This window comes from Streptomyces sp. NPDC029139, assembly GCF_055564335.1.
In genome coordinates, this window is sequence record NZ_JBVHWN010000003.1 from 1 (window position 1) to 113,413 (window position 113,413).

General features: G+C 72.3%; 97 protein-coding genes and 1 pseudogene. 46 read left to right on the top strand and 52 right to left on the bottom strand.

What is annotated here, in order from left to right:
• Window positions 1-283: 283 nt before the first annotated feature.
• Window positions 284-988: a DUF6215 domain-containing protein gene (locus ACZ4VW_RS07850; protein ID WP_467959625.1), complete on the top strand. Its 705-nt coding sequence runs from the start codon at window positions 284-286 to the stop codon at window positions 986-988.
• Window positions 989-1,083: 95 nt separating this feature from the next.
• On the opposite strand, the gene ACZ4VW_RS07855 is transcribed toward ACZ4VW_RS07850, so the two are convergent.
• The 6 genes from ACZ4VW_RS07855 to ACZ4VW_RS07880 form a co-directional block, all read right to left on the bottom strand.
• The gene (locus ACZ4VW_RS07855; protein ID WP_467959627.1) at window positions 1,084-1,485 is read right to left on the bottom strand and encodes a ChaB family protein; all 402 of its coding nucleotides are present in this window, start codon (window positions 1,483-1,485) and stop codon (window positions 1,084-1,086) included.
• A gap of 135 nt (window positions 1,486-1,620) precedes the next feature.
• On the bottom strand, window positions 1,621-2,316 hold the full coding sequence (locus ACZ4VW_RS07860; RefSeq protein WP_467959629.1) for a phosphoribosyltransferase: 696 nt from the start codon (window positions 2,314-2,316) through the stop codon (window positions 1,621-1,623).
• Between the two features lie 23 nt (window positions 2,317-2,339).
• Window positions 2,340-3,773 (bottom strand): erythromycin esterase family protein, encoded by a 1,434-nt coding sequence (locus ACZ4VW_RS07865; protein WP_467959631.1) that lies wholly within the window; start codon window positions 3,771-3,773, stop codon window positions 2,340-2,342.
• Window positions 3,770-4,447, bottom strand: coding sequence for a dienelactone hydrolase family protein (locus tag ACZ4VW_RS07870; RefSeq protein ID WP_467959633.1), 678 nt, complete (start codon window positions 4,445-4,447; stop codon window positions 3,770-3,772). Before ACZ4VW_RS07870 ends, ACZ4VW_RS07865 begins: the two co-directional genes overlap by 4 nt.
• Before the next feature lie 693 nt (window positions 4,448-5,140).
• Window positions 5,141-5,488: a winged helix-turn-helix domain-containing protein gene (locus ACZ4VW_RS07875; RefSeq protein ID WP_467959635.1), complete on the bottom strand. Its 348-nt coding sequence runs from the start codon at window positions 5,486-5,488 to the stop codon at window positions 5,141-5,143.
• Window positions 5,485-5,901, bottom strand: coding sequence for a hypothetical protein (locus tag ACZ4VW_RS07880; protein ID WP_467959637.1), 417 nt, complete (start codon window positions 5,899-5,901; stop codon window positions 5,485-5,487). Before ACZ4VW_RS07880 ends, ACZ4VW_RS07875 begins: the two co-directional genes overlap by 4 nt.
• A 298-nt stretch (window positions 5,902-6,199) precedes the next feature.
• Between ACZ4VW_RS07880 and ACZ4VW_RS07885 the strand changes: the two genes are divergently transcribed.
• A complete protein-coding gene (locus ACZ4VW_RS07885) occupies window positions 6,200-6,478 on the top strand; it encodes a GlsB/YeaQ/YmgE family stress response membrane protein (RefSeq protein ID WP_467959639.1) in 279 nt (92 codons plus the stop codon).
• A 176-nt stretch (window positions 6,479-6,654) separates the two neighbouring features.
• On the opposite strand, the gene ACZ4VW_RS07890 is transcribed toward ACZ4VW_RS07885, so the two are convergent.
• A complete protein-coding gene (locus ACZ4VW_RS07890) occupies window positions 6,655-7,095 on the bottom strand; it encodes a hypothetical protein (RefSeq protein ID WP_467959641.1) in 441 nt (146 codons plus the stop codon).
• Between the two features lie 205 nt (window positions 7,096-7,300).
• Here ACZ4VW_RS07890 and ACZ4VW_RS07895 point away from each other — a divergent pair, with 205 nt between their 5' ends.
• Window positions 7,301-8,203, top strand: coding sequence for an SCO2400 family protein (locus tag ACZ4VW_RS07895; RefSeq protein ID WP_467959643.1), 903 nt, complete (start codon window positions 7,301-7,303; stop codon window positions 8,201-8,203).
• Between the two features lie 40 nt (window positions 8,204-8,243).
• Here the strand turns inward: ACZ4VW_RS07895 and ACZ4VW_RS07900 are convergent, their stop codons facing one another.
• Window positions 8,244-10,136, bottom strand: coding sequence for an SMI1/KNR4 family protein (locus ACZ4VW_RS07900; protein WP_467959645.1), 1,893 nt, complete (start codon window positions 10,134-10,136; stop codon window positions 8,244-8,246).
• Between the two features lie 75 nt (window positions 10,137-10,211).
• Window positions 10,212-11,138 (bottom strand): LysR family transcriptional regulator, encoded by a 927-nt coding sequence (locus ACZ4VW_RS07905; RefSeq protein ID WP_467959647.1) that lies wholly within the window; start codon window positions 11,136-11,138, stop codon window positions 10,212-10,214.
• Between the two features lie 140 nt (window positions 11,139-11,278).
• Between ACZ4VW_RS07905 and ACZ4VW_RS07910 the strand changes: the two genes are divergently transcribed.
• The 4 genes from ACZ4VW_RS07910 to ACZ4VW_RS07925 all read left to right on the top strand — a co-directional run bounded on the left by ACZ4VW_RS07910 (window position 11,279) and on the right by ACZ4VW_RS07925 (window position 17,958).
• Window positions 11,279-12,622, top strand: a complete 1,344-nt coding sequence (locus ACZ4VW_RS07910; RefSeq protein WP_467959649.1) for an MFS transporter — start codon at window positions 11,279-11,281, stop codon at window positions 12,620-12,622.
• A gap of 124 nt (window positions 12,623-12,746) precedes the next feature.
• Window positions 12,747-13,613: a bis(hydroxyethyl) terephthalate hydrolase gene (gene bdeA / locus ACZ4VW_RS07915; RefSeq protein WP_467959651.1), complete on the top strand. Its 867-nt coding sequence runs from the start codon at window positions 12,747-12,749 to the stop codon at window positions 13,611-13,613.
• A gap of 388 nt (window positions 13,614-14,001) precedes the next feature.
• A complete protein-coding gene (locus ACZ4VW_RS07920) occupies window positions 14,002-17,220 on the top strand; it encodes a helix-turn-helix transcriptional regulator (RefSeq protein ID WP_467959653.1) in 3,219 nt (1,072 codons plus the stop codon).
• A gap of 123 nt (window positions 17,221-17,343) precedes the next feature.
• Window positions 17,344-17,958 carry a hypothetical protein gene (locus ACZ4VW_RS07925; protein WP_467960782.1) on the top strand — a complete coding sequence of 205 codons (615 nt, stop codon included), beginning with the start codon at window positions 17,344-17,346 and terminating at the stop codon, window positions 17,956-17,958.
• 128 nt (window positions 17,959-18,086) lie between these two features.
• On the opposite strand, the gene ACZ4VW_RS07930 is transcribed toward ACZ4VW_RS07925, so the two are convergent.
• From ACZ4VW_RS07930 to ACZ4VW_RS07970, 9 genes are all read right to left on the bottom strand, one after another.
• Entirely contained in the window at window positions 18,087-18,644 is a 558-nt protein-coding gene (locus tag ACZ4VW_RS07930; RefSeq protein WP_467959655.1) for a DUF3291 domain-containing protein, read from the bottom strand.
• Between the two features lie 32 nt (window positions 18,645-18,676).
• Window positions 18,677-19,393, bottom strand: a complete 717-nt coding sequence (locus ACZ4VW_RS07935) for a helix-turn-helix transcriptional regulator (protein ID WP_467959657.1) — start codon at window positions 19,391-19,393, stop codon at window positions 18,677-18,679.
• A 307-nt stretch (window positions 19,394-19,700) separates the two neighbouring features.
• Window positions 19,701-20,210, bottom strand: a complete 510-nt coding sequence (locus ACZ4VW_RS07940; RefSeq protein WP_467959659.1) for a DinB family protein — start codon at window positions 20,208-20,210, stop codon at window positions 19,701-19,703.
• 283 nt (window positions 20,211-20,493) lie between these two features.
• Entirely contained in the window at window positions 20,494-20,820 is a 327-nt protein-coding gene (locus ACZ4VW_RS07945; protein ID WP_467959661.1) for a DUF427 domain-containing protein, read from the bottom strand.
• A gap of 500 nt (window positions 20,821-21,320) precedes the next feature.
• On the bottom strand, window positions 21,321-22,118 hold the full coding sequence (locus ACZ4VW_RS07950) for a VOC family protein (RefSeq protein WP_467959663.1): 798 nt from the start codon (window positions 22,116-22,118) through the stop codon (window positions 21,321-21,323).
• Between the two features lie 210 nt (window positions 22,119-22,328).
• The gene (locus ACZ4VW_RS07955) at window positions 22,329-22,973 is read right to left on the bottom strand and encodes a dihydrofolate reductase family protein (RefSeq protein WP_467959665.1); all 645 of its coding nucleotides are present in this window, start codon (window positions 22,971-22,973) and stop codon (window positions 22,329-22,331) included.
• A 197-nt stretch (window positions 22,974-23,170) separates the two neighbouring features.
• On the bottom strand, window positions 23,171-23,866 hold the full coding sequence (locus ACZ4VW_RS07960) for a DUF3618 domain-containing protein (RefSeq protein WP_467959667.1): 696 nt from the start codon (window positions 23,864-23,866) through the stop codon (window positions 23,171-23,173).
• Complete coding sequence (locus ACZ4VW_RS07965; protein WP_467959669.1) at window positions 23,842-24,390, bottom strand: phage holin family protein; 549 nt, start codon at window positions 24,388-24,390, stop codon at window positions 23,842-23,844. The genes ACZ4VW_RS07960 and ACZ4VW_RS07965 overlap by 25 nt, the downstream gene beginning before the upstream one ends.
• A gap of 2 nt (window positions 24,391-24,392) precedes the next feature.
• Complete coding sequence (locus ACZ4VW_RS07970; RefSeq protein WP_467959671.1) at window positions 24,393-25,139, bottom strand: hypothetical protein; 747 nt, start codon at window positions 25,137-25,139, stop codon at window positions 24,393-24,395.
• A 290-nt stretch (window positions 25,140-25,429) separates the two neighbouring features.
• Between ACZ4VW_RS07970 and ACZ4VW_RS07975 the strand changes: the two genes are divergently transcribed.
• Window positions 25,430-25,738 carry a hypothetical protein gene (locus ACZ4VW_RS07975; RefSeq protein WP_467959673.1) on the top strand — a complete coding sequence of 103 codons (309 nt, stop codon included), beginning with the start codon at window positions 25,430-25,432 and terminating at the stop codon, window positions 25,736-25,738.
• A gap of 140 nt (window positions 25,739-25,878) precedes the next feature.
• Window positions 25,879-27,240: an APC family permease gene (locus tag ACZ4VW_RS07980; protein WP_467959675.1), complete on the top strand. Its 1,362-nt coding sequence runs from the start codon at window positions 25,879-25,881 to the stop codon at window positions 27,238-27,240.
• Between the two features lie 75 nt (window positions 27,241-27,315).
• On the opposite strand, the gene ACZ4VW_RS07985 is transcribed toward ACZ4VW_RS07980, so the two are convergent.
• The 4 genes from ACZ4VW_RS07985 to ACZ4VW_RS08000 form a co-directional block, all read right to left on the bottom strand.
• Window positions 27,316-27,471, bottom strand: a complete 156-nt coding sequence (locus ACZ4VW_RS07985; RefSeq protein ID WP_467959677.1) for a hypothetical protein — start codon at window positions 27,469-27,471, stop codon at window positions 27,316-27,318.
• Window positions 27,472-27,518: 47 nt separating this feature from the next.
• Window positions 27,519-28,433: a hyaluronoglucosaminidase gene (locus ACZ4VW_RS07990; RefSeq protein ID WP_467959679.1), complete on the bottom strand. Its 915-nt coding sequence runs from the start codon at window positions 28,431-28,433 to the stop codon at window positions 27,519-27,521.
• 199 nt (window positions 28,434-28,632) lie between these two features.
• A complete protein-coding gene (locus tag ACZ4VW_RS07995; RefSeq protein ID WP_467959681.1) occupies window positions 28,633-29,100 on the bottom strand; it encodes a hypothetical protein in 468 nt (155 codons plus the stop codon).
• A gap of 155 nt (window positions 29,101-29,255) precedes the next feature.
• Entirely contained in the window at window positions 29,256-30,188 is a 933-nt protein-coding gene (locus ACZ4VW_RS08000) for a hypothetical protein (protein WP_467959683.1), read from the bottom strand.
• 223 nt (window positions 30,189-30,411) lie between these two features.
• Here ACZ4VW_RS08000 and ACZ4VW_RS08005 point away from each other — a divergent pair, with 223 nt between their 5' ends.
• Window positions 30,412-30,624 carry a hypothetical protein gene (locus ACZ4VW_RS08005; RefSeq protein ID WP_467959685.1) on the top strand — a complete coding sequence of 71 codons (213 nt, stop codon included), beginning with the start codon at window positions 30,412-30,414 and terminating at the stop codon, window positions 30,622-30,624.
• Between the two features lie 26 nt (window positions 30,625-30,650).
• Here ACZ4VW_RS08005 and ACZ4VW_RS08010 read toward each other — a convergent pair whose 3' ends face one another.
• Window positions 30,651-30,971, bottom strand: a complete 321-nt coding sequence (locus ACZ4VW_RS08010) for a DUF6191 domain-containing protein (RefSeq protein ID WP_467959687.1) — start codon at window positions 30,969-30,971, stop codon at window positions 30,651-30,653.
• Window positions 30,972-31,240: 269 nt separating this feature from the next.
• Between ACZ4VW_RS08010 and ACZ4VW_RS08015 the strand changes: the two genes are divergently transcribed.
• Window positions 31,241-32,521: an extracellular solute-binding protein gene (locus ACZ4VW_RS08015; protein ID WP_467959689.1), complete on the top strand. Its 1,281-nt coding sequence runs from the start codon at window positions 31,241-31,243 to the stop codon at window positions 32,519-32,521.
• 177 nt (window positions 32,522-32,698) lie between these two features.
• Here the strand turns inward: ACZ4VW_RS08015 and ACZ4VW_RS08020 are convergent, their stop codons facing one another.
• Window positions 32,699-32,872, bottom strand: a complete 174-nt coding sequence (locus ACZ4VW_RS08020; protein ID WP_467959691.1) for a hypothetical protein — start codon at window positions 32,870-32,872, stop codon at window positions 32,699-32,701.
• A gap of 207 nt (window positions 32,873-33,079) precedes the next feature.
• Window positions 33,080-33,679 (bottom strand): VanZ family protein, encoded by a 600-nt coding sequence (locus ACZ4VW_RS08025; protein WP_467959693.1) that lies wholly within the window; start codon window positions 33,677-33,679, stop codon window positions 33,080-33,082.
• A 367-nt stretch (window positions 33,680-34,046) separates the two neighbouring features.
• Between ACZ4VW_RS08025 and ACZ4VW_RS08030 the strand changes: the two genes are divergently transcribed.
• Together ACZ4VW_RS08030 and ACZ4VW_RS08035 are read left to right on the top strand one after the other, a co-directional pair.
• Window positions 34,047-34,466 carry an STAS domain-containing protein gene (locus ACZ4VW_RS08030; RefSeq protein ID WP_467959695.1) on the top strand — a complete coding sequence of 140 codons (420 nt, stop codon included), beginning with the start codon at window positions 34,047-34,049 and terminating at the stop codon, window positions 34,464-34,466.
• A 179-nt stretch (window positions 34,467-34,645) separates the two neighbouring features.
• Complete coding sequence (locus ACZ4VW_RS08035; protein ID WP_467960784.1) at window positions 34,646-35,809, top strand: phospholipase D-like domain-containing protein; 1,164 nt, start codon at window positions 34,646-34,648, stop codon at window positions 35,807-35,809.
• A gap of 30 nt (window positions 35,810-35,839) precedes the next feature.
• Here ACZ4VW_RS08035 and ACZ4VW_RS08040 read toward each other — a convergent pair whose 3' ends face one another.
• The 3 genes from ACZ4VW_RS08040 to ACZ4VW_RS08050 all read right to left on the bottom strand — a co-directional run bounded on the left by ACZ4VW_RS08040 (window position 35,840) and on the right by ACZ4VW_RS08050 (window position 42,329).
• The gene (locus ACZ4VW_RS08040; RefSeq protein WP_467960786.1) at window positions 35,840-38,242 is read right to left on the bottom strand and encodes a SpoIIE family protein phosphatase; all 2,403 of its coding nucleotides are present in this window, start codon (window positions 38,240-38,242) and stop codon (window positions 35,840-35,842) included.
• A 71-nt stretch (window positions 38,243-38,313) separates the two neighbouring features.
• The gene (locus ACZ4VW_RS08045) at window positions 38,314-41,790 is read right to left on the bottom strand and encodes a HAMP domain-containing protein (protein ID WP_467959697.1); all 3,477 of its coding nucleotides are present in this window, start codon (window positions 41,788-41,790) and stop codon (window positions 38,314-38,316) included.
• Window positions 41,791-41,891: 101 nt separating this feature from the next.
• On the bottom strand, window positions 41,892-42,329 hold the full coding sequence (locus tag ACZ4VW_RS08050) for an ATP-binding protein (protein WP_467959699.1): 438 nt from the start codon (window positions 42,327-42,329) through the stop codon (window positions 41,892-41,894).
• A 135-nt stretch (window positions 42,330-42,464) separates the two neighbouring features.
• Here ACZ4VW_RS08050 and ACZ4VW_RS08055 point away from each other — a divergent pair, with 135 nt between their 5' ends.
• Entirely contained in the window at window positions 42,465-43,355 is an 891-nt protein-coding gene (locus ACZ4VW_RS08055) for a SigB/SigF/SigG family RNA polymerase sigma factor (RefSeq protein WP_467959701.1), read from the top strand.
• 218 nt (window positions 43,356-43,573) lie between these two features.
• Here ACZ4VW_RS08055 and ACZ4VW_RS08060 read toward each other — a convergent pair whose 3' ends face one another.
• From ACZ4VW_RS08060 to ACZ4VW_RS08070, 3 genes are all read right to left on the bottom strand, one after another.
• Window positions 43,574-44,038, bottom strand: a complete 465-nt coding sequence (locus ACZ4VW_RS08060; protein WP_467959703.1) for an ATP-binding protein — start codon at window positions 44,036-44,038, stop codon at window positions 43,574-43,576.
• A gap of 21 nt (window positions 44,039-44,059) precedes the next feature.
• Complete coding sequence (locus tag ACZ4VW_RS08065) at window positions 44,060-44,419, bottom strand: STAS domain-containing protein (RefSeq protein WP_467959705.1); 360 nt, start codon at window positions 44,417-44,419, stop codon at window positions 44,060-44,062.
• A gap of 78 nt (window positions 44,420-44,497) precedes the next feature.
• Window positions 44,498-44,743, bottom strand: a complete 246-nt coding sequence (locus ACZ4VW_RS08070) for a DUF5133 domain-containing protein (protein ID WP_467960787.1) — start codon at window positions 44,741-44,743, stop codon at window positions 44,498-44,500.
• A 139-nt stretch (window positions 44,744-44,882) separates the two neighbouring features.
• Between ACZ4VW_RS08070 and ACZ4VW_RS08075 the strand changes: the two genes are divergently transcribed.
• A complete protein-coding gene (locus ACZ4VW_RS08075) occupies window positions 44,883-45,920 on the top strand; it encodes an NAD-dependent epimerase/dehydratase family protein (protein ID WP_467959707.1) in 1,038 nt (345 codons plus the stop codon).
• Window positions 45,921-46,070: 150 nt separating this feature from the next.
• Complete coding sequence (locus ACZ4VW_RS08080; RefSeq protein WP_467959709.1) at window positions 46,071-46,529, top strand: rho GDP-dissociation inhibitor; 459 nt, start codon at window positions 46,071-46,073, stop codon at window positions 46,527-46,529.
• On the opposite strand, the gene ACZ4VW_RS08085 is transcribed toward ACZ4VW_RS08080, so the two are convergent.
• Window positions 46,484-47,296, bottom strand: a complete 813-nt coding sequence (locus tag ACZ4VW_RS08085) for a glutathione S-transferase C-terminal domain-containing protein (protein ID WP_467959711.1) — start codon at window positions 47,294-47,296, stop codon at window positions 46,484-46,486. The two genes, ACZ4VW_RS08080 and ACZ4VW_RS08085, sit on opposite strands and share 46 nt — an antisense overlap.
• A gap of 457 nt (window positions 47,297-47,753) precedes the next feature.
• Here ACZ4VW_RS08085 and ACZ4VW_RS08090 point away from each other — a divergent pair, with 457 nt between their 5' ends.
• On the top strand, window positions 47,754-48,212 hold the full coding sequence (locus ACZ4VW_RS08090) for an RrF2 family transcriptional regulator (RefSeq protein ID WP_467959713.1): 459 nt from the start codon (window positions 47,754-47,756) through the stop codon (window positions 48,210-48,212).
• Between the two features lie 211 nt (window positions 48,213-48,423).
• On the opposite strand, the gene ACZ4VW_RS08095 is transcribed toward ACZ4VW_RS08090, so the two are convergent.
• A complete protein-coding gene (locus ACZ4VW_RS08095; protein WP_467959715.1) occupies window positions 48,424-50,412 on the bottom strand; it encodes a calcium-binding protein in 1,989 nt (662 codons plus the stop codon).
• Between the two features lie 267 nt (window positions 50,413-50,679).
• Between ACZ4VW_RS08095 and ACZ4VW_RS08100 the strand changes: the two genes are divergently transcribed.
• Window positions 50,680-51,564, top strand: a complete 885-nt coding sequence (locus tag ACZ4VW_RS08100) for a universal stress protein (RefSeq protein ID WP_467959717.1) — start codon at window positions 50,680-50,682, stop codon at window positions 51,562-51,564.
• 127 nt (window positions 51,565-51,691) lie between these two features.
• Window positions 51,692-52,549: a CAP domain-containing protein gene (locus ACZ4VW_RS08105; protein ID WP_467959719.1), complete on the top strand. Its 858-nt coding sequence runs from the start codon at window positions 51,692-51,694 to the stop codon at window positions 52,547-52,549.
• Window positions 52,550-52,577: 28 nt separating this feature from the next.
• On the opposite strand, the gene ACZ4VW_RS08110 is transcribed toward ACZ4VW_RS08105, so the two are convergent.
• The 5 genes from ACZ4VW_RS08110 to ACZ4VW_RS08130 all read right to left on the bottom strand — a co-directional run bounded on the left by ACZ4VW_RS08110 (window position 52,578) and on the right by ACZ4VW_RS08130 (window position 59,958).
• Window positions 52,578-54,215, bottom strand: a complete 1,638-nt coding sequence (locus ACZ4VW_RS08110) for a sigma-70 family RNA polymerase sigma factor (RefSeq protein WP_467959721.1) — start codon at window positions 54,213-54,215, stop codon at window positions 52,578-52,580.
• A gap of 87 nt (window positions 54,216-54,302) precedes the next feature.
• Entirely contained in the window at window positions 54,303-54,593 is a 291-nt protein-coding gene (locus tag ACZ4VW_RS08115) for a hypothetical protein (RefSeq protein ID WP_467959723.1), read from the bottom strand.
• Between the two features lie 96 nt (window positions 54,594-54,689).
• Window positions 54,690-56,909, bottom strand: coding sequence for an NADP-dependent isocitrate dehydrogenase (locus tag ACZ4VW_RS08120; protein WP_467959725.1), 2,220 nt, complete (start codon window positions 56,907-56,909; stop codon window positions 54,690-54,692).
• A gap of 45 nt (window positions 56,910-56,954) precedes the next feature.
• On the bottom strand, window positions 56,955-57,998 hold the full coding sequence (locus ACZ4VW_RS08125; RefSeq protein WP_467959727.1) for a phosphatase PAP2 family protein: 1,044 nt from the start codon (window positions 57,996-57,998) through the stop codon (window positions 56,955-56,957).
• A gap of 136 nt (window positions 57,999-58,134) precedes the next feature.
• Window positions 58,135-59,958, bottom strand: coding sequence for a glycoside hydrolase family 15 protein (locus ACZ4VW_RS08130; RefSeq protein ID WP_467959729.1), 1,824 nt, complete (start codon window positions 59,956-59,958; stop codon window positions 58,135-58,137).
• Between the two features lie 168 nt (window positions 59,959-60,126).
• Between ACZ4VW_RS08130 and ACZ4VW_RS08135 the strand changes: the two genes are divergently transcribed.
• The 5 genes from ACZ4VW_RS08135 to ACZ4VW_RS08155 all read left to right on the top strand — a co-directional run bounded on the left by ACZ4VW_RS08135 (window position 60,127) and on the right by ACZ4VW_RS08155 (window position 65,184).
• The gene (locus ACZ4VW_RS08135; RefSeq protein WP_467959731.1) at window positions 60,127-60,918 is read left to right on the top strand and encodes a glycosyltransferase; all 792 of its coding nucleotides are present in this window, start codon (window positions 60,127-60,129) and stop codon (window positions 60,916-60,918) included.
• Between the two features lie 427 nt (window positions 60,919-61,345).
• Complete coding sequence (locus ACZ4VW_RS08140; protein ID WP_467959733.1) at window positions 61,346-61,948, top strand: hypothetical protein; 603 nt, start codon at window positions 61,346-61,348, stop codon at window positions 61,946-61,948.
• On the top strand, window positions 61,945-63,774 hold the full coding sequence (locus tag ACZ4VW_RS08145) for a glycosyltransferase (RefSeq protein WP_467959735.1): 1,830 nt from the start codon (window positions 61,945-61,947) through the stop codon (window positions 63,772-63,774). Before ACZ4VW_RS08140 ends, ACZ4VW_RS08145 begins: the two co-directional genes overlap by 4 nt.
• Window positions 63,756-64,100 carry a hypothetical protein gene (locus ACZ4VW_RS08150; RefSeq protein ID WP_467959737.1) on the top strand — a complete coding sequence of 115 codons (345 nt, stop codon included), beginning with the start codon at window positions 63,756-63,758 and terminating at the stop codon, window positions 64,098-64,100. The genes ACZ4VW_RS08145 and ACZ4VW_RS08150 overlap by 19 nt, the downstream gene beginning before the upstream one ends.
• Before the next feature lie 25 nt (window positions 64,101-64,125).
• Entirely contained in the window at window positions 64,126-65,184 is a 1,059-nt protein-coding gene (locus ACZ4VW_RS08155) for a glycosyltransferase family 4 protein (protein ID WP_467959739.1), read from the top strand.
• Between the two features lie 5 nt (window positions 65,185-65,189).
• On the opposite strand, the gene ACZ4VW_RS08160 is transcribed toward ACZ4VW_RS08155, so the two are convergent.
• The 3 genes from ACZ4VW_RS08160 to ACZ4VW_RS08170 form a co-directional block, all read right to left on the bottom strand.
• Entirely contained in the window at window positions 65,190-65,975 is a 786-nt protein-coding gene (locus ACZ4VW_RS08160) for a class I SAM-dependent methyltransferase (RefSeq protein WP_467959741.1), read from the bottom strand.
• Entirely contained in the window at window positions 65,972-70,525 is a 4,554-nt protein-coding gene (locus tag ACZ4VW_RS08165; RefSeq protein WP_467959743.1) for an aminotransferase class I/II-fold pyridoxal phosphate-dependent enzyme, read from the bottom strand. Before ACZ4VW_RS08165 ends, ACZ4VW_RS08160 begins: the two co-directional genes overlap by 4 nt.
• 176 nt (window positions 70,526-70,701) lie before the next feature.
• Entirely contained in the window at window positions 70,702-71,730 is a 1,029-nt protein-coding gene (locus ACZ4VW_RS08170) for a LacI family DNA-binding transcriptional regulator (RefSeq protein WP_467959745.1), read from the bottom strand.
• Window positions 71,731-71,933: 203 nt separating this feature from the next.
• Here ACZ4VW_RS08170 and ACZ4VW_RS08175 point away from each other — a divergent pair, with 203 nt between their 5' ends.
• The 5 genes from ACZ4VW_RS08175 to ACZ4VW_RS08195 all read left to right on the top strand — a co-directional run bounded on the left by ACZ4VW_RS08175 (window position 71,934) and on the right by ACZ4VW_RS08195 (window position 78,663).
• Window positions 71,934-73,280 carry an ABC transporter substrate-binding protein gene (locus tag ACZ4VW_RS08175; RefSeq protein WP_467959747.1) on the top strand — a complete coding sequence of 449 codons (1,347 nt, stop codon included), beginning with the start codon at window positions 71,934-71,936 and terminating at the stop codon, window positions 73,278-73,280.
• A gap of 97 nt (window positions 73,281-73,377) precedes the next feature.
• Entirely contained in the window at window positions 73,378-74,376 is a 999-nt protein-coding gene (locus ACZ4VW_RS08180) for a carbohydrate ABC transporter permease (protein ID WP_467959750.1), read from the top strand.
• Between the two features lie 4 nt (window positions 74,377-74,380).
• Window positions 74,381-75,238 carry a carbohydrate ABC transporter permease gene (locus tag ACZ4VW_RS08185; RefSeq protein WP_467959752.1) on the top strand — a complete coding sequence of 286 codons (858 nt, stop codon included), beginning with the start codon at window positions 74,381-74,383 and terminating at the stop codon, window positions 75,236-75,238.
• Window positions 75,239-75,300: 62 nt separating this feature from the next.
• Window positions 75,301-76,761, top strand: coding sequence for a GH1 family beta-glucosidase (locus ACZ4VW_RS08190; RefSeq protein WP_467959754.1), 1,461 nt, complete (start codon window positions 75,301-75,303; stop codon window positions 76,759-76,761).
• A 162-nt stretch (window positions 76,762-76,923) separates the two neighbouring features.
• On the top strand, window positions 76,924-78,663 hold the full coding sequence (locus ACZ4VW_RS08195; RefSeq protein ID WP_467959766.1) for a VanW family protein: 1,740 nt from the start codon (window positions 76,924-76,926) through the stop codon (window positions 78,661-78,663).
• On the opposite strand, the gene ACZ4VW_RS08200 is transcribed toward ACZ4VW_RS08195, so the two are convergent.
• On the bottom strand, window positions 78,650-79,504 hold the full coding sequence (locus tag ACZ4VW_RS08200; protein ID WP_467959768.1) for a class II fructose-bisphosphate aldolase: 855 nt from the start codon (window positions 79,502-79,504) through the stop codon (window positions 78,650-78,652). The two genes, ACZ4VW_RS08195 and ACZ4VW_RS08200, sit on opposite strands and share 14 nt — an antisense overlap.
• Window positions 79,504-80,469 (bottom strand): SIS domain-containing protein, encoded by a 966-nt coding sequence (locus ACZ4VW_RS08205; protein ID WP_467959770.1) that lies wholly within the window; start codon window positions 80,467-80,469, stop codon window positions 79,504-79,506. Before ACZ4VW_RS08205 ends, ACZ4VW_RS08200 begins: the two co-directional genes overlap by 1 nt.
• Window positions 80,470-80,620: 151 nt before the next feature.
• On the opposite strand from ACZ4VW_RS08205, the gene ACZ4VW_RS08210 reads away from it, so the two are divergent.
• Window positions 80,621-81,415, top strand: a complete 795-nt coding sequence (locus ACZ4VW_RS08210) for a DeoR/GlpR family DNA-binding transcription regulator (RefSeq protein WP_467959772.1) — start codon at window positions 80,621-80,623, stop codon at window positions 81,413-81,415.
• 43 nt (window positions 81,416-81,458) lie between these two features.
• Here the strand turns inward: ACZ4VW_RS08210 and ACZ4VW_RS08215 are convergent, their stop codons facing one another.
• Window positions 81,459-83,522 carry a phosphocholine-specific phospholipase C gene (locus ACZ4VW_RS08215; protein WP_467959774.1) on the bottom strand — a complete coding sequence of 688 codons (2,064 nt, stop codon included), beginning with the start codon at window positions 83,520-83,522 and terminating at the stop codon, window positions 81,459-81,461.
• Window positions 83,523-83,817: 295 nt separating this feature from the next.
• Here ACZ4VW_RS08215 and ACZ4VW_RS08220 point away from each other — a divergent pair, with 295 nt between their 5' ends.
• A complete protein-coding gene (locus tag ACZ4VW_RS08220; protein ID WP_467959776.1) occupies window positions 83,818-85,479 on the top strand; it encodes a serine/threonine-protein kinase in 1,662 nt (553 codons plus the stop codon).
• Window positions 85,480-85,550: 71 nt separating this feature from the next.
• The gene (locus ACZ4VW_RS08225) at window positions 85,551-86,165 is read left to right on the top strand and encodes a hypothetical protein (RefSeq protein WP_467959778.1); all 615 of its coding nucleotides are present in this window, start codon (window positions 85,551-85,553) and stop codon (window positions 86,163-86,165) included.
• 3 nt (window positions 86,166-86,168) lie between these two features.
• Here ACZ4VW_RS08225 and ACZ4VW_RS08230 read toward each other — a convergent pair whose 3' ends face one another.
• From ACZ4VW_RS08230 to ACZ4VW_RS08245, 4 genes are all read right to left on the bottom strand, one after another.
• Window positions 86,169-87,611, bottom strand: coding sequence for a DEAD/DEAH box helicase (locus tag ACZ4VW_RS08230; protein ID WP_467959780.1), 1,443 nt, complete (start codon window positions 87,609-87,611; stop codon window positions 86,169-86,171).
• A gap of 110 nt (window positions 87,612-87,721) precedes the next feature.
• Window positions 87,722-87,925 carry a cold-shock protein gene (locus ACZ4VW_RS08235; RefSeq protein WP_033201600.1) on the bottom strand — a complete coding sequence of 68 codons (204 nt, stop codon included), beginning with the start codon at window positions 87,923-87,925 and terminating at the stop codon, window positions 87,722-87,724.
• 541 nt (window positions 87,926-88,466) lie between these two features.
• Window positions 88,467-90,848, bottom strand: a complete 2,382-nt coding sequence (locus ACZ4VW_RS08240; protein ID WP_467959782.1) for an ATP-binding cassette domain-containing protein — start codon at window positions 90,846-90,848, stop codon at window positions 88,467-88,469.
• 265 nt (window positions 90,849-91,113) lie between these two features.
• A complete protein-coding gene (locus ACZ4VW_RS08245; protein ID WP_467959784.1) occupies window positions 91,114-91,674 on the bottom strand; it encodes a DM13 domain-containing protein in 561 nt (186 codons plus the stop codon).
• A 106-nt stretch (window positions 91,675-91,780) separates the two neighbouring features.
• Here ACZ4VW_RS08245 and ACZ4VW_RS08250 point away from each other — a divergent pair.
• The 5 genes and pseudogenes from ACZ4VW_RS08250 to katG form a co-directional block, all read left to right on the top strand.
• A pseudogene (locus tag ACZ4VW_RS08250) lies at window positions 91,781-91,891 on the top strand (PucR family transcriptional regulator); the annotation flags it as partial.
• A 263-nt stretch (window positions 91,892-92,154) separates the two neighbouring features.
• The gene (locus tag ACZ4VW_RS08255) at window positions 92,155-94,083 is read left to right on the top strand and encodes an NAD-binding protein (protein WP_467959786.1); all 1,929 of its coding nucleotides are present in this window, start codon (window positions 92,155-92,157) and stop codon (window positions 94,081-94,083) included.
• A 147-nt stretch (window positions 94,084-94,230) separates the two neighbouring features.
• Window positions 94,231-96,402: a DUF4139 domain-containing protein gene (locus ACZ4VW_RS08260; protein WP_467959788.1), complete on the top strand. Its 2,172-nt coding sequence runs from the start codon at window positions 94,231-94,233 to the stop codon at window positions 96,400-96,402.
• An 8-nt stretch (window positions 96,403-96,410) separates the two neighbouring features.
• On the top strand, window positions 96,411-97,973 hold the full coding sequence (locus tag ACZ4VW_RS08265; RefSeq protein WP_467959790.1) for a mucoidy inhibitor MuiA family protein: 1,563 nt from the start codon (window positions 96,411-96,413) through the stop codon (window positions 97,971-97,973).
• 348 nt (window positions 97,974-98,321) lie between these two features.
• On the top strand, window positions 98,322-100,511 hold the full coding sequence (katG, locus tag ACZ4VW_RS08270) for a catalase/peroxidase HPI (RefSeq protein WP_467959792.1): 2,190 nt from the start codon (window positions 98,322-98,324) through the stop codon (window positions 100,509-100,511).
• 79 nt (window positions 100,512-100,590) lie between these two features.
• Here katG and ACZ4VW_RS08275 read toward each other — a convergent pair whose 3' ends face one another.
• Window positions 100,591-100,746, bottom strand: coding sequence for a hydrophobic protein (locus tag ACZ4VW_RS08275; protein WP_467959794.1), 156 nt, complete (start codon window positions 100,744-100,746; stop codon window positions 100,591-100,593).
• A 214-nt stretch (window positions 100,747-100,960) separates the two neighbouring features.
• On the opposite strand from ACZ4VW_RS08275, the gene ACZ4VW_RS08280 reads away from it, so the two are divergent.
• The 3 genes from ACZ4VW_RS08280 (at window position 100,961) to ACZ4VW_RS08290 (ending at window position 102,345) form a co-directional block, all read left to right on the top strand.
• Complete coding sequence (locus ACZ4VW_RS08280) at window positions 100,961-101,518, top strand: type 1 glutamine amidotransferase domain-containing protein (protein WP_467959796.1); 558 nt, start codon at window positions 100,961-100,963, stop codon at window positions 101,516-101,518.
• Window positions 101,519-101,651: 133 nt separating this feature from the next.
• Window positions 101,652-102,071, top strand: a complete 420-nt coding sequence (locus ACZ4VW_RS08285) for a CBS domain-containing protein (protein ID WP_467959798.1) — start codon at window positions 101,652-101,654, stop codon at window positions 102,069-102,071.
• A gap of 55 nt (window positions 102,072-102,126) precedes the next feature.
• Window positions 102,127-102,345 carry a hypothetical protein gene (locus ACZ4VW_RS08290; protein WP_467959800.1) on the top strand — a complete coding sequence of 73 codons (219 nt, stop codon included), beginning with the start codon at window positions 102,127-102,129 and terminating at the stop codon, window positions 102,343-102,345.
• A 143-nt stretch (window positions 102,346-102,488) separates the two neighbouring features.
• Here ACZ4VW_RS08290 and ACZ4VW_RS08295 read toward each other — a convergent pair whose 3' ends face one another.
• On the bottom strand, window positions 102,489-104,162 hold the full coding sequence (locus ACZ4VW_RS08295) for a carbamoyltransferase family protein (protein WP_467959802.1): 1,674 nt from the start codon (window positions 104,160-104,162) through the stop codon (window positions 102,489-102,491).
• Window positions 104,163-104,722: 560 nt separating this feature from the next.
• Here ACZ4VW_RS08295 and ACZ4VW_RS08300 point away from each other — a divergent pair.
• Both ACZ4VW_RS08300 and ACZ4VW_RS08305 read left to right on the top strand, forming a co-directional pair.
• Entirely contained in the window at window positions 104,723-104,878 is a 156-nt protein-coding gene (locus ACZ4VW_RS08300; protein ID WP_467959804.1) for a hypothetical protein, read from the top strand.
• 153 nt (window positions 104,879-105,031) lie between these two features.
• The gene (locus ACZ4VW_RS08305) at window positions 105,032-107,329 is read left to right on the top strand and encodes a catalase (protein WP_467959806.1); all 2,298 of its coding nucleotides are present in this window, start codon (window positions 105,032-105,034) and stop codon (window positions 107,327-107,329) included.
• Window positions 107,330-107,501: 172 nt separating this feature from the next.
• Here the strand turns inward: ACZ4VW_RS08305 and ACZ4VW_RS08310 are convergent, their stop codons facing one another.
• Window positions 107,502-108,344 carry a UbiA family prenyltransferase gene (locus ACZ4VW_RS08310; protein ID WP_467959808.1) on the bottom strand — a complete coding sequence of 281 codons (843 nt, stop codon included), beginning with the start codon at window positions 108,342-108,344 and terminating at the stop codon, window positions 107,502-107,504.
• A 65-nt stretch (window positions 108,345-108,409) separates the two neighbouring features.
• Between ACZ4VW_RS08310 and ACZ4VW_RS08315 the strand changes: the two genes are divergently transcribed.
• Genes ACZ4VW_RS08315 through ACZ4VW_RS08325 form a run of 3 tightly spaced genes read left to right on the top strand, consistent with a single transcriptional unit; the run spans window position 108,410 to window position 111,235 of the window.
• Window positions 108,410-109,675 carry a type III polyketide synthase gene (locus ACZ4VW_RS08315; protein ID WP_467959810.1) on the top strand — a complete coding sequence of 422 codons (1,266 nt, stop codon included), beginning with the start codon at window positions 108,410-108,412 and terminating at the stop codon, window positions 109,673-109,675.
• Between the two features lie 13 nt (window positions 109,676-109,688).
• The gene (locus tag ACZ4VW_RS08320; RefSeq protein ID WP_467959812.1) at window positions 109,689-110,204 is read left to right on the top strand and encodes an isoprenylcysteine carboxyl methyltransferase family protein; all 516 of its coding nucleotides are present in this window, start codon (window positions 109,689-109,691) and stop codon (window positions 110,202-110,204) included.
• A complete protein-coding gene (locus tag ACZ4VW_RS08325; RefSeq protein ID WP_467959814.1) occupies window positions 110,201-111,235 on the top strand; it encodes an NAD(P)/FAD-dependent oxidoreductase in 1,035 nt (344 codons plus the stop codon). Before ACZ4VW_RS08320 ends, ACZ4VW_RS08325 begins: the two co-directional genes overlap by 4 nt.
• Window positions 111,236-111,287: 52 nt before the next feature.
• Here ACZ4VW_RS08325 and ACZ4VW_RS08330 read toward each other — a convergent pair whose 3' ends face one another.
• Entirely contained in the window at window positions 111,288-112,505 is a 1,218-nt protein-coding gene (locus ACZ4VW_RS08330; protein WP_467959816.1) for an erythromycin esterase family protein, read from the bottom strand.
• A gap of 58 nt (window positions 112,506-112,563) precedes the next feature.
• Between ACZ4VW_RS08330 and ACZ4VW_RS08335 the strand changes: the two genes are divergently transcribed.
• Complete coding sequence (locus tag ACZ4VW_RS08335) at window positions 112,564-113,295, top strand: TioE family transcriptional regulator (protein WP_467959818.1); 732 nt, start codon at window positions 112,564-112,566, stop codon at window positions 113,293-113,295.
• Window positions 113,296-113,413: the final 118 nt, after the last annotated feature.

Genomic DNA, 113,413 nt, shown 5'->3' on the forward strand with positions numbered 1-113,413 from the left:
GCGGTGTAGTCCTAGACACCTCCACCACACCGGAGGTCTTCGCCATGATCAAGACCTGCGACTGTCAACAACGCTCGTGATCAATACAGCTAGGTCATGAGGAGCAGGGAACGAACCCGGCAGGGAACCAGATCAGGGGCCTCGATCAGGGTCCCGCGGCGAAGAGGTGGCGGCATAACAGCTGGTGACCGGTTCGACCGGGGCAGTAAACCTGCTTGTCCGCTGGATGATCACGGGGTTAGGGTCCCCGAGCACGGGTGGGGGATCATCGCAGGCGGGGGACATGGCACACGACATCGACGCGCTACCGAAGGGCGCGGGCGCCTGGGGGCAGGCCATCTGGGCCGTCGTGCTGGTGGCGGCTCTCGCTGCCGGGGCCTGGATGTTCCCGGATTCGTCCTCACCGGTGAGCGGTCCGCGGCCGGTCACCTGCGACGGCGGCGAACCCGAGACGCCACCGGCGGAGACGGGGAAGACAGGCGTCTCCGGGACGCAGTTGTGCGAGGCGCTGCACCGACCCGACCTCGGCGCACTCCTGGGGACCCCGGGCGAGTCCGCGAAGAGCGCCAACGGCAGTAGCAGCACCTTCAAGCCGGTCGGCGGCAAGGAGATCGTCACACCGTCGGCGCAAGTCGAGTTGGGGACCTACACCGTGACGCTGTCGGCCTCCTCGGGCCATCTCCCGGTGGCCGATTCCGTCGTCTTCATGGAGCCCGGTGCGCAGGAGCGAACGGTTCTGGGCCGCCCGGCGGTCCTCTACTCGGAGCGCACGCTCAGCATCAGCTTCCGCCTGGACGGAAGCGACGCGCGCGGCGGTCCCGGCGTCCCGGCCCGCGCCCTCAGCGTGGCCTCGGACCCGAAGGACAACGGTGGCTCCTTCGACCTGGCCATCTGGCGCGAGGACGGCGGCTGGCCGGACGACGCGGCTCTCCTGCGCGTCGCGGAGAAGGTGCTGCCGACGATCCCTGGCTGGCGCGCCACCGGGTGACGGTCGGGGCGTCAAGCCTCGGGCGTCACGCTGTCCGGCGTCACGCTGTCGGGCGTCATGCTGTCGGCGCGCCCGCCCGAAGTAGCCGTCGTCCGTCAGGAACGCGCCTTGCGCGTCCGGGAGCGGTTCTCCTTGCGGATCGCTTCCAGCAGTTGCGATCTGCTCATCTTCGACCGGCCGCTGATGTCCATGCGCTGGGCCAGGTCGTACAGATGCTGTTTGCTGGCCTGCTCGTCGACGCCTTCACCACTCGCGGCCGGCCGTTCCCGGGGCGTCGCGGCACGCGCGTCCGAGGGGCCCTTGCGGCCGTGTTCCTTACGCTCCCAGTGGTCCGCGACCTTCTCGTACTTGTGCTTGAGCGCGCTGAAGGCGACCCGGTGCGCGCGCTCGCCCTCCCCGTACTGGTCCACAGCCGAGTCATGGGCCTTGATCCAGGTGCGCTGGGCGTCCTCGGGTGAGCGCTCCAGCGTCGAAGGAAGCTCTTCGCGTCCTGGCATGGTTCACCTCCGATGCGATGCACGGCGCCTGCCCCGGTGCTCCGGTACGAAACGGCGCCGCGTCGCCGCCGCCACTCGCGGTGCCGCGCAGCCCGGACTGCATCACCCTGGGTCCGCTCCGGCTGCGGGCGTGGTTCAGGGCCTCGGCCGGCCTCCTTCGGGCCGTGCCTCCGCCTGCTCGGGCGCCACGTCGGGGCGGCGCAAGGTGGAGATCACCTCGTTGTCGGAGACCTGCGCGAACTCCTCGTACCACTCCCCCACCGACCGGAACGAACTCGGCCCGTGCAGGCACACGAGGTCGTCGGCCTCCCTCCGGAGCTCCTCCGCCGCCTCCGGAGCGCAGACCGGCACGGCCAGGATCAGGCGGGCCGGACGGCGCGATCGCAGAAGACGCAGCGCGGCCCGCGCGGTGACACCCGTCGCGAGCCCGTCGTCGACCAGGATCACCGCCCGGCCCTCGACGTCGAGCGCGGGGCGCCCGTCCCGGTACAGATGTTCGCGCCGGTGCAGCTCGGTCCGCTCGCGTGCCACATCGGCGGCGAGATCCACCTCGGTCAGCCCGAGCATGCGCAGAGCCCGCGCGTCGAAAACCGGTGGGTCCTCGCCCGCGATCGCCCCGATACCCACTTCCGGAGTGCCGGGCGCGCCGATCTTGCGCGCCACCAGTACGTCCAGCGGCGCCTTGAGCGCCCTGGCGACCTCCGCGGCGACGGGCACTCCTCCGCGCGGCAGCGCCAGGACGACCGGGTCGGTGAGGTCGCCGTCACCCACCCGTTCGAGGAGCCGGAGGGCGAGTTCCTCACCGGCCTGACGGTGGTCGTAGAAGCGCATGAGGGTCCTCCTTGGAAACGGGTTCACAGACCGGTGGGCCAGGTCTCCGCCTCGCCCGTGCCGACCGGACCGGTGGGCATCGGACCGGTGGGCAGTGGACTCAGGGCGGTGGTCCGGTCCAGGAAACAGAAGGCGTCGTAACGCTCGCCGAGAACGGTCGGCACGTAGTTGCCCCACTTCTCCCGCTCGGGGTGGTAGACGACGCCGATGGCACGGTGGTCGTGTTCGTCCCGCAGCCGGCGGTCCTCGTGTCCGTCGCGCGGTCGGCGGCCCTGACGATCGTCCCGGAGCCGGCGGACCCCGCGATCATTACGGAACAGGCGGTCCCCGCCATCGGCCTCGAACACGAACAGGCCCGCGTCGCCGGGCAGCGCCGCCCGGTGCATCAGTTCTTCGAGACTCCCCGTCCTCGCCGGCGGCACCCCCATCACACGGGCGCGGCCTCCCCAACGGTCGGAGGCCAACACCGTCCCTTCGTACGATCCGAAGCCGACCAGGACCACGCCGGCGGCGGCGTGCCGCTCCCGGACGAGCTGCCCGACGCTGACCATGCCCGCCGCCGCCATGTCGGTGGCCCGGGCGTCGCCCACATGGGTGTTGTGCTCCCACACCACCGCCTTGGCGCGCGGACCATGGTGGTCCACGATCCGGTCGAGGGTGTCGGCCATGTGACGGTCGCGGATGTTCCACGCGTCGGGCCCGCCGTCCAGCATCGCCCGGTAGTACCGCTCGGCGCCCACGACCACCTCGGCGTTCTGCCGCGCGGCGAACTCGGCGAGGCCATCGCTGTCGGCCGCGGCCGACTCCTCGGCTACGCGCCGCAGCCGTACGAGCAGGGCGAGGACCTCCGGTTCACAGCCCGACGGTACGAGCCGGGTGGCTCTCGCATAGGACTGCGGGTCCTCCGCGTACGGCTCGAAGCACCGGTATGCCTCCAGCGCGTGTTCCACCGCGTCGGGGGCGTGTTCGTCCAGGTAGTCGCGTACGGCCTGCAGCGACTCCCAGAGGCTGTACACGTCCAGGCCGAAGAATCCGACGCGCCGCTCGGGTGGCAGGGACACGTTGTGCCGTCGCAACCACCGGCTGAACCGGGCGACATCGGTGTTCGCCCAGAGCCATGCCGGCCAGCGGTCGAAGCCCTCCAGCACCTCGACGGGATCTTCGGGCGCCCCGTCGGCAGCCGTGACGGAGCGGTGCAGCGCGTGGCAGTCCGGCCAATCCCCTTCGACGGCCACGACGGAGAAACCCTTCTCCTCGATGAGGCGGCGGGTCAGCAGGTCACGCCACCGGTAGTACTCGGCGGTGCCGTGCGATGCCTCACCCAGTAGTACGTAACGGGCCTCACCGATCCTCGCCATCAGGGGGTCCAGTGACCTTCGGTCCTGGAGAGGGAGCGCGGAGTCCCTGATCTCCCGCGTGGGTGCGGACACCGCCGTCCTCGCGACGGAGGACGTCATGGCGCCTCCTCGCCTTCCTCCTCGCCTTCCGGACTCAGGAACCAGTCACGCGCCGCCCGGGCGACCGCCTCCAGGGCTCCGGGCTCCTCGAAGAGATGCGTGGCACCGGGCACCACGTGCACCCGGTGCGGCGCGCGCAGGAGCGCGGCGGCCTCGCGGTTCATGCCCAGGACGTTCGTGTCATCGCCTCCGACGATCAGGAGGACCGGTGCCCGGACCCGCCCCAGGGCATCGCCCGCCAGATCGGGCCGGCCGCCGCGGGACACGACGGACCTCACCCGGTTTGGTCGCTCGGCCGCGGCCACGAGCGCGGCCGCGGCTCCGGTGCTTGCGCCGAAGAGCCCCAGGGGCAGGTCCGCGGTGGCGGGCTGCTCACCGAGCCAGTCCATCGCGGACACCAGGCGCCGGCCCAGCAGCCCGATGTCGAACCGGTGCTGGGCCGTCACCATGTCCACCCGCTCCTCCTGTGGGGTCAATAGGTCCATGAGCAGGGTGCCGAGGGCTGCTTCCTGCAGAGCCTCGGCCACGGCCCTGTTGCGGGGGCTGTGGCGCGAGCTGCCACTGCCATGGGCGAAGAGCACCACGGTCCCGGACTGTGGAGGAAGGACCAGGTCACCGGCGATCGCGGAGCCGTCGGCCGGTATGGACACCGCTTGCGAGGTCGCCACCGTCATCGTCTCCTTCCGGGCACCCTTCGGGTGCGCGGGTGTCCGCACAGTGCGGGTATCCCCTCCGGGGCCCGGTATGCACGGAGCCGGATCGGGCCGGCTCAGGCCCGACCGACGTCCCCCGCAGGACGCGGGGCGGCTGCGGCGCCGCTTGGGTCGGCGCGGAGCACGACTTCTCTGTCTTGCGGACCCACGCGGGGGCTTCTTGCCGATCCCTGGTGGAGCGCGGGGCGTCTCGTCCGCCCAGCAGGATCGGCGCAGGCCGCGTCGGGTCGCCCCCCCCTGGCCAGCGCGCGGACGACTGCCTGACCCTGGCGTCGACTCCCGGGCGTCGGGTCGCCCTCCGGACAGCGCAAGGAACGACTTCCCCGCCCTCGGGTCAACGCACGGGATGCCGGGCCGCTCCTCCGGCCAGCGCGCGGAACGACATGCCCGCCCCGGGTCGCGCCACGGAACGTCTGGCTGGCCCCAGGCAGCGCGAGACACGACATACCCGTCCCGGGTGAGCACGGGGGCGACTCCCCCGCCCCCGTCCAGGCACCGGACGACTGTGCTCCCGGGTGGGGGCAGGGACGACTTCGTCGGCCGCCAGCCGGCGCGGGACGGATCGCCCTCCCCCTGGCAACGCCCGGGACCGCACCCGGCGCCCCGTTCAACGCGCGGGTCGGGTTCCCCCGCTCGCCGATGGCTCGCGGGCGTTCATCGCTCCGGTGGTGGACCCAGTGGGCCCGCGATGGCCGTGAGTGCGGCGATGTGGCGCCGGTAGGCGGCCAGGCCATCGTCCGTGAGCCGGAGCCAGGTCCGTGGGCGGCGCCCGACCTGCCCCTTCTCGACCGTCACCCAGCCGGCTTCCTCCAGGCGGGAGACCTGCTTCGACAACGCGGAGTCGGTGATCTCCACCAGGTCCCGTACGTAGGCGAACTCGGCCCTCTCCACCGCGGCCAGCGCCGCGACGATCGACAGTCGCACGGCCGAGGCCAGCAGGGGGGCGAGCGCGTGGCGTGGGTGAGGTCCCTGTCCCGCACCGGCCGCGGCTTCCGACGTCATATGCCGCGCACCCCTCGCCGGGCCTCGAAGGCGGCGGGCAACGCGCAGGCGACGGCGGCGACGGCCGCGAAGGCGACGTTGTCCACGAACACGGTGACGCCGAGCGCGAGCGTCACCACGTAGGCGGCCGCCCAGACACCGATCACCCTCAGATGCTTGCCCCGGTAACCGCGCGGAACGACAGGCTGCCGCACGGCGAACACGGACAGCCCCGTGATCACGAGCGCGTTCGCCAGTGCGCTGACGACCGTTCCCGTCGGCCCGTGCCACAGCAGTACGGCGGGGACCAGGACGAGTTGCCACAGCGCGAACAGCCCCAGGTAGCCGGTGTACCACCCGCTTCGCGACCGTACCCTCGCCTCGATCCGTGCACTGCCCTTCAACGCCACGGCCGCATCGACCCGTTCACTCATGACGAACCCCTCCCCCCTGGGCGCCGAGCATTCCCGTACCTGCCTGCCCGGCATGCACTTTCCACACTAGCAAGTACTTGCCCATGAGGGGAGTGATTCATGCGCGGGGCTCACGCCGGGATCAGCCATCGGACGCCCGAGCCTTCCAGCACCTCGCTTCGCCAGGGGCTGAGGCCCTTGAAGCGAGAACGGAAGATTGTCCGCTTCTGCGAGATGCCCGCTGGGGACGTTTGTTCGGGCGCAATCGGTGCAGAGGCTGAATGAAGACAGCTTCTATACGACGAAGTGGAGACGCACCATGGGCATCATCGCGTGGATCCTCATCGGCCTGCTCGCCGGTGCCATCGCCAAGGCTCTGATGCCGGGCAAGGACCCCGGCGGCATCATCGTCACCATGCTCATCGGCATCGTCGGCGGCCTGCTCGGTGGCTGGCTCGGCAAGGTGATCTTCGGGGTCGACTCCATCGACGGGTTCTTCGACCTCTCCACCTGGATCGCCGCGATCGTCGGTTCCGTCATCCTGCTCGCCCTCTACCGTCTCGTCACGGGCAACCGGCGCTCGCACCGCCACGCGTGACCCGCTGAAGGCACACGCCTCGGAACCACCCGGACGGCTCCCTCCCCGCTTTCGCGGGATGGGAGCCGTCGGCGTGCGGGGGCTCGACGAGCCGGGCACCCTGTCCTTCGGCGCAGTCCAGGGTGCCGGCATGACCCCGCCCGCGGCTGGGGTGGAACGCGCCCCGGCCACCCCTGTCAGGAGGTGCGCTCCTCAGGCCGCGCGCCGGAGCGGAGCGCGAGTACGCACCAAACAGCCGTCGCCATCATTGCGGCCGCGACCAACGCGCCCAGCGCGAGAGCCTCGGGCCGCCAGCCCAGCGAGAGACGAGTGCCCAGCATGGTGAGGACGACCGCGATCCGGCCCGGTGCGTAGACGGGAACCCGGCAAGCCGCGGCGCGCAGTGCGGCCGCCACCGCCAGGCCGGTCGCGATCCAGGCACACAGGTAGGGCCAGACCGCTCCAGGCGCAGCGGACGGCAGCCCGTACTGCTCCGGTCCTATACGGAACAGGGAAGTGGCCCAACCCAGGCCCACACCAAGGGCGGTGACAGCCGCCACCCACACGGCGTGGCGCCACAGCGGGCCGCGAGCGACCGCTTCCTCGTCGTCGGAGCTGGGGAAGTCGAAGAGTTCCATCACGTCTTCAAGGACGTGGCTCGGCGACCGTATGTTGCCTCGCCGTGCGACGTGGGCCCAGGAGATCCCCACAGGAGCACCACACAGGCTGCGCACAGTCTTTCGAAAACTTGGTTAGCGTGACTGGCCGCGTGATTCCGATTGCGAACGTGATCGAGCCGTGGCCCCACCGGGTCGGCGGCCTGTCAACCCAGGAAGACCCGAGATGGACTACTGCTCCTCGTGCCGTCGGCATCTCAACGGCGCCCTCGTATGCCCTGGATGCGGCGCCTACGCCCCGGACATCGCTCCCGTCGTCACCGATGGTCGCCTCGTCTCGGCATCGGCCACGATCGTGACGGCCACGGCCACGGATGAGGCGGGAGGAGACAGGGCCTCCGTCCCCGCCCTGTGGCACGACGGCCGGCCTCAGGGCGAGACGCCGGTCAGGACGCATGCGAACGGGACGCTTTCGAGCGAGACGCCCGACGACCTCCAGGGGGTGCCGATCGCGCCCGAGGGCCGGGCGGCACGGCGCCGCCAGCGGGCCCGGTGGAAGAAGAACCAGCGCCGGGCCGTGGTCGCGACCGCCGTCGCACTCGTGGGCGGCGGCCTGACCGTGAGCGCGATGGACCGGGAGGCCGGCGACCGGGCGCAGGCGGCGACGGCACCGCAGGATCCGGGCATGGGCACCCTCGACGAACAGCCGGCGCAGAACGCCCGCACCACGTCGATTCCGCCGCACACCCACGCCTCCGGACCCCCTCCTCAGGGCGAGCGGCCCGCGCCCGACGCCCCCCGCCGACAGGCCGCTACGGACGCCCTTCCCGCCACACCCCCGAGCACCCAGGGTGACCCCGCCGCGTCGCCTGGGAGGAACGCCTCTTCGGTCTCCCAGCCGAAGAACTCCTCGCCCGCCCTCGCCCAGCCGCCCCTCGACCGCGCGAACGACTCGGACGGCACGACGACGCCGGCAGAGGCTTCTCCCGGGTCCACGGACAGCACCGGCACCGGCACCGGCCGCGATGCCGGGAGCACGGGCTCGGAGCCGCCGCAGGCGGGCACCGCGCCCACTTCGACCTCGCCGTCGGAAATCTGTGTGCTCGTGGTGTGCCTGCCCCTGTCCTGACCTCGATCGAAGGGTGACACCGGCCCGCTGAACCTGGGTTCTACCCGGGCGTGATCGTGATCGTCGCGTACGCCTCCCCCGGCCCCGGCGGCCTCACCCACGGCCGGGTCGGCAGCGTGGGCAATCTGCCGTCGTCCAGGGCGAACCGTGGCAGCGACACCCCGAACGTCGCCGCTATCGCGTCCAGGGCGCGACACTCGTCCGACCGGTCACCGGCCGGCCCCGCGGGGTCCGGGAACAGCTGGTCGAGGTCGAGCGCGGCGGCGGGCGTGCCCGTCCGGTGGCGCTCGGCCTCGTGGACCGTGAAGGAGTACCGCTGCTCACCGTCCTCGGCGCAGGAGAAGTGGAACATGCCCGGCTCCTGCCAGACCGTGAGGGCGCGCGTGCCGTGGGACAGCTCGGTGCCGGGGTGGGTCAGACGGGCGGGGTCGAAGCCGAGGTGGCGGGCCGATTCGAAGGCGAAGCTCCAACCGTCCTGGGCGCCGATACGCGCCATGGCGCCGCGGCGCTCCCGCTGCCATGAGATCCGGAGATCCCAGAGATCGGTCTCACTCGCCACAGGTTCCAGCGGGCCCGTGCCGAACCGCTCCGCCAGCTCCCGGGGGCCTATGCCCTCCACGAGGACGAACCGGTAGGCGTCCCGGGGCAGTTCACCCCTGCGATGCTCATGGGTCAGCCACCCGAGCCCCTCGCGCACCTCCTGCGCCACCGGACCGGACACAGGTGCGGGCACGGGCATGGGCGTCGCCGTTGCCTGACCGGCCCGGGGTATGGACAGCAACTGCCGGCCCCGCTCTCGCGTCACGACCGGCCCGAGCAGCGGGTCCCCGAGCAGACCGAACGGGGCCACATGGTCCTCCCGGTACGGCTCCCACTGCGGCATCATCGCCGCGAGCAGCCGCCAGGCCCCGTCCGTGTCGCCCCAGCGCGCCAGTTCCCTGGCCTCCTCGACCGCGCGCCCGAAGGGGCCGGGCGACGTGTACTCGTACGTGCGCTGCCTGATCCGGTCCAGAACGGTCTTCGCCCGCTCCCGGTCCTGCGCGTAGTCCTCGGTCATGGGGCCGAAGAAGAAGGAGTCGTCATCGCGTCGTTCGCGAAGGTGGTTCCGTACCTTCAGGGGCAGCGCCTCACCCGCGTACAGCGGGTCGTCCATGCGCGGATCGACCGGCACCCAGCCACGCCCGATGTCGAGCAGCGCCCGGAGCTGTGCGGCCAGCAGCCCGGCCCGTGGTCTGCCGAACTCCCCCGCTTCGTCGAGAACGGCGAGCGCTTCGTCCAACTCGCCTCTGAGGCAGGCCAGCCGCGCTTCCTCCACTCTGGCATCGAGCGCCCGCGTCACGGCGTTCTCGAAGCCGGAGTGACCGCCGCCCATGCGGTAGAAGTCCTTGTACATGTCCTCCATGAACGCGCGGAACGAGGCGTAACGGCGCGGCAGTTCCCCGCCCCACCCGTGATAGACGTACACCGCCCACTCGCCGTCGGCGCCCACGTCTCCCGGATCGAGCAGGACGTCCGTCATGTCCGAGTCGAGCGACAGCTGGAGCGAACGGCCCCACATGCCGGCCAGGAGTACGTCCTCCGCGGGCGGGTTCTCGCCCAGACTCTCCTCGTACATCGGCTGCAGGCCGTGCGGATCTCCGTAGGAGCCGATGTCCTCGGTCCCGGCCAGCAGATGGACGAAGACACCCGCATGGCGCCACCCGTCCGTCGTCTCGAGGAAGGAACGCAGGGACGGGGGCAGCGGCACCTCTATCCCGAGGCCCCGGACCCGCTCCTCAAGAGCCTCCATCCGTGCCGGCCCGGCCGGGGCGAATCCCAGCCAGCGGTGCCGCACGACGTCCTCGGCCGGCTGCTGGAGCTCCTCCGGCTCCTCCGCGTCCAGCCATTCCTCGCTCCACCGCTTGAGCAGCGGCCCCCATTCGAAGTTCCCCATGCACGCGATCATGGCACCCGCCACTGACATCCCATGACGGCGTCGCAGGGGTGCGGCGCTGCCGAGGCCAGGGCTTCAGGCCCATGCCGGGGTCCAGATCTCGGCTTCCGGATGTTCGCGGCGCCCGGAGGAGAGGTGGTCGCGGAGGGCGGCGAGGGTCGGGTGTGGGTTGTCGCCGTGCCACAGCAGTGAATGCGGGTAGACCGGGGTGGGAGCCTTCACGGCGATGCGCCGAAGGCCGTGGTCGGCGGGCCAGACGAGGCGGGTCCGCTCGCCGACGAGGGTCGCCAGGGCTCGGGAATCGGCGATCGTGTCCAGCAGCGGTTCGGTGCCGAAGTCGGGGCCGGTGATCTCGATGGTGAGGGCGAACGCGGCGGCGAGGGCTTCGTAGTAGGCGGCCCACTCGGTTCCGGGAACGATTCCGGGCATCCAGATCCGGTGTCCCACGAGCTCGGTGGGCGTGACCGCGCGGGCGGCGGCGAGTTCGTGGGCCGGGCCGGTCAGGAGCTGGACGGGCTCGTCGAAGACCCGGGCGACCCGGATGTCGGCGGGAAGTCGTCCGTCGGGCGTGGTGACGGCGCGGAAGGTCGCGTCGATCATGGCGGACCGTACGGCGTCGATGGCCGCGTCGGCGTCGAAGAGGGTCACGACGTCGAGTTCGACCTCGGGATGGGCGCGATGGAAGTCCCGTAACAGCGCGGCCGGGGCGAGCCGTCGACCGATCACGTCGACGCGCAAGGCGCGGCGGCCGGGGCGCACGGAGTTGATCGCCCGCTCTTCGGCGCGGAGGAGTTCGCGCGCGTGGGGCAGGAATGCCTGTCCGTCGATGGTGACCTTCGCTCCCCGCGCGGTGCGGGTGAACAGCCGTGCGCCGAGGCGCTTCTCCAGGGCGGCGATGCGCTTGGAGACGGCCTGTTGGGTGATCGACAACTCGACCGCGGCGTCCTGGAACCGCCCGGCGTCCGCGACGATCACGAAAGTGCGCACAGCGTCGAGATCCATGCCGGTCAACCTATCCGTACAACGATTGGTTGTGCCCTCCTCGCGGATCGGTTGTTTGATCCGGACACCTGTTCCTCGCTTGGATGCCGAGGGCCGGCGTGTGAAGGGTGTCCAGGTCGGTCGGTGAGGGGTGTGGAGGCATGGCGAGGAGGCGGACGCCGAGGAGACGAGAACCGGGGCGGCGGGAACCAGGGAGGCGGCGGACGCCGGGGAATCGGCGAAGGCTGGGAAGGCAGTTCGGCTGGTTGTGGGCGGCGTTCGCTGTCAGCTCGTACGGGACGGGGCTCGGGTTCGGGGCGATCCCGTTGATCGCGGTCCTCGTGCTGGACTCCGGGCCCGCCCAGGTGGCCGCGCTGGCCGCCACGGGCCGGGCCGTGGGGGCCGTGGTGGCGGTGCCGCTCGGCCCGTGGGTGGAGTTCCGCCGTAAACGGCCGGTCATGATGGCGATGGACCTCACCCGGTTCGCGGCGTTGTTGAGCATCCCCGCCGCGTTCGCACTCGGCCGGCTCGGCTTCACCCACCTTCTCGTTGTCTCCGTCGTCGTCGCCGCGGCGGACATCGCCTTCAGGGCGGCCGGCGGCGCCTACCTGAAGGCGCTCGTGCCGCGCGAGGACCTGCTCGTGGCGAACAGTCGTTTCGAGGCCACGACATGGACCGCGACCATGGTCGGTCCCCCGCTCGGCGGGGCCGCGATCGGGCTGTTCGGGCCGGTGACGACCTTGGTCGCCGACGCGGTGAGCCACCTCCTCTCGGCCCTGGGCATCCGCACCATCGGCGGGACGGAACCGCGCCCCGCGCGGACCGGTGCGCCTCGGCTGCGAGCCCGCGATCTGCTCGAAGGGTGGCGCCACATCCTCTCCCACCCCGCCCTGCGCCCACTGTTCCTCAACACGCTCGCGGTCAACGGCCTGATCCTGGCGTCCGAGCCGCTGCTCGCCGTACTCCTCCTGGACCACTTCGGGTTCGCGCCCTGGCAGTACGGTCTCGTGTTCGCGGCTCCCTGCATCGGCGGCCTCCTGGGCTCACGCCTCGCGCACCGGCTCGTGGCGCGGTTCGGCCATCACCGGGTGATGCTCGGCGCGGGGACTCTGCGGGCGTGCTGGCCTCTCGGTCTGGCGTTCGTCGAGCCCGGTGTCCCGGGAATCGCCCTCGTCATCGCCGTGCAGTTCGGACTGGTGACCTGCTGCGGGCTCTTCAACCCCGTCCTCGCCACTTACCGGCTCGACCACACCGACCCCGACCGGGCCGCCCGCGCCCTGGCCGCCTGGTCGATCAGCAACAACGTGGCCATCGCCGCTCTGACGGCCCTCTGGGGGCTGCTCGCCACCGTCACCAGCCCGCGCACCGCCATCGCGGTCGCCGGGGTCCTGCTGCTGGCGACCCCGCTTCTGCTTCCGCGCCGCGAACTCGCGCCTCCGAAAAGTGACTCTTCTCCGCCTTCGGCCGGAAGTTCGGCCGAGCGGGTGCCGCCCACCGGTCCGTAACCGGTGATTCTGCCGATGCCTCGATCGCCCGGTGCCCGGACATTGGCCCAACCAGTCACTCCACGGCTCCGCGACGGCCACCCACCGGCCGGAGCCGTACACGACACGAGAGGACGACTCCGTCGTGAAACGACACTTCGCCGCAGCCGCCGCGGCCGCCGTCTGCTGTCTCACCACGCTCGCCGCGCCCGGTGCCCAGGCAGCCGACAACCCGTACGAGAGGGGCCCCGCTCCCACCACCTCGAGCATCGAGGCACTGCGCGGCCCCTACTCCGTCGCCGAGACCAGCGTCTCCTCCCTCGCCGTCACCGGCTTCGGCGGTGGCACCATCTACTACCCGACGTCGACCGCCGACGGCACGTTCGGGGCCGTGGCGATCTCGCCCGGCTTCACCGCGAGCCAGTCCTCCATCGCCTGGCTCGGGCCGCGCCTGGCGTCTCAGGGCTTCGTCGTCTTCACCATCGACACCATCACGACGATGGACCAGCCCGCGAGCCGGGGCCGGCAGCTCCTCGCCGCGCTCGACTACCTGACCGAGCGCAGCGCGGTCCGCGGTCGCATCGACAGCTCCCGACTCGGTGTGATGGGGCACTCGATGGGCGGCGGCGGCAGCCTGGAGGCGGCCAAGAGCCGGCCGTCCCTGCAGGCAGCCATCCCGCTGACCGGCTGGAACACGGACAAGACCTGGCCCGAGATCTCGACGCCGACGCTCGTCATCGGCGCGGACGGCGACACCGTCGCGCCTGTCTCCACCCACTCGGAGCCGTTCTACGAGAACCTGCCGAGCTCCCTCGACAAGGCGTACCTCGAGCTCAACAACGCCAGTCACTTCACGCCGAACACGTCCAACACGACGATCGCGAAGTACAGCGTCTCCTGGCTCAAGCGCTTCATCGACAACGACACCCGCTACGAGCAGTTCCTCTGCCCGATCCCGCGGCCGAGCCTGACGATCGAGGAGTACCGCGGCACCTGCCCGCACGGCTCCTGACCCGTCCGGGGCCGGAGGGCCGAGACCCTGAGGGCCGGAAACGGGGGCCGGAGTCCAGGGGCAGGGTTCCCTGAGGCCGGCCCTCGGGGGCAGGGCCCCGAGGGCCGGTCCTGGGGCGCTGGCCTGCAGGGTTCCTGCTCCTGACCCGGCTCCCGTGGTCTCCGGTCCGGGGTTCCGCCCCTGGCCCCGGCGTCCGGATCGAGTCCGTCCGGGCGCCGGGGCCCCTCCCTTGTGCACGCTCACAGGGGGTGGCGCCCGCGCCTGGGCCGCGTCCCAACAGAGGGGCCGGCGCTCGGCGTCGTACCCGCACGGCGCTGTGGCCCCGGGCTGCCGACGACCGCGGCGCAGACCCTTCCGTGGGAACTTACGGAGCAGTAACGTAACGCCCGTGAGCGGAGTGACGGGCGCGGCCGCTTTTCCGCGGCTGCATGACCGAAGAACCGAACTCGCCGCAGTGGCCGCTCTGTCGGCTCGTGTGTACGCGGGTTCCGGCGGCGTTCTCCTGATCACCGGCAGCCCGGGCATGGGGCGCACGGCGCTTCTCGCCCACGCCGTTCGGGACTTCGACGGCGCGGCGCATCTGGTGCCCGCGCCCTCCGGGAAGCGCGTCCCGTGGAGCGGAGTACGGGCGTTGCTGTCCGCCTTCGGGAGCACGCCCGCGGAGGTACGGCACGCGCTGCGGGCCGCGCGGGGACCGGACGGCCTCGCGAAGGCGCTCTCCCGGCTCTCGTCCGGACGGCGCCTGCTGCTCTGCGTCGACGACCACCATCTGTGGGACGCCCACTCCCGTGCCGCTCTCGCCTCGGTGTGGAGGCCCGGGGGCGGCCTCCCGGGCGTGGGCTGGATCGTCTCGTTCGCCCGCCATCACCGCCCACCGGCCGTACGGGGGGCGACGGTTCTGCGACTCGAACGCCTCGACCCGGCCGGGGCGAGCGCGCTCCTGGACGACCTGTGCCCGGTCCCCGCCGCGGAGACCGTACGCGAGCGGCTGCTCCGGGAGGCGGCGGGCCACCCCGGCATCCTCGCCGCTGCGACCCGGCGGCTGTCCCGGGCCCAACTCGCGGGTGCGGAACCCTTGCCGAGCTCGCTGACCGACGGGAGCGTGCTGAGTGACGTCTACGGCAAACTCCTCGACTCCCTGCCCGTGGAGTGCAGGCGCCTGCTCGCCCTCGTGGCCGTGGCCGGCGACGGCCCGCCGGAAGGACTCGACGCGGGCGTGATGCGGGCCGCCGGACTGGCGAGGGAGACATCGGCAGGGACCTGGCCGGCCTGGGACGGGCCGGACGGACCGGGGTCGGAAGGGCTGGGAGTCCAGGGGCCTGGGGCGGACGAGGCGGCGCCGGACGGCTCATGGTGGGTCGGTGCGGTGCCGGACGGGCCCAGGTCGGTGCCGAGGTCGGACATGCCTGCGTCGGAGATGCCCACGTCCGAGATGCCCGCGTCCGAGATGCCGACGTCGGAGATGTCTGCGCCTGTGCCCGCGTCGGACATGCCCGGGTCCGAGGTGCCTGTGTCGGACATGCCCGGGTGGCCGGAGGGGGACGGGCCAGCCTTCGAAGCCTGGGGCTCGGACCCGCGCGGACGCGCCGTCGATGCCTCCGCCGTTCTCGCCGCCGCCCGCGCCGCCCGCACCTCGCCCGAGGCGCTCGACAGCCTGGTCGCCGACGGTCTGCTCAGGGGAACCCGTACGGCCCTCCGCTTCGCGGACCCGTTCCTGCGGCGTGCCGTGCTCGCCACGACGCCCGTGGCGTGGAGGCGTTCGACCCGCGCGTTGTTCACCGTGCCGCAGGACGACGCCCCGCCGCCGCACCCCCGTTCCGTACCCCATCGGCAGGACGCTCCACCCGGCCGCGCCGGCCGCCTGACCGAGCCGCCGCGCCCGAAACGGGACGCCCGCCCCGACCGCGCCACCGCCGCGAGCAGGACGGTGCCCACGTCCCGTGCCGCGGGCGCGAACGACGGCCGCACCGGCAGGGGGCGGGCGACCGCAGCCCAGGCGTTCCCGCTGCTTCCCGGTCTGCGGCACCGGGCGGACCGCTTCCGCGCCCCCGACGGCGTCCACGCGCGCACCGATGTGGTGCGGGGTCGTGCCGAACTCGCGCGCGGGCTCACCGCGCTCGCCGACGGGCCGGTCGCCGACGCCCACCAGGCGCTGCTCCTGGCGGCCGCGCTGCTCGAGGCCGAAGCACCGGCCGAGGCCGCGGACGCTCGTCTCCTCGCCATGGAGGCCGCCTGGGCGGCAGGGGATCCCGTGGCCTGTCTGATCGCCCTCGGCGACGCCGAAGCCGACACCGAAGCCGACACCGGAGCCCAAGCCGGCGGCTCGGGCTCCGGCTCCGCCCCTGGGGCCGCCGAGGCCGGGGCGTGCGACGGGGACGACTCGACGGGAACGGACCGGGACTTCCTCGACGGCATGCGCGCCGCGCTCGCCGTCCGGCTGCCCGAGGCGCGTGCGCCGCTGGCGCGCGTGGTGGCGCGTGACGGGGAGGCCGACGACCCGAGGATTCTGCTACGGGCCGGTTCCGCCGCACTGGTGCTCGGGGACATGGCGTCGGCGGCCCGCGTCCACGGCCGCGCCCTGGCGGTGGTGAGGGCGGAGCACCGTACGGCCCTGCTGCCGCGCGTACTGGAGTACCTGGCCTACGCCGAACTCCGCGCCGGCCGCCACGCGCGCGCGGGGGCGCACGCCCGCGAAGCCCTCCAGGCGTCCCGGCTCACGGGGCAGCGCAACATGGCGGCCCATCAGCACGCCGTACTCGCCCTCGTCGCGTCGGTCACCGGCCACCCGGACGCGGTCGAGGAGCACGCGGAGAAGGCCCTCGAACGTGCCCGGCCGCACGGACTCGCGCAGGCGATCACCCTCGCGGAATGGGCTCTGGCCCGCGCCGACCTGGCCCGGGGCCTCGCGGCACAGGCGTCGGCCCGTCTCGCCCAACTGGTGGGACCGGGACCCCGGAGCGGGCACTTCGCCCTGCGGATGCTCGCCGTGCCCTGCTACGTCGAGGCGGCCGAAGCGGCGGGCCGGACGGGTGAGGCACGGGCCGTGGCGGAGGAGTTCGCCGTCTGGGCGGCCGGCGGGGTGGACCCGCACGCGCCGGCCCAACTGGCCCGCTGCCGGGCGGTGCTGGCGGATCCGGAGAAGCCGGAGGAGGCCGCGTACTGGTACGGGGAGGCGATGCGCCGCCACGACGAGTCCGGCAGCGATTTCGAGCGCGCCCGGACCTTGCTGTCGTACGGCAAATGGCTCCGGCGGCGCAGGCGCCCGCTGGAGGCCCGTGCGCGGCTGAGCGACGCCCTGGTGACCTTCGAGCGGGCGGCCGCCGGGATCTGGGCCGACCAGGCCCGGGCGGAGCTGCGGGCCACGGGTGGAGCGGTCGGCGGTCCCCGCACTCCCGTCACGGCGGACGGTTTGACTCCGCAGCAGCAGCGCATCGCGCGGTTCGCCGCGGAGGGCGCGACCAACAGGGAGATCGCGGACCGGCTCTCCATCAGCCCGCGGACGGTCGACCACCACCTGCGGAACGTCTTCGCCCGGCTGGGCGTCCGTTCCCGGGTCGAACTGGCGCATGTGCTCCGCCGGGCGGATGAGGAAACGCCGAACCCGTGAGTTCGCTGTTGTCGAGCAGGGGGACGGCAGCGCCCCGGCCCGCCCCGGAGGCGCTTCCCGTGCGGGCAGGTCTCCGTCCTCCGGAAGGGGCGGTCCGTGGTGCATCATCCGTGGGTGATCACCATGCAGCCCGTCCTCGAGATCCCGGCTCTGCCGGGCTTCGACCTGTGGCCGGTGGCCATGGTCGAGCCGTACACCTTCCTCCCCCTCAGCGGCGCGCTCTCGTACGACGAAACGGGAACCGCGGTGATGGCCCTCGGCGCCTGCAACGACATCGAGCCCGATGAGGACCGCCCGCCTCGCCCCGCCGACGCCGTCGGCTCCTTCCTCCACGGACTGCTGACCATGAATCCGCTCTTCGCCGCGGGCGGGCTGCGGGTGACCGACACGCTGACCGGGACCGTACTGGTGCCGGGCTGCTGCAACGGGCTGGAGGACCGGAACGACTGGTGGGAGGTCCTCGACGGCGTGGGCCGGGCCGGCTTCGGCCATGACCCCTCGCCCTTCGCCGAACGCCACGGCGAGACGATCCGCATGACCGTGGACAGCGATGCGGACGCGAGTCCATGCATCGAGGTGTCACGGGTCGGACTGCGTCGCCTGCTGGCGGCGGCGGAGAGGGATCTCGCCGACTTCCTTCACCTGGTTGCGTCATGGACCGCCACGCACCTGCCCGATCGCTCGGACCTCGTCAGGGGAGCGATCTCTCGTGCCTTGACCCGGCCGTCCGGGCATTGAGCGATCCGCTCGGCGGGTCGGGGTCCATCTCAGGCGCCTCTCCCAGGTGGTGGCGATGACGCCGACCCGGTCACCCGCTTCGGTCGGGGAGGCCGGGGGCGCCCGCCTCCGGGCCGAGCGCCCCTGTTTCAGACGGCCGCCGAGTCGTCGGCAGGTGTTCGCCGTGGGTCGTCGGCGGCATGGGCGCCGGGCTGGGTCGGCGGCACCGTCCGCAGGTGCGGGGCGGCCTCGGCGGCGGTGTAGGGGGAGGCGAAGGTGAACGCCCGCGGAGAAGGCCCGTGCACCCGCAGGTCGGCCAGCCGCTCCAGGGCCTCCTCGACCGTCGGGAGGTGACCGGCGGGGACCCACCAGAGCACCATGTGCGCCTCGACGTGCCGTGCGAACCACTCGCGGCGCCTCCGCATCACCTCCAGGTGCCCGCTGCGGTAGGCGAAGTCCCACAGAGCTTCCTGCGTCTCCCACACCGACAGGTTGACGATGACGTCTTCGCCCGCAGGGCGCAGCCCGGTGGCGTCGGCCGCCCCCTCCTCCACGAGCCGCCACACGAAGCCGGGCGCGTTGTCGGCGGCGGCGTTGACCGGGTCGAGCATCTCGACGAACGGTGCCACGCGCGGGTCGTCGAGGGGGTAGCGGAGTGTGGCGACGTTGAGCTGGGCGAGGTGAGCGCCATGCGCGGATGCGGTCATGGCCTCATCCCAGCACGACTCTCTTTTCTATGTCAATCACCGTTGTTTTTAGAAGCTTCGACCACCACGCAGCACTCCCCCGGCCGGGCGTCCATGCGAGCGCGGACTGGACCGTCCGTGCCGAGCAGCCCTTCCAGCAGTGCGAGGTTCATGCCGCAGACGAGCGGCGGAAAGCGTTCCGCGACGGCATGGAAGGGGCAGTTGCGCATACGTACGACGGGCGCGGCCGCCCCGGGCCCCTCGTCAGCTTCTTCGACGCCGTCGGCGCGCTCCGGACGCTCCACGCCTTCCAGGTGGGGTTCGTAGCCGCGGGCGGTCAGCATCTCCATCGCCTCTGCGAGACCTCCGCAGGCCGCCGCCTCGCCACGCAGAGCCTCGCCACGTCGGCGCGCGGCCGCACAGAGCCCCGCGTCGAGCCCGGCCTGCTCGGCGGCCTCGGCGAGCAGCTCGGCGGCCGTGCGGTAGTCGCGCGCGGGCAGCGACACCGACCGCTCGCCCCGCGCCCGCGTGTACACCTTGGCGGGGCGGCCCGCCCCCGGCCCGGAGCGGCCCGTCAGGCGGCGGCTACCGCTCTCCAGCAGCCCGACCTCGGCCAGCCTGTCCAGATGATGCGCCGCGAGCGTGCGCGCCACCCCGGTCGCCTCGGCGGCCTCGTTGCGGCCGACCTCGCGCCCCTGTGCCGCCACGTACTCGTACAGGCGGCGCCGTACCGGATCCTGCAACATTGCGATCGCGTCGATGTCCTCCACCTGGCCATTCTAGGAACAACGCAGGTTGAAGATAGAAAGCCGGCTTTGACCCGCCGCAGGCCGGTCCGGAGCAACGGTCGGCAGCGGCGACGGCATCACTCCGACTCCGCGGTCGGCAAGAGGTCGTTGTGCGTTCTCGCGGCGCGACATGCCCGGACGGCGGGGCCAGCCCTCACGACCGACCCTCAGCACCGGCCCTCACGACCGACCCTCAGCACCGGCCCTCAGGACCGGCCTCCCTCCCGACGCTCCCGACGCTCCCGAACACCCTCTCGCCCGGCCCTGATCGGCGCGTCGGGCACAGTGATCACTGCCCCACCCGGCCGTCGATCCGCTCGCGCAGGAGGTCGGCATGGCCGGAGTGCCGCGCGTACTCCGCGATCTGCATCACGAGGAGGTCGCGGAGCTGCGCTTCCCCACCGGGTGGGGTGCCGAGGTCGGCGAAGCGAGCTATGAACCGGTCGGTCAGTTCCCTCTCGGACCGCCATCGGCTCCAGGCGTCCTCCACGACCTCGGGGTCGGCGACCGCACCGTTCCAGTCGCCGTCGCGGTCGTCGGCGGTGCGGTAGATCCTGGGGGACTCTTCGCCGGCCAACCGGCGGAAGTGACGTTCGTCCTCCGCCATGTGCCGTACCAGGCCGAGCAAGGACATCGTGGACGGCGGCACAGCGCGCCGGGCCATCTGTTCGGCGTCCAGGCCGGCGCACTTCATTTCCAGCGTGAGGCGGTAGTGACGCAGGCCGTCGAGCAGCGCGCCCCGTTCATCGACGATCTCGGCGTCTGTCTCGCGCGGGTCGTCGTCCGGGTCGACCCACATGTCGGGGTGGACAGTCGCCTGCGTCCACCGGCTTACCGCTGCTTCACCACTACGCTGACCTGAGTCCATGCGGGCATCCTCACGTACCCCGGTATCAGCCGCCATCGAATATCGTCGCAGGTCAAGTACCGGACCCCGGAAGCGAACCGGGCGAGGAGGACCGTCTCGTCCGGGATCTCGCCCACCCTCCGGCCGGAAGCCGCCACGTCGGCGAGCCGTCCGTCCGGCCGCTGCGGACCTACGGTGGCGCCCCCGCCCGCATCCCGCCAGACACTGCCACCTTCTACGGCGCTGCCCCGGCCCCGCCGCTTCCCGTCCGCTCCGGGGTGCCCTCCACCACGACGCCCTGCCAGAACGCGACATGGTTCTTGATTCTTCGCGCCAGGGGGCTCGGCCTCGGGTAGTACCAGGCCGCGTCCGGATTCGACCGTCCGCCGACGCTCACGTCGTAATATCTGGCGATTCCCTTCCAGAAGCACAGCGATGTCGTCCGGCTCCCGACGAAGAACTCGCGGCGCAGCGACTCGGGCGGGAAGTAGTGGTGTCCCTCGACCACCACCGTGCGCGGCGCCTCCGCGATCACCGTGCCGTTCCACACCGCGCGCATCATGGCAGCCCGCCTCCTCCCGGGCACTGGTGGCCTGCACGCCGGGCGCCGTGCGACCCTTCTGCCCGTTCGGTATCCATGCTCACACTTCCCGGTCTTCCCCCGTACGGGTTCACCGTGCCGGGGGGCCCGTCGCCGCGTACGCCGGGCACCGGGCCGGTCCGGAAGGGGAGGGCGCCGGCCAGGCGGGTGAGGAGAGGGCCGGCGAGGGCGAGGACGAAGACGTACGCCGTCACCAGCGGGCCCAGCGTGCTGTGCATCCTGCCGACGAGTCCGACGATGACGAGCGAGAACTCGCCTCGGGCCACGAGTGCGGTCCCGGCTCGACCTGCCCCGACGCCAGGCCGGGGACCTCCTTGGTCAGGCCCGCGAACCGTTCCGCGATGCGGGGCGCGCCCAGGATCTCAGGACGGCACGCGTGAAGCGGCCGTGCGGGCACCCCGGGTCGCCCGACGCCGGCACCGCAGGGCCGCGTACCGGCCCGGCCCTCGGGCGAAGGACGGTCAGCTCTCGGCCGGGGTGAGCAGCACGAAGTCCGCGTTCGACGGGTCGAGGCAGACGGCCAGGCGGCCCACGCCTTCCGCGTCCTCCGGCCCCATCTGGACGCTGCCCCCGTTCTCGCTGACCTTGGCGACGGCGGCGTCGCAGTCAGTGACGTGGAAGACCGGGTGCCAGTACGGCCGCCCGTTAGTCAGCGCGAGGTCCTCCCTGCCGAGCTCCATCACGCCGCCCTGCATACGCTCCTCGGGCAGGGCGGCGGGGGTGATGAGGGAGTACGTGCCCCCTCCGCCCGGCAGCTCCATGTCGCTGAACCGCCATCCGAAGACCCGGCTGTAGAAGTCTTTCGCGGCCGCCGCGTCACTGGTGTACAGCTCGGTCCAGGACAGCGAGCCCGGCTGGTCCACCACGTCGACGCCCTTGTTCGTCCCCGGCTGCCAGACGGCGAACTGGCCCCCCAGCGGGTCGCTGTACTGCGCCATCCGGCCCCACTCGTCCAGGTCCATCGGCGCCACCCGGACCGTGCCGCGCGCGTTCTGCACGACGCGGGTCGTGGCATCCGCGTCGGTGACGGAGTAGTAGATCATCCAGGCCGAACGCGCGCCTGCCTCGGTGAGCTTTCCCAGTCCGGCGACGGTCTTGCCGTCCTTCCGGAACATCCCGCCTTCCATGTCCTCCCCCTCCCCCATGGACTCGTACTCCCAGCCCAGCACCGCGCCGTAGAAGGCCGCGGCGGCCTTGACGTCGGGAGTGCCAAGGTCCAGCCAACAGGGCGTGCCGGGGACGAAGTCGGTGGTGATCACGGCGATTCCCTTTCGCAGAGCAGCAGTCACCTCAGCCTGGCACCCGGCACTGACACTCGCCCGTCGACCTGGTCATCCGAGGGGCACGCCGCCCGTGGGCGCGACCGGCGGCGTCGAGAAACCCGCTCCGCGGCCAGGGCGCGGCCCCGGGAGGCGCACAGCCCGCCGGGGGCCGGCCCAGGGGCCCGGCCCCCTCCGCTCACTTCCCGCTCACTTCCGCCAGAACAGGTGGTGCGTGACACCGCTCGGGCTGGGTACGACGTCCAGGTGGAACCGGTCGAGCAGCTCGTCGGGTGACTCCCAGAGCCGCAGTCCGGACCCGAGCTTCACCGGTGAGACCGCCACATGCAGGGTGTCGACGAGGCCGGCGTCGAGGAACTGCCGGATGGTGGTGACCCCGCCGCCGAGTCGGACGTCCTGGCCCTGTGCCGCCTCGCGCGCCCGCTCGAGGACCGAGGCCGGGTCGGCGTCGACGAAGTGGAACGTGGTGTCGGAGAGCGTGATCGACGGCCGCGGGTGGTGCGTCATGACGAACACCGGGGTACGGAAGGGGGGCTCGTCCCCCCACCAGCCGCGCCACTCATGGTCGCGCCAGGGCCCGCGCTGCGGCCCGAACTTGTTGCGACCCATGATCTCGGCGCCGATGTTGCGTCCGTAGTCCCGTGTGAGGTAGTCGTCGAGCCCGCGGCTCCCGCCGGGATCGGTCCGCATGGGCCAGCTCGCCGTGGCACCGGCCCAGGCGAACAGCCTCTCGGGATCGACATGTCCGAACGGACGCTCCAGAGTCTGATCCTCACCGGCGCCGATGCCGTCGCTCGAGACGCTGAAGTTCTGGACCCGCAAGAGCTGGGGCACGTGTTCCTCCCGTGGTTGGTCACTGACGACGCTGATGAGACTCTCCGGAACGGCGGAACTCATCGCTGTGTCTCTCATTCGCGCGGGAAGCGTCAGGGGCCGGGCTCTGGCGTGCTCACAGTGGAAGAGGCAGGGGCGCCCGTGCCTGCGCACGGGCGCCCCTGCCGCCAACGGGGAGAGCTTGGCGGGCTCCCGCCTCAGGTGGTCGGCGGTCCCTGGCGGCGGCCCGTCTGCGTACGGACCTCGTCGGTGGCGTCCTTGCCCACCTGGCGCAGGCCCTCGGCCGTCTCCTGTCCGGCCGTTCGGGTCTCTTCCATGGTGGTCCGAGCCGCGCTCTGCGCCGAGGACTTCACCGCGTCCACCGCTTCGGCGGCCGGTTCTCGCAGCTCTTCCTTGAGCTCCTGAGCCGCCTGGACAGCCTGCTGCTTCGCGGGCTCCAGCAACTCCTCGGACCGCTCCCGCAGTTGCTGCCCGGCACGTTCCTCCGCCTCGGTCGTCGGCAGCAGCGCGGCCGTCAGCATGCCGGCGCCGAAGGCGATCAGACCGGCGGCGAGAGGGCTGCCCTGGGTCTGCTGCCTGACCTGGGCGGGTGCCTGGGACACGGCTTCGCCGAGCCGGTCGGTCGTTTCCTTCGCCGTCTCGGCGATGCTCGCCGAGGTCTGACCGGCGGAGTCCGCGACGCCCTGCGTGGTCTCGGCCATCTTGCCGGTGGTCTCGCGGGCGGTGCCCATCACACGCTCCTTCACTCCGCTCAGCCGGCCCCGGGCCGCGCCGACCTTGCGGCGCGCCACCTTGCGAGGGGTGACCCTGTCCGTCAGCAGGTCGACGTTGCGGGCCAGATGGGCGCGGCGGTGCTCCACGTCCGTCCTCAGCTCATCGGGTGTCGGGCCCATCGGGCATCCTCCTTCACTGTTTCCATGGTCTGCTCCGGCTTGAGGTGGACGGCCCGCAGGCGCTTGCGTCCGGTGACGTACAGCACCGCGCCGACGACGGCCCACACCCCGGTGACGATCAGTGCGGCCCAAGCCGGGTCCATGACATTGGCCAGGGCGAAGACCGCGGTCAGGCTGCCGAACAGCAGGACCAGGTGGCCGGCGTAGCCGGATCCGCCGAGCATGCCGACGGCCTTGCCCGCCTTGGTCGACTCCTGCTTGATCTCCGCTTTGGCCAGCTCGATCTCGTCGCGTACCAGCTGCGACAGGTCCGAACCGATCGCGCCGATCAGGTCGCCGATCGACCGCTCGTCCTCACGGCCTTCCGCCGATGTGTCATAGGGCGTTCGCGGTGGGGAGGTGTCGTACGCGGTCCGGTAGCCCGTTCCCGGGGAGCTCCCCGGAGGGGTCCGGGGCGGCGCTCCGGGTGGGCTCGGCGGACGGTCGGTGCTTGCCGTGGTGCGCTGCTTGTACGGAGTAACCACGTTCAGCTCCCTTGCGTCGGCCGCTGGGGGGTCGTCGGGGCCGTCGGCCCGTACGACGGCGTCACGTGAGGCGGCTGGGACTGCCCGTAGGTGTCCAGCGGGTCTTGGTAACCCGGCTGCGCAACGCCAGGGCTGCTGCCGGTGGCCCGGCCATGGGGTGGGTTGGTCGGACGCGGCGGCACGGCACCCTGGCCCGTACCGCCGGCCCCCGCACCGTCACCGGCTCCCGCACCGGCACCCGACGAGGCGGAGGCGCTGATGCCCTTCCCGACCCGCGCCACAGCGAATCCCGCGAGGGCCGCTCCCGCCAGGAACACGCCAGGCCTGCGCCTCGCGAAGTCCTGCAGATCGCTGACCAGCCCGTCGGGTCCTCGCTGCTCGAGGCGGGAGGCCACCTGGTGCCCTCCGTCGGCCAGTTGCCGCACGACGCCCGCCGCACTGGACTCCGGTTTGCCGTTCTCGCTCATCTCCCGCAGCTCGTCCGCCAGTCGGCGCACGTTCTGCGCGAGGTTGCGCGTCTGCGTGTGCGCCTGGCCCTGAAGCTGATCCCGCAGCTCCCCCACCAGGTCACGGGCCTGACTCGTCGCTTCGCCGACGACATCGGCTCCCTGTTCCCTGGCGGTGCCTGTGACGTCGGCGGCTTTGCCGCCGACCAACCCGGCGCCCTCGCTCACCTTGGCCTGAGCCGTTTTCGCCACCGCCTCCGACGTACTCCGGTCGGAACGGTCCCTGTCCTGGAAGTCGCTCAAGGCTCCTCCTGGTCCCATCGAAACGATCAGCTTTCCGGCTGCTTTCGCACGCCTCGCGTACCCCTTTTCCCCGGATATACGTCTATATCCGGAATCAGAATCAACCTCTGTCCGCGTACTCGACCGCTCACGCTCGGTGTCGAGTGAGGACGCGCGCCCCGGGAGACCTGTCTTCCAGCGGGGTCATGACCGCGTTCCCGCGAGGGCCCGGACGAATCGGCCCGGCGTGCGGGCATCGAAATCGACAGGCCGGGCATTCGCTCGATCGACCGAGCACTGTGGAGTACGCCATGGCACGCCCCAAGCAGTACGCAGTCGCCGCTTCCGGGCAGTGGACGGACGAGGAGGAAGGCAGGCGCCGCCTGCCCGCCGGGGAGGTGCACGCCTGGGAGCCCGGCATGAACCAGACCGTGTGCGGTCTTTCCCTCAGCCGCTCTCAGCTCGCCCGCTTCTCGCACATCACCTGGGCGGACACCTTTCCGGAGTCCGGCGGCGCGGCGGACCGTGTCCGGCTCCTGTGCCCGCGGTGCGCCTCTGTCGCCGGTCGCCGGGGCGCCGACGCCCGCCCTCGGTGGCACCGCACGAATCCCAGGCCCTGATTCCGGCACCTCGCCGAAGGCGCCCGGGAAGGCGCGTGTCTCGCCGCTGGACGCCCAACGCAGCACACGGTGACGCGTCTGAGGAGTGAAGTGCTGGTGGGAGGGGTGTGCTTCCGGCCATCCAGGACATACGAGCCGACATGTCGACAGGACAAACCGCACCCCCGACGGCCGCGACCGAGCCTTCCCTCCAGCGAGCCCTCACCACCCCCCTGCTCTTCTTCTTCATCCTCGGAGACGTCCTCGGCGCCGGTGTGTACGTCCTGGTCGGTCAGGTCGCCGCCGACGCGGGCGGCGCCGTGTGGGTGCCCCTCGTCGTCGCCCTTCTGCTGGCTCTGCTGACCGCCACCTCCTACGCCGAGCTGGCGACGAAGTACCCGAGGGCGGGTGGAGCGTCCCACTACGCCACACGGGCGTTCGGTCCGGTCGTCGGCTTCGTCGCCGGATTCTGCATGCTCGCCGCGGGAGTCGTCTCGGTCGCGGCCCTCGCCCGTGGGTTCGGCGGCGAGTACCTGGCGGCGTTCGTGACGCTTCCCGCCGCATGGGTGGCCGTGGCCTTCCTGGTCGTTCTCGCGCTGGTCAACGCCAGGGGTATCAAGGAATCGACGCGGGCGAACGTCGTCGCCACCGTCATCGAGGTCGGCGGCCTCGCCGTCATCATCGGCCTGGGTGCCTGGCTGCTGGCGCGCGGCGAAGGCGATCCGGGCCGTCTCCTCCAGCTCGGCACCCCGGAGAAGGGCGCGGCCGCGGCTGTCCTGAGCGGTGCGGTGCTGGCGTACTACTCCTTCGTCGGCTTCGAGACCTCGGTGAACGTCGCGGAGGAGACCCAGGACCCACGACGCTCCTACCCCCGGGCTCTGTTCGGCGCGCTCGCGGCGGCGGGCGCCGTGTACGTACTGGTGGGGATGGCCGCCTCCGTCGCCGTGCCGACCGACAGGCTCGCCGGGTCGAGCGGTCCGCTGCTCGAGGTCGTCAAGGCAGCGGGCGGCGTTCCGACCTGGCTGTTCAGTGCCGTCGCACTCGTCGCCGTGGCCAACGGTGCGCTGCTCACCGGCATCATGTCGTCCCGGCTCGCGTACGGCATGGCGCGCGACGGACTGCTGCCGGCCGGACTGACCAAGGTGTTGCCGGGCCGCCGTACGCCGTGGGTCGCGATCGCGGCCACGACGGGGCCGGCGATGCTGCTCGCGCTGACGGGAAGCGTCGCCGAACTGGCCTCCACACTCGTCCTGCTGCTCCTTGTGGTCTTCCTCATCGTCAACACCGCGGTCCTCGTCCTGCGCCGGGACTCGGGCGAGTCCGATCACTTCTGGGCCCCGCTCGCGATTCCCGTCCTGGGCATGGTCTCTTGTGTCGTCCTCGCCACACAGGTCGAGGCTCTGGTGTGGCTTCGTGGCCTCGCGGTGATCGCGGTCGGAGTGGTGCTGGCGGCGGTCGCCGCGAGGCGGCGGCGCAGGGCCACCGGCGCCGAGCTCGCCACCCGAACGAGCAGGCCCTCTTGAGTTGCCCGGACCTCGCGAGACGATCCTGAGCGGGCCGGGCGCCGTCGGCGCCCGGCCGGGTGGGGCGCGGCGGGGTCAGGGCTCCGGGGTGGTGGGCGGGTCGGCGGGGGTGAGGCGCTCTCGGAGCGCCGCGTTCTCGGCTTCCAGGAGAGCGATGCGCTTGCGGGCGAAGTACAGCTCCACGACGGCGTCCTGGAATTCGGACACGAGCTGTTCGGGAGTCAGTTCCATACGGGGGTACATGCCTCGGGGTCGGTCGACGGGTCGGTGGGCGGGGATCAGGCCGGCGCGATGGTGGTCACGGTGCCGGAGGGGCCGCGCCATTTGAGGGCGCCGCGTTCCGCGAAGAGAACGCCGCCGTTCGTCGGATCGCTGGTGGGGACCGTGGTGGCGTTGCGGATGCCGATCACGCCGTCGCCGCCGCCGTACGATTCGGTGCTCGTCACTCCGAACATGGCGTTCTGGCTGGCGAGCGCACCGCTGTTGAGGACGCGGAGCTTCGCGACGCCCGCTCGGTCGCGGAACTCGGCGAGGCGGCTGGTCGAGTCGGAGTTCGCCTGCATCAGCAGCCCGATCGAGGAGTCCCGCTGGGCGATCTCCACGCGGCCGCGCGGGGTCGCACCGATCGCGACGCCGATGCCCACCGCCCCTGAGCCCTTCACCACGAAGTCGTCCACCCCGTTGTTCCGCAGGGTGATGAGGTTGCCCTTCGTGGGTCCGGTGGTGTGGGTGACGAAGATGCCCTGGGCGGCGGTGCCGCCCGACGCGTCCGTGACGCCGGTCGTCTCCAGGTAGATGGAGACGGCGGCGGCTCCCCCGTCCGAGGCGTCCACGTGGCCGCGGTGGGTGATCTTGAGTGTGCCGTGCGTCTTCTCCGCGCCGGACAGGTACATCGCCGAGTCGTCAGGGTTGGCGGACACGACGTTCAGCGCGACACCGTCGCCGGCCACACCGGCCTGGTACGCGGTCACGGCGTGGAGCTTCGCCGTCGTAGCCGTGGAGACCGCGAGGAACGTCGACGTGGCACCGCCGTCGCTCTTGAAGTTCCTGGCCCGCACCTCGCCCGGGTAGATCACGTCTCCGTCCGCCTGGGCGCCCTCCGGCTCGGCCGCCGCCGCGGTCCCCGACCCGGCGGCCACCGTCACGGCCCCCGCCGTGAACGCCCCCAGGAACAGCCTGCGCGTGCTGGTCATGTCAACTCCTCGTCCCACCCCGATACGACAGATCAGCACGCTACGTGGTGACGGCGGCTCGCACCAGGGAGCAACTGGATCAGCAGCACACGCTCGCCGGGGCCCGCCGCCGTCCTGCACGTGCGGGACCCGGCGAACGCCGGGCGGAGGTGCGTCAACGATCCGGGGAAGGGCGCGTCACATGACCGACGGCCACGTCCTAGCCGAAGTCGGGAATGGGGTGACCGGGGGTCAGATCGGCGGCGATGCGCTGGACGATCGTGTGGGCGGTGTGGCCGTCCGGAGCGCCGGGGTTGGCCGTGCCCAGGTAGCTGATGGCGATGTTGCCGTTGCGGAAGTGCATGGCGGGGTCGGCCGGTACCTCTGTCATCGACTCCCCGAGCGCGGAGGTGAGGAGCTCGCGGCCGTCGATGGTGACCCGGAGGATCACGGACTTCAGTCCCAGTTCCCGCTTGGCCTCCTCGGCGATGCGCAGGACGTCGCGCGCGTGGCCACGGGCGGGCGGAGTGGAGCTCGTGCAGTGTCTGCGATGGCCGCCGTCACCTGTCGTGGGGACGCCGGCGGAAGCCGGGGCGGGGCCGCTGAGGGCGAGGAGTGCGGTGACCGCGGTGAGGGCGGTGGTCAGGGCCGCACGGCGTGGTCGGGGTGTCCTGCGGGCAGGGGCCATGGCCGCGACTATCGGGCTGCTGTCCCGGGACATGGGTCACGGGGCGTCGTTCCGCGGGAACGTCACCCGTCAGGACCATGGGCGGCACCTGCTGCGCCGAGGAGGACGCTCCGACAGCAGGTCGCCCCGGGGCGCGTGGGCGAGGGAGGCAGGGCTCAGGCAGGAAACCGGCCCTTGCCGGCGGTCACCTCGCGTGCGATGCGATGCCACCGGTCCTCCCCTCCGGGCAGGGGCCAGGCCCAGGTCGGCTGTCGCGTGGTGTTCAGGTCATGGAGGAGGCGGACGAGCTGGGGGCCGGCGGTCGCGGCGCCGTCCGGGACGGCGGGGCCGTGGACGGCGCGGAGTTCGGCGAAGCGTGCCAGTTCGTACGCGTAGAAGGCCGCGGCCTCATCGGTGCGTGCGGCCATGTCATCGCGCGGCACCGTGCGGTGCAACTCCAGCAGCGGAGGCTCGATGGACTCGGCGATGGCCGCGGCGAGTCGCGCGTGACCGTCCAGGATCAGATGACAGTCCAGGCCACTGACCCACCACAGCAGAACGGGTGGGAGCGTCCCCTCCCGGGCCTGCTTGCGGTAGGCCCTGACCCGGCCGGCACCCGGATCGGGCATGGGTCGCAGCGGCAGGATCTCGAACGATGTGGAGTGGAAGAACCAGTCGATGTACCCGTCGGGATGGCCTTCGACGAGCATCGAGCTCCAGTACTCCGCATGCGGAGTGGCGGCGGGGCGCCAGCGCTGGAGCGGGCTTTCGCACGAGAGCAGCCATCGGCCCTCGTGCAACGGGCTGCCCGGCGAGTCGCCGAGGCACCGCGCGAAGCGGTGAGCCCACCGTTCAGGGCTGCCCGAAAGGGCGCGCCCCAGGTCGGCGCGCAGCGGCGGGACGAAGGAGCGATATGCGTCGGTGCGCCAGAAGTCCACGCCCTGGAGGTGTTCGTCGACGACGGCGAGCAGCACAGGCCGCGACGACTGGGTGACGAGCAGCCGCTGCCCGGCACTGAAGACACACAGCTCCGGCTGAGGGCGGTCCTGGACGTCCAGGGACAGGCCCACCCAGGTGCCGTCGTCCCGTGTGACATCGCTGCGCCGCATGCCGGAAGCGTAGACGGCGGCTGCAAGGCACCGATGACGCCCGCGGCCGGCCGGCACGATCCGCGCACCCCCCCGGTCGGCGGCGAGTGCGGCCGGATCGCGCGGCCCTCTCCCAGCCCATCGGCGAGCGACCGGCCTTTCCCCGCTCGCGGTCGGCGGGGGCACGACCGCCGTCGCGAGCGGGTGGTCCGTGACCCGACCTCTTTGCGATCGTTCGCCTGGCATGAAGAACACGAAGCGCTCGTTCGCCGCCGTCGCCCTCGCCGGACTCACCCTCGCCCTGTCCGGAGCGCCCCACGCCGCGGCTGACACTCTCGGAGACGGCGGTCTCCTCAACGCGTTGGGCACCGCCGGCGCAGCCGACAACACGGAGGACGACTCCACCACCCCGACCACGACGATCATCGGGAACTCCGGAGTTCAGAGCATCGGGTGAACGAGGAGGTCGGACTGGTCCTGCCCCTACCGCCTGGCGCTCGGCATCCGTACGACCGCCCTCCCGGCCGCCAGGTCCACCGTCGTCCTGTGCGGCGGGGCACCGTCGTCCTGGTTGTCCGGCATGACCAGTGCCGACTGCCGCTCCTTCAGTTCGTTCTGCTTGCCTGGTGAAAAGCTCGCATGCAGCTGTTCGAACCCGGTCGCCGATATCTGGCCCTGGCGTGCGCTGTTCCGCCAGGGCAGCACCCCGGCCCGGCCCGCGCGCAAGAGCAGCTGGTCGGCGAAGGCCAGCAGGGTCAGCACGATGACCAGCCCGGGCAGGGTCATGAAGGCGATGAATTGCACGCTCCCAGTATCCGGGGCGCGGCTCGCCGAACGTCCGGTCCCCCGGATCGATCTGTTCCGTCCTTTCCGTCAATGTTCCATCCAGGAGTCGCGTTGGGCACCACGGAGGGTTCTACGCGCGTCGTCATCGACGGCGGCCTATCGGAAAACACCAGTCGCGACCGGCGCGGTTGGAGCAAGGACCACAATCTGCGAGCAGGGCACCCTCTGCCTTCCTGACCAGGAGAGAATTCCGAACGAACCCTTCGAAAAGATCCTGAGGACAATTCGTGCGACCAAGATTCTTCGGCGCGACCGCCTCCGTGGTTGTTATCGGACTGCTGGGCTCCCTCGTCACCGCCTGCGGCTCGTCCGGGAGCGGCGACGGGACGACGCTGCGCCTGGTGGCCGCCGAGTACGGCAACAGCCCGGCGACCAGCTCCAAGGCGTACTGGGACAGACTGACCGCCGCGTTCACCGCCGCCCACCCCGGCACGAAGGTCGAGGTGACGCTCCACCAGTGGGCCGACGTCGACCGCGAGGTCACCCGCCTCGTCGAGGAGGGCAATGCCCCTGACGTGGCCCTGATGGGCGCGTACTCCGACTTCGCCGCGCAGGGCCGCCTCTACGCCGCCGAGGAGCTGCTGTCGGTCGAGACGGAGGCGAACTTCCTGCCGCCGCTCGCAGAGGCGGGTTCTGTGGGCAACACCCTCTACGGTTTGCCCTTCGTGGCCAGCAGCCGGCTGCTCTTCTACAACGAGGAGCTGTTCGAGCAGGCCGGAGCGGAGCCGCCGAAGACATGGTCGGAGCTGAAGGAGGCGGCCCAGGCGCTGAAGAAGGAGGACGTGCCCTACCCGTACGCCCTGCCGCTCGGCCCCGAGGAGGCGCACGCCGAAGCCCTGATCTGGGAGCTGAGCAACGGCGGGGGGTACGCCGACAGCAGTGGCGGCTACAGCATCGCGTCCGAGCAGAACACCCAGACGTTCCGCTGGATCAAGGACAACCTGGTCGCGCCCGGCCTGACCGGTCCGGTTCCGCCGGCCGAGCTCAACCGGGAGGACGCCTTCGCCGCCTTCCTGCGCGGCCAGGTCGGCATGCTCAACGGCTATCCCTCACTCCTCCACGAGGCGAGGGCGAAGGGCATGAAGGTCGGCACCCTGAGCATGCCGGTGTCGGACACGCTGAAAGACGGGCGAGCCTTGCCGTCGGCGGGTGTCGCCGACTGGATGATGGCCTTCAAGCACGACGACAATCGTGAACTGGTGTCTTCTTTCCTGGAATTCGTCTACGAGGACAAGAACCTCAACGAATTCGCCGGGCGCTACCACCTCCTGCCGTCGACGATCTCCGCGACCCAAGCCTCCAAGGACGCGGCGGCGGACCCCAGCAGCGCGCAGTTCCTGAACGCACTGCGCAGTGCCGAGCTCTACCCGGTCAGCGAACCGTCCTGGCTGCAGGTCAGCAATACCATCAAGCGGAACATCGGCAAGGCCGTCGCGCCGTCCGCCGACCCGAAGACCGTGCTGGAGGACATCGCCCAGCAGGTCCGGGACATCGCGCAGCAGGCGTAGGGGACAGGCGGGGTCCGCTCGGCTCGCGTAGGCGCACCCGTACCCGTGCTCGCGGGTCGGTGGGGCTGCGTGCAGGCCCCGCCTGTTCAGCGCAGCCCCCCTTCCCACCGGAGCGCCGTCGCGAGCGGGGCGCCCTCCGCGAGCAGCACGCGCCCCATCAGGGCGCCGGGGCGCCGGTCATCGTCGACGTCTCGAAGACCAGCCGGCACCGACACCCGCCACATGCAGAGCGAGGGCGGTCAGGCCCAGAAGCATCAGGTTCGTCGAAGAGAACGCGTCGTTGGTGCCGATGTCCGCCGCGTTGATCAGAAAGGCGATGAAGAACAGTACAGCCGCCACTATGCCGAGCATGAACAGGCTCCTCTCGAGTTGTGCTGTTCCGTATGCCCCGGCATCACTGTCGCAAGCCGGCGAGGAACGTCCTCCACCCACCGGGCTCGTGGCGGTCTCGTTCGAGGTCGGTGCTGCGGTGGCGGTGCGTCAGCCGTCCGGAGCCGCGGACGGGGCGGCATGCCCCTCGTGTCCGCGTGCGCCGTCGACAGCAGGGCGCCCCGCGTGTCAGGTGGGCCTTTCTCCGGAGGGCGTACCGGACGGCACCCCTCGCCTCCTGGTCCAACGGTGCCACCAGTGGTGGCGGCGCGGGTGCACGGCCCTGCCCAGCCGGCGGCCGAGGATCAGATACCCCAGCATGGCGCCGGTGGTGTTGAGGATGACATCGTCGATGTCGAAGGCCCGTCCGGTGACCAGGGCTCCCTGCACCAGTTCGACCAGCAGCATGGTGAGGGCGGTGATGATCACCACGCGGAGCAAGCCGCGTGCTCGCAGTGCCAGCACCGGCAGCAGCACGCCGAACGGAATCCCCAGGACGATGTTTCCCCCCAGCTGCTTGACGGTGTCCTGGAACGCCGGCTGGCCGAGGTAGTCGCTGATCGAGTCACCCGGGCGAAGATTGCTGTGGGTCAGAGCTTCCGATGCGACCGACGGTTCGAGGGTCAGGTGGGCGAGCAGGACGCTGAAGGCGACCGTGCCCGCGAAGGCGGCGAGCATGGCGGCCGCGCGGAGCAGCGGACGGGCCGGTGCCCGGCCGGGCTCTCGGGGCGTGCCGTGGCCAGGCGCGTCGCTGCTGCCATGATCGTCCTTGCGAACCGTGCGTCGCATCCTGACTCCCCCTCAGTCGCTGTTACGGCACTGATCCTGCGGTTACCCGCAGTGAGGAAGCCCATGCCGCCCCCATCGCACGCCCCCGCGAGTTGACGCACCCGCTAATATTTGCCGGGTGACAAGCTACCGACCTGGGCGGTGTGGGGTGATCTCACGCGCAGGTCGCGTCGATGACGCGGCCGCGGCCCGGGCATTCACGTGGCGATCCGCCGCCAGGCGCGGTCGCCGGGGGGCATCCGCTGTGCTGCCTCGGGTCTGCGCTGCCCGTCGCCGATCACTGAAACGCAGGCGTGCCGGACAGCCGCTGTCAGGCGGCGATCCGTCGCTCAGCCCGAACTGACCACATTCGCAGAAAGCAGGAGCCATGTCCGTGCGAGAAGAGAACCTGGACATCGAGGTCAAGGTCTGCGACGCCGTCACCGCGATTCTCACCGTGGGCGGCGAACTGGACATCGAAACCGCCACGTTCCTGCACCATCACGTCGCCAATCAGTTCCTGCACGGGCGCCGCCACCTCGTGTTGGACCTCTCGGCTCTGAGCTTCATGGACTCCTCGGGCCTCAACGTGGTGATCAAGGGCGCCCGGGAAGCCCGTGAGATGGGTGGGGACCTGCACCTGGTGGCTCCGACGCCTGCCGTCCGGCGCCTTCTCGAGATCACCGGGCTCAATGTGACGACTCCTCTCCACGCGGACGTCGACGAAGCGCTCGAGGCGGTACGGCAGCAGGATTCCGCCGCCGGCACGCAGGGCCGGGCCGCGGGCCAGGAGAGCGCGGAGCAGTAGCCCCGTTCCGACCCCCCGGAACGGCGCGAGGGGCTGGTCCCGCCGGGAGGAGCGCGTGCCACGCCTGGGCGCGACACCGTGTGTCCCTGGACGCCGGGGAACGATCAGGAAGATGACGCACGATGACAAGTACGCGGAGACCGCCGCGCCAGGTCTCGCTCACGGAGGACGCGCACGGCATGGCGGCCTCAGGCTCCGGTGCGCGGCTGCGACGGCGACTGGAACGTCTGATCGGCATCGCGGCGACCGAGGGCAACGCGCTGGTGCCCCTGCTCAACGGCGATGAGATCTTCCCGGCCATGCTCGGCAGCATCCGCTCGGCCCGGTACACGGTCGACATGATGACCTTCGTGTACTGGAGAGGCGACATAGCCCGCCAGTTCGCGGAAGCTCTGGCCGATCGCGCCCGCGAGGGGATACGCGTGCGGCTGCTCCTGGACGGCTTCGGCAGCCGGCTCATCGAGAAGGAGCAGCTACGGGCGATGGAGGACGCCGGTGTGACGGTGTCCTGGTTCCGGAGGCCGCTTCGCCTCTCCCCGTTCAAGCAGAACCACCGGTGCCACCGTAAGGTCCTCGTGGTCGACGAGGAGGTCGCGTACACCGGTGGAGTCGGCATCGCCGAGGAATGGTGCGGCGATGCCAGGAACACAGGGGAATGGCGCGACACCCACGTCCAGGTCCGTGGCCCCGCGGTGGACGGCATCGCAGCCGCTTTCGCGCAGAACTGGGCGGAGTGTCACGAGGAACTCTTCGACGAACGGGACCGGTTCATCGACCACCGTCCGCACGGTGATGCCGTCGTCCAGGTCGTGCGCGGCTCGGCCAGCTTCGGCTGGCAGGACATGCAGACCCTGATGAGGGTCATGCTGGAGAGCGCGCAGGAACGTTTCCGGCTGACCACCGCCTACTTCGCACCCGACGCCTTCTTCATCGAGCTGCTGTGCGCCACGGCGCGCCGCGGCGTCCAGGTGGAGATCCTCCTGCCCGGCCCGCACACCGACAAGCGCGTCTGCCGACTGGCCGGACAGCACTACTACGACGATCTCCTCGCCTGCGGCGTGAGAATCTTCGAGTACCAGCCGACCATGATGCACGCGAAGGTCATCACGGTCGACCGGGCCGCCTCTCTCATCGGATCGACGAACTTCAACCGGCGCTCCCTCGACCACGACGAAGAGGTCATGCTCGCCGTCCTCGACACGGCCTTCACCGCCAGCCTCGACGAACACTTCGAGCACGACATCCGGGCGAGCGTCGAACTGTCGCAGGGCCGCTGGAAGGGCCGGTCGTTCCTCCAGCGCGCCTGGGAGACGGCCGTCCTTCCCGTTCGCCGCTTCCTGTGACGCCGGAGCGGCGGCGCGCGCTCCTCCGGTTCACGAGACCTTGATGCCGATGAGGCAGGTGTCGTCGTCGGTGTCCGACTTGCTGTGCAGCAGGAGCCGGTCCAGTCGGCGTTCCAGTGAGGAGGCCGGGTCCTGTGCCGCGGCGAGCAGCTGGGACAGGGACTCCTGAACCGCGGTGTCCCTGCGCTCGACGAGACCGTCGGTGTACATCAGCAGCGTGTCGTCCAGCTCCAGCTGCACCTCCCCTTCTTCGTACTCCGCCTCGGGAAGAGCGCCCAGGAGAAGGCCCCGGAGCAGGGGGAGGGTGCTGGCTTCCTCGCCACGTACCAGTACGGGTGGCAGATGTCCTGCCCTGGCCCAGCGCAGCACGCGGGTCTCGGGGTCGTACACGCCGCACACGGCGGTGGCGGTGACCTGTTCACTGAGGTGGTGCGCCACGATGTTGAGCCAGGACAGCAGCTGGCCCGGGCCGGCGCCGGTGACCGCGAGGCCGCGCATGGCGTTGCGCAGGACGACCATCCCGGTCGCCGCCTCTATGCCGTGACCGGCGATGTCGCCGACGCACAGCAGGATGCGCTTGGACGGCAGGACGACGGCGTCGTACCAGTCGCCTCCGACCAGGGACTCCGTCTCGGCGGGCCGGTAGCGCACGGCGACGTCGAGGCCCGGCGCGTCGAGAGGGGCACGGGTCGGGGGCATGATGGCGTGCTGGAGCTGCAGCGCGAGCCGGTTGCGCTCCGCCGACTCCTGCTCGGTGTGGGCGAGTTGGTCCCGGGTGGCCGCCAGGGCGACCTCGGTCCAGTGCTGCGAGGAGATGTCCTGGTAGGCGCCGCGCACGGCGAGCAGCCGACCGTCGGCGTCGAGGACCGGCTCGGCGATGACCCGGATGTGGCGTGTGATCCCGTCGGGCCGCTGGAGGCGGAAGGCGGTGGAGGTGGCGCGGCGATGGTGCAGCACCGCCTGCAGGAAGCGGCCGATGGCCACGGCGTCGTCAGGGTGGGCGTGCTCGGCCAGGTCCTGGAGGGGCACCGGATTCTCGGTGACAGCTCGTCCGTAGAGGGCGAAGAGCTGCCCGTTCCAGGTGATGTCCCCGGTGATCAGATTCTCCTCGAAGCCGCCGATGCGCCCCAGGCGCTGCGCGTGCTGCAGGAGACTGGCAAGCCGCGCCGTCTCGTCCTCGATGCGCCAGATGAGCAGGACGCTGTCGGCGTGCCGGCTGATGCTGAGGTCGGCCACGGTGGCCAGCGACACCTGGTCCACCAGAGCGGTGAGCGTCATGCGCTGGGCGCGGAAGGGCTCGCCCGTGGCGTAGACGCGTTCGATCTTCTCGAAGAGTTCGCTGTCGCCGGCCGCCGTCGGATAGGCCTCCAGCAGCAGAGCGCCGTTGACGGCACTCCGGGGGCGCCCGGCAGGGTCGAGGAAGCGGTTGTTGGCATGACGGATACGGAAGTCCGTGAGATGGCCCTCGGGATCGAGGTGGGGAGTGAGGACGAGTGCGGGGTCGTACAGGCCGTCCGAGAGGTCGACGAGTTCCGAGACGTCGGCCGACTCCCGTGTGCCCGTCAGGAGGCCGACGGACGACGGCAGGCTCTCGAGGGTGTGCGCGCACAGTTCGGCCAGGGCTTCGATCTGGCGGGTGATGGCCGGCGAGTGGGGCGTGAGCGCCTCGGGCCAGCAGATCTCGAGAACTCCGTGGATACGGCCCCCGGTACCGGCGGGCAGGGCGACGCGCCCGCCGTTCAGTGACTGGGCGCGGCCGATGGTGGGCAGGCCCACCGAGCGGAGGGACTCGATCCGCACGGTGCGTCGCTCGTCGAGGGCCTGTCGGGCGACGGTGACGACGCCCGGCGGGACGTACCGCCATCGGTCCGCCTCGTCCGCGCTGAAGCCGGCATGGCCGTACAGGGTGAGGGATGCCTCCAGACCCGCTGCCCATACGGCCACGGCGGTCGCTCCCAGCGGGGCGAGGGCGTGTTCCAGAAGGGATTCGGCGACGGCCTGGGTGTCGCTCGCGGCGAGCGCGGCGCTCTCGGCGGTGCGCAGCCGGACGGCGACGGACGGCGCGGGCTCGCTCTCCGGCCCGTTCCAGTGCCGGACGAAGTCCTCCGCCACCGCGGCGACCTCGTCCTGAGCGGCCTGGTTGACGATGTCCGCGGCGAGTTCGAGCGAGGACAGGCCGGCCTGCTGGGCCAACTCGGTCAGCTGTCGGGCGGCTTGTGTCGGTCCGCACCCCAGCCGTTCGATCATCACCCCCTTCGCGAGCTCGATCAGGGCTCGGCCCTCGGCCGCCGCATGCGCGGCGCGCACCTCGGCGCGCAGTCGTTCCACGGTGGCCGCCAGGCGGCCGACCGTGGACGCCTGGTGTGCTGCCGCGTCGGCTTGGGCGTGGTGGGCGGTCACGGGGTCGCCGACACCCACTTCCATCGACGTCATAGCCGAGGGGACGGTGATGTCCTCGGCCGAGCCGCTGGAGGGACGCCTCTCGTGGGAGTTCTCGAAGGAGGTCATGAGCTCACCCGTGCGTCGTGCTGCGGGTTCAGCCAGCGTCGGACACACGCGATGAGGTCATTGGCGTCGACGGGCTTGGTGACGTAGTCGCTGGCGCCCGAGGCGAGGCTCTTCTCGCGGTCGCCGGGCATGGCCTTGGCGGTGACCGTGATGATGGGGAGGTCGGTGTGGTCGGGCATCTGCCGGATCGCGGCGGTGGCCGTGTAGCCGTCCATCTCCGGCATCATCACGTCCATCAGGATCAGGTCGATGTCCGGATGCTCGACGAGCGCCTCGATTCCCTTGCGGCCGTTCTCCGCGTGGAGGACGTCGATGCCGTGCATCTCCAGGATGCCGCTCAGAGCGAAGAGGTTACGGGCGTCGTCGTCCACGACGAGGACGGTCCGGCCCCGCAGGGAGTCGTCCACGGTCTCCGAGGTCTGCGGACGCGATTCCTCGATACGGACGAGGGGAACGACGTCGCCCGGCTGCTCGGCGGAGAGGTACAGGGCGATCCGCTCCCGCAGTTCGTCCAGGCTGGAGAGCAGCTCCAGGGGGCGCTTACGGGCCCGGTCCTGCAGCGTGGACTCGAAGGCGGCGTCGAGGCGCCGGTTGTTGTGCGCGAGGACGGGGACGCTGCGCAGTGCGGCATCGCCGTCCATCGCGTCGAGGAAGTGCATGGCATCGCTGTCGGCGCGGTCGAGCTCGAGCACCACGCAGTGCACCGGAGCGGTCGCCAGGGCGCTGGCCGCTTCCTCGGGGCCGACGGCCGCCACGAGTTCGATGGTGTCCCGGTCGTGGCCGCCGGCGAGCTCGGCCACGGCGCTCTCGGCGACGAGGGACAGCAGGCCGCGCGGGCGCTCCTCGATCACCAGCAGCCGGCGGGGCTTGCGCGCTTCGATCTCGGTACGGACGGAACGGCGGGCGCCGGAGGGATCGGCCGCGGCTGACGCGCCCGTCCTGTCGGTGTCCTCGGGGGTCCGCTCGGTCTCGCGCTGGAAGTCGGGGCGGGTGACCGGAAGGTAGAGGGTGAAGGTGCTGCCCTGACCGGGGGTGCTCTCCGCGGTCAGCGCGCCGCCGAGCAGGTGTGCGATCTCACGGCTGATGGACAGGCCGAGACCCGTACCGCCGTACTTGCGGCTCGTGGTCCCGTCGGCCTGCTGGAAGGCGCCGAAGATGGCTTCGAGGTGCTGCTCGGCGATACCGATGCCGGTGTCCTTGACCCGGAACGCCAGCACGGGGCCGTCGCGGTGGACCGAGGCCGGCAGTGCGGCTTCGGCGGCTCGTTCGATGCGCAGCTCCACGCTGCCCTGTTCGGTGAACTTGACCGCGTTGGAGAGCAGGTTCCGCAGGACCTGTCGCAGACGGGAGTCATCGGTGATCAGGTCGACGGGGACGCCCGGGGCGGTGGTGATCGTGAAGTCGAGGCTCTTCTGGGTCGTCAGGGGCCGGAAGGTGGCTTCGACGTAGTCGAGGAGCTGCCGCAGCCCGACGCGCTCGGGGTTGATGTCCATCTTCCCCGCCTCGACCTTGGACAGGTCGAGGATGTCGTTGATCAGCTGCAGCAGGTCGGATCCGGCCGAGTGGATGATGCCGGCGTACTCGACCTGCTTGGCGGTGAGGTTGCGGGTCGGGTTCTGGGCGAGCAACTGGGCCAGGATCAGCAGGCTGTTGAGCGGGGTGCGCAGCTCGTGGCTCATGTTGGCCAGGAACTCGGACTTGTACTTCGAGGCCAGCGAGAGCTGCTGGGCACGCTCCTCGAGTTCCTGCCGCGCCTGCTCGATCTCCAGGTTCTTGCCCTCGATGTCGCTGTTCTGCGCCGCCAGCAGCGCTGCCTTCTCCTCCAGCTCGGCGTTGGAGCGCTGGAGCTCGTCCTGCTGCACCTGCAGCTCTTCGGACCGGGCCTGGAGTTCGCCGGCCAGTCGCTGGGACTCGCCGAGCAGTTCGTCCGTACGGGCGTTGGCGACGATGGTGTTGACGTTGACGCCGACCGTTTCCATGAGCTGCTCGAGGAAGTCACGGTGGACGGGCGTGAAGGGGGTGAAGGAGGCGAGTTCGATGACGCCCAGGACCTGGTCGTCCACCACGATGGGCAGCACGATCAGGCTGCCCGGGGCGGTGCGGCCCAGGCCGCAGGAGATGCTGATGTAGTCGGCGGGGACTCCGTCGGCGGCGATGGTGCGCCGGCTGCGAGCGGCCTGACCGACCAGGGACTCGCCCAGCCGGAACCGGTCGGGGCCAGGGCTGTCCGCGGGGCGGCCGTACGAGCCGACGAGTCGCAGCTCGGTTCCCTCGGGGGTTTCCTCGGCCAGGTAGAAGGCTCCGTACTGTGCCGCGACCAGCGGGGTGAGCTCGTCCATGACGAGTTCGGCGACGACGGCCAGGTCCCGGTGGCCCTGCATCAGGCCGGAGATCAGGGCGAGGCTGGACTTGAGCCAGTCCTGTTCCTGGTTGGCCCGGGTCGTCTCCCGCAGGGAGCCGACCATCGCGTTGATGTTGTCCTTGAGTTCGGCCACCTCGCCCGAGGCGTCGACGTTGATCGAACGCGTCAGGTCGCCCTCGGCGACCGCGCTCGCGACCTCGGCGATGGCGCGGACCTGGCGGGTGAGGTTGCCGGCGAGCTCGTTGACGTTCTCGGTGAGCCGCTTCCAGGTGCCGGAGACGCCTTCGACCTCGGCCTGGCCGCCGAGCTTGCCCTCGGTGCCGACCTCGCGGGCCACGCGGGTGACCTCGGCGGCGAAGGAGGACAGCTGGTCGACCATGGTGTTGATGGTGGTCTTGAGCTCCAGGATCTCTCCGCGCGCGGAGACGTCGATCCGGCTGGTCAGATCGCCCTGGGCGACGGAGGTGGTCACCTGGGCGATGTTGCGCACCTGGTTGGTGAGGTTGTCGGCCATGGAGTTGACGTTGTCCGTGAGGTCCTTCCAGGTGCCGGAGACGCCGTGGACCGTGGCCTGACCGCCCAGCTTGCCCTCCGTACCGACTTCTCGGGCGACCCTGGTGACCTCCTCGGCGAAGGAGGACAGCCGGTCCACCATCGTGTTGATGGTCTCCTTCAGCTCCAGGATCTCGCCCCGGGCGTCGACGCGGATCTTCCGCGTGAGGTCGCCGCGGGCGACGGCGGTCGCGACCTGGGCGATGGATCTGACCTGGGAGGTCAGGTTGTCGGCCATGGTGTTCACGCCGGAGGTCAGCTCGCGCCACACGCCGCTCACCCGTGGCTGCCGGGCCCGGCCGCCGAGGAGTCCCTGTCCGCCGACCTCGCTGGCGACGCGGGTGACCTCGGAGGTGACGAGCGACAGCTGGTCGACCATGTCGTTGTAGACGGCCGCGATCTCTCCGAGGACGCCTCCGGCGGATTCCGGCAGTCGCACGGAGAGGTCGCCGTCGCGTACGGCGGTGAGCCCTCTCAGGAGCCTTCCCAGACCGTCCTCGGCCCCCGGTTCGGGGGGCTCCGGCGGCTCGGACGCGGGCGCTCGGGGGGAACTCTCCATCACGGACCTCTCGCGGCACCTGTACGACAGGAACGGCGGACCGGGCTTCGTCACGGACGCGAGCTGCGCGCCCGTGTCGGCCCCCGCCCCGCTTCTCCACTTTAGGCACCGGGTGGGGGAGCGGCAGCGTCTGCGGCGGCGGAGGTCATCTCGACCTCGAACCAGACCGCCTTGCCCTCCCCGCGCCGGAGCCAGCCCCAGGCGGCGGAGAGACGTTCGAGCAGAAAGAGGCCGTGCCCCGAGGACCGGCTCGGGACGTGGGGGCCGTGGGGGTGCGGTCGTGCCGGGCTGGTGTCGCTGACCTGCACCCACACCCGGCCGTCGGAGCGGTCGAGACGGAGTTCGTACGGGGCGCCACCGTGCCTGCACGCGTTGGTGACGACCTCCGAGACGAGGAGCAGGACGTCCTCGACGAGGATCTCCTGCGCTCCGCGCAACGGGCCGAACCACTCGCGCAGCGCCTGGCGGACGAGGTCACGGCACTCTCCCACCACGCCCGGACCGTCACCCAGAGCGAACCGGCGTACCGTAGTCGTCATAGAACGCCTCTTACCGGTTATTTCGTGTCAAACCACCTTTAAGGGGAATGTCTCTCTCAGGATGCTCGAACGACGGACCCCGTCGCCGCCCCGCTCGGCGGCACGGGGCCACGCCACCCCGTCGAGGGAGTCCTTATGTCCACCGATCGCCAGCCGACCTCCACGGAACCCGCTGCGGTACGCCACCGTGCGCTGAACGGTCTGCCCGAGATAGACCGGCCCACCGAGGTGAGCACGACGGATGCCCAGACGCTGTCCACGGCGCTCTTCACCCGTTTGGAGGGCCTGGAGGAAGGCACGCCGGAGCACGCGTACGTACGGAACACGCTCGTGGAGCTGAATCTCAGCCTCGTGAAGTTCGCGGCCCGCCGGTTCCGGAACCGGGCCGAACCCACGGAAGACATCATCCAGGTCGGCACGATCGGCCTGATCAAGGCGATCGACCGGTTCGAGGTCGGTCGGGACGTCGAGTTCTCGGCGTTCGCTCTGCCCACGATCGTGGGTGAGATGAAACGATTCTTCAGGGACACCAGCTGGTCCGTCCAGGTGCCCCGGCGGCTGCAGGAGCTGCGCATCGAGCTCGCGAAGGCCGTCGACACGCTGGAGCAGCGCCACGGCCGGCGCCCGACCCGGGCCGAGCTGGCCGCGTACCTGCACATGGACGAGGAGAGCGTGGCGGAGGGCGAGCAGGCGTCGAACGGCTATGTCGCCCGCTCGCTCGACACCCCGGCCGGTGACGACGAGTCGGCCGTCACCGCGGGTGCCAGGCGTCTCGGCGAGGAGGAGCGGGCGTTCGAGCTGATCGACTCGCTGGAGTCGCTGAAGCCGCTGATCGCCGGGCTGGACGCGCGGGACCGCACGATCCTCGCGCTGCGCTTCGGGGAGGAGCTGACCCAGGCGCAGATCGGTGAGCGGCTCGGCCTCTCCCAGATGCACATCTCGCGGCTCCTCGCGCGGATCCTGGAGGAGCTCAGGGCCGGCCTGCTCGAGGACGAGGACGGCCCCCGCCGGACCCCGGTGATGTGAACGGCGGTGAACCCCCGCCCGGCCGGACCGGCCGGGCGGGGGTTCGCCGCGCGAGCGAGGGCGTGAGGGGTGGGCCGCACGGGGATCGTGGCGTGTGCGAGGGGGGCGCGACAGGCGGATCGTGGCGTATGCGAGGGGGCGCGGCACGGCATGAGGATCGTGGCGTGGGGGGTGCGCGGCGCGCGAGGTACCGGGGCTCCGGGCCGAGGGCGGCGCCGTCAGGGGGAGCCGGGGGTGCCGTCGCGGAACCAGGGAGGGTGGGAGGGGAACTCGACCTCGAGCCACACGACCTTGCCGCGGTCGAGGGGTTCGGAGCCCCAGTCCCCCGCGAGCCGGTCGAGAACCATCAGCCCGTGGCCGCCCGGCAGGGACGGGGCCCGGGGCCTGCGACGTCTGGGCGGCTCCGGGTTCGTGTCGGAGACCTCCACCCGCAGGCGTCCCCGGCGGTGGCGCAGAACCAGTTCCTGGGGCCCGCCCGCGTGCAGGCAGGCGTTGGTGACCACCTCGGAGACCAGGAGCAGCACATCGTCGACCCGCTCCCGCGCGTCGTCGTTCTCGGCCGGGATCCATCCCCAGTCGGCAAGAGCCTCGGCGGTGAAGTCGCGGCAGCGCATCACCACGCCCTTGGTCCCGAACAGCACGAGCCGCCGGACCTGCCCTTCCTCCCCGGCTCTCTCGCCCACGGCTCCCTCCGCCCTCGCCGTCTAGCCGTTCGCCCGTCGGTCCCCGAGCGCCTCCGACACGTTCTCGTACACCCGGAACACCGTGCGCGCCCCGGTGATGTCGAACATCCGGGCCACTGGCGGCCGAAGCCCGGCCAGTTCCAGGCGGCCACCCGCCTCCAGCGCGTGGAGACGGGCCCGCAGCAGGACGTTCAGCCCGGTCGAATCGCAGAACCGCAGCCTCTCGCAGTCGACGAGAATGCGTACCGCGCCGTTCCGCTCCTCCAGCGAGCCGCGCAACGCGTCCGCCGTGTCGTGGTCGAGCTCTCCCGTGAGGGACAGGACCACGACTCCGGGCTGTGGACCGGGCGCCGCCGTGACGGTGAACCGCTCCGACGCCATCGGGTCACCCGCCTCCCTCTGCCTCCGTACAGGGGCCTATACCCCTGTTGCCCCGGAAAATGACCCTTTTTCCGTCTGTCAGGAACCGGGCATTCCTTCGAGGGCCTGTCGGGGCGCGGCCGGGCGCACCGTGCCGACGTACCGCTCGGCGGCGTGGACCGCCTCACGCGCCGTCCGCTCCCCCATCAGTACGCACAGGGTGTACGCGGTGTCCTCGAAGCGCCTGCGGATCGCCAGGTCGGACGGCCTGGCGAGGACCGCCCTCTCCTGGGCCCGGTAGTACCGCAGGAGTCGGACGATCGTGTTTCTGTCGGGCAGCAGCATCATGTCCTCCTGGCGCACCCCCTTCGCTTCGTCGCTCCATATTCGGGTCCCCTCGTCACCTGCGCGACCCGCGCGGACACACTCCGTCACGGCCGGGGTTCGGCGTGCGGGCCCGCCGCGGATGACGGAAGGTCGAAGCATGAAGGCGAGCGAGGGACTGAGGGTGGTCGTCACGGGCGCCACGGGCAATGTCGGCACGAGCCTGGTCCGGGCCCTGGAGCGGGAGGAGCGGGTCGCCTCCGTGCTCGGACTGGCCCGTCGCAGACCCGCGTTGACGCTGTCGAAGACCGAGTGGGCCGAGGTGGACCTGTCGCTCGAGGGCGACGAACCGCGGCTCGCGCAGTACATCGAGGACGCCGACGCCGTCGTCCATCTGGCGTGGCGCTTCCAGCCGACCCACGACCCGGCCGAGACCTGGCGGGCCAACGTCCTGGGCTCGTTGCGGGTCTTCGACGCCGTGGCGGCGGCCCGGGTCCCGGTTCTGGTGTGCGCCTCGTCGGTCGGGGCCTACTCCCCGGGCCCGGCGAGCGGTGCGGCCGTCTCCGAGTCCTGGCCGACGCACGGCTGGCCGGGCGCCGCCTACACCCGCGAGAAGGCGTATCTGGAGCGGGTTCTGGACACCTTCGAGCGCGATCATCCGCTGACCCGGGTGGTGCGGATGCGGCCCAGCTTCCTGTTCAAGGAGGAGTCGGCCAGCGAGCAGCGCCGGATCTTCGCGGGCCGCTTCCTGCCGGGCGGGCTGATCCGCCCCGAGCTGCTGCCGCTCCTTCCGGGACCGGACGGCCTCCGCTTCCAGGCCCTGCACACGGACGACGCGGCCGATGCCTACCGCCGCGCGCTCCTGCGGGACGTCCGGGGAGCCTTCAATCTGGCGGGGGAGCCGGTGATCGACATGCCGACCCTCGCCTCGCTCCTGGACGCCCGGCCGGTGAAGGTGCCGAGCGGAGCGGTACGGGGCCTGCTCGCGACGGGGTGGAGGATGCGCGTGGTGCCGGCCTCCCCGGACCTCTTCGACGCCGTGCTGCGGCTGCCGGTGCTGTCCACGGAGCGCGCCCGCAAGGAGCTCGACTGGACGCCGTCCAGCACCTCCCTGGAGGCGCTCGGCGCCTTTCTGCGGGGTGTCCGGGCGGGGAGCGGGGACGCGACGGCCCCGCTCGACGGGCGCCGCGTGGGCTGACGGCACGGCCTGCTCCGACCCACCACCGCGGCTCGCACTCCTTCTCCGCACGCCTGCTCGCCCCGTTCGCATGGGCGGGAGCGAACGGGGTAGCCGCGCCGCGTACCCCGGCCTCACCCGTGAGGCCCCGTTCCCAGAGACGAGCACACCATGGTTTCCCTCGCCGATCCGGCGGCGGCCGTTCCGCTCCAGGAAGGCCGTGTCGTCCGGCTTCTCGGACTGGCGCTCCGGTTCTCCGGCCCGGGCGACATCTCGATGGCGGTGCCTCCGAAGGAGGCCGCGTCGGGCCCGTTCACGGTGAAGGAGGGCGCGGAGTTCCGCGCCGTGGTGAGTTTCCGGGTGGAGGGCCGGTCGGTGACCGGGCTGAAGGTGGTCGACGTACGGACGCGGGACGGCGCGGAGATGGGCGGGCGCGAGGTGATGCTCGGGGACTTCCGGCACGGCGGGCCGTACGAACTGGAGCTTCCGCCGGATCGTGTCCCGAGCGGCCCGCGGGCGCGCGGGGTCTATGAGGTGTTCGCGGCGCTGGCCGACGCGGACGGCCAGGTGCTCGACCGGCGCGACTACCGCTTCGAGATCAAGAAGGACTGGGACCCGCCGCACGCGTGACGGCCGAACGCCGGTCGCGCGGTGAGCCGTCGGGCGTACGCCCACAGGGCCGGATGGCCCGCCACGACCCGGTCCCCCGCACCGGCGTCCAGACGCGGGCGGTGCACGGTCTCGAGCTGGAGGAGGGTCACCCAGAGGTGCACGTCGGCGGCGGTGATCTCGTCGCCCAGCACGTACGGCTGCCGGTCCAGCCGCCGCTCCAGCCGTCCGAGTGCCCCGAGGAGCACACCGAGCGCGTCACGGCCCGCGCCACCGAGGGCGTCACGGCCTTCGCCCCCCTCGTCGGTGCCCGGCTCGCCGGCGCGCCGGGCGGCCTGATCGATGCCGCGTTCGCACAGGTCGCCGATCGCCTCGATCTCGGCCTCCCGTCCTGCCGGCAGCAGCTCCGGACGGCCGGTGCCGCGGAAGCGCAGTGCGAGGTCGCGGAGGATGTCGGGCACATGGGTGCTGACGATCCGGCCGGTCCACGCGTCGCTGAGCACCGGGGCGGCCGCCGGTCCGGGGTACTGATGGGCACTGGCCTCGTACAGCGGGCGCAGGGCGGCGTATCCGCCGCCGGGTGTGTCGGGCAGGGCGGGGAGCAGGGTCAGGGGAAGGGTCTCCTGGAGCCCGAGCAGGCCGTGGGTGACGGAGATGCGCAGACAGTCGGGGCGGGAGAGCGCCAGATGGAGCCGGTAGCGGTGCGGGACGGCGTAGTGGCCGCTGCGGACGTCGCGGCCGATCCGGCCGCGGAAGGCGGGCGTGAGGGCGGAGGGGATGACGGACATGCTTCTCCCTGGGGTGCTCGGTGCCGGGTCACGGCGGTACGAGGCAGCGCTCGGCAGCGCATGCGGCTTCGGCGGTTCGGCTTCGGCCGTTCGGCGTCCGCGCCGTCACACGCTCGGAGGCAGCGGGGATACGGGAACGAGGAGTGGGGGCCGGGCGGAGGGGATTGGCGGGTTCAGCGCGCGGAGCGGGTGATCCCGTGGCGGCCACGGCCCGCCGCGCTGCACACCCGCAGGAGATCGATGTGGCGCCGGGAGGTGAGGGACGGGAGCCGCGGCGGCCGAACGGGGCGAGTCGCGTCCGTTCCCGCCGTGAGCCCCATGGTTCCCTACCTGTTCACTCGGATTCCCGTCCCCGAGTGTCGGGGCGCTCCCCGCCCGCGTCAAGGGCGCGGACGGCTCGTGACGCGCGCCCGGGGCGTACGAGTCCGGTCAGGCCGGGTGCGGAATAATGCGGACCATGCGCATCTCAGCCAGGGCCGACTACGCGGTGCGAGCCGCGCTGCAGCTCGCCGCCGCCCAGGACGCGGGCCCGTTGAAGGCCGAGGCGATCGCGGAGGACCAGGGGATCTCCCACAAGTTCCTGGAGGGAATCCTCGGCGACATGCGCCGGGGCGGTCTGGTGCTGAGCCAGCGGGGCGGCAACGGCGGCTACTGGCTGGCCAGGCCGGCCGAGTCCATCTCCGTCGCGGATGTGATCCGGTGTGTGGACGGGCCATTGGTGTCGGTACGCGGGGTACGGCCTCCGGAGCTCTCGTACACCGGCCCGGCCGAGTCGCTGCTCACGCTGTGGATCGCACTCCGCGCCAACGTGCGCGCGGTGCTCGACGGGGTGTCCCTCGCGGACGTGGCCGCGGCGAAGCTGCCGCCGGAGATCTCCGCGCTGGCGGAGGACCCGGAGGCGTGGACCAACCCCTGACCCGCCCGGACCGCCGACGCCACGGACGGCGTGCCGGGCGTCGACCGCTTCCGGCGCAACGCGCGCCCTCACGGCCGAAACGCCCCCGGTCCGCAGCGCCCTCACGGCCGAGGCGTTCCCGGCCCGCCGGCTCCGCGACATCGGTGACCACTACCCCGACGGGACCCGTCCGCGGCCCACCCCGCACGGCTGAGCCGCGGGTCCCGCCCGGTCAGGGGCAGCCGGTGCGCGTGTCGCCCGGGTCCGTGGAGCAGGAGTCCGTGCCCGCACCGCCGTGGGCGCTGTCGTTGTCGGAGACGCCGTCCACGGTGTGGAGCGTGTCGTTGCCGTACGAGCCGGTCAGGGTGTCGTTCCCCGCCTCGCCGAAGAGCCGGTCGGCGCCGTAGCCGGCGTCGACCGAGTCGTTGCCGTGGCCGCCGTAGACGGTGTCGTTCCCGTTCGCGGTGGTGATGGTGTCGTTGCCGCCGAGTCCGCAGACCACGTCGTCGCCCGCGGTTCCGTAGAGACGGTCGGCGCCGCTCGTGCCCACCACCGTGCAGCCACGGGAGTTGGCCACGGTCGTCGTCGCACCGGCCGAGTTGTTGCCCGGCACGGGATCGCTCCCGGTGGCCGAGACGGTGGCGGTGTCGCCGATCGTTCCGGCGGCGGAGGGTTCGACGACGACGCTCACGCCGACGGACGCGCCGGGCGCCAGGGTGCCCAGCGCACAGCCGGCGGTGGCTCCGGCGAGGGAGCAGCTTCCCTGCCCGGGGGTGGCCGAGATCAGTACGGCGGGGCCGGTGTGGGCGTCGGTGAGGGTGACCCCGGTGGCCGAGGCAGCCGTACCGAGGTTGGTCACCGTCACGCTGTAGGTCACCCGGGTGCCGAGCACGACGGACGTCGGACCGCTCTTGGTCACCCTCAGGTCCGCGCCGGTCGGCAGGGGCGCGCCACCGCCTCCCTCGTAGCGGGCGAGCGCGAAGTCCCCGTTCCGGTGGCCGGCGGCGACGATGTTCCCGTCGCCCTGCAGGGCGAGTCCGTACGCGATCTCGAACCCGCCGTCGAAGTCGGTGACCGCCCTGCCGTCGCCGCTGAAGCCCGTGTCGAGGCTGCCGTCGGTCTGGTAGCGGGCCAGGGCGAAGTCGCCCGCCCTGTTGCCGCCCGCCACGATCCGGCCGTCCGGCTGGAGGACCACGGCGCGGGCGAGCTCGCCGCCTCCGTCGAAGTCGGTGGTCGTCCTGCCGTCGCCGCTGAACGCCGGGTCGGGGCTGCCGTCGGCGAGCAGCCGGGCGACGGCGAAGTCGTTGCCGGACGCTCCCGCGGCGACGATCCGGCCGTCGGAGTGGACCGCGACGCCGTGCGCCATGTCGGTGGCGCCGAAGTCGACGGTCGCGCGCCCGTCCGTGCTGAAGGTGGTGTCGAGGCTGCCGTCGGTCTGGTAGCGGGCGAGCGCGAAGTCGTAGGCGGGGCCCGCGCCGTGGTGGCCGGCGGCGACGATGCGGCCGTCGGCGCGGACGGCGAGCGACTGGGCCGCGTCGGCGCCTCCGGAGAAGTCGGTGGTCACCCGCCCGCCGGTGCCGAAGCCGTTGTCGAGGGTGCCGTCGGGGTTGTAGCGGGCGAGCGCGAAGTCGCCCGCGCTCTGGCCCGCGACCACGATCAGCCCGTCCGGCTGGACGGCGACCGAGGTGCCGTCGTCGGCGCCCCCGGTGCCGAAGTCGGTGACGACGCGGCCGTCACCGCCGAACCCGAGGTCGGGCGTGCCGTCCGGGTGGTAGCGGGCGACGGTGACGAAGAAGCCGCCCTCGCTCGACTCGCTCGTCCCGGCGACCACGATCGCGCCGTTCTGCTGGAGCGCGACGCCCTGCGCGACATCGCCGCCGCCGTCGATGTCGGTGAAGACCCGGCCGCCGTCGCCGAAGCTCAGGTCCGGGCTGCCGTCCGGGTGGTAGCGGGCCACCGCGAAGTCGCCGGCACCCTCAGGGGTTCCGACACCGACGGCCACGATGCGGCCGTCCGGCTGGACGGCCACGGCCCGCGCTTCCTCCTCGGTGCCGAGGTCGCTCACCAGGCGGCCGCCGGCGCCGAAGCCCGGATCCAGGTCGCCGGGGGCGGCCTGCGCCGGAGCGGGAAGGGCCACGACGAGCGCCGTGGCGGCGGCCGTGGCCAGCGCGGCGCGCCGGGCCGCGGCCGGTCTCGGTACAGAGCTGAAGGGGGACGTCACAGGTCCACTCGCCTCTCGTCGTCATCCGGCGAACCATCGGCCCCAGAGTCCGGGCGGACCGTGCTGACGACGACTCAGCAGCGGTCGGAGCTGCGCCCACTGGCGCTCGTGATCCACTCTCCGGGGTGAGCGGAGGCGGCGGGCCGAGGACCGACGTACCGTCATGTGGGGACGTCCTGGCCCTCACGGCGAGCGGTCGGCGGTCCTGCCGGAAACGAGAGGGGCCGGTCGACGGACCTGGTCCACCACGGATCACGGAGGCATGTGATGAGTCGAGAGATCGTCGCGGGAGTGGACGGTTCGCCCGAGAGTCTCGCGGCGGCCGGCTGGGCCGCCCGTGAGGCGGGACGCCGGCGCCTGCCCCTGCGCCTGGTCCACGCCTGGCGCTGGGAACCGCTCGACCTCCCGCTCGAACAGGACCGGGCCGGCCAGGAGCGGATGGCCGAAGACGTACTCCGGAAGGCCGAATCGGCTCTCGCCGAGCGGTATCCCGCCCTCTCCGTCACCACCGAGGTGGTGCCCGACACCCCGGTCGCCGCGCTGCTGAGCACCGAGGAGCGGGCGGAGATACTCGTCATCGGCTCGCGCGGGCACGGGGCGGTGGCCGGCTTCCTGCTCGGTTCCCACGGTCAGCAGATCATCGCGGCCGCCCGCCTTCCGGTGGTGGCGGTGCGTTCGCGGGACGGCGGGGCCGGCAGCGGGGGCCCGGAGGGTGGCGTGATCGTCGTCGGCCAACTGGGCGGGGCGGAGGACAGCGCGTCGGCGCTGCGCTTCGCCTTCGAGACGGCGGCGGCCCGGGGCGTGTCCGTCCGCGCGGTACGGGCGTGGAACCTGCCGCCCCTGTACGCCTACAGCCCCTCGTCGACGGCGCTGGCGCTCGCCGACGAGGCGGGCGGCCTCGTCCCGTACGAGGAGAAGGCGCTGCGTGAGGCGCTGGCCCCGTGGCGGGAACGGTTCCCCGAGGTGAGGGTCGAGGAGCACGTGGAGATCGGCAGCGCGGGCCAGGTGCTGCTCGGAGCCTCGGGCGACGCCGGGCTCCTGGTGGTCGGGCGGCGGGCGCGGCGCGGGGCGATCGGGCCCCGGATCGGGTCGGTGGCCCATGCGGCGCTGCACCTGGCGCCGTGCCCGGTGGCGGTCGTTCCGCACGAGTGAGGCGCCCGCGCACCGCGTTGACGAGGTGTGTCGATGAATCGGGGGGCGGAAAGTGTTATGTCCGTCGCCCCGGCGGCTCTCCCTTGTGCCGGACGGTCCGGTGGACTCGGAGAAGAGAGCGGAGCACATGCAGCAGCACCACGATGAGCACAGCCCCGACGACCAGCGGACGAACGGCGGCAGGCACCGCAGAGGAGGCGGTGCGGGCCGTCACGCGCGCCGCGTGCCGTCCTTCCGCACCGCCGTGACCGTCGCGGGTACGGCGACGGCCGTCCTCACCGTGGCGACCGGGGTGTACGTGACATCCCTGGGCACCCCGGAGGACGCGGCCACCCGTTCGGACGCGGTCGCCCTGTCGCAGGTGGGTCCCGCCCTGGAGGGAGCCGTACCGTCGGCCGCGCCCTCGGAGCGGACGCCGGTCGCCGCGACCACCACCCCTTCGGTCACCCCTCCCCCGAGCCCGTCCGTGTCGGCGACGGCCTCCGTCTCCGCGTCGGCCCCCGCGCCCGGCCGCCCCACGCCGGCCCGCGAGCCGGTGACCGCACGGCCCACGCCGGAGAAGGCGGCGGAGCCGGCCGCGGCCCCCGCCGCCGGGACGGCCGACCAGTACATCGACCGGGTCGTCACGCTGGCCAACGCCGAGCGGGAGAAGGCGGGTTGTGGCCCGCTCCGCTCCAACAGTCGGCTGCGGAACGCCGCCCAGGCGCACGCCGACGACATGGCGGCGCGCGACTACTACGACCACAACACCCCCGAGGGGCGGGACGCGGGCGACCGGATCACGGCCGCCGGATACGCGTGGTCCAGCTGGGCCGAGAACATCCACCGCGGTCCGAAGAGCCCCGCCGGGGCGATGGAGGACTGGATGAACAGCGACGGCCACCGCCGCAACATCCTCAACTGCTCGTTCAAGGACATCGGCGTCGGGGTGAACCTGAGCGCCAACGGACCGTGGTGGGTGCAGAACTTCGGCACCGCCCGCTGACGGGAGGACGCCGGCGGGCGGTGGGGGTTCAGGAGGCGGGCGCGGCCAGCTTCTGCACCCACACCGTGCCGTCGGGGCCGGGCACGGCGGCGACTCCCGTGTGGCGGTAACGGCAGTCCAGCATGTTCTCCTGGTGCATCCCGCCGTCCATCCAGCCCTCGAAGACGGAGGCCGGGTCGGCCGTGCCGCGCGCCAGGTTCTCGGCCCAGGCGGACCAGTCGTATCCGGCCGACGTGATCCGCGCGTCGGCGAATCGGCCCTCGGGGCTGCTGTGGGCGTAGTAGCCGCGCCGGACCATGTCCCGGGCGTAGGCGCGGGCGGCCGCGTCGAGCCGGGAATCCGTCCGCAGGGGCGCGCAACCCGCCTGTGTCCGGCGCTGGTTGACCAGTCGGGTAAGCCGTTCCTCGGCGGTGACCGTCCGTGCCGGAGTGGGCGTCGCGGTGGCCTTCGGGGACGGGGTGGGTGCGGCCGGGGTGGCGCTCGCTCGCGGCGGGGTCGTCGAAGCCGGGGGCGGCGCGGCCACGGGTGGAGCGGGCGCGGGCTGCCGCGCCTCCGGCTCGGACGGTACGAGCAGGATCAGCCCGCCGAGTACGCCCAGGGCCACCGCTCCGGCGACCCAGGCGCGCCGCAGTGATCCCCCGCCCCTGCCGGCCGCCGGCCCCGCGGCCACCGGGTCCGGGGCCGCTCCCGCGTGCGGGGCGGGAGCCGATCCGCCCTCAGGAGCACGGACCGCCGAGCCGACTCCGTCCCCCGGAGCCCGGACCGCCGAGGCGACGGACTCCTCATGGGCCCAGGTCGCCGAGGCGACGGGGTCCCCGGGAGGCCAGGCCGCCGAACCGGCCGGGTCCGGGGCGTCGCCCGCCCAGGCGACCGCCTGGGTCTCCGGGCGGGTCGCGGACCAGAGGAGCAGCGGCGGGACCAGGCCCAGGCCCACCAGGAGCCCCTCGGCGGGGGCGAGGCCCGCGCGGGTGCGGCCGCACGGGGCACAGCTCTGCGCGTGGCGGGCGATGCGCTTGCGCCACATGGGAGCGGGGTGGCCGTCCCAGCTCGCGGTCGTCCGGGCCAGCTCCGCGCAGGGCGGCTGCGCGGCGAGGGCCCGTACGACGGCCCGGCCGGTCTCCAGCCGGTCCTTCATCCGCTGGACGCGGACCGCCGCGTGCGCGGGAGTGACGGCCAGGGCCTCCGCGAGCTCCCCCCGGCTCAGTTCGCCGCCCGCCTCCAGCCACCACAGGGCGAGCAGTTCCCGGTCGGCCTCGTCCAGCCAGCGCGTCGCCTCGGCGACCTCGCGCCGCTGCCCGGAGAGGCCGAGCCGCAGAATGGTGAGGTCGACGAAGTCTCCGGCGGGATCCGCGAGCTCGGCCGCCCGGTCGAGCCCGGGCAGCGGCCCCGCCTGCCGCTCGCGCCAGCGCCGGCGGACCTGGTTCATCGCTATCGCGACCAGCCAGGACCGGAAGCGCTCGGGGTCGCGCAGCCCGGGCAGCCCGTCCAGCGCGCGGAACATCGTCTCCTGCACCACGTCGTCGACATCGGCGTGCCCGTCGAGCGCGCGGCCGACGATGTTGTAGACGAGCGGAAGGTACGCGCGGACCAGCCGCTCACCGGCGTGCCGGTCCCCTGCCGCGGCCGCGTCCACCAGTGCGGCCGTGCCGCGCTCGTCGCTGTGCATCCTGCCTGCTCCCTCGTACCTGGGTCTGTCCGTCCCCGTCGAGAGGAGACCCGTGGGCGCGGCCGGCATAACACTTCGCGACGATGTTCATGCCGGAGGTTGCGACAGGGACGGCACGGTGGCCGCCTTCCCCTCCCGTACCGCTTCGACCGCGGCCTCGTGAAGGTCGCGGCTCTCCCTCTCCGTGGCGCACGGAACCGGACTGCCCGACATCGTGAACCAGTCGGACGCGCCGCTGTACTGCACGGCCACGCGTGCTTCGCCCTCTGCCCAGGTGGTGTGCACGGTCACGTCACCCGTGACCGCACCGACCTCGTCGGTGAGCACTCCACCACGCCCGGTGTAGACGCCGGGGGTCGTCCATGATGCCCAGCTCATCCATCAAGGTTCACACCCGGATGCCACATCCGCCACCGACAAGGCCGCCCCGGCCGTAAGAACTCCGGCCGGGGCGGAACCACTGTCGCGCCGGGATCAGGCGAGGGACGCGATGGCCTCGTTGAACGTGGCGGACGGACGCATCACGGCCGCGGCCTTGGCCGGGTCGGGCTGGTAGTAGCCACCGATGTCGGCCGGGGAGCCCTGCACCGCGTTGAGCTCGGAGACGATGGTCCGCTCCTGCTCGGTGAGGGTCTTGGCCAGACCGGCGAAGGCCTCCGCGAGCTGCGTGTCGTCGGTCTGCCCGGCCAGCTCCTGGGCCCAGTACAGGGCCAGGTAGAAGTGGCTGCCGCGGTTGTCGATACCACCGACGCGACGGGTCGGCGACTTGTCCTCGTTGAGGAAGGTGCCGGTGGCGCGGTCGAGGGTGTCGGCGAGCACCTGGGCGCGGGCGTTGCCCGTGGTGGTCGCGAGGTGCTCGAAGCTGGCGGCCAGGGCGAAGAACTCACCGAGGGAGTCCCAGCGGAGGTAGTTCTCCTTGACGAGCTGCTGAACGTGCTTGGGGGCGGAGCCGCCGGCGCCCGTCTCGAACAGGCCGCCGCCGGCCATCAGCGGGACGACCGAGAGCATCTTGGCGCTGGTGCCCAGCTCCAGGATCGGGAAGAGGTCGGTCAGGTAGTCACGCAGCACGTTGCCGGTGACGGAGATGGTGTCCTCGCCGCGGCGGATGCGCTCCAGGGAGAACGCGGTGGCCTCGACCGGGGAGAGGATCTTGATCTCCAGGCCCTCGGTGTCGTGCTGCGGGAGGTACTGCTTGACCTTGGCGATCAGCTGGGCGTCGTGCGCGCGGGTCTCGTCCAGCCAGAAGACGGCCGGGGAGCCGGTGGCGCGGGCGCGGGTCACGGCGAGCTTGACCCAGTCCTGAATCGGCAGGTCCTTGGTCTGGCAGGCGCGGAAGATGTCGCCCTCGGCGACCTCCTGCTCCAGGACGACGTTGCCCGCGGCGTCGACGAGGCGGACGGTGCCGGCCGCGGCGATCTCGAAGGTCTTGTCGTGGGAGCCGTACTCCTCGGCCTTCTGCGCCATCAGGCCGACGTTCGGGACGGAGCCCATGGTCGACGGGTCGAAGGCGCCGTTGGCGCGGCAGTCGTCGACGACGGCCTGGTAGACACCGGAGTAGCTGCTGTCCGGGAGGACGGCGAGGGTGTCGTGCTCCTGGCCGTCCGGGCCCCACATGTGGCCGGAAGTGCGGATCATGGCCGGCATGGAGGCGTCGACGATGACGTCGGACGGCACGTGCAGGTTGGTGATGCCCTTGTCGGAGTCGACCATCGCGAGGGCCGGGCCCTCGGCGATCTCGGCGTCGAAGGACGCCTTGATCTCGGCGCCGTTCGGGAGGGCGGCCAGGCCGTTGAGAATCCCGCCGAGGCCGTCGTTCGGCGAGAGGCCGGCGGCGGCGAGCGTCGCGCCGTGCGCGGCGAAGGTCTTCGGGAAGAAGGCGCGTACGACGTGGCCGAAGATGATCGGGTCGGAGACCTTCATCATCGTGGCCTTGAGGTGCACGGAGAAGAGCACGTCCTCGGCCTTGGCACGGGCGATCTGCTCGCCGAGGAAGGTGCGCAGGGCGGCGACGTGCATGACGGAGGCGTCGACGACCTCGCCGGCGAGGACGGGGACCGACTCGCGCAGGACCGTGGTGGTGCCGTCGGCGGCGACGTGCTCGATACGCAGCGTGCCGTCCTCGGAGACGACCGTGGACTTCTCGGTGGAGCGGAAGTCGTTCTCGCCCATGGTGGCGACGTTGGTCTTCGAGTCCGAGACCCAGGCACCCATGCGGTGCGGGTGGGTCTTGGCGTAGTTCTTGACCGAGCCGGGGGCGCGGCGGTCGGAGTTGCCCTCGCGCAGGACCGGGTTGACGGCGCTGCCCTTGACCTTGTCGTACCGGGCGCGGACGTCCTTGTCCTCGTCGGTCTGCGGGTCGTCCGGGTAGTCCGGGAGGGCGTAGCCCTGCGCCTGGAGCTCGGCGATCGCGGCCTTGAGCTGCGGGATGGACGCCGAGATGTTCGGCAGCTTGATGATGTTGGCCCCGGGCGTCTTGGCCAGCGCGCCCAGCTCGGCGAGGGCGTCCTCGATGCGCTGGCCCTCTTCGAGACGCTCGGGGAAGCTGGCGATGATGCGGCCGGCCAGGGAGATGTCACGGGTCTCGACATTGATCCCGGCGGTCGAGGCGTAGGCCTGGATCACGGGCAGGAACGAGTACGTCGCCAGGGCGGGCGCCTCGTCAGTGTGCGTGTAGATGATGGTCGAGTCAGTCACCGGGTGTGCTCCGCTCCACGTCTGCGTCTGCGAGATTGCTCGACATCAAGATATCTCGTGATCGGCCTCGGTGGGAAAGGGCCCCGGCTCGGGGGATACGGGGGTGCCCGTGAGCCGGTACTGGGTGGGGCGGGCGCCCAGGTCGACATGGCGCAGCAGGACGAGCAGGACGAGCGTGACCGCAGCGCTCGCCCCGGCGGCGAGGGCGTGTCCTGCCTGGTAGGCGAGGCGGGGAAGGTTCGGCGCCGGGGGCTGCGGGGCGAACATGGAGTCGACGAGCAGGACCATGCCGAGGCCGAGGCCGCCCACGGCGGCGACGCAGAGAGGCAGGATGACGAGGAGGGTGCGGAGCGGCAGGGGGTCCCTGCGCCCGGGGCCCACCCGGCCGCGGCGGGCGAGGACCGCGACGAGCCCGCAGGCCACGGCGAGGACGAGCAGGTCGGCGCCGATCGTGTCGCTGGGCCGGTGCCATCCGGCGGCCACGGTGTACGCGCCCACGGCGATCGCCCACAGGGCGCACAGGCCCACGGCGAGGCCGCGCGCCCGGTACGGAACGACGAGGGCGAAGCCGAACATCACGCTCATCGCGATCGTGGTGTGCCCGCTGGGGAAGCTGTTGGGGAGCAGCTGCGGGGGCGCGTCGACCAGGTCGGGGCGGAACAGGACGTAGCGCTTGAGCACCTCGACGAGGAGCAGACAGAGGCCGACGGTGCCCAGGGCGACCACGGTGAGCGCGTACCGCCGGCGGAGCATCCCGATGACGGTCAGCACCAGCAGGGCGACGGCCAGGGAGTACACGGTGACGTACTGCAGCGTGCGGTTCGCCTCGTGGGCGGCGGCCAGCGTCGGGTCGGTGAGCCGGCCGGCGAGCACCGTGTTCTCCCAGCGCTGACCGGTGGCGGTCAGCACGAGTCCGGCGTAGACGACCGCGAACAGCAGGACCGAGCCGAGGCAGGCGTGTCGCATCCTTTTGCGGACGCGGGTGCTGAAGGAGTCGGCCGCTTCACCGGCGACGGCGGCATACCACCAGGTGCCGGAGTCCAGCGCCTGCTTCCTGCCGTCGGTACGGAGCCTGTCATGGGGAGCCATGGTCCGATTCGAACCCGGCGGCGGCTCGCCCGCCCGCTGGACGCACCCGAACGAATCGCCGACCGGGCGTGACGGGGGTCGATGACATCGACGCGGTGGCTCAGGGTCGGCGGGGCGGGCGGCGGGGCGGCTCCGATCACGTCACGGCGGAGCGGCCCAGGGTCGAACGATCGTGCCGGCGCGTCCCGAACAGGGTGAACGCGGTGTTCACCAGGGCGACGTGACTGAGGGCCTGGGGCATGTTGCCCAGCTGGCGCCGGGTGTGCGGATCCCATTCCTCGGCGAGCAGGCCGACGTCGTTGCGGATGTCCAGGACCCGCTCGAAGACGGTGCGCGCCTCGGCCTGGCGTCCCGTCATCGACAGGGCGTCCGCGTACCAGAACGTGCAGGCCAGGAAGGTCCCTTCGGCGCCGGGGACACCGTCCACCTCGTGGACATCGCCGTTGCTCACGTCCGCGTACCGCCGCAGGAATCCGTTGTCGTCGAGGCGCCCGATCGCCCGGACGGTGCTCAGGACGCGCGGGTCGGTCGCGGGGAGGAAGCCGAGCCGGGGGATCAGCAGCGCCGTCGCGTCGATCTGCCGGGCTCCGTAGTACTGCACGAACGACTGCTGTTCGTCGCTCCAGCCCCGCGCGCACACCTCGTCGCGCAGATCGCGGCGCAGGGCCTGCCAGCGCCGGACGGAGGTGCGCAGGCCGGCGACCCGGGCCAGGCGCAGCGCCCGGTCGGCGGCGACCCAGGCCATGATCTTGGAGTGGACGAAGTGGCGGCGCGGACCGCGGACCTCCCAGATGCCCTCGTCGGGGTCCTGCCAGCGGTGCTCCACGTACTCCAGGAGCGAGGCCATCAGGCTCCAGACGTGCGCGTCGATGGCGACGCCGGCCCGGACGGCCGAGTAGATCGTGCCCAGCACCTCGCCGTAGATGTCCAGCTGGAACTGGTCGACGGCCGCGTTGCCGAACCGGACCGGGCGTGAGTCCTCGTATCCGGGCAGCCAGTCGGCGAGCACCTCGGGGAGGTTGCGCTGTCCCGCCACGCCGTAGAGCGGTTGCAGATCGGCGGGGTCGCCCGCGACGGCGCGGACGAGCCAGTCCTTCCAGGAGAGCGCTTCGTGGCGGTATCCGCTGCGGAGCAGACAGGAAAGGGTGAAGGTGGAATCGCGCAGCCAGCAGAATCGGTAGTCCCAATTCCGCTGGCCTCCTATGGATTCGGGGAGCGAGGCCGTCACCGCGGCGACGACTCCGCCGGTCGGCGCGTAGGTGAGGGCTTTCAGGGTGATGAGCGATCTGACGACCGCTTCGCGATGGGGGCCGTCGTAACGGAGATTCGACGTCCATTCGTCCCAGAAGGCGAGGGTGCGGTCCAACTCCGCGTCCACGTCGGGCATCGGCGGAGGCGCGGAATGGGAGGGGCTCCAGGCGAGGACGAAGGAAGCGCGCCGACCCGCCGTCAATGTCACGTCAAGGGAGATGCATTCGTCGGTGACGGAGATGTCGGTGCCCGGACCGCAGCGCAGGTACGCCGCGTCGGGACCGGCCACGGTGGCGACCGTACGCCGGTCGACCAGCCGCGACCAGGGGACCACGCTGCCGTTGTTGAAGCGCAGCCGCAACTCGCCGTGGAGGTCGACTCGCCCCGCGACGCAGTCGACCAACCGGACGATCTGCGGGGCCTGTTCGCGCGGCGGCATGAAATCCGTGATGCGTACGGTGCCGGAGACGGATTCCCAGACGGATTCCAGCACCAGGGTGTCACCGACGTAACTGCGGCGGCTGCACGGCCCTTTGCCGGCGGGTGCGAGGCTCCACTGCCCGTGGGACTCGGCGCCCAGGATCGCGGCGAAACAGGCGGGCGAGTCGAAACGCGGCGCGCACCACCAGTCGACAGCCCCGTCGATCCCTATGAGAGCCGCCGTCTCCAAATCCCCTATGAGGGCGTAGTCCTCAATTCGCCCTGCCATGAAGGGATTGTAATACGGTGGAGGGGAGCCGTGCGGCAGGGAATGCGATGGATTCCCGCTCACCCGCATAACGAGCCGCCCGCAGAAGGTCCGGACGCGGTCGGGAGAAGACCGATCCCGGAGGGCCATACCGAGAGGTCCGTACCGATGGGTAAGGGGCCACATCCGATGCGCCGGTCGACCGACCGTGCGCCGGGGGGCGATGCCCGCACGGTGAGCCTGGTCGTCCCGGTGCGGCCCGGGGACGGCGACACCGGCCGACTGCTCGCCCAGGTGCCGCCCGACGTCAGGGAGGTCGTCCTCGTCGGACGCGGTTCCGGCGACATGGCCGCGGACCGGCACATGGAGGGCGCGCCGGGCACCGCTCAGGGCATTGTCTCCGTACGCAGGCTCGGGCCGTGGAACTGCGAGGCGGGCGACATCCCCCACGCGGGGCTGCTCGCCGCCACCGGTGACCACATCGTGCTGATGGGCGCCGACGGCTCCATGTCCCCGCGGGAGATCCCGCACTACCTGCACTACTTGGACAGCGGGTACGACTTCGTCAAGGGCTCACGCTTCATCGCCGGTGGCGACTTCGCCGACTACCCGCTGCCGCGCCGGCTCGGCCACAGCACGCTGCTCCGTCTCGCCCGGCAGCTGTACGGCCAGCACCTGACCGACCTGTGGTACGGCTTCTGCGCCTTCCGCCGGGGCTTCGTCGACCTGCTGGACCTGCGCGAGGACGGTGTCGAGCTCGGCGCCGAACTGGTCACCCACGCCCTGCACTACGGGCTGCGCATCGCCGAGGTCCCCAGCCTCGAACTGCCGCATCCCCACGGGTCGCCCCACCCCCGCACGTTCCGGGACGGCGCACGCATTCTGGGCGGTCTGCTCCGGGAGCGCCCGCACAACGCCCTGCACAGGCTCGCGCCCGCGACACGGTTCGAGAAACGCGCGAAGGAAATCCACGACGCTTGACGGATCAGATACCGGATGCTAACGCTTGAAGTCAGGCATTTCGGACGCGTCACAGACCCTTGGCAGGGTCGGTTGCCGGAAGAAGCTCGCCGTGATCGCACCATGCATCGGCCGGACCCCGGTGGCACCCGCTCCGCATCCACTGCGACGGGTGACCGACTGGCCCTCCCCCGAGTCTCGGCGTGCCGCCCGCGCCTCCCCCCGCCGTCCCACGGCCCATCCCGCACGGCGCGCCTCCGACCGCCTCCCCGTCGCGGTCCGCTCCCGCCCTTCCGCCGTCCGCCGTCCGCGAGCGGCAGCCCGGCGCCGGCGCTCCCGTTCCGTCCGCGCCCGCGCCACACCCACCCGGCGCGACGGCGGATCGGACGGCCCGGGCCGATCCGAGCGCTCCGCAGCACCTGCGGCATCCGCGGAACCCGCTGACCGGATGCGTTCCGGTGCGCTCTTCGTCTGCGCCCCGGCCCGCCGCCCTGTGGATCGGGGCCGACCGGTGGCCGGGATCTCGCGCGGCACCCCGTCCCGCGCCTCGCGCGCGCCCCGGCTGCCGCTCCTCGCCCTGCTCCTGCTCCTGCTCCTGCTCCTGGCCCTGCTCGGAGCGTGCGCTCCGCTCCGGCCCCATGCCGTCGTGTGGCTGGTCGCCGCGACGGTGACGACCACCATGGCGTCGTGGCGGTTCTTCGCCCGCCGCGGCGCGCCCGTCCCGTACGAGTCCGGCACGAGCGGACCGGACGGACCGGGGCCCGGAGGGATGGGCCCCGGAGGGACGGGACGGGGAGGTACGGAACCCGGAAGCGTGCCGGGCCGGGTTCCGTACCGGAAGGCCGGGAGCCCCGAGGCACGCGGAGTGTCGCGCCGCGAAGACGTCCGGCTCGCGCTCACTCCGCCGCTGCCGCTCGCCCTCTCGCCGCGCACCGGGGCGGAGCACACCGGCCATCCGCTCAGCCGGTGGCCTGCCCGCGCCGCGGTCCGGGAGGCGCCCTCGCGGGTGCCCCTCGTGGCCACCGGGAGACGGCGGGGGCGGTCCTCGTGAACGCGGCGGACGCTCCCCTGCTGGTGGCGGTGTCCGGTCCCGTCGGCTCGGGCACGTCCTCGCTGGTCCGGCGCCTGGCGGCGCTCCTGGGCGAGCGCGGCTTCGGCGTCACCACCGTCCACGGCCACGGCTGCTTCCTGTGCCGCGGTCTCACCGCCCGGCCACGGGCCGGGGACGCGCACGGGGAAGGCACGCGGCCCTCCGGCGAGGCCGAGCGCGGGAGCTCGTGGACGCGCCGTGCCCACGCGCTCCTCGACGCGAGCGAACTGTCCGTGCGGACGACCGTCGCGCTCCGGCTGCTGTCCGTCCGCTACCCCGGCCGCCCCACGGCCGTCCTGACGGACCGTGGACCGCTGGACGGGCTGGTGAAGTTCGACCCCCCGCCACGTGCCCTGGCCTCGACGCTCTTCCTCCGGACCGCCCGCCGCTACGACCTGAATTTGCTCCTGGAGGCCGCACCGGCCACCGTGCGCGCTCGCGACGGGGAGGACGAGGCGGCAGGGCCACCGGCCGCCTGGTGGGCGCGCCATCGCTCCTCGGGCTCCCGCCTGCCGAGGGTGGCACGCCTCGACGGTGAGCGGGCCCCGTCCCTGGTGGCGGTCGAGGCCCTGGAGCGGACGCTCGACAGCGCGAGGGACCGGAACGGCGGCCGGGATCCGGAGAACGGGACACCAGGGACCGCACGCAGGCGCGTGGTCGTCTCGATCTACGACGACGCGGGCAACCCCGACTACCGGGGCGGTGGCGCGCTGGTGGTCGAGAAGGTCGCCCGCAGGCTCTCCGAGGACTTCGACGTGACGGTGGTGACGGCCGGGCTGCGCGGGAGCACGCGGGAGCACGACGGCGTCCACTACCGCTACCTCCCCGTGCGCTGGGCCGGCCCGCGCGCCGGGCACCTGCTCTTCCTGGCCCTGCTGCCCTTCCTGGCGCTCAGGCTTCCGCACGACGCCTGGCTGGAGAACTTCACGCCGCCGTTCTCGACGAGCTTCCTTCCGCTCTTCTCCCGCGCCCCGGTGGTCGGCATCAACCAGGGCCGCGGCGCCGAGGCGCTGTGGCGCGGGTACCACGTTCCGTTCTTCCTGGTGGAGCGGTTCGGGCTGCGCTGCTACCGGCATCTCGTGGTGCTGAACGAGGCGGACGCGTCCGCCGTGCGGCGGCTCCGCCCCCGGGCCGACGTCCAGGTGATCGCCAGCGGTGTGGAGCAGCGGCAGATCGACGACGCCCGGCTCGGCGACGGCGACTACATCCTGTTCCTGGGCCGGATCGACACCTGGATCAAGGGCATCGACCTGCTGCTCGACGCCTACGCGCGGGGCCGTCCGCCGATGCCGCTGCTGCTGGCCGGCAACGGCACCCAGGCCGAGGAGCGGAAGCTGGCGGCGCTGCTGGCCGCGCAACCCGGCGGCGTCCGCTGGGTGGGGTGCGTCGGGGAGGGGCGCAAGCGGGATCTGCTGCGGGACAGCGCGTTCCTGGTCGTGCCGTCACGCCACGAGACCTTCGGCCTGGTGGCGCTGGAAGGCATGTCGTACGGGAAGCCGGTTCTCCATTTCGATCTGCCGGCGCTGCGCTGGATGAGCGACGGCGGCGATGTCGCCGTGCCGCCGTTCGACGTGGCGGCGCTGGCCGACCGGATGCGGATGCTCGCCACCGACGAGCAGGCGCGCCGCTCCCTGGGGCGGCGGGCGGGGAACGCCGCGCAGCGCTACACCTGGGACGAGATGACGGGCCGGTACCTCACCCTGACGCGTCGCCTCGTCGACGCTCCGTACGCCGGGCGAAGGCAGCGGAGGGAGAGGAGGGGTGCGCCATGGCCGTCGACCGGCTGACCGCCGAGGTGACGACGGGGCGCACGTTGCCGGTGCCCTCCGGACGGCCCGAGCGGTGGACGAGGGCCGAGGCCCGGGCCCAGGTCGTGGTCGAGGTCGAGGTCGAGGCCCGGGCCCAGGTCGAGGCCCGGGCCCAGGCCCAGGTCGCGGCCGAGCGACCGGCGGAAGCCGGCCGGTCGGTGCGCGCGTCCCACGGGTCGACGTGCGGCGAGGGCGGCCCGTACCCCATCCCGCCGCCGGACACCCCGCGCCCGGTGGGTGGTCCGGTCGTCCCCGTGGCCGCGGTGACCTTCATGGCTTCGCCGGGGGCGGGTCATGGACGTTAGCGCGCGCCGGCCTCGGGTCCTCCTCATGACCAGCGGCCCGCTGGACGGAGCGGGCGGCTCGGACGTGCGGCTGGCCACGGAGGTCCTCGGCGCGCTGCCCGACGTGGACTTCGTCTGGTTCTCCCAGCGGCCGCGCCGGGCCGGGCGGCCGCCGCTCCGCGGCCGGCCGATCCCGATCCTGGCGAGGGGCGGTACCCCGGGTGCCCCGGAGCGGATGCAGTCGACGCTCGCGGGCGCCGCGACGGCACGCCGTGTCGACCTGGTGCACGCCTTCCTGACGATCGGACGCGCCTTTCCCCTCTTCTCCTGGCTGCGCCCGCTGATGCTCGGGGCCCGCCCGGTCGTCCACACCGTGCCCGGGCTGACGGGGCCCGGCCTGCTCGCCAGGACCCGTCCGCTGGGCACGACGGTCGCGCTGTCGGAGTCGATGGCCCGCCGGCTCCGCGCGGCGGACTTCGGTGACGTACGGGTGATCCCGCCCATGGTCCCGCTGGACCGGTGGCCGTGCCTGCCACGTCCCGCCGGCCTGCCGATGGTCCTCTTCGCCGGCCATCACGGCCCGCGGGGCGGCGCCGCGATCACGATCGAGGCCGCGGCCGAGGCGGCGAGCGCGGGGGCCGAGTTCCGGCTCGTCCTGGCCATGCGGGGGCGCCCCGGCCAGGACCTCGGCGCGTCGGAGGAGGAGTTGCGGGAGCTGGCAGGGGCGCGCGGGCTGCGGGACGTGGAGGTACGGGGGTACGTCGACGACATGCAGGCGCTGCTGGCCTCCGCCCATGTGCTGCTCTTCCCGCCGTCGGCGATCGGGGACAAGGCCGACCTCCCGCTGACCGTCCTGCAGGGTCTGGCCACCGGCCGGCCGGCCATCCTCAGCGACCTCCCCCAGTTCGCCGACTTCGGTGACGCGGTCCTGCGCGCGCCCGCGGGGGACGGGCGCAGGACCGGCCAGCAGCTCGCCTGGCTGCTGGCCCAGCCGCGGGTGTGGGACATGCTCGCCGAGCGGGGCAGGGCCACCGTGGAGGAGCGCTTCGGCCCCGAACGGTTCGCCGCCCAGTACGGGGCGCTGTACCGGGAGTTGCTGGCTTGAGGCGTTCACCCCGCGCCGGGCCGTGCCGTGCTCGGCCTGGCGGTGCGTACGGCCGTCAGCAGGATCACCCCCGTGTCGCCGTACTCGGGCAGCGTGCGGTCCTTCTCCAGCCGGTCGATCCGCAGCGCGTCCGTCATCGGGGCGAAGACGGAGCGGACGGTGTCCGCGTCCACCGGGCAGGCCGGCCAGCGGGGTCCGGCGCCGATGCGGTAGCTCGGCATCCGCTCCATGAAGGAGGCGACGAGGTACCCGCCCGGACGCACCGAGCGGACGAAGGCGCCGCAGAGCCCCGTGAACTCGTCGAAGTCCTCGGTGACGCTCTCGGCGACGAAGTTCATCGAGGCCAGGTCGTAGGACCAGGCCGGGAGGACGTCGGCGTCGCCGGCGAGGATCCGCACCCTCCTCAGCGCCTCGGTCGCCGTGCCGGGCAGGCCCGGGTCGAGTGCGCGGCAGAGGGCGTAGAAGGGCTGCCAGCTGTCGTCCGGCCCCCGGTCCAGCTGGTCCCGGAGATAGCGGAGACTGGCGGCGCTCGGTTCGAGCGCGTCGATGTGCCGGCTGGCCGCCGCGGCGAGCATGAGCGGGTAGAGGTTCGGTCCGGCGCCGAACTCCAGGGAGCGCGCGATCCCGCCGGGCGTGAACCGCCGGTAGAAGGCGGAGTGGTGGCGGATCACGCCCATGTCGTACGGATGCGGGCGCCGGTAGTTCTCGGCGAGGTAGTCCTCCACGGGCCAGGCGTTCCAGTCCGCGTCCCGGTTGTGCCGTACCCCGCCGGGGCGCACCGCCCGCTTCACCGGGAGTCCGGCGAGGGGTTTCCGGCCGCGACGCCCCGGGCGAACGGCCCCGCGGACCGTTGCAGCGCGAAACGCCCGGACAGCTCGGTCAGCGCCGCGTTGAGCTGGTCGATCTCCTCGTCGGTGTTCGCGGCGGTGATCTGGACGCGGAAGCCCACCTGGTCGCGCGGGACGAGCGGATAGCTCGCCAGGGTCACGTAGATGCCCCGGTCCCACAGAAACGCGGCGACGGCGTCGAGTGCCTCCGCCTCGGCGAGCGGGATCTCGATGATCGGCAGTCCGTCGGTGTTCGGGGTGGCGATGCCCAGCGCCCGTACGTGCCGCAGGACGCGGTCCGTCTTGCGGTACAGGTCGGCGCGGATCGCCTCGCCGCGCGCCGCGTTGACGTCGAGGCCCGCGAGCGCTGTGGCGAGCGAGGCCGTCGGGGAGGGCCCCGAGTAGAGGTAGGGGGCCGCCGCGACCTTGAGATGGTCCTTCAGCCAGGCGGGCACGGCGAGAAAAGCGAGCAGTGAGGAGTACGCCTTGGAGAACCCGCCGACGAGCACCAGGTTGTCGTAGGACTCGCCGAGATGCCGGACGATGCTGTTGCCCCGGGAGCCCCAGGGCGAGGTCTCACCGGGGCCGCGTTCGCCGATCACGCCGAACCCGTGCGCGTCGTCCACGTACAGCAGTGCGCCGTTCTCGCGGCATATCCTGGCGATCTCCCGGAGGTTCGGGTAGTTCCCGGTCATGCTGTTGACGCCGTCCATGCAGACGAGGCGGCTGACGTCGCCGGGTGCGGCCCTCAGCTGCATGTCCAGGTCCCACGGGCCGGCGGCGTGGAATCGCTTCAGCGTCGCGCCCTGGCCGCGGGCCGCCACACAGCCGTCGTAGACGGTGCGGTGGGCCTGGGCCTCGACGAAGACCCGGCCGCTGCCCGCGAGGAGCGGGATCACCGACTGGTGGATGAGGGTGATGGTCGGGAGCAGCAGGGTGTCCGGTGCGCCGAGGAGTTCTGTCAGCCGCTCCTCGATGCGGGGGTAGAGGCGCGGGCTGCCGATCAGGCGTGACCAGCTGGGGTGGGTGCCCCAGTTCCTGACGTGCGGGCCGATGGCGTCCATGATCTCCGGGTCGAGGTCGAAGCCGAGGTAGTTGCAGGAGGCGAAGTCGACGAGCCACCGGTCGGCGACGCGGAGCTTGCGTCCCTCGACCTGGTCGATGACGGCGTCGCACATCGGGCTGGTGCGTCTCAGGCGCTCCAGGTCGCGCCACCGCGGGTCGCGCCGGACGGGCCCGCCCCGCCTGCTTCCCGCGGCCCGCGGCGTCGCCGTCTGCCGCGCCGCCGTACGGGCTCCCGGACCGACGGCCGGCGTGCCGCCCGGCGTACCGGACCTACCGCGGGCGGGGGCGGCCTCCGCCCTGGCCTCGGCACGGCGCAGGAAGGACTCGGCCTGGTGGGCGGTCATGGGCCGGGCGAAGAGATAGCCCTGGCCGAACTGGCAGCCCATGTCGGCGAGGAGGGCGCGCTGGCCCTCGTTCTCGATGCCCTCGGCGATGACCCGCATCCCGAGGACGTCGGCGATGCGCACGATGCCCTCCACCAGGGCCACCTGCTGGCGGTCGGTGGTGATGTCGTCGATGAACGACTTGTCGACCTTGAGGACGTCGATGGGGAACTCGCGCAGATAGCTGAGCGAGGAGAACCCGGTGCCGAAGTCGTCGATCGCGAGGGAGACCCCGAGGTCCCTCAGCGCCTGCATCGTGGTGCGGATCTGCTCGTCCTTGCGCATCAGGACGGTCTCGGTCAGCTCCAGCACCAGGGAGCCCGGCTCGAGTCCGGAGGACGAGAGGGCGTGCCGTACCTCGTCGAGGAGGCTCGGGTCGCGGAACTGGCGCGCGGAGACGTTGACGCTGGCGTGCAGCGGCGGCTGCCGGCCGGGGCGGGTCCGCTGCCAACGGGCGACGTCGAGCGCCGCGTGCTGGAGCACCCAGGCGCCGAGCGGCATGATGTGCCCGCTCTCCTCGGCCAGGGTGATGAACTGGTCGGGCGGGACCATGCCGCGCCGGGCGTGCGGCCAGCGGATGAGCGCCTCGAAGCCGGCGACGGCGCCGTCGGCGACCTCGACGATCGGCTGGTACCGCAGGGCGAAGGCGTGCTCGGCGATGGCCGTGTCCATGCCCGCCTGGAGTTCGTGCCGGGCGACGAGCCGGGAGTGCAGTTCGGGCCGGAAGCGCCGCCACCGCTTCTTGCCCGCCGCCTTGGCCGCATAGAGGGCGAGGTCGGCGTGGCCGAGCAGTTCCTCGGCGTGGGCGCTGTCCAGGACGGTGGCGATCCCCACGCTCGTCGACACGGACACGGCGCCGTCGGTGAGGTGGAAGGGCTGGCTGAGGGTGTGCACGATGTGGGCGGCGAGGGCCTCGGCGTCAGCGGGCTCCCTCGCGCCCTCGATGAGCACGGCGAACTCGTCCCCGCCGAGGCGGGCTGCGGTGTCGCTGAGGCGCAGCACGGAGGTGAGCCGGCGGGCCACGGCCACGAGCAGTTCGTCGCCGACCGAGTGCCCCATGGTGTCGTTCACGACCTTGAAGTCGTCCAGGTCGACGAAGAGCATGCAGGTCAGGGTGGATTCCCGGCGGCCGCGCAGGAGCGCGCGCTCGATCCGTTCGAGCAGCAGGACACGGTTGGGCAGCCCGGTGAGCGAGTCGTGGAACGCCCTGTGGGTGAGCTGGCGCTCGAGCTTGCGCTGTTCCGTCACGTCGCGCAGGGTGAGCACCAGACCGTGCACGGTCTGCTCGTTGCGGAGGTTGCTGCACCGGACCTCGACGTGCAGGTCCTCGGCGTCGCCGCGCAGCAGCTTCCAGTCGTCCCGGGCGTCCACGTCGTTGCGCGAACGGACTCCGGCCAGGATGCGCAGGGCGCTCGCGGCGTCCCCGGGGGCCAGGACGTCGACGAGCGGGGTGCCGGGCAGCAGCGGGTGACCGAACATGGACTCGGCCGAGGGGCTGGCGTACCGCACGGTGTCGTCGTCGTCGACGATGAGGATGACGTCCGAGGTGTTGTGCACGAGGGTGCGGAAGTACGCCTCGCTGGTGCGCCGGTTGACCTCCTCGCTCAGCCCGAAGCGCTCGAGCGCCAGGGCCGCCTGGGAGGCCAGGGACTGCGCGGGCCCCGAGATCTCGCGGAGCTTCCTCTCGGGGCCCGCGAGCAGCAGGACCCCGAGCAGCTGTTCGCCCGCGGCGGGGGCCTGGAGGGCGAGCGGGCACAGCAGCGCCCGTGGCATGGGCGCGAGGGCGTGTGCGACGACGGGGTCGAGGTGTTCGGTGGGGACGAGCCGGCTGCCCCCGGCGAGGAGTTCGGGCCATGCGGCGCCCTGCGGGCCCGAAAGACCGGTGGCCCGGAAGTTCCAGGGCAGGTGCCCGGTCGGAACGGCGTACAGCAGGTGGCGGCGGTCCCGGGCGAGCAGCATCGTCCTGTGCGGGGTGCCGGGTCCGACGAGCGTGGCGGCGGCCGACTCCACGGCGCCGGCGATGTCGCGCGGGCTCAGCGCGGCCACGAGCGAGGCCGCGGCAACCCGCAGACTGCGCTCGCGGGCCTCGGCGTGGCGGTGGTCGGCCATCATGCCCGCCAGGCGCGTGAGCACGAGCAGGAACATGATCGCGGAGAAGACGGCGATGACGGCGATGTCCTGCTCGCTGTCGGTCCTCAGGGCTTGGTAGAGCAGCAGGACCGGGGCGACGAGCGAGGCCGCCGCGAGCAGGGCGAGACGCCGTTCGGCGACGACGGGCGGCGGCCGCGGCGCGCGCTCGGTCAGCCCGGTCATGGAGGGGTGCAGCGCGGCGAGGCCCCAGGCGGTGAAGAAGAAGACCCAGCCGAGGTCCCAGCCGGTGCCGACCTGCCAGGTGCCCTGCAGCTGGAGCGTTCCGTAGATCACGTCGGAGGCGAGGATTCCGCAGGTCCCGAGGGTGAGCAGCTGCACCGCCCGGGAGTTCAGGCCGCCGGGGACCAGCAGACGGGCGAGCATCGCGAGCATCAGGACGTCACCGAGGGGGTAGGCGATCGAGATCGTCTTCTCGACCCACGTCATGTCGGGGGCCTCGGCGAGCGGGGTGATGAGATGCACCCAGGAGAGCAGGGCGAGCGCCGAGGTGAGGATGAGCGCGTCGAGCGCCACGGCGAGGTCGCGCCCGGCGGCGCGGTAGCGGATGAACCCGAAGAGCCCGAGGGCGAACAGCGGGTACGTGGCCAGGTACAGGGCGTCCGCGACGGACGGGAAGGGGTTGGTCTGCCCGAGCAGGCTCTCCATGACGTTGTACACCGTGTCGCCCGCCACGAAGGTGAAGTTGGCCCCGGCGAGCACGAGCCAGGGCCAGCGCCTGGCCGGCTTGTGGAGATGGACTCCGGTCAGGATCGCGGCCACTCCGCCGAGGCCGATCAGCGCCCACAGCGTGGTGTGCCAGGAAGGGACGGTGAGATAGGCGGCGGTCAGCAGGGCCACGGCGAGCACGTAGACCAAGGTCCACCGCTGCAGCGATCCGAGCCGGCCGAGCGCACGGCTCTGCTGTCGCAGCGGCATCGACGACCGCCCCCTTGCCAGATCGGCGCCCGGTGACGGAAGGGACCCTGTGGTCCAATTCTCCGCACATCGCCAAGGTGGTGCATCTCGGGGGACCGGTCGGCACCACGGAGTTCGCCCGCAGGCGATCTCGCGGACCGGCCGGCACCACGGAGTTCGTCCGCAGGCGCTGAGCGTCAGGACGAGTCGCGGACCACCAGCTCCGTCGGCAGCACGCGGTGCGGCTGCTCCCCCGCGGCTCCGGCGATCTCCTGGAGCAGCAGCCGGGCCATCGTCCGTCCCATCTCCTCGATCGGCTGGCGCACGCTGGTCAGCGGCGGGTCCATGTGGCGCGCCACCGCCGAGTCGTCGACGCCGACCAGGGCGACGTCCTGTGGCACCCGGCGTCCCGACGCGCGCAGGAACGCTCGTGCGCCGGCCGCCATGACGTCGGAGGCGGCGAAGACGGCGTCGAGGTCGGGGCTGCGCTCCAGCAGCTCCCCCATGGCCCGCCGTCCGCCGTCCTCGGTGAAGTCGCCGGTGGCCACGAGGGCTTCGTCGGGCGCGATCCCGGCCTCCTCGAGTCCCCGGTGGTAGCCGTCGAGGCGGCAGCGGGCGACGTACATGTCGAGGGGGCCCGTGATCGTGGCGATGTGGCGGCGGCCCCGTCCGGCGAGGTGGGCGACGGCGGAGCGCCCGGCGCCGACGTTGTCGGAGTCGACGTACGCGACCGGTTCGGCCTCGGTACGGCGGCCGTTCAGGACGGCCGGCAGACCGAGCGCACGTACCTGGTCGGGCAGGGGATCGTCGCCGTGGACCGACACCAGCAGCACGCCGTCCACCCGCTGGGCCGCCAGATACTGCTCGAAGCGCTGGCGCTCCTTGTCGCTGCGGACGAGCGTGAGCAGCAACTGTTTGTCGGCGTCGGCGAGTTCGGCGCTGACGCCGCGGATGATGTCGAGGAAGTACGGCTCGGCGAAGAGCCGCGCCTCGGTCTCGGGGATCACCAGCGCCACGGCGTCGGTACGGCTGCCGGCCAGCGCCCGCGCCGCACGGTTCGGCACGTAACCGAGTTCGGCGACGGCCCGGTCGACGGCGGCCTTGGCGTGCTCGCTCACCCGCGGGGAGCCGTTGATCACCCGCGAGACCGTGCCCCGGCCGACGCCGGCCCTGGCCGCGACCTCCTCCAGGGTGGGCCTGCCGCTCTGGCGCCCGCTCACGACCATGTGCCGTCTCCCCTCGTCTCCCTGCGTTCCCCCGACCCTATCAAGCATGGGAGCGCTCCCACCCCTCGCGTAACGGATCCTGGCCCACCCCTTGACACCCGTACGAGCCAGGCAGCAACCTTCGGGCGAGACGCAGTGGGAGCGCTCCCACGTGGCGGGCCGCAGCGCCCACGCATCGCACCACCCTGGACGAGGAGAGTCGTATGCGCATTTCCAGCACGAGCCGCAGCAGACAGAGGCACCGCGGCACCGCACGGGCCGCGGTCGCGGGGGCCGTGGCCTGCGCCGCCCTGATCACCGGCTGCGGCGGCGACGGCGGTTCCGACGAGGCCGGCGACGGAAAGATCACCCTGCGCATCGGGACCTTCGGCTCCTTCGGTTACGACAACGAGACCGGTGCCAAGCTGTACGCCGAGTACGAGAAGCTGCACCCCAACATCAAGATCGAAGAGTCGAACGTCGCCGACGGGCAGAAGTACTGGGACACGCTCAAGCTACGCCTGTCCCGCAACAGCGGACTCGCCGACATCCAGGCGCTCGAGGTCGGCTACATCTCCGAGGCCACCGGCCCCACCATGGGTGACAAGTGGGTCGATCTCGGCACGACCGGCGGGGCGGACGTCGGCGCCTTCCTCGACTGGAAGATCAAGCAGGCCAGCACCAGCGACGGCAAGGTCATCGGCCTCGGGACCGACATCGGCCCCATGGCCATCTGCTACAACAAGGAGCTCTTCGCCAAGGCCAAGCTGCCGACGGACCGTGAGGCGGTCGCCAAGCTGTGGCAGGGCGACTGGAACGCGTTCATCAAGACCGGCGAGACCTACAAGAGCAACGCTCCCGCCGGAACCGCCTTCCACGACTCCGCGAGCGGGCTGTTCAACGCCGTCATCTCCAGCGAGCCGGTGCAGTACGCCAACACCAAGGGCGAGCTGGACTACGAGAACAGCCCCGGCGTCAAGAAGGCCTGGGACACCGCCGTCGCGGCCGCCCAGGGCGGACTCACGGCCAAGCTGCGCCAGTTCGACGAGAAGCAGACCTGGAACGCCGCGTTCAAGAACTCCAAGTTCGCCACCGTCGCCTGCCCCAGCTGGATGACCGGCATCATCAAGGACTCCGCCGGCCCCGAGAACCAGGGCAAGTGGGACATCGCCGCGCCGCCGGTGGCCGGTAACTGGGGTGGCGCGTTCCTCGCCGTCCCCAAGGCCGGCAAGCACGCCAAGGAGGCCGCCGAGCTCGCCGCCTGGCTCACCGCGCCCGCGCAGCACGCCAAGGTCTTCGGGGTGAACGGCAACATCCCCTCGACCAAGCACACCCTCACCTCGGCGGTCGTCCGGGACGCCAAGCTGCCGTACTTCGGTGACACCCCGGTCGGCAAGATCTACTCGGAGGCCGCGGCGGGCATCACGCCGGCGCCGATCAGCCGCTGGGACGGCCAGGTGAAGACCTTCCTCACCGACAACGGCATCCTCGACATCGAGCAGCGCGGCACCGATCCCGCGAAGGCGTGGGACAACGTCAAGAAGCTGATCGAGGACAAGGTCGAGCAGTAGCGGGGCCCACGAGCCGCCCGGCGCTCCCCCGCCGGGCGGCCGCACTCCCTCCCACCCGCGCGCAGCACATCCGTACCGATTCCGAAGGGACGCCCCCGTGGCCACCTCCCTCCGGGCGGCGGCCGACGGCTCCCCGCCGCCCGCCCCGCCCGCCCCTGCCTCACCTCCGCCGCCTCCGGCGCCCGGAGCCTGGCGCAGCCGGCTCTACCGATGGGACCTGCGGCTCAGCCCGTACGCGTTCGTCGCCCCGTTCTTCCTCACCTTCGCCGCCTTCGGCCTCTTCCCGCTCATCTACACGGGCTGGCTCTCGCTGCACCGCGTCGAGCTCGGCGGAGACGCGCAGTGGAAGGGGCTGGAGAACTACGCCGACCTCGCCGACAGCACCTTCTTCTGGCAGGCGCTCCTCAACACCTTCACCATCGGCGTCATCTCCACGGTCCCGCAGCTGCTGATGGCCCTGGGCCTGGCGCATCTGCTCAACTACAAGCTGCGCGGCCGCGGTTTCTTCCGGGTCGCGGTCCTCGCCCCGTACGCGACTTCGATCGCGGCGGCGACGCTCGTCTTCGCCCAGCTCTTCAACACCGACTACGGGCTGATCAACACCGCTCTGGGCTGGGTCGGCTTCGATCCGGTGGACTGGGAGTCCTCCCGGTGGCCGTCCCAGATCGCGATCTCGACGATCGTCACCTGGCGGTGGACCGGCTACAACGCGCTGATCTACCTCGCCGCGATGCAGGCCGTGCCGCAGGACCTCTTCGAGGCGGCGGCGCTCGACGGTGCCTCGCGCTGGCGGCAGTTCCTCAGCGTGACGATCCCCTCCATCCGCCCGACGATCCTCTTCACGATCGTCGTCTCCACGATCGGCGCCACCCAGCTGTTCGGCGAACCGATGATCTTCGGCGGCAGTCTCGGGGTGAGCGGCGGCAGCGGCAACCAGTTCCAGACGCTGAGCCTGCTGATGTACGAGAAGGGCTGGGTGACCGGCGCGCTGGGGCAGGCGTCCGCCATCGCCTGGGTGATGCTCCTGCTCCTGCTGCTGATCGGAGCCGTCCAGACGCTCGTCTCCCGGGCGAACCGCAAGAAGCTGGGGGCCTGAGCTCATGTCACGTCTTCGTCTGCGCCCGTCGGCGGGCCGCCAGCACCACGCGGGTCCGCTGACCTACGTCCTGCTGGGCCTGGCCGCACTGGTCTCGCTCTTCCCGCTGTACTGGAACCTGGTCGCCGCCTCGCACTCGGGCGAGCGGGTCGCGACGGCCCCGGCGCCGCTGCTGCCCGGCCCCCGGCTCTTCGACAACCTCACCTTCGCCTGGAACCAGGTCGACATGGGCGAGGCGCTCGTCAACACCACCGTCGTCGCGGGGCTCGTGGCCCTGTCGACCGTGATGTTCTCCACCCTGGCCGGCTTCGCCTTCGCCAAGCTGCCCTTCAAGGGGCGGGGCGCCATGCTGGCCCTCGTGGTGGCGACCATGACGATCCCGCCGCAGCTCAGCGTCATCCCGCTCTACCAGATCATCACCGACCTCGGCTGGGTCGACCAGCTCCAGTCCGTCATTCTGCCGTCCCTGGTCGCCGCCTTCGGTGTCTTCTTCATGCGGCAGTACCTCATCGAGGCGCTGCCGGTGGAGCTCGTGGAGGCGGCCCGGATGGACGGCGCGCACAGCCTGCGGATCATCTGGCACGTGGTGTTCCCGGTGGCCAGGCCCGCGATGGCGGTGCTCGGCATGCTGGTCTTCGTGCAGTCCTGGAACGACTTCTTCTGGCCGTTCATCGCGCTGACCCCGGACGGCAGTCCGACCCTCCAGGTGGCCCTGGCCGGCCTCGGCGCGGGCAATCACACCGTCGACCAGGCGATCGTGCTGACCGGCGCGCTGATATCCACGGTGCCGCTGCTGCTGGTCTTCGCCCTGCTCGGCAAGCACATCGTCGGCGGCATCACCTCGGGTGCGGTCAAGAGCTGACCGGCGCGCCGATCTCCCGCAATTCCTCCCTGTACATCCCTCTCACCCGGGAGCACTTCCGCATGACCGCGACTGATCCCCGACCGCTCACCGCCACCCGCTCGTTCCCGCCCGGCTTCCTCTGGGGCGCGGCGACCGCCGCGTACCAGATCGAGGGCGCGGCGACCGAGGACGGCCGTACCCCGTCGATCTGGGACACCTTCTCGCACACCCCGGGGAAGGTCTTCGAGGGCCACACCGGCGATGTGGCGGTCGACCACTACCACCGGTACCGCGAGGACGTCCGGCTGATGTCCGAACTCGGCCTGAACGCCTACCGGTTCTCCGTGTCCTGGTCCCGGGTCCAGCCGACCGGCCGGGGCCCGGCCGTCCAGAAGGGCCTGGACTTCTACCGCCGCCTGGTCGACGAGCTGCTCGCCGCCGGGATCGAGCCGGCCCTCACCCTCTACCACTGGGACCTGCCCCAGGGGCTCGAGGACACGGGCGGCTGGCCGGAGCGGTCGACCGCCGAGCGGTTCGCCGAGTACGCGGGCATCGTCGCCGATGCCGTCGGCGACCGGGTCCCCCGCTGGACGACCTTCAACGAGCCCTGGTGCAGCGCCTTCCTCGGTTACGGCTCCGGGGTCCACGCCCCGGGCCGTACCGACCCGGTCGCCGCCCTGCGCGCCGCCCACCACATCAACCTGGCCCACGGTCTCGGCGTGCAGGCGCTGCGGGCCGCGCTGCCGGCGGACCGGCAGATCGCGGTCTCGCTCAACCTGCACGAGGTGCGGCCGCTGACGCCCTCCGCCGAGAACGCGGAGGCGGCCCGCCGGATCGACGCCGTCGGCAACCGGGTCTGGCTCGGCCCGATGCTGGAGGGCGCCTACCCCGAGGACCTGCTCGCCGACACCGCGCACCTCACCGACTGGTCCTTCGTCCGGGACGGCGACATGGCCACGTGCCACCAGCCGCTGGACCTGCTCGCGATCAACTACTACACGCCGACGGTCGTCTCGCACGTCGCCGAGGGCGAGGAGAAGCCGCAGGACGACGGTCACGGCAACAGCGCGTTCTCGCCCTGGCCGGGTGCCGACTCGGTCGCCTTCCACCAGGCGCCGGGCGAGCGCACGGCGATGGGCTGGGCCGTGGACCCGAGCGCCCTGTACGACCTGCTGACCCGGGTGGCGTCCCGCTACCCCGGTCTGCCGCTGGTGATCAGTGAGAACGGCGCCGCGTACGAGGACGAGGTCGGCCCGGACGGCACGGTCCACGATCCGCAGCGCGCCGCCTACGTCCACGCGCATCTGGACGCCGTGCACCGGGCGATCGCCGACGGGGTCGATGTCCGGGGCTACTTCCTCTGGTCGCTCATGGACAACTTCGAGTGGGCGTACGGCTACGCGAAGCGGTTCGGCGCGGTCCACGTCGACTACGCCACGCTCGCCCGTACCCCCAAGTCGAGCGCCCGCTGGTACGCGCGGGTGGCGCGGTCCGGCGAGCTCACGGACCCGGCGGCAGACCCGGCGGCGGGCGGCGTCTGATCAGGAGTGGCGGGGGCGCGAGGCCGGTCTCGCGTCCCCGCCCTCGCCCCGGCACCACATCCTCATCACCGCTGGTCAGGGGCTCCCGACATGCGTGGGGCACCCCCTCGGCGTAACGTCGCCGGTGGATCTCGGGGACGCCGAGCGCACCGGGAGGGCTGTGTGCGTGGCTCCAGGTACGACGACGTGGCCGCCTCGCCCCGCGGCCGCCGTGGCATACGCATCGCGGTGACGGCGGCCGGAGCGGCCCTCGTCGCCGCCGGCGGACTGTACGTGGCGGGGCTCGTCGCCGCCGGCGGCGAGATATCCGAGGGCACCCGCGTCGCCGGGGTGGACATCGGCGGCATGAGCAGGAACGAGGCCCGCGCGAAGCTCGCCTCCTCGGCGCCCGCGTCCTGGACGGCCCTGATACCGGTGCGGATCGGTGAGAGCACCGGCGCCGTCGATCCCGCCACGGCCGGGCTGACCGTCGACGTCGGCGGGACCGTCCAGAAGGCCGCCGACTCGGCACGGGACCCGATGACCGTGATCGGGCGGCTGTTCTCCACCGAGGAACGGGACATCGAACCCGTCGTCGCCTTCGACGAGGCCGAGGCACGTACGGCGATGACCGAGACGGCCCGGACGTACGACCGCGCGACCGTCGAGGGTGCCGTCTCCTTCAAGGCGGGCCAGGCGGTGACCGTCCACGCCCGCGACGGGCAGAAGCTGGACGTCGACCGGGCCGTCGACACGCTGCGCGCCAACTATCCCGACCGGGTCGCGGGAAGCCCGGTGACACTGCCGACCGCGGTCTTCCGGCCCAAGGTGAGCGAGACGGAGACGGTGCGTTTCCTCGACGAGTTCGCCACGCCGGCGATGTCGGGGCCGGTCACCCTGACCGTCGACGGCAAGAGCATGCGGATCACTCCGACGACGCTGGGCGCCCATCTCACGGTCAAGGCGGACGACAGGGGCCGTCTCGTGCCCACGCTGAACGCCCAGGCGCTGATCCGCGACCCGGCGGTGGCGCGCCCGCTCGACGCGATCGCCACCGGGCCGGTGGAGGCGGAGCTGGGGGTGGAGAACGGCCGCGTGGTCGTGCTGTCGGACGGCCGCCCGGGACACGAGGTGACCGCCGAGGCGCTGCGCGACGCGGTGCTGCCGCTGCTTCCCGAGAAGGGCGAGGCCGCCCGTACCGGACCCGTGGCGACCCGGCTGATCCAGCCGGTCCTCACCCGCAAGTCGGTGGCGGAGATGGGGATCAGGGAACAGATGTCGACCTTCACGGTCGACTTCCCCACCGCGCCCTACCGGACGATCAACATCGGCCGGGCGGTCGAGCTGATCAACGGCTCCGTGGTGAAGCCGGGCGAGGTGTGGAGCTTCAACCGGACCGTCGGCGAGCGTACGAAGGCCAACGGTTTCGTCGACGGCACGATGATCCTGGACGGGCAGTACCACTCGGCGCCCGGCGGAGGTGTCTCCGCCGTCGCCACCACGGTCTTCAACGCGATCTTCTTCGCCGGCGTCAAGCCGGTGGAGTACGGGGCGCACTCGTTCTACATCGAGCGCTACCCGCCGGGCCGGGAGGCGACCGTGGCCTGGGGCACGCTGGACCTGAAGTTCCGCAACAACTCCGACGCGTCGATCTACATCCGGGCGAGCGCCACGGACTCCTCGGTGACGGTCAGCTTCCTCGGCACGAAGAAGTACGACGCCGTGGAGGCGGTGGAGGGCCCCCGCACCAACCTCACGGAGCCGGCCGAGCGGAAGGGCACCGGTCCCAAGTGCGAGCCGCAGCCTCCGCTGGAGGGCTTCGACATCACCGTGGACCGGGTCTTCCGCGACGACGGGGCGGAGGTCGGCCGGGAGACCTTCCGTACGCACTACACCCCGCGCGACCGCGTCACGTGCGAATGAGCGGTGCCTCGGCGGTCAGCACCCGGAGGAGGTGGGTGACCGCCTCCGCCACGGCGGTGCGCGCCGGGCCGAGATAGCGGCGCGGGTCGACGGTCGAGCCGTTCTCCCCCAGGTGTGTCCGGACGGCCCCGGTGAACGCCTTGTTCAGATGGGTCGAGACGTTCACCTTCGTCATACCGGCGTTGACGGCCCAGCTGAGGTCCACGTCCCCGACCCCGGACGAGCCGTGGAGCACGAGGGGGACGTCCACGGCGTCGCGCAGCCGGGAGACGAGTGCGAAGTCGAGGACGGCGTCCCGGGTGAGCATGGCGTGGGAGCTGCCGACGGCGACGGCGAGGGCGTCGACGGCGGTGGCGGCGACGAACTCCCGTGCCTCGGCGGGGTCGGTGCGCACGCCGGGGGCGTGGGCGCCGTCCTTCCCGCCCACCTCTCCGAGTTCGGCCTCCACCCAGACGTCGTGGCGGTGACAGAAGTCCGTCATCTCGCGGGTGGCGGCCACGTTCTCCTCGTACGGGAGGGTGGAGGCGTCGAACATGACGGAGCGGAAGCCGAGCTCGACCGCCTCGCGTACGAGTTCGGGCGATGCGGCGTGGTCGAGGTGGACGGAGACCGGGACGGTGGCCCGGCGGGCGATGGCCAGGGTGGCGAGCCCGATGGGTTCCAGGGAGCCGTGGTAGCGCGCCGTGTTCTCGCTGATCTGGAGGATCACGGGCAGGCCCGCGGCCTCCGCCCCGGCCACGATGGCCTGGGCGTGCTCGATCTGGATGACGTTGAACGCCCCGGCGCCGGCGTTCCGCTCGCGGGCGCCGAGGACGATGTCGTCGGTGGTGGTGAGAGGCATCAGTTGCGCTCCGCTCCGACGGTGGTCAGGACGACGGACCGGGTGAGGTTGCGCGGCCGGTCCGGGTTCTGGCCCTGGGCCTCGGCGAGCAGGACCGCGAGTCGCTGCGCGCGCACGAGGTCGGCCATCGGGTCGAGGTGGTCGTCGGCGCCGGCCGACTCCGCGACGAGGGTGCCGCCCACGCGGGCGACGTCGTCGGCGAGGCCGGTGGGGACCGGGCCGAAGGACCAGGCCACCCGGCCCGGCGCGGTGATGCTGATCGGGCCGTGCCGGTACTCCATCGCGGGGTACGCCTCGGTCCAGGCGCCGGCGGCCTCGCGCATCTTCAGGCCGGCTTCGAGGGCGAGGCCGTAGGTCCATCCGGTGCCGAGGAAGGTGTACTGCTCGGCGCCGGTGACCTCGGCGGCGAGGGGCGCGGCGAGGGCCCGCTCGGCGTCCGCGGCCGCCCGCTCCACCGTGCGGACCCCGGGCGGAAGGGCGTCCTCGGCCTCCAGGTGGACACGGAGGAGGGCGAGGGCGGTGGTGGCGAAGCGGGTCTGCACCACCGACTCCTCGTCGGCGAAGTCCAGGACGGCCACGGCGTCGGCGGCCGCCATGACGGGGGTCTCCGGGTCGGCGGTGAGGGCGCCGGTGGCGACGGTTCCCCTGACGCGGTCGAGCAGCTCAAGGACCTCGGTCGTGGTGCCCGAGCGGGTGATGGCGAGGACGCGGTCGTAGCGGCGCCCGGTCGGGAACTCGGAGGCGGCGAAGGCGTCCGTCTCGCCGTGGCCACCGCCCTCCCGGAGCTGGGCGTATGCCTGGGCGACGAACCAGGAGGTGCCGCAGCCGGTCACCGCGACGCGTTCACCGCGCACCGGGAGGGCCGCGCGGTGCTGCGGCAGGGTCGCGGCGGCCTTGCGCCAGCAGGCGGGCTGGGAGGCGATTTCGACGGCGGTGCGGGAGGTGGAGGGTCCCGAGGTGGACACGTGCGGCTCCTTCACTGGCGAGTGATGCTCACTTCTGCTCGTAACACCATACTTTCAAGCAACTTCGAGCACCCGTTTGGTGCGCAGTATCCCTGAGTTCGCGCCCACGGTCCAGGTCTGCCCGCTTCCGCGCGGCGATAGGATCGCGATCATGTCGAAGCACGAGCGGTGGAACACGCTCCTCGAACTGCTCGCCGCCACCGGCCGGCTGGAGGTCGAGGACGCCGCGGCGACGCTCGGCGTCTCCCCGGCCACGATCCGCCGGGACCTGGACGAACTGGCCGAGCAGCGCCTCCTCGTCCGCACGCGCGGCGGGGCGGTGCCGCAAGGGGTGTCGTACGAGCTTCCGCTGCGCTACAAGTCCTCCCGGCACGCGTCGGAGAAGCAGCGCATCGCCGCGGCCGTGGCGGAGCTCGTCCACGAGGGCGAGGTCGTGGGTCTCAACGGCGGGACGACCACCACCGAGGTGGCCCGCGCCCTCGCCCTGCGCTTCGCCGGGGGCGGGGCGCGGGAGACGGTCGGCGCCCCCGCCCTGACCGTGGTCACCAACGCGCTCAACATCGCGGGCGAGCTCGCCGTCCGGCCGCAGATCAAGATCGTGGTCTCGGGAGGCGTGGCCCGCTCGCAGACGTACGAACTGGTCGGCCCGCTGGCCGCCGGGGTGCTCGACGAGGTCGTGCTCGACACCGTCGTCCTCGGCGTCGACGGCATCGACCCGCGGCTGGGGATCATGGCCCACCACGAGGACGAGGCGGGGATCAGCCGGCTCTTCGCCGAGCGGTCCAGCCGGGTCGTCGTGGTCGCCGACTCCTCGAAGCTCGGCAGGCGGGCCTTCGCCCGGATCTGCGGGGTCGACCGCGTGGACGTCCTGGTGACGGACGAGGCCCTCCCGTCGGAGGCGGCACGGGAGCTGACCGACGCGGGCGTGCGGGTCGTCACCGTCTGACCCCGCCCGCGCCGTCCGATCGGCCGCACCGCCTCCCTCCCGCTCAGGCCGTGATGATCCCGGGGTCGCTGACACCCGGCGCCCCGGTCTCCACATGGCCGGCGAAGCGCCGCAGGAACGTGCTGTCGCCGTCGGAGACGACCGTCAGGTCGTACCAGTGACCGCTGCCCCGCGGATCCACGGCGTGGGTGACGGTGGCCCCCTGGAGCACCTTGAAGGTCTGCGACCGCCCGCCGTAGGCCGCGGCGCCGGTGACCGTGAGATGCACGTCCACGGTGCCGGGGTTCGTCATCGTGAGCACGAGGGTCCCGGCGACGCCGTCGTGACGGGCCGTCACCTCCGGACCGGCCGACGTGCCCGGCCCTCGGAAGCGGCGCAGGAACCCCTGCGGCCCGGTCACCGTGAGGTCGTACGTCCCCGCGGAGTACGCGGTGTTCCAGGTGTCCGGCAGGCTCGCGCCGGCCCCGGCGGTGTACGTCCACGGGCCGTCGGTGCGGTTCGGTGCCGTGACGTGGAAGAAGGCCCCGGCCCTGGCGCCCGCGCCGAAGGTGAGGGTGAAGCGGCCCGTGGACGGGGTGGCCGAACCGTCGACGTACAACTCGTACGGCAACGCCCTGATCGGACGCGCGCCCGCCTCCTGCACGGGCAGGACCGGCTTCCTGGGCGGCTTCGGGACGTAGCTGGGGTGCCGCTCGCTGTCCGGCGGCTCGTACGCCGAGGTGTCGGGCAGCACGGCGGGCGCGGTGTCCTCCAGCGCGAAGTCGAAGGCCGAGGTCAGGTCGCCGCAGATGGCCCGCCGCCAGGGCGAGATCTGCGGTTCCCGGACACCGAAGCGGCGCTCCATGAAGCGGATGATCGACGTGTGGTCGAAGACCTCCGAGCAGACGTGACCCCCCTTGCTCCAGGGGGAGACGACGATCATCGGCACGCGCGGGCCGAGGCCGTACACCCCGGCGGCGTAGCGGGCGTCGCCGGCGAACCGGTCGAGGGAGGTGTCGACGGTGGAGAGCCCCTGGGCCGCCGAGGAGGGCGGATACGGCGGCACGACGTGATCGAAGTATCCGTCGTTCTCGTCGTACGTGAGGAACAGCGCGGTCCTGCTCCACACCTCGGGGTCGGAGGTGAGCGCGTCGAGGACCTGGGCGATGTACCAGGCCCCGTAGTTGGCGGGGAAGTTGGGGTGCTCGGTGAAGGCCTCGGGAGCGACGATCCAGGAGACCTGCGGGAGCCGGTCCGCGGCGACGTCGGCCCGCAGGATGTCGAAGAACCCGTCGCCCTTCGACACATCGGTGCCGGTGCGGGCCTTCTCGTGCAGCGGGCTGCCCGGCCGGGCGGTGCGGTACTGGTCGAAGTAGAGCAGCGAGTTGTCACCGTAGTTGCCGCGGTAGGCGTCCTCGATCCAGCCCCAGTGGCCGGCGGCGTCCAGACCGTCGCCGACGTCCTGGTAGATCTTCCAGGAGACCCCGGCCTGCTCGAGCCGCTCGGGATACGTCGTCCAGGAATAGCCCGCCTCCTCGTTGCCGAGGACGGGGCCGCCGCCCGTTCCGTCGTTGCCGGTGTGACCGCTCCACATGTAGTAGCGGTTGGGGTCGGTGGCCCCGATGAAGGAGCAGTGGTAGGCGTCGCAGACGGTGAACGCGTCGGCGAGCGCGTAGTGGAAGGGGATGTCGTTCCGGTTCAGATACGCCATCGTGCCCGCGGACTTGGCGGGGATCCACTGGTCGTACGCGCCGTTGGCGAACGCCCGGTGGCCGCCCGCCCAGTCGTGGTTGAGCCCGGCGATGAACTGCATCCCGAGGTCGTCGGCCGTCGGGTGGTACGGCAACACGGTCTTGGTGCCGTCCTGCTGGTGCCAGACGGACTTGCCGCTGGGCAGGGTGACCGGACGCGGGTCGCCGAAACCCCGTACCCCGTTCAGCGCGCCGAAGTAGTGGTCGAAGGAGCGGTTCTCCTGCATCAGCACGACGATGTGTTCGACGTCGGCGAGGGTCCCGGAGGCCCGGGCCGCGGGGATGGCGGCGGCCCGGGCGATGCTGCCGCTGAGGGCGGCGAAGCCGGCGGTGGCGCCCGCCATCTGCAGGAAACGGCGCCGGTTGAGTTCGGTCATGGGTCTGAGCACCTCTGATGGATTCCGGGGACGGTGGTCCGAGCAGCCCAAGATCAGTGGGTGAGGGGGCGGGGGCGTGGCGTCGACGCGTGGGCGCGCGGTACGGGACATGAACGCGGAGCGGAGAGGGCGTCCCCACGGCCGCGTACACCGTAGGGTCCGGCGGCGCGCGGCCGAGGGCGCTCGGCGAAGAGTCCATGGGCTCGTACGAGAAGTCCATGCGCCGTGCACGCGCCCTTCCCGGGAACCGACCGTGGCTGGAATCTGTCCCCATGGAGGAGGACGGGGGGGCGGAATGGACGTATGGGTGGTCCCCGGGTACACGGAGTACCGGGAACTGGGTTCGGGCGGCAGCGGGCGTGTGGTCCTCGCCGTCCATGACGCGACCGGCGTGCCGGTGGCGGTGAAGTACCTCGGCGAACGGCTGCGGACGGACGCCGCGTTCGTCCGGGGCTTCCGGGCGGAGGCGCGCCTGCTCGGCGGCCTCGGCTCGCCGTACGTCGTGGGGCTGTACGAGTACGTCGAGGCGCCGGGCGGCGCGGCCATCGTCATGGAGCTGGTGGACGGGCTCGCGCTGCGCGCGCTGCTCGCCCGGGAGGGCGCCACCGGCCCCGAGGCGGCGCTCGTGGTGCTCAAGGGCTCGCTCCTGGGTCTGGCCGCCGCGCACCGGGCAGGGGTCGTGCACCGGGACTACAAGCCCGAGAACGTCCTGGTCGCGGCCGACGGTTCGTCCAAGCTGGTCGACTTCGGCATCGCGACGGACCGTGGCAGCACGCCCGGGGTCGCCGGCACACCGGCGTACATGGCCCCCGAGCAGTGGAACGGCGAGCCCGCGTCCCCCGCCGCCGATGTGTACGCGGCGACCGCGACCTTCTACGAGTGCCTGACCGGGCACAAGCCGTTCACCGGCCAGAACATCGCCGAACTGGCGCTCCAGCACCTCGACGCACCCGTTCCCGACGCGGACGCGCCGGAGCCGCTGCGTCCCCTGATCCGACGCGGTCTCGCCAAGGCCCCGCAGGAGCGTCCGGAGAACGCGGCGGCGTTCGTGGCCGAGCTGGAGACGGCCGCCACGGCCGCGTACGGTCCGGACTGGGAGGAGCGCGGCCGGCGGCGGCTCGCGGCGCTCGCGGCCCTCCTCCCCCTGCTCCTCCCCTCCGCCGGCGGTCCGGCCACCGGCACGACCGCGCTCGCCACGACCACCCTGCCACCGCTCGGCGGGCGGGGGACCCGGCTGTGGCCGAAGGTGCTGCCGGCCGGTGTCGCGGCGCTGATCCTGGCGGTGCTGGCCGCGGTGGGCGCGCGGGCGGGCGGGGACGAGGGGCCGGGCACGACGACGACCGAGGTCTTCGCCACGACGAGCGCGGGACCGGGCGGGACGGGCGGCGGGCCGGGTGCCTCCGACGCACCGGTCGGCCCCACGCCGACGGGCGGTTCTTCGACGAGCGGATCGGCCACTCCCCCGGAGTCGCCCTCGGACGCGCCGACCATCACCCCGACGGCGACACCGACCTGGACCCCGTCCCCCACCGACACGACCAGCCCGACGACGCCGACGTGGACCCCGACGACCTCCACCCCGACCACGGAACCGCCGACCGCACCACCGACCACACGGCCGGCCCCGCGGCCGGTCGCGGTGAAGTCGGTGTCCGTGACCTCGCTGCGTCAGACCGGCCCGAGCACCGCCGAGGCGTCCTTCGAGGTCGTCACCGACGGGCCCGGCCCGGTGAACCTCCTCATCGCCTGGTCCACCAGTGACGCCAAGGGGCAGACAGGCTCTCCCGACGGTTCCACGAGCGTCCGGCGGAGCGGTGCGACGCAGTACACGATCACGCTCACCCACACCTTCCAGGGCACCGGCTGCTTCTGGGGTGTGCGGGCGACGACGGATCCCCCGGCCGCGAACGGCGGCTCCACGCAGCAGCTCCTGACACGGCGGTGCACGATCTCATGAGCGATTCCCGCGTCCCCGGAGGACCCCCGGGTCCCGGAGCGCCCGGAGGCCCGGGAGGGCCTTACGACTCCGTGGAGTACAGCGCCACCGTGCTCGGCAGCCACTGGTTCGAGCGACCGGCCGAGGACGTGCCGCCCGACCGGGTCGACGGCGAGGTCCTGCGCTTCGGTCCCGGTGTGACGGCGGCCGCGCTGCGCCGGCCGTCGGACGGGCCCAGGACGGCCGAGATCTGGCACGGCACCCTGCCCCTGCCCGGCCACGCCCCGGGGGGCGCGCCGCCGCGCCGCCGCCGCGGCGTGCTGCGCCGGTACGCCCTGCCGGCTCTGGTGCTGCTCGCCGTGCTGGCGTTCCTCGCCTGGCAGCGGTTCGGACCGGAGGTGTCCGTACGGCGGGTGACGGTCGTCGCCCCGGAGCGGCCGCCGTCCTGCGACGGTACGGCGGACGTCGTCGCGGTGCTGGAGACCGACGGACGGCCCGGCACCGTGACGTACCGCTGGGAACGCAGCGACGGCACGACGTCCGGGCTGCTGCGGGAGCGGCTGGCCCGCCACCAGACGGAGGCGCGCCTGCGTCTGCTGTGGACGTTCCAGGGCCGGGGCGAGCACCGGGCGACGGCCCGGCTGGTCGTCGTCTCCCCCGCCCCCGGCCACACCGCCGAGGCCCGGTTCACGTACCGCTGCGACTGAGGGTCAGCCGCCGCGGCGGATCCGGGCGGCCTTGCGCGCCTCGGCGAGCTTGCGGTCCTCGGCCGACCGCCGGGACTCGTTCTTGGCCCGGCCGGGCTTGCCGGGGACGGTTCCCATGCCGCGGAAGGGCGCGCCGCCGCGCTTGGGGCGCTCGCCGCTCGGCGCGCTGCCGTCCACCGGAACGCCGGACGGGGCCTTGGCGCCGGTGAGGCGGCTGAGCTCGGCTTCGCCGGAACGGACCTGGGTGACCTGGGGCCGCAGACCCGCGTCCGCCATGAGACGGACGACATCGCGCCGCTGGTCGGGCAGGACCAGGGTGACCACGCTGCCCGACTCGCCGGCGCGGGCGGTGCGCCCGCCGCGGTGGAGGTAGTCCTTGTGGTCGGCCGGCGGATCGACGTTGACGACGAGGTCGACGTCGTCGACGTGGATGCCGCGGGCCGCGACGTTCGTGGCCACGAGGACCGTCACCTCGCCCTTGCGGAACCGGTCCAGGGTGCGGGTGCGCAGGGGCTGCGACTTGTCGCCGTGCAGGGCCGCGGCCCGTACGCCGCTGCCGAGCAGATGCGCGGTGAAGCGGTCGACGGCGGCCTTGGTGGCCAGGAACATGATCACGCGTCCGTCGCGGGCGGCGATCTCGGTGGCGGTGGCGTACTTGTCGGCGCCGTGCACCTGGAGGACGTGGTGGTCCATGGTGGTGACGGTCGCGGCCGAGGGGTCGACCGAGTGGACCACGGGGTCGTGGAGGTAGCGCTGGACCAGCAGGTCGACGTTCCGGTCGAGCGTTGCGGAGAACAGCATGCGCTGGCCGTCGGGGCGTACGAGCTCGAGCAGTGCGGTGACCTGGTCCATGAAGCCCATGTCGGCCATCTGGTCGGCCTCGTCGAGGACGGTGATGTCCACCCGGTCCAGGCGGACGTCCTTGCGTTCGACGAGGTCCATGAGGCGGCCGGGGGTCGCGACGACGATCTCGGCCCCCTCGCGCAGCGCGGTGGCCTGCCGCCCGATCGACAGGCCGCCGACCACGGTGGCCAGTCGCACCTTCAGCGCGCGGGCGTACGGCGTGAGCGCGTCGGTGACCTGCTGGGCCAGCTCGCGCGTGGGGACGAGGACGAGCGCCCGCGGCTTGCGCGCCTCGGCCCGCCGGCCGGAGTCGGCGGTGCGCAGGAGGAGCGGCAGCCCGAAGGCGAGCGTCTTGCCGGATCCCGTGCGCCCGCGGCCCAGGACGTCGCGCCCGGCGAGGGCGTTCGGCAGGGTGGCGGCCTGGATCGGGAAGGGCGTGTCGACGCCGTTGGCGGCGAGCAGTTCCCGTACCCCGGCGGGCAGGCCGAGCTCGTCGAAGGACGCGACGGCGGGCAGGGCCGGAATGCGGCCGACCGGCTGCGCGAATTCATCCTTGGAGGGGACGGTACGGGGGGCGGGGTCCGGGCGACCTGAACTGCTCATGAATACCTTTGCGGGGCCTTTTGTGCCGGAAAAACGGTGGTGGTGAAACGAAAACGAGCCGGGGCCCCCACCGCGAGGTGAGGGCCCCAGCTGCGTCGGACGCGAAGACGTCAGGCGGGGAGGATGTTCTCCGCCTGCGGGCCCTTCTGGCCCTGCGTGACGTCGAAGGTCACCTTCTGGCCTTCCTGAAGCTCACGGAAGCCGGAGGTCGCGATGTTGGAGTAGTGGGCGAACACGTCCGGGCCGCCACCCTCCTGCTCGATGAAGCCGAAGCCCTTTTCCGAGTTGAACCACTTCACGGTGCCAGTAGCCATGCCAAATTCTCCTTCGAGGCATTACCCGGGAATCCGCACTGTGCGAATCCCGGCGTCGCCGCGATGATTTCCCCTCGGAAAAAGCACCGAAAATACAAAAAGTGCCCGGCGATTCATCATCACCTAAGGCACTTGAAGTCTATGGGAACCACAACTGCAACTGATCACGACTGTAGCACGGAGTGGTCACGCACGCACGGAATTCCCCATTCCATCTTCCGCCGCGTCGCGACCTTCCCCGGCCCACCCTGCGCCGCACCGGGCACATCGCCGCCGGGACACGCCGATCGAGGGAGGAAACGGACAGCGGATCACGCGCCCGGGGTGGGGTGGGGCCGGGTGGGGCGGGGCTGTGTCGGGCTGGGCCCGACGCGGCCAAGCCCCGGTCCCGCTATGCGCCCGGCTGCGGATTCCGGTCGGCCCTGGCACGGCGCCCGGTCCTCGAACTGCATCAACTGCCTCTCCCGGCCCGGCCTTTGCGCGTGACACGAGCATGTGATCACCCGGAGGCCGGCGCATCCGGGTGATCCAGGAGGGTCCCTCAGGCGCCGACGTATGCCGCCAGGTGTTCGCCGGTCAGGGTGGAACGGTCGGCGACGAGGTCGGCCGGGGTGCCCTCGAAGACGATCCGGCCGCCGTCGTGGCCGGCTCCGGGGCCGAGGTCGATGATCCAGTCGGCGTGCGCCATCACCGCCTGGTGGTGCTCGACGACGATGACCGACTTGCCCGAGTCGACGAGCCGGTCGAGCAGGCCGAGCAGCTGCTCGACATCGGCCAGGTGCAGGCCGGTCGTCGGCTCGTCGAGCACGTACACGCCGCCCTTGTCGGCCATGTGGGTGGCCAGCTTCAGGCGTTGCCGCTCGCCCCCGGAGAGCGTGGTGAGCGGCTGGCCGAGGCTGAGGTAACCGAGCCCGACGTCGTCGAGTCGCTCGAGAACGCGGTGCGCGGCCGGCGTGGCCGCCTCCCCGGTGCGGAAGAACTCCTCGGCCTCGGTCACCGACATCGCGAGCACCTCGCTGATGTCGCGCCCGCCGAGGTGGTAGTCGAGCACCGACGCCTGGAATCGCTTCCCCTCGCACTCCTCGCACGGAGAGGTGACGCCGGCCATCATCGCCAGGTCCATGTAGATGACGCCGGCACCGTTGCAGGTGGGGCAGGCACCCTCGGAGTTGGCGCTGAACAGCGCCGGCTTCACGCCGTTGACCTTCGCGAACGCCTTGCGGATCGGCTCCAGCAGTCCGGTGTACGTCGCCGGGTTGCTCCGTCGCGAGCCGCGGATCGCGCTCTGGTCGACGGACACGACGCCCTCCCCGGCCGGGATCGAGCCGTGCACGAGCGAGCTCTTGCCGGAACCGGCGACGCCAGTGACGACGGCGAGCACCCCGAGCGGGATGTCCACGTCGACGCCGCGCAGGTTGTGCGCGGTCGCGCCGCGGATCGACAGCTTGCCGGTGGGTGTCCGTACGGTCTTCTTGAGCGAGGCCCGGTCGTCGAAGTGGCGGCCGGTGATCGTGCCGCCCTTCCGCAGGGCCTCGACGGTGCCCTCGAAGCAGACGGTGCCTCCCCCCGTACCGGCTCCGGGGCCGAGGTCGACGACGTGGTCGGCGATCGCGATGACCTCCGGCTTGTGCTCCACGACCAGGACGGTGTTGCCCTTGTCCCGCAGCCGCAGCAGCAGGTCGTTCATCCGCTGGATGTCGTGCGGGTGCAGGCCCGCCGTGGGCTCGTCGAAGACGTACGTGACGTCGGTGAGCGAGGAGCCGAGGTGCCGGATCATCTTGACGCGCTGCGCCTCGCCGCCCGACAGCGTGCCCGACGGCCGGTCGAGCGCGAGATAGCCGAGGCCGATCTCGACGAACGACTCGAGGGTCTGCAGCAGGGCGGTGAGCAGCGGCGCGACCGACGGCTCCTTGAGGCCGCGGACCCACTCGGCCAGGTCGCTGATCTGCATCGCGCAGGCGTCGGCGATGCTGATCCGCTTGATCTTGGACGCGCGGGCGCCCTCGGCGAGCCGGGTACCGTCGCACTCGGGGCAGGTGGTGAAGGTGACGGCGCGCTCCACGAACTCGCGGATGTGCGGCTGCATGCCCTCCTTGTCCTTGGAGAGCATCGACTTCTGGATCCGCGGGATCAGACCCTCGTACGTCATGTTGATGCCCGCGATCTTCATCCGGGTCGGCTCGTGGTGCAGGAAGTCGTGCAGCTCCTTCTTGGTGTACCTGCGGATCGGCTTGTCCGGGTCGAAGAAGCCGGACTCGGCGTAGAGCCGGGAGTTCCAGCCGCCGCCCTTGTAGCCGGGGACGGTGATCGCGCCCTCGGCGAGGGACTTGGAGTCGTCGTACAGCTGGGCGAGGTCGAGGTCGGAGACCGTGCCCCGGCCCTCGCAGCGCGGGCACATGCCGCCCGTGCGGTTGAAGGTGGCCTTCACCGCCTTCTTGGTGCCGCGCTCGACGGTGATGGCGCCGCTCGCCCGCACCGAGGGGACGTTGAAGGCGTACGCGCTGGGCGGGCCGATGTGCGGCTTGCCGAGGCGGCTGAAGAGGATGCGCAGCATGGCGTTGGCGTCGGTGGCGGTGCCGACCGTGGAGCGGGGGTCGGCGCCCATCCGCTGCTGGTCGACGATGATCGCGGTCGTCAGTCCTTCGAGCACGTCGACGTCGGGACGTGCCAGCGTCGGCATGAAGCCCTGGACGAAGGCGCTGTAGGTCTCGTTGATCAGCCGCTGCGACTCGGCCGCGATCGTGTCGAACACCAGCGAGCTCTTGCCCGAGCCGGAGACACCGGTGAACACCGTCAGCCGGCGCTTCGGGATCTCGATGCTGATGTCCTTGAGGTTGTTCACCCGCGCACCGTGGACGCGGATCACTTCGTGGCTGTCGGCGACGTGCGACGCGGGCGACCGGGTGTTCTTCCTCGTGGCCATGCTGTTCCTGTCTCCGTTCGTGGGGCGGGCCGCCGTCGCGGTCTCCACCGGGGGCCCGGCTCGATCCGATCCGCCGCGAACCGCGGGGCGGGGGCGCTTCGTCGGGCCGGCCCGTGACGGTCACGCTAGCTCCGGCCGGGGGTCCGCGCTTCTCGATTCCTGATCGGTCCGGCCGCCTCGTGTCGCGCGCGTCCGGGCCGGGTACGACGAACGGGGCCGCCGCCCCCTACGGGTGGGAGGCGCGGCCCCGGCCGGAACGTCGGGGTCAGGCCCGGGCCAGCTCCGCCGCGCCGAAGGAGACGTCGAAGCGGTCGCACCAGATGCTGACGCTCGTGTAGGCGGTCCAGTCGACTCCGGCGGGCAGCGCGTAGTTCTGGTCGCCCTTGTTCCCCTTGAGCTTGCCGAGGCTGACGTACTTGCCGTCGTCGAAGACGTGCCAGCCGGCCCGCCCCTCCTTCACCGGTGCGTCGGTGAGCCAGACGCGCAGGTCGGGTCCGCTGCTGGTGTCGAGGCCCTCGAAGCGCAGCGTGTGCGTGCCGTCCTCGAGGCGTACGAGCTTCACGGAACCCTTGGTGGTGTGCTCGTGGCTGATCAGTTCGCCCGCGGCCACGGTCCGCGGCCCCGCGGGGCTCGTTGAGGCGCCGGGGGTCTCCTGGGACGCCGCCGGAGTGGTCGTCCGGGGCGCCGCGGCCGACGGCAGCTCCTCGCGTACCGTCTCGTCGACCCAGAGCGCCCAGGGCTTGAACCACACCAGCCCGACGCCGACCACGGCCAGGACGACGACCGAGAGTCCGGCCATGAGTTTCTTCTTCGCCACGCGATCCATGGTGCGCGCGCCCCCTTCGCATATGAACGTGTCCCGCCACATTCAACGGGATGAGCCCGCCCCACGGCTACCGCGGATCGGAAGCGCCGCGCACCTCGCCACCGGGCTGCGCTTCCGCGCCCTGACGTACCGGCTGGAGCGCATGCACCGGCTGACGGGCGCCGACCCGGGCGACCCCGTCCCGCGCTCCACCCTGCGGACCGCTGTCATGGGCGCGCACGCCCGCGGGGCCGGGCCGGAGAGGAACCCTGACGCGCGGCGCCCGGTGTCCCGGCGTCCCCGCGTCCCCGCGTCCTGGCGTTCGCATGCGGCATCAGGAAGGCGTCAGAACTGCCGGACTCCGGCAGTGACCTTCCGCGCGTACCGGTGTGACGATACGTCTCCGGGAGAGCGGTCGCGCCGGAGCGGGAAGCCAAGCCATGTCCGCTGTCGGCGGCCCCCGTCGGGCAGCCTGCCGAGGGACGGGGAGAGGGGAACGGCATGGTCGTGCTGCCACAGCACAACGGGCATGGTGTTCCGGCGGGACACATGGTGGTCTGCGGAGACGACGGGCTCGCGCACCGGCCGGCCGCCGAGCTGCGGGACGTCTACCGCCGGCGGGTCGTCCTCGTCGTCCCCGAGGAGCGGGCGACGGGGCAGCCCGCCGCGCTGCCCCGCGCGGCGGAGCTGCCTGCCCGCCTCGGCGGTTCCCCGGCCGACGCCACCAGCGGCGGCATCGTCGTACCGGTGCGGGAGGTCGTGGCGTCGGCGCCCGCCGAGGAGGCACTGCTGCGGGCCGGTGTGGACCAGGCCGCCGCCCTGGCCCTGCTGTACGAGGACGACGAGACGAACCTGCGGGCCGCGCTCGCCGCCCGCCGGCTGAGCCCGGGTCTGCGGCTCGTGGTGCGCATGTACAACCGCAAGCTCGGTCAGCATCTGGAGGAACTGCTCGACCAGGCCGCCCTCGTCGCCGTGCCCGGTCTGGACCGCGCCGCTCTGGAGGCGTCCACCACCGTGCTCTCCGACGCCGACACGGCCGCCCCCGCGCTCGCCGCCACGGCGATCGCCGGGACGAGCAAGGTCGTCCAGGCCGATGGGCTGCTGCTCCGCGCCGTGGAGCGGACCCCGCCCCGGCGGGGCGAGATACCGGACCCGGGGCTGTGCACGCTGGCCCTGCTGTCGTCCACGACCACGGACCCCGCGGGCGCCGAGGGGTCCGACACCAGCGGTCCACAAGGACCCCAACTCCTCCCGGACGACCGCACCGTGCGGGCCGCCACCGGTCGGGGCACCGTCGTCCTCGAGACGGTCCGGCACGCCGCGCCCGCCGCACCGAAGCGCCGCCGCGCCGGCCGGCGGGCACCTCTGGGCGAGCTGATCTCCACCCGGCTCCGCTGGGCGCTCGCGGGCATCGCCGGCTGCGTCCTGGCCCTGACCGTGACCACCACGATGCTCACCGACGCCGACCCCGTCCACGCGGCCTACCTGACCCTGCTCGACCTGTTCTCGATCAACGACCCCGCCGTCGACGGCTCGCCCACGCGCCAGATCCCGCAACTCCTCTCCGGCCTCGTCGGTCTCGCCCTGCTCCCGCTCCTCGTGGCGGGCGCCCTCGAAGCCCTCGGCACCTTCCGCGCGGCCGGTGCGCTGCGGCGTCCGCCTCGGGGTCTCTCCGGTCATGTCGTCCTGCTCGGTCTGGGCAAGATCGGCGCCCGGGTCCTGGTCCGCCTGCGTGAACTCGGCATCCCCGTCGTCTGCGTGGAGGAGGACCCGGAGGCCCGTGGCATACCGCTCGCCCGCGGCCTCGGCGTCCCGGTCGTCCTCGGGGACGTCACGGAGGAGGGCGTACTGGAGGCGGCCAAGATCCACCGGGCGCACGCGCTGCTCGCCCTCACCAGTTCCGACACCACCAACCTGGAGGCCACGCTCTACGCCCGTACGGTGAAGCCGGACCTCCGGGTCGCCCTCCGGCTGTACGACAACGACTTCGCCACCGCCGTGTACCGCACCCTGCGCACCGTCCACCCCGACGCCCTCACCCGCAGCCGCAGCGTCACCCACCTCGCGGCCCCCGCGTTCGCGGGCGCCATGATGGGCCGCCAGGTCCTGGGCGCCATCCCCGTCGAACGGCGGGTGCTGCTCTTCGCCGCGGTCCTCGTGCAGGGACATCCTCAGCTGGAGGGGCACACGGTCGCCGAAGCCTTCCTCCCCGGCGCCTGGCGCGTCCTCGCCCTCGACACCGCCGCCCCCGGCCGACGACGGCCGGACCTCTCCACCCCACACCCCGACGGCGAAGACCCCCAGCTGCTGTGGGACCTCCATCCCGGCTACGTCCTGCGCCCGGAGGACCGCGTCGTCATCGCCGCCACGCGGCAGGGCCTCGCCGACCTCCTGGGGACGGCGCCGCCCCACCGTCCCGCCCGCCGGTAGCCTTCGGTCGTCCGGCGCCGTCGGTGCGTCGGGCGCGGTCGGTGACCGTCGGACTCCGGGAAGGGCGCCGAGTCCGGGTGCCACCACCTGAGCGGTCGCCGGGGCGTAGGCTTCGCCCAGCACGAACGCGGCCGGGGGGCGGAGCACATGACGGCAGGATCAGCACAGCGGTGGGGGTCGACCCTCGATTCGGTCGTGGTGTACGCGCAGGGCGCCGTATGCCGCCGCCTGGCCCGGGGAAGCGTGCCGCCAGACGGCCGGCTGCGGGTGACGGGACTCCCCCGGTCGCTGGACCCGGGATCCCTGCGGGCGCGTGTGCTCGGCGCCACCGGGGTCCGCGTCACGGAGGCCCGGGTGGAGTTCGAGGCCGAGCCGCACGTCTCCGGCACTCCCGACGCCTTGCGGCGCGAGAGCGAGCGCCTGCGGGAGGAGTACGCGGCGGCGCTGGGCCGCCGGGACCGTCAGAAGGTCCTGATCGAGGAGGTGCGGGGCCTGCGCCCGGTGCCTCCGGCCCGCAAGCGCGAGGATCCGCACCGCCGTACCGCGGTCGGCGCGTGGCTGGAGCTCGCCGACTTCGTCGACGAGCGGCTCACGAAACTGCACGCCCGCCTCGTCGAGCTGGAAGAGGCGCTGGTCCGTGTCGAACACGAGCTGGCCGTGGCCGAGGACCGGCGCGCCCGCGCGACGAACGACGCACCGTCGGCGCATGTGGCGGCCACGGTCAGCGCGGTGCTGACCCTCGACGTCTCCGCCGCCGCCACCGGCTCGGACACGGGTGACGCGGAGGTGGAACTGGAGCTGGAGTACGGGGTGCCGGGCGCCGTCTGGGTACCGGCCTACCGTCTCACTCACCGTCAGGGCGACGGTACCGGCCGCCTGGTGCTGCGTGCCTCGGTCGCCCAGCGCACCGGCGAGGACTGGACCGGCGTACGCATCGCCCTGGCCACCGCCGACCTCCGGCGCCGCACGGACCTGCCGAAGCTCCGTTCCGTCCGGATCGGACGCCGGCAGCCCGCTCCCGCACCGTCCGGGTGGCGCGAGCCTCCGGCCGGGCTCGCCGACCTGTTCGCCGGGTACGAGGCGGCCGGCCCCCGGCCTGCCCCGGCCGACGTGTCGACGGCCGGCGCGGTCAGTGCCGCTCCCGGGCCCGTTCCGCCACCGCCGCCACCGCCCGCACCGCAGGCGCCGGGAGGTTACGGCGCTCCGCCCGTCATGCCCCCGCCCGCCGCCGCGCTCCCGATGCCCGGCGGCGCGTACGGCGCACCCGCCCCTGCCCTCTCCGGATCGGGCGGCAGGCCGGGCGCCCGTCCGGGCACCGAGAGCAGGTCCTTCGCGGGCGCACCCCGAACTCCCAAGGCCCCTGCGGGTTCGGGCCAGGCCGGTCCGCCGCCCGCGCCCCCGGTGGCCGGTCCGCCGCAGCCGAGTGGCGCCGAACTCGACTACGCCGCCCTCGTGCTGTGTGGCGCCGACGAGCAGGCCGGTCGCAGAGGCCGGCTGTTCGCCGACTCCCCCTTCGATCCGGTGGCGGCCGAGTACCGCCGCCGCGCCGAAGCCGTGGCCGGGCTGCCGCTGCCCGGGCACGCCGTGCGTCCGCGCGAGTCGGCGGGTTCCTTCGACCACCGCTTCGATGCCGCCGCCCGCGCCGACGTCCCGTCGGACGGCACCTGGCACACCATCACGGTCGGGGAGATCCCGGTCGGCCTGCGCACCGAGTACCTCTGCGTGCCGTCCGTCGAGCAGACGGTGTACGCGACGCTGGTGCTCTCCAACGCCACCGACCAGGCCCTGCTGGCCGGTCCGGTGGAGGTCACCGTCGACGACGACTTCCTGCTGACCGCCGCCCTGCCCATGCTCGCGCCCGGCGGGGTCCGCCGGGTCGGTCTCGGACCGGCCGAGGGCATCCGCGTCACGCGCCGGACGCATCTGCAGGAGTCGACCGCGGGCCTGCGCAACCACATCACCGTGCTCGACCACCGCGTCCACGTGGAGCTGGCCAACCAGCTCGCGAGGCCCGTCACCGTCGAGATCCGCGAGCGCGTGCCGGTGACCTCCGAACCGGACGTGCGGATCGAGGAGCGGGCCGACTGGACGGCGCCCGAGGCGGGGGCGTGGCCCGAGGCGGGCGCGGGGCACCAGGCGGGCGCGAGGCAGCAGGCGGGCGCGAGGCAGCAGGTGGGTGCCGGGCCCGAGCATCACGCGCCGGGCACCCGTGTCTGGCGGGTGGACCTGCCCGCCGCCGGCACCGCCGCCCTCGAGGGCGGCTACGAGATCCGTATCCCGGCCGGCAAAGCCCTGGCCGGCGGCAACCGCAGGAGCTGACCCACGCCATGTCCACGGACTCGAAGCCGATCCCCGCCCCTGTCACCGCCGTCACCTGCCTGGAGGACCGCGCCCTCGTCGAGCGCGCCGTCCGGATCGATCTGGAGGCCGGGGTCCAGCGGCTCCGGCTGGGGCCGGTCAGCGCGCTGGCCGTGGACCGTACCCTCCATGCCGAGCTGACCTCCCACCACCCGGCAACCGTGCTCGACGCGCGGATCGTCCGCACCTGGACGCCTCGGCAGCCGCTGCCGTCGGCCGACGGCGACTCCGCGCTGCGCCACCGCGTCCACACCTTGGAAGCGGAGCGGCTCACGCTGGAGCAGCGACGCGACCGGCTGCGGGCCCGCCTCGATCTGCTGGGCCGCCTCGCGGCCGATGTGCTGCGGGAGATCGCGGAAGGCGCCGGATCGGGGGAGACCGAAGGGCCGCGCTGGGCCCGGGAACTGGACCGGGTGGACGCCGAGCGCGAGACGTACGGCGAGCGGCTGCGCGCCGTGGAGGCCCGGCTGGCCGCGCTCGCCGTCGAGCTCGGGGAGACCGAGCGGGCCATGGACCTCGCCGAGGAGGAGCCCGCCGAGCTGGTCGGTCATGTCGAACTCACCGTGGAGGCCCGGGCCGCCGGTCCGGTCGAGCTGCGGCTGAGCCACCTCACCCCCTGCGCGCTGTGGCGGCCCGCCTACCGGGCCGTGCTCGACGGGGAGTCGCTGACGCTGGAGACCGACGCGATGGTCTGGCAGCGCACCGGCGAGGACTGGTCGGACGTACGGCTGACGCTGTCGACGGCTCGCTCGACGCAGGCCACGGAGCCGCCGCGGCTCGCCGAGGACCGGCTGACGCTCAGGGAGCGGTCGGCGGCGGAGCGCCGCACGGTCGATGTCGAGCTTCGCGAGGAGGAGATCGCGGACCTCGGTCCCGTCCCCGTGCTCGGGCTGCCGGGGGTGGACGACGGTGGCGAGATCCGGGTGCTGAGCGCTCCCGCGCCGGTGTCCGTGCCCACCGACGGCCGTGCCCACCGGGTGCCCGTCTCCGTCTTCACGACGGGCGCGAGCAGCGAGTACGCCTGCGCGCCCGAGCTGTCACCGCTGGTCACCCAGGTGGTGCGGTGCGACAACCGGTCCGGCCACGCGCTGCTCGCCGGGCCGGTGGATCTGGTCCGCGGCAGTGGCTTCAGCGGCCGGGGCACGCTGGACTTCACCGCTCCGGGCGCGCCCGTCGAGCTCGCCTTCGGCAGCCGCGACGACCACCGGGTGGTCCGGGAGGCCGAGGAATCGCGCGATTCCGCCGGGATCATCCAGCGGACCGTGGTCACCCGCACGGTCCGGCTGCACCTGTCCCGGTTCTCAGCCCCGGGCGAGCACGGCGAACGGGTGGTCGTCGTCCGGGAGCGGATCCCGGTCTCCGAGGTCTCGGCGGTGGAGGTGCGCCTCCGCCGGGAGGCCTGCTCCCCGGCACCCGACGACGTCGACGCCGAAGGCATCGCCCGTTGGGCCGTCGCCCTCCCGCCCGGAGGCCGCCGCACGGTCACGCTGGTCTACGAGCTGTCGGCGAGCGCCAAGGTCGCCGGCCTCTGAGCCCACCGGCCGTCCCATTCCTTCCGGAGCGTCCCCCGGTCATCCCCTCCCTCCGGACCGTCCCCCGGCCGTCCCCTCCCTCCGGAGCGTCCCCCGGCCGTCCCCTCCCTCCGGACCGTCCCTTCCTGTGGGTCCGGAGGATCGGCGTCCGCATCACCCGGGCGCCTCGGGGAACGACGAACGACGAGGACTGCTTGTTACGCGGGGTGCCCTGCGTGTTCTCGTGCGACGCGGTCCGCTGTGCGCGACCATACGGGCGGGTCGCAGTGCTCGACACAAGAACAGCGGACGACTGCAAGAGCGAGCAGGCCAGCAGAGGGAATCACCGACACAGGAAGAAGGACGGACGTGTCCGGCAGCGAAAGCGAGAACCCAGCAATCCCCTCCCCCGCCCCGGCACCGACTCGTCCCAGGACGAACCGGGACTGGTGGCCGAATCAGCTGGACCTTTCGGTACTCCACCAGCATTCACCTCAATCCAATCCGATGGACGAGGGCTTCTCCTACGCGGAGGAGTTCAGCACCCTGGACGTCGACGCGCTGAAGCGGGACGTCTTCGAGGTGATGACGGCCTCGCAGGACTGGTGGCCCGCCGACTACGGCCACTACGGGCCGCTCTTCATCCGGATGAGCTGGCATGCGGCGGGCACGTACCGCATCGCCGACGGCCGGGGCGGCGGCGGTTCCGGCGCCCAGCGCTTCGCCCCGCTCAACAGCTGGCCGGACAACGCGAGCCTCGACAAGGCGCGCCGTCTGCTCTGGCCGGTCAAGCAGAAGTACGGCCGGAAGATCTCCTGGGCCGATCTCCTGGTCTTCGCCGGTAACTGTGCGATGGAATCGATGGGGTTCAAGACGTTCGGATTCGGATTCGGACGGGAGGACATCTGGGAGCCCGAGGAAATCTTCTGGGGGCCCGAGGACACCTGGCTCGGAGATGAGCGCTACAGCGGCGACAGGGAACTCACCGGTCCTTTCGGCGCCGTGCAGATGGGACTGATCTACGTCAATCCGGAGGGGCCGAACGGCAACCCGGATCCGCTCGCCGCGGCGCGGGACATTCGCGAGACGTTCGGGCGCATGGCGATGAACGACGAGGAGACGGTCGCGCTGATCGTCGGCGGCCACACGTTCGGCAAGTGCCACGGTGCGGTCGATCCCTCGTACATCGGTCCGGAGCCCGAGGGCTGCCCCGTGGAGTACCAGGGGCTCGGCTGGAAGAACACGTACGGCACTGGCAAGGGCGCCGACGCGCTCACCAGCGGGCTGGAGGGCGCCTGGACCTCCGAGCCGACGAAGTGGGACAACGGCTATCTGGACAACCTGTTCCGGTACGACTGGGAGCTGACGACGAGCCCGGCCGGTGCCAAGCAGTGGACGCCCACGGACCCCTCGGCCAAGGACACGGTGCCCGACGCCCATGATCCGTCGAAGAGGCACGCTCCCATGATGCTGACGACGGATCTCGCGCTGAAGGTGGATCCGGTCTACGGGCCGATCTCGAAGAGCTTCCACGAGAACCCGGACAGGCTCGCGGAGGCGTTCGCCAAGGCGTGGTACAAGCTCCTGCACCGCGACATGGGTCCCTTGTCGCGCTACCTCGGCCCGTGGGTTCCCGAGCCGCAGCTGTGGCAGGACCCCGTCCCCGCGGTGGACCACGAACTGGTCGGGCCGCAGGACGTCGCCGCCCTCAAGGAGCGGATCCTCGGCTCGGGATTGTCCCTCTCCCAGCTGGCCACCACCGCGTGGGCCTCGGCGGCGAGCTTCCGCGGCACCGACAAGCGGGGCGGCGCCAACGGGGCGCGCATCCGGCTGGCGCCGCAGAAGGACTGGGAGGTCAACGACCTGCCCGAGGTGACCGAGACGGTGCGGGCCCTGGAGGGGATCCAGCAGGACTTCAACGGCTCGCAGACCGGCGGTGTGAAGGTCTCCCTCGCCGACCTGATCGTCCTCGGCGGGTGCGCGGCGGTCGAACGGGCCGCGAAGAACGCCGGGTACGACATCACGGTCCCGTTCGCACCGGGGCGCACGGACGCCTCGCAGGAGCAGACCGACACGGACACGTTCGCCGTGCTGGAACCCGCGGCGGACGGCTTCCGCAACTACCTCCGGGCGGGCGAGAAGCTGTCACCGGAGACCCTGCTTCTGGACCGCGCCAACCTGTTGACCCTGACCGCTCCCGAGATGACGGTCCTGATCGGCGGCATGCGGGCCCTGAACACCGGTTTCCGGCGCTCACCGCACGGCGTCCTCACCGACCGGCCCGAGACGCTGACCAACGACTTCTTCGTCAACCTGCTCGACATGGGGACGGAGTGGAAGGCGTCGGCCTCGACGGAGAACGTGTTCGAAGGCCGTGATCACGCCACGGGCGCGCTCAAGTGGACCGCCACAGCCGTCGACCTCGTCTTCGGTTCGCACTCCCAGCTCCGCGCCCTCGCGGAGGTGTACGCGGCGCGGGACGCGGGCGAGAAGTTCGTCCGTGACTTCGTGGCGGCGTGGGACAAGGTGATGAACCTCGACCGGTTCGACCTGGCCTGACCTCACGGCTTCGGTCGGCCGACGAGCGGCCGCGACAGGGCTCCCCGCGCACGGCGCGGGGAGCCCTGTCCGATGTGTGTCACCAGCGATACCAGCGCGATCCGCTGCCCCGCATGAGGAAGCCCAGGAGCCACAGCACGAGAACGGCGATCGCGATGTACCAGAGGACCTCGAGCGCGAAGCCCGCTCCGAAGAGCACGAGGATCACGAGGAGGACGAGAAGAAGGGGAACCATGACGACCTCCGTTGCTGCTTCCTGAGCCGGCCGATCCTTCCTCGGCTTCGGCACCACGGCGGTTTCCCGCTCTCCTCGGGATCATGCACGGCATGCGCCGGCCGCCCGCCCGGTGGATCGGGAGGGCGCCGAGGGTGGATATGAGAGGTTTGGTCCGCCTCTGTCGGGTCAGGCGCGGTAGAGACAGGATCTCACCGCACGAGAGGAATCCGACGTGTCGCTCGACGGAAAGAACGTTCTCGTCCTCACGACGAACTACGGGACGGAGCAGGACGAGCTGCGGAAACCGGTGGCCGCGCTCCGCGACGCGGGCGCGCGTGTCACGGTCGCCGCGCAGCAGGACGAGCCCGTCCAGACCCTCGTGTCCGACCGCCACCCGGGTGCCGCCGTCGAACCGGACACGACCCTGGCGAAGGCCGGGGCGGACGAGTACGACGCCGTGATCGTGCCCGGCGGCACCGTGAACGCCGACCAGTTGCGGACCGACAGCGATGCCCAGCGCCTCGTCTCCGCCGTCGCCGAAGCCGGCAAACCGGTGGCCGCCATATGCCACGGACCGTGGCTCCTGGTGGACAGCGGACTCGTCAAGGGCCGTGAGCTCACCTCGTACGCCTCGCTCCGCGCCGACCTCGAGAACGCGGGCGGCAACTGGGTGGACAAGGAGGTCGTGGTCGACACCTCGGGAAGCCACCCCCTGATCACCTCGCGCAACCCGGGCGACCTGGACGCCTTCTCGGCGGCCATCGTCCGCACCCTGGAGAGCGCGAGCTGAGGCGCGGCGACGGTCGCTCGCCCCGGTCGTCCGCCGCGACGGGCAGCGGAGGGACCGGACAGGCGCGGTCCTGAGGCGCCGCGCTCGCACCACCGACCCACACCATCCCGAACCGAGTGCAGGCGAATACATCATGACCACCGCACGCGACATCATGACCCCGGACGCGACCTGCGTCCGCTCGGCGGAGACCGTCGTCGACGCCGCGCGGAAGATGGTCGAACTCGACGTGGGGGCGCTACCGATCTGTGGTCCCGACGAGCGGCTGAAGGGCATGCTCACCGACCGCGACATCGTCGTGAAGGTCGTCGCCCAGGGCAAGGACCCGGGGAGCTGCACCGTCGGCGAACTGGCTCAGGACGAGATCGTCACCGTCTCCGCCGACGACAGCGTGGAGGACGTCCTGCGCGTCATGAGCGAGCACCGGATCCGCCGCGTCCCCGTCATCCACGGCCATGTCCTGGTGGGCATCATCTCCCAGGCCGACGTCGCCCGGAGCCTGCCCGAGGGGCAGGTCGGCGACCTCGTCGAGAACGTCTCCACGGACACCTGACGGCGTGCCCCGCCCCCGGGCGGGCGCACCCGAGGAGGAAGAGGAGGAAGCACCCATGAACACACCCGACCGCGGCAGCAGCAAGTCAGGCCCCCGCCTCGACGACGAGCGCAAGAAGGAGGTCGAGGGACAGGTCCGGTCCGGCCGCTCGACCCGAGCCGAGGAGTGGCACGATCCGGAACCGCCGGTGGACCCCCCTCCGTACGAGGAGGGCGAGGGCGGTCGGCGCACCCGTAAGACCTCCCGGGCGGAGGACCCGCGGGAAGACCGCTGACGCGCGATCCCGGTACGGCGGCTTCCCGGTACGGACGCTCCCGGTACGCACTGCTTCCCGGACGGCACGCTCCGTCCGGGAAGCAGCGCGTTCGTGCTCAGGGAAGCACCGCGTCCGTGCTGAGGTCGCGCGCGTGGGTGCGGTCAGCCCGCCCCGCCGGACCACCCGTTCGATCCGGTACGGAACACCTCGCCCCTGCGGACCGCGAACGGCCCGATGGCGAGCAGATCGATCGGCGTCGAGCCGAAGCACTCCAGCGCGTCCCGCGGATCGTCCACCATCGGCAGGCCCGCCGTGTTCAGGCTCGTGTTGACGACGACCGGAAGCCCCGTGCGCCGCTCGAACTCCTCCAGCATCCGCGCCACCAGCGGCTCGTGCCGCCGGTCCACCGTCTGGATGCGCGACGTGCCGTCGACGTGGACGACAGCCGGGATCCGTCCGCGCCAGTGCGGTGCGACGTCATGGACGAAGAGCATGTACGGACTGGGCAGCGGGCCGTCGAAGATCTCCGCGCACCGCTCCGTCAGCACCATCGGGGCGACCGGACGGAACTGCTCGCGCCCCTTGATGTCGTTGAGCCGCTCCAGATTCCCGGCGTGCCCCGGATGCGCGAGCAGCGAGCGGTGCCCCAGCGCCCTCGGCCCGAACTCCGAGCGCCCCTGGAACCAGGCCACGACGGCGTTCTCGGCCAGCGCCTCCGCGACGGTGGCGGCGATGTCCGGAGGGCGTTCGAAGGGCACCGCGGCCGTCTTCAGGCGCCCGGCGATCTCGGCGTCCGACCAGTCGCGCCCGAGCGCGGCGCCCGGCATCGGCGACGGTTCCTCGCCCGCCTCCGCCGACAGCAGCAGCGCCCCGCCGAGGGCCGTCCCCGCGTCACCGGCGGCGGGCTGGACCCACACCCGGGAGAACGGCCCCTCCTGGGCGATCCTGGAGTTCGCCACGCAGTTCACGGCCACTCCCCCGGCGAGGGTCAGCACGGAGTCGTGGGTACGGCCGTGCAGCCAGCGCACGAGGTCGAGCAGCGTCTCCTCCAGGACCGCCTGGGTGGCGGCGGCCAGGTCCGCGTGGTCCCCGGTCCACGGTTCGGCGGGCGCGCGCGGCGGCGCCAGTTCCGCCCAGGGCACGCCGTGCGCCCGGAAGCCCCCGTCGCCCGTGGGATGGACGTACCGGCGCAGCTCCCCGAGCATCCGCGGGGTTCCGTGGGAGGCGAGCGCCATGACTTTGAACTCGTCGGAGGAGCGGAGGAACCCGAGATGCTCGGTCAGTTCCTCGTAGACCAGCCCGAGCGAGTCCGGCAGCTGTTGGGCGCGGAGGGGTTCGAGACGGGCACCGACCCGCCGCGCGGCCAGGTGCGAGGCGGATTCGCCCCGCCCGTCGAGCACGAGGACCGACGAGGTCTCGGCCGCCTCGGCTGCGAAGGCTCCGGACGCGGCATGGGCCATGTGGTGCGGCACGAAGCAGACGGCGGCGGGGTCCAGCCCCGGTAGCGCCGACGCGAGAAAGGCGGGGGCGTGGCGGGCGTAGGCCTGACGGAGACTGTCCCACGGATCGTCCAGTCCCAGGGACTCGGCGGTACGCGCCAGTTCCGGGTCGTACGAGTACGCCACCAGGTCCAGGTCGCCGGGGCGCAGGCCGGCCCGGCTCAGGCACCAGCGCGCGGCCTGTTCGGGCAGCTCCCAGGCGGAGAACGGCACGGGCCGTTTGCCGTGCTTGCGTCGTGAGAAGCGCTCTTCCTCGGCGGCGGCGACGGTGATGCCGTCGACGAGCAGGGCGGCGGCGGGGTCGTGGAAAAGGGCGTTGATGCCGAGAACACGCATGGCAGACCTTTCCGATGAGGCACGCCGGGCACGCCCGGGCGCGGAGGAACGCGAGGTTCACTGTGCGGGGGGTGGCCGGCACGGGAACCCGGCCACGCCTTCCCCGCGAGCGCCTGCCGTGCAACCGGCCGGCCCTTCCCCGCGAGCGCCTGCCGCGTGAGCGCCTGCCGCGTGGCCGTGCGCTCCGACGCGGCGCGATCCACTGGTCGGGCCGGCGCGCTGCCGGCAGCGTGCGAGCGACATCGCCATGGTGATCTCCTCTCGGCGGAGGGGATCCTCTCCGGAGAGAACGAGGCCGCCGCCCGGGGCCGGGCCGTGCGGACGGCGGGCCTTCCACACGTCCCGCCCAGCCTCTCCCGGCCGTTGACGGACCGCCCTCGGGATTGCTCCGTCCGGGTGAACCGCGCCCGGCGTCCAGCAGCGCTACTCACCGCAGTGGAAGGCGGCGGTTCCGCAGCGGCTCATGAGTGATCACAGCGGGCGTGGGCAGTCGCCAGGTTGAAACCGCCCGGCTGCCGGGCCGGGCTCGGAACGAGGAGATGCCCGCGATGAATGCGCGGATGGACCTTCCCCCTGCCGACGAGATGATCAGCCACGACCGCACCCTGTGCACTCACCAGGCGGCCCGTACCGGTCCGGACGGGACGTCGCCGGACGAGTCGGAGGGCGCTGCCGCCGCTGATCCCGAGCGGCACATCGTCCGTGGCGACGACTGACCCGCCCGCAGGCGCCCGGCCTCCGACCCCCGGAGCCCGGGCGCTTCTACGTGCGGAACGTCGACATTCGCCTCCGTTACCGAGCGGGATTCCGGGTAACCGCGTGGGCGAAACCCGATGGTCCGGGTTTCACGCCATGAAGGGAGAGGCTCCATGACCGCGAACCCGAGCCCCGAAGGGCCGGCGCAGGACCGCGACACGGCTCAGGACCGGGACCCGGCGCAGGACCGCGACACGGCACAGAACCGGGACCCCGTGCCCGGGCGCCCCGGTACCGAGCCGTCGTCGTTGGCCGAGCCGACCGATCCGCACGGCCCGCTGCCGCCCAAGCCGGACCAGCGCGGCCCGGAGACGGTCGGCCCCACGGGTCAGGCCACGGGCGAGGACCCCGCCAGGTCGTCCCAGAGCGGCGCCTACCTGACGACCGCGCAGGGCACCCGGCTTTACGAGAGCGACCACTCGCTCAAGGCCGGCAGCCGCGGCCCCGTACTGCTGCAGGACCACCATCTGCGCGAGAAGATCACGCACTTCGACCATGAGCGCATCCCCGAACGGGTTGTCCACGCGCGCGGCGCGGCCGCGCACGGCGTCTTCCGGAGTTACGGGACGGCGAGCCGGCTGACCCGTGCCGCGTTCCTCGCCGAGGAGGTCGAGACCCCCGTCTTCGTACGGTTCTCCACCGTGCTCGGGTCCCGCGGGTCCGCCGACACCGTCCGGGACACCCGCGGTTTCGCGACGAAGTTCTACACCGACGAGGGGACGTTCGACCTCGTGGGCAACAACATCCCGGTGTTCTTCATCCAGGACGCCGTGAAGTTCCCGGACATCATCCACGCGGGCAAGCCCCATCCCGACCGGGAGATCCCGCAGGCGCAGAGCGCCCACGACACCTTCTGGGACTTCGTCACCCTCCACACCGAGGCCACCCACCACACGCTGTGGAACATGTCCGACCGGGGCATCCCCCGCTCCTACCGGATGATGGAGGGCTTCGGCGTCCACACCTTCCGTCTCGTGGACGCGGACGGCGGGACGACGCTGGTCAAGTTCCACTGGAAGCCGCGGCTCGGCGTGCACTCCATGGTCTGGGAAGAGGCGCAGATCGTCGGGGGCATGGACCCCGACTTCCACCGCCGGGATCTCTACGACGCCATCGAGGCGGGCGCGTTCCCGCAGTGGGAGCTCGGCATCCAGACCTTCCCCGACACCCCTGAGCAGACCTTCGAGGGCATCGACCTGCTCGACCCGACGAAGATCGTGCCCGAGGAACTGGCTCCCGTGCAGCCCATCGGACTGCTCACCCTCAACGCCAATCCGAAGAACTTCTTCGCCGAGACGGAGCAGGTCGCCTTCCACCCCGGCCACCTGGTGCCCGGCATCGACATCACCGACGACCCGCTGCTGGCCGGACGTCTCTTCTCGTACCTGGACACCCAGATCAGCCGGCTCGGCGGCCCCAACTTCGCCCAGCTGCCCATCAACCGCCCCCACGCCCCGGTCAACGACATGCTGCGGGACGGCATGCACCAGACGGCCGTCCACACCGGCGTGGCGCCCTACCGCCCCAACTCCCTCGACGGGGGCTGTCCGTTCCTGGCCGGAGCCGACAACGCCGCGTACATCGAGAGCCCCGTCCCGGTGCCCGCCTCGACGAAGCGGCGCGAGGCGCCCGAGTCGTTCTCGGACCACTTCAGCCAGCCCCGGATGTTCTGGCGGAGCATGACCCCGACGGAGCGGGAGCACATCATCGCGGCCTACACCTTCGAGCTGAACAAGTGCTACGAACAGGCCGTGAAGGAGCGGGCGCTGACCGTTCTCGCCAACATCGACCCCACGCTCTGCGAGGGCGTGGCGGCGGGACTCGGTCTGCCGATTCCGCCGGCGACGGTGCCGTTCACCGACGTCGAGCCCAGTCCGGCGCTCTCCCAGCTGGGCGGCACGTGGCCGCTCGACGGACGCGTCGTCGGGGTCGTCGTGGACGAGGCGGCCGGCCTGGACGGCGTACGTCCGGTGCTCGAAGCCGCCGAGGCCGCCGGAGCGCTCCCCCTGGTCGTCGCCGCCGCGGGCGGCACGCTCGACGCCGACGGAGAGGCGCTGGCCGTGCAGCGGACCTTCGCCACCGCGCGGTCGACCGAGTTCGACGCCCTCCTGCTGACCGCGAGCCCGGCACCCGGCCTGGACGCGCAAGGAGTACGGGACGCCAAGGCCGGCCACATCGCGTCCGACTCGCCGACGGTCGACCCGCGCGTGCTGCTCCTGCTCGACGAGGCGTACCGCCATGGAAAGGCCATCGGAGCGACGGCGGAGGCCGCGACCGCCCTGGAAGCGGCGCGCCTGCCCGCCGACGCTCCGGGCGTGGTCATGGAGGACGACGCCCGGCAGGTGCTGACCCGGCTCACGGAACTGCTCGGCGGGCACCGCGTCTGGCAGCGGTTCCCCGCGTCGATCTGACCCTGCCGGAGGGCTGAGGACCGGGTGCCCCTCGGCACCCGGTCCTCACGTCTGTTTCCGGCCCCCGGTCCGGCCGCGTGGCCCCCCGGGACCGGGCGGCTCTCCGCCGATCGCCGCCGTGCCGAGGCGCCGGAGCACAGCGCCCGGAGGACGACGCCCCAGCGGTGTGCCGTCACCTCAGGTCGCCCCCACGCGCCAGGAGTTGGGCGACGACCATGCCCGCCGCCACGACGGCGGCGCGGAAGGGCCACCGGCTCCCCTCGCGCCACCTCACGGCCGTACCCGCGACGGCGGCGCATCCCGCGGCCGCCGCGCCGACCCAGCCGGAGGTTCCCGGGGGCCCCGGCGGTCCCACCGTCACGACCGCGACGGCGGCGAGCAGGACGGCCAGGGCGAGCCGGCGGCCGACCACGGCGCCGAGGCGCTGCGGCAGCCCGCGGACGCCCGCCGCGAGATCGTCCTCGATGTCCGGGAGCACGTTCAGCCCATGCGCTCCGACGCCGAGCAGCGCGCTGGTCACGACGGCCCACCAGGCGGGCCACGGATGCGCGGGCAGACCGAGCGTGACGAAGGCCGGCAGCGACGCGAAGCCGACGGCGTAGGGCAGGGGCGAGAGCGCGGTGCGCTTCAGGACCAGGTTGTACGCCCAGCCCCCGGCCACCACACCCGTGAGGTGGACCAGCGCCGCCGCCACGCCGCTGAGCAGGGAGAGCGGCACGCAGACGAGCAGGGCCGCCGCGGCCGCCGCGGCGGCCGACCGCGGCGCCAGGGCGCCGGCCGCGACCGGCTTGTCCGTACGGCCGGCTGCGGTGTCCCGGGCCGCGTCGACCGCGTCGTTGCACCATCCCACCGACAGCTGACCGGCCAGCACCGCCGCCGCCACCGCCGCCGTGCCGCTCAGCCCCCGCCCCGACGTGGCCGCCAGGGCGGTGACGAACACGGTCACGGCGAGCGTCGGCTCCGGGTGGCACGAGCGCAGCAGCGCGGCCGACCGGTGTGTCGCGCGCACCGGCACGGTAGAGGGGTATAGAGACACGGGTGCAAGGTAGTCCCGTGACCGGACGCGAGGAGTCTCTGGGAATGCGTGTCCCCACGGCCGGTCCCGTCGTGCTCGCCTCTCCCCCGGCGGCCGACCCGGTCGCAGCCCCACCGGATCCGGCCGAAATCTCGTCCTCCCCGGCTCCGGCCACGGTGGTCGACCCGGTGGAGGTGGCCGGCGCGGTCGACCCCGGCCACCCGTCCGGCCCCCTTGCCCCGGTCGGCCGGACGAGCGTCGTCGCCGCGGTCCGTTCCGTCTTCCCGGAGCACCGGTACGCCCAGCACGAGCTCACGGAGGCGATCGGCGATCTCTGTCTCGCGCCCGGGTCCGACCGTGGCCTGCTCCGACGGCTGCACGGCTCGGCCGGGGTGCGGACGCGGCACCTCGCCCTGCCGCTCGAACGCTATGCGTCCCTCGGCGACTTCGGGGAGACGAACGCGGCGTGGCTCGCGGCGGGCCTGGAGCTCGGCGAGGCCGCGCTGTCCGGGGCGCTCGAAGCCGCAGGCGCGGCGCCCGCCGACGTGGACCTGTTCGTGTGCACGTCCATCACCGGGATCGCCGCGCCCTCGCTCGACGCCCGGCTCGCGTCGCGCATGGGCATGCGGCCGGACGTCAAGAGGATCCCGGTGTTCGGCCTGGGATGCGTCGCGGGGGTCGCCGGTCTCGCCCGCCTCCACGACTACCTGCGGGGCCATCCCGGCGGCGTCGCCGTGCTCCTGAGCGTGGAGCTGTGCTCGCTCACCCTCCAGCAGCGCGACGCGTCACGGGCCAACCTCGTGGCCGGCGCCCTGTTCGGTGACGGTGCGGCGGCGGTGGTCGCGCACGCCGGACGCCGGGAGGACCACCGACCCGGGCAACCCGCCCGGACGCGTCGGCCCGCGGTGGTGGCCACCCGTAGCCTGCTCTATCCGGACACCGAACACCTCCTGGGCTGGGAGATCGGGGCCAGCGGGTTCCGGCCGGTGGTGGACGCGGGCATCCCCGACCTCGTGGCCACTCGCCTCGGCCCCGACGTCCGTGCCTTTCTCGCCGCGCACGGCCTGACGCCGGACGACATCGGTGCCTGGATCTGTCATCCCGGGGGCCCGCGCGTCCTCACGGCGGTGGAGCAGGCGCTGGACCTTCCCGATGACGCCCTCGACTCGGCCCGACGGGCCCTGGCCGCTTCGGGGAACATGTCCTCCGCCTCGGTGCTGAGGATCCTGGAGGAGGTCACCACCGACACCCCTCCACCCCCCGGGTCATGGGGTCTGATGACGGCCATGGGGCCCGGCTTCTGTATCGAGTTCGTCCTGCTGCGCTGGTGAAAGGCCGAGGATCATGCTGTGGTACACCCTGCTCGTGGGTGCCGTCGCCGGCGAACGTCTCGTGGAACTCGTCGTCGCTCGACGCAACGCCGCCTGGACCCTGGCCCGCAGCGGTGTCGAGTACGGCCGCGGCCACTACCCGGTCATGGTGGCCCTGCACACCGCCCTGCTCGCGAGCTGCCTGATCGAACCGTGGCTGGGCCACCGCACGTTCGTGCCGCCGCTCGGCTGGACCATGCTGGTCGTGGTCCTGCTGGCCCAGGCCCTGCGCTGGTGGTGCGTCATGAGCCTGGGGCCGTACTGGAACACCCGTGTCATCGTCGTCCCCGGTGCCCGTCTCGTGCGGGCCGGTCCCTACCGCTTCCTGCGCCATCCCAACTACGTCGCGGTCGTGGCCGAGATCGCGGCGCTGCCCCTGGTGTACTCCGGGTGGCTGACCGCGGCCGTCTTCACCGTGGCCAACGCGGCGCTGCTCGGCGTCCGCGTACGGTGCGAGGACGCCGCCCTGGGCCGGGCGGTCGCGGCGTGAGCCGCAGGGCCGACCTGCTGATCGCGGGCGGCGGCCCCGCGGGACTGGCCACCGCGCTCCACGCCGCGCGGGCGGGGTTCGACGTCGTCGTGGCGGAGCCGCGCGGCGCGCCCATCGACAAGGCGTGCGGTGAGGGGCTGATGCCCGGGGCGGTCCGGGAGCTGCGCGCCCTGGGCGTGGAGGTGCCGGGCCATCCGATCGCCGGCATCCGTTACCGGCAGGGGCCGCACCACGCCCAGGCCGAGTTCCGGCGGGGCCACGGCCTCGGCGTCCGGCGCACGCTCCTGCACGCCGCCCTGCACACCGCTGTCGTCGCCGCGGGAGTGTCCGTCCTGCCTGTGCGTGTACGGGAGGTGCGCCAGGACGCCACGGGCGTCTGGGAGAGCGCGACGGGCGTACGGGCCCGCTGGCTCGTCGCGGCGGACGGGCTGCACTCGCCCGTGCGGCGCTCCCTCGGCCTGGGCGCGGTGACCAGCCCGGTCCGTTCCCGCTACGGCCTGCGGCGGCACTATGCCGTCGAGCCGCCGTCCTCGTACGTCGAGGTCCACTGGGGCCCGTACGGCGAGGCGTATCTGACGCCGCTCGGCCCGCGGTTGCTGGGCGTCGCGCTGCTGACCTCGCGGCGGGCGCCGTTCGACGAGCAGATGGCCGCCTTCCCCGACCTCACGACGCTCGTTTCCTCCGGGGCGGCGGTCGGCTCGGTGCGCGGCGCGGGTCCCCTGCGACAGCGGGTGCGTGCGCGCGTACACGGCCGGGTCCTGCTCGTGGGCGACGCGGCCGGGTACGTCGACGCGCTGACCGGCGAGGGCGTCTCCCTGGCTCTCGCCGGCGCCCGGGTGCTGGTCGACCAGCTGCGTCGAGGCACACCCGGCTCCTACGAGACCGCCTGGCGACGGGCGACCTTCCGGCACCGCCTCCTGACCCACGGCCTGCTCGGGGCCCGTCGGCAGCCACGCCTCGCGGACCTGATCGTGCCCACCGCGGCCCGCTTGCCCCGCGTCTTCGCCCGGGCGGTCGACGCCCTCGCCTGAACGCACGCCGGTTCTGCTCGCCCGTCCCCCGTGACGACGAGGCGGGACCTTCTCAGCTCCGCGGAACGTCCTTGACGAACACGAGCCCGTCACTGCTCGCCAGGTGCGGCGGGTCAAGCGGGGCGTAGCCGAACCAGGGCGAGACGCGAGGCGCGGGAGGCGTGTCACCGAGGGCGGTGGCCAGGCGCGGGGCGTCGACGACACAGCGGTCCGCCGGCAGCGCGTACAGGAGTCCCTCGACGGTGTCCGGAGGCGGCGCGTCCACCCCCTGGTGCCGGATCGTGCCGAGGGCCGTGGCCACGAAGGCGTACTCCTCACCGAGCCGGGCGCTCACCAGCGCACCGGCGCCCCACCACTCCAGCGGCGTCCCACCCATCCGCATCGAGCTCTTCACCCGCTGGAGGTGCGCGTTGTGCGCGTGGACGAGTGCCGGCCCCCGAGCGGCGACGGCGAGGAGGTTGTCGGCCATCATCCGGTCCCGTACGCCCACCAGCCGGGTCAGGCGGGCCGGTGAGGTGTCGGCCATCCAGTGGTGGTAGCGCAGCAGGCCGAGGGCGGTGCGCGCGTACAGGCGGGCGCGTTCCCAGTCGTCCTGGCCTGTCGCCTCGACGAGGTGCGGCGTCTGCTCGGCGAGCAGTTCCGCGAGCTCGTCGGCGAGCAGGCGCAATCGGCCGGCCTCGGCCGACTGCCCCACGGACCGCGACGCGTCCCTCATCGCGCCGGGGTCGGTCCACCGGTCGTCGCTGCCGAGCAGGTGGTCGAGGGTGTCCGCGGCGCAGGGCAGCAGGCCGGCGTCCACCTGCGCGGCGAGGTAGCCGTGGAGTGCGGTCAGGGCCTCGCGGGGGCTCGCGGCGCCGGTGATCTCCAGCGGGCCGTCGAAGCCGGCGAACCGGAGCCGGTCGGACGGGGGCCGGCCCTCCTCGTCGGCGCGGCGGTTGGAGGCGCGCATCCAGCGCACGAGTTCACGGTTGGCCGCGGAGGCGCCCCAGCCGTGGCTGAATCCATGCTCCATGACCTCGTCGAGGGTGCCCGCGCCGGAGGTGACGTAGTCGTCCACGACCAGGCCCCGCAGGCAGCCGCTCTCGATCGCGATCGTCCGGTAGCCCTCCTGCTCGACGAGCTGTCGGAAGAGCTCGTTGCGCAGGTCCAGCAGAACGTCCTCACCGTGCGTCGGCTCGCCCAGGGCGAGCAGTCTGGGGCGGGTCGGGAGCAGTCTCATGACGGCCGCAGCGTCGACGGGCTGGACGGTGTCCTTGATGTCGGTAGCCATGGCCTCAACCGTATCGTTGAAGCTTCGATTGAAACTTTGGAGCGATACCCTCAGCGATATGGCGCAGAAGCTTCAAAGCCGGGAGCGGCTCAGGCCAGTCGACCTGGCGCGCGGGCACGGTCTGTCCACCCAGGCGGTGAGGAACTACGAGGAGGCGGGCATCCTTCCGGCCGCCGCCCGCACACCCCACGGCTACCGCACCTACACCTCGCTGCACGCGCGGGCTCTGCGCGCGTTTCTCGCCCTGGTGCCCGGCCACGGCCACCGGACGGCGACGTCGATCATGCGGGCCGTGAACCAGGGCGCGGTCGACGAGGCGCTGCGACTCGTCGACGAGAGCCACGCCCAACTCCTCGACGACCGGCGGACTCTGCGGGCCGTGGAGAGCGCCCTGCGCGACCTGGAGCCGACGGCGGTGACCGGGCCGGCCGCCCTGCCGGGGGCCGGCGGCACGTTCATCGGTCCGCTGGCGGGGAAGCTCGGAATCCGGCCCGCGACGCTCCGCGCGTGGGAACGCGCCGGTCTCGTGCGCCCGCGCCGCGACCCGCGGACCGGGTACCGCGTCTACGACGAGGCGGACGTACGGGACGCCCGCCTGGCCCACCAGCTCCGGCGGGGCGGCTACCTGCTGGAGCAGATCGCCCCGCTGATCACCCAGGTGCGGGCGGTCGGCGGGCTGGAGCCGCTGGAGGCCGCGCTGGGCGACTGGCACGGCCGGCTGTCCGCGCGCGGGCTGGCCCTGCTGACCGGGGCCGCGGAGCTGGAGGCGTACATCCGTCGGCGTGGCTGAGGCATATGACTTCGGTTCTTTCGTGCACGACTCTGTCGCCCGCTCGACAGCCGGTGGCAGGGTGTCGGTACGCGGTCCTCGCTGGACCCCCGAGGGGGATCGCGCCTGGCCCCGCCCG

Coding starts and splice junctions, on each gene's coding strand:
- ACZ4VW_RS07885 (WP_467959639.1), top strand. CDS start 6,200: ATGGGCATCATCGCGTGGATCCTCATCGGCCTGCTCGCCGGTGCCATC.
- ACZ4VW_RS08220 (WP_467959776.1), top strand. CDS start 83,818: ATGGACGTATGGGTGGTCCCCGGGTACACGGAGTACCGGGAACTGGGT.
- ACZ4VW_RS08110 (WP_467959721.1), bottom strand. CDS start 54,215: ATGCACAGCGACGAGCGCGGCACGGCCGCACTGGTGGACGCGGCCGCG.
- ACZ4VW_RS07860 (WP_467959629.1), bottom strand. CDS start 2,316: ATGCGCTTCTACGACCACCGTCAGGCCGGTGAGGAACTCGCCCTCCGG.
- ACZ4VW_RS08265 (WP_467959790.1), top strand. CDS start 96,411: ATGTCCACGGACTCGAAGCCGATCCCCGCCCCTGTCACCGCCGTCACC.
- ACZ4VW_RS08245 (WP_467959784.1), bottom strand. CDS start 91,674: ATGGATCGCGTGGCGAAGAAGAAACTCATGGCCGGACTCTCGGTCGTC.
- ACZ4VW_RS07870 (WP_467959633.1), bottom strand. CDS start 4,447: ATGACGGTGGCGACCTCGCAAGCGGTGTCCATACCGGCCGACGGCTCC.
- ACZ4VW_RS08320 (WP_467959812.1), top strand. CDS start 109,689: ATGCTGTGGTACACCCTGCTCGTGGGTGCCGTCGCCGGCGAACGTCTC.
- ACZ4VW_RS07875 (WP_467959635.1), bottom strand. CDS start 5,488: ATGACGTCGGAAGCCGCGGCCGGTGCGGGACAGGGACCTCACCCACGC.
- ACZ4VW_RS07900 (WP_467959645.1), bottom strand. CDS start 10,136: ATGGGGAACTTCGAATGGGGGCCGCTGCTCAAGCGGTGGAGCGAGGAA.
- ACZ4VW_RS07880 (WP_467959637.1), bottom strand. CDS start 5,901: ATGAGTGAACGGGTCGATGCGGCCGTGGCGTTGAAGGGCAGTGCACGG.
- ACZ4VW_RS08285 (WP_467959798.1), top strand. CDS start 101,652: ATGACCACCGCACGCGACATCATGACCCCGGACGCGACCTGCGTCCGC.
- ACZ4VW_RS08150 (WP_467959737.1), top strand. CDS start 63,756: ATGGCCGTCGACCGGCTGACCGCCGAGGTGACGACGGGGCGCACGTTG.
- ACZ4VW_RS07940 (WP_467959659.1), bottom strand. CDS start 20,210: ATGTGGGTCGACCCGGACGACGACCCGCGCGAGACAGACGCCGAGATC.
- ACZ4VW_RS08255 (WP_467959786.1), top strand. CDS start 92,155: ATGGTCGTGCTGCCACAGCACAACGGGCATGGTGTTCCGGCGGGACAC.
- ACZ4VW_RS08260 (WP_467959788.1), top strand. CDS start 94,231: ATGACGGCAGGATCAGCACAGCGGTGGGGGTCGACCCTCGATTCGGTC.
- ACZ4VW_RS08315 (WP_467959810.1), top strand. CDS start 108,410: ATGCGTGTCCCCACGGCCGGTCCCGTCGTGCTCGCCTCTCCCCCGGCG.
- ACZ4VW_RS08035 (WP_467960784.1), top strand. CDS start 34,646: ATGGCGGCCTCAGGCTCCGGTGCGCGGCTGCGACGGCGACTGGAACGT.
- ACZ4VW_RS08140 (WP_467959733.1), top strand. CDS start 61,346: ATGCGTTCCGGTGCGCTCTTCGTCTGCGCCCCGGCCCGCCGCCCTGTG.
- ACZ4VW_RS07985 (WP_467959677.1), bottom strand. CDS start 27,471: ATGGAACTGACTCCCGAACAGCTCGTGTCCGAATTCCAGGACGCCGTC.
- ACZ4VW_RS08090 (WP_467959713.1), top strand. CDS start 47,754: ATGCGCATCTCAGCCAGGGCCGACTACGCGGTGCGAGCCGCGCTGCAG.
- ACZ4VW_RS08300 (WP_467959804.1), top strand. CDS start 104,723: ATGGACCTTCCCCCTGCCGACGAGATGATCAGCCACGACCGCACCCTG.
- ACZ4VW_RS08335 (WP_467959818.1), top strand. CDS start 112,564: ATGGCGCAGAAGCTTCAAAGCCGGGAGCGGCTCAGGCCAGTCGACCTG.
- ACZ4VW_RS08000 (WP_467959683.1), bottom strand. CDS start 30,188: ATGCGGCGCAGCGATGTCACACGGGACGACGGCACCTGGGTGGGCCTG.
- ACZ4VW_RS07930 (WP_467959655.1), bottom strand. CDS start 18,644: ATGACCGCATCCGCGCATGGCGCTCACCTCGCCCAGCTCAACGTCGCC.
- ACZ4VW_RS08040 (WP_467960786.1), bottom strand. CDS start 38,242: ATGACGTCGATGGAAGTGGGTGTCGGCGACCCCGTGACCGCCCACCAC.
- ACZ4VW_RS08030 (WP_467959695.1), top strand. CDS start 34,047: ATGTCCGTGCGAGAAGAGAACCTGGACATCGAGGTCAAGGTCTGCGAC.
- ACZ4VW_RS08295 (WP_467959802.1), bottom strand. CDS start 104,162: ATGCGTGTTCTCGGCATCAACGCCCTTTTCCACGACCCCGCCGCCGCC.
- ACZ4VW_RS07905 (WP_467959647.1), bottom strand. CDS start 11,138: ATGGATCTCGACGCTGTGCGCACTTTCGTGATCGTCGCGGACGCCGGG.
- ACZ4VW_RS08070 (WP_467960787.1), bottom strand. CDS start 44,743: ATGCTGCTGCCCGACAGAAACACGATCGTCCGACTCCTGCGGTACTAC.
- ACZ4VW_RS08050 (WP_467959699.1), bottom strand. CDS start 42,329: ATGACGACTACGGTACGCCGGTTCGCTCTGGGTGACGGTCCGGGCGTG.
- ACZ4VW_RS08025 (WP_467959693.1), bottom strand. CDS start 33,679: ATGCGACGCACGGTTCGCAAGGACGATCATGGCAGCAGCGACGCGCCT.
- ACZ4VW_RS08305 (WP_467959806.1), top strand. CDS start 105,032: ATGACCGCGAACCCGAGCCCCGAAGGGCCGGCGCAGGACCGCGACACG.
- ACZ4VW_RS08330 (WP_467959816.1), bottom strand. CDS start 112,505: ATGGCTACCGACATCAAGGACACCGTCCAGCCCGTCGACGCTGCGGCC.
- ACZ4VW_RS07895 (WP_467959643.1), top strand. CDS start 7,301: ATGGACTACTGCTCCTCGTGCCGTCGGCATCTCAACGGCGCCCTCGTA.
- ACZ4VW_RS08210 (WP_467959772.1), top strand. CDS start 80,621: ATGTCGAAGCACGAGCGGTGGAACACGCTCCTCGAACTGCTCGCCGCC.
- ACZ4VW_RS08080 (WP_467959709.1), top strand. CDS start 46,071: ATGGTTTCCCTCGCCGATCCGGCGGCGGCCGTTCCGCTCCAGGAAGGC.
- ACZ4VW_RS08005 (WP_467959685.1), top strand. CDS start 30,412: ATGAAGAACACGAAGCGCTCGTTCGCCGCCGTCGCCCTCGCCGGACTC.
- ACZ4VW_RS08185 (WP_467959752.1), top strand. CDS start 74,381: ATGTCACGTCTTCGTCTGCGCCCGTCGGCGGGCCGCCAGCACCACGCG.
- ACZ4VW_RS07890 (WP_467959641.1), bottom strand. CDS start 7,095: ATGGAACTCTTCGACTTCCCCAGCTCCGACGACGAGGAAGCGGTCGCT.
- ACZ4VW_RS08105 (WP_467959719.1), top strand. CDS start 51,692: ATGCAGCAGCACCACGATGAGCACAGCCCCGACGACCAGCGGACGAAC.
- ACZ4VW_RS08130 (WP_467959729.1), bottom strand. CDS start 59,958: ATGGCAGGGCGAATTGAGGACTACGCCCTCATAGGGGATTTGGAGACG.
- ACZ4VW_RS07990 (WP_467959679.1), bottom strand. CDS start 28,433: ATGACCAGCACGCGCAGGCTGTTCCTGGGGGCGTTCACGGCGGGGGCC.
- ACZ4VW_RS08190 (WP_467959754.1), top strand. CDS start 75,301: ATGACCGCGACTGATCCCCGACCGCTCACCGCCACCCGCTCGTTCCCG.
- ACZ4VW_RS08155 (WP_467959739.1), top strand. CDS start 64,126: ATGACCAGCGGCCCGCTGGACGGAGCGGGCGGCTCGGACGTGCGGCTG.
- ACZ4VW_RS07995 (WP_467959681.1), bottom strand. CDS start 29,100: ATGGCCCCTGCCCGCAGGACACCCCGACCACGCCGTGCGGCCCTGACC.
- ACZ4VW_RS08125 (WP_467959727.1), bottom strand. CDS start 57,998: ATGGCTCCCCATGACAGGCTCCGTACCGACGGCAGGAAGCAGGCGCTG.
- ACZ4VW_RS07850 (WP_467959625.1), top strand. CDS start 284: ATGGCACACGACATCGACGCGCTACCGAAGGGCGCGGGCGCCTGGGGG.
- ACZ4VW_RS08100 (WP_467959717.1), top strand. CDS start 50,680: ATGAGTCGAGAGATCGTCGCGGGAGTGGACGGTTCGCCCGAGAGTCTC.
- ACZ4VW_RS07855 (WP_467959627.1), bottom strand. CDS start 1,485: ATGCCAGGACGCGAAGAGCTTCCTTCGACGCTGGAGCGCTCACCCGAG.
- ACZ4VW_RS07865 (WP_467959631.1), bottom strand. CDS start 3,773: ATGACGTCCTCCGTCGCGAGGACGGCGGTGTCCGCACCCACGCGGGAG.
- ACZ4VW_RS08200 (WP_467959768.1), bottom strand. CDS start 79,504: ATGCCTCTCACCACCACCGACGACATCGTCCTCGGCGCCCGCGAGCGG.
- ACZ4VW_RS08115 (WP_467959723.1), bottom strand. CDS start 54,593: ATGAGCTGGGCATCATGGACGACCCCCGGCGTCTACACCGGGCGTGGT.
- ACZ4VW_RS07925 (WP_467960782.1), top strand. CDS start 17,344: ATGCAGCCCGTCCTCGAGATCCCGGCTCTGCCGGGCTTCGACCTGTGG.
- ACZ4VW_RS08170 (WP_467959745.1), bottom strand. CDS start 71,730: ATGGTCGTGAGCGGGCGCCAGAGCGGCAGGCCCACCCTGGAGGAGGTC.
- ACZ4VW_RS08290 (WP_467959800.1), top strand. CDS start 102,127: ATGAACACACCCGACCGCGGCAGCAGCAAGTCAGGCCCCCGCCTCGAC.
- ACZ4VW_RS08055 (WP_467959701.1), top strand. CDS start 42,465: ATGTCCACCGATCGCCAGCCGACCTCCACGGAACCCGCTGCGGTACGC.
- ACZ4VW_RS07945 (WP_467959661.1), bottom strand. CDS start 20,820: ATGATGCGCGCGGTGTGGAACGGCACGGTGATCGCGGAGGCGCCGCGC.
- ACZ4VW_RS08135 (WP_467959731.1), top strand. CDS start 60,127: ATGCGCCGGTCGACCGACCGTGCGCCGGGGGGCGATGCCCGCACGGTG.
- ACZ4VW_RS08020 (WP_467959691.1), bottom strand. CDS start 32,872: ATGCTCGGCATAGTGGCGGCTGTACTGTTCTTCATCGCCTTTCTGATC.
- ACZ4VW_RS08175 (WP_467959747.1), top strand. CDS start 71,934: ATGCGCATTTCCAGCACGAGCCGCAGCAGACAGAGGCACCGCGGCACC.
- ACZ4VW_RS08240 (WP_467959782.1), bottom strand. CDS start 90,848: ATGGCCACGAGGAAGAACACCCGGTCGCCCGCGTCGCACGTCGCCGAC.
- ACZ4VW_RS08075 (WP_467959707.1), top strand. CDS start 44,883: ATGAAGGCGAGCGAGGGACTGAGGGTGGTCGTCACGGGCGCCACGGGC.
- ACZ4VW_RS07980 (WP_467959675.1), top strand. CDS start 25,879: ATGTCGACAGGACAAACCGCACCCCCGACGGCCGCGACCGAGCCTTCC.
- ACZ4VW_RS07960 (WP_467959667.1), bottom strand. CDS start 23,866: ATGGGCCCGACACCCGATGAGCTGAGGACGGACGTGGAGCACCGCCGC.
- ACZ4VW_RS08065 (WP_467959705.1), bottom strand. CDS start 44,419: ATGGCGTCGGAGCGGTTCACCGTCACGGCGGCGCCCGGTCCACAGCCC.
- ACZ4VW_RS08045 (WP_467959697.1), bottom strand. CDS start 41,790: ATGGAGAGTTCCCCCCGAGCGCCCGCGTCCGAGCCGCCGGAGCCCCCC.
- ACZ4VW_RS08275 (WP_467959794.1), bottom strand. CDS start 100,746: ATGGTTCCCCTTCTTCTCGTCCTCCTCGTGATCCTCGTGCTCTTCGGA.
- ACZ4VW_RS08165 (WP_467959743.1), bottom strand. CDS start 70,525: ATGCCGCTGCGACAGCAGAGCCGTGCGCTCGGCCGGCTCGGATCGCTG.
- ACZ4VW_RS08215 (WP_467959774.1), bottom strand. CDS start 83,522: ATGACCGAACTCAACCGGCGCCGTTTCCTGCAGATGGCGGGCGCCACC.
- ACZ4VW_RS07975 (WP_467959673.1), top strand. CDS start 25,430: ATGGCACGCCCCAAGCAGTACGCAGTCGCCGCTTCCGGGCAGTGGACG.
- ACZ4VW_RS08085 (WP_467959711.1), bottom strand. CDS start 47,296: ATGTCCGTCATCCCCTCCGCCCTCACGCCCGCCTTCCGCGGCCGGATC.
- ACZ4VW_RS08235 (WP_033201600.1), bottom strand. CDS start 87,925: ATGGCTACTGGCACCGTGAAGTGGTTCAACTCGGAAAAGGGCTTCGGC.
- ACZ4VW_RS07910 (WP_467959649.1), top strand. CDS start 11,279: ATGGCGAGGAGGCGGACGCCGAGGAGACGAGAACCGGGGCGGCGGGAA.
- ACZ4VW_RS08230 (WP_467959780.1), bottom strand. CDS start 87,611: ATGAGCAGTTCAGGTCGCCCGGACCCCGCCCCCCGTACCGTCCCCTCC.